This is a genomic window from Streptomyces sp. NBC_01296, assembly GCF_035984415.1.
Taxonomy (GTDB): Bacteria; Actinomycetota; Actinomycetes; order Streptomycetales; family Streptomycetaceae; genus Streptomyces.
Genome location: NZ_CP130720.1, coordinates 509,878 through 621,511, shown reverse-complemented (window position 1 = coordinate 621,511; position 111,634 = coordinate 509,878). Strand labels below are relative to the sequence as shown.

At 72.1% G+C, this 111,634-nt stretch carries 110 protein-coding genes, 5 pseudogenes and 1 riboswitch (2 of these 116 running past the window's edge); of the genes and pseudogenes, 67 read left to right on the top strand and 48 right to left on the bottom strand.

Annotated elements, in window-relative coordinates:
• Both OG299_RS03040 and OG299_RS03035 read right to left on the bottom strand, forming a co-directional pair.
• Positions 1 to 234: pseudogene (locus OG299_RS03040) on the bottom strand (carboxylesterase family protein); its annotated part reaches 234 nt to the left of the window's first position; the annotation flags it as partial.
• 13 nt (positions 235 to 247) lie between these two features.
• Positions 248 to 838, bottom strand: a complete 591-nt coding sequence (locus tag OG299_RS03035) for a peptidase dimerization domain-containing protein (RefSeq protein WP_327360352.1) — start codon at positions 836 to 838, stop codon at positions 248 to 250.
• Here OG299_RS03035 and OG299_RS03030 point away from each other — a divergent pair.
• Complete coding sequence (locus tag OG299_RS03030) at positions 828 to 971, top strand: hypothetical protein (RefSeq protein ID WP_327360351.1); 144 nt, start codon at positions 828 to 830, stop codon at positions 969 to 971. The two genes, OG299_RS03035 and OG299_RS03030, sit on opposite strands and share 11 nt — an antisense overlap.
• A gap of 97 nt (positions 972 to 1,068) precedes the next feature.
• Here OG299_RS03030 and OG299_RS42655 read toward each other — a convergent pair.
• Both OG299_RS42655 and OG299_RS03025 read right to left on the bottom strand, forming a co-directional pair.
• Positions 1,069 to 1,575, bottom strand: a pseudogene (locus tag OG299_RS42655) (M20/M25/M40 family metallo-hydrolase); the annotation flags it as partial.
• A gap of 86 nt (positions 1,576 to 1,661) precedes the next feature.
• On the bottom strand, positions 1,662 to 3,293 hold the full coding sequence (locus OG299_RS03025; protein WP_327360350.1) for a carboxylesterase/lipase family protein: 1,632 nt from the start codon (positions 3,291 to 3,293) through the stop codon (positions 1,662 to 1,664).
• 241 nt (positions 3,294 to 3,534) lie between these two features.
• Here OG299_RS03025 and OG299_RS03020 point away from each other — a divergent pair, with 241 nt between their 5' ends.
• From OG299_RS03020 to OG299_RS03000, 5 genes are read left to right on the top strand one after another with little or no spacing between them, the layout of a single operon-like run.
• Entirely contained in the window at positions 3,535 to 4,710 is a 1,176-nt protein-coding gene (locus OG299_RS03020; protein ID WP_327360349.1) for an ABC transporter substrate-binding protein, read from the top strand.
• A gap of 1 nt (position 4,711) precedes the next feature.
• Positions 4,712 to 5,590, top strand: coding sequence for a branched-chain amino acid ABC transporter permease (locus OG299_RS03015; protein ID WP_327360348.1), 879 nt, complete (start codon positions 4,712 to 4,714; stop codon positions 5,588 to 5,590).
• Complete coding sequence (locus tag OG299_RS03010; RefSeq protein ID WP_327360347.1) at positions 5,587 to 6,567, top strand: branched-chain amino acid ABC transporter permease; 981 nt, start codon at positions 5,587 to 5,589, stop codon at positions 6,565 to 6,567. Before OG299_RS03015 ends, OG299_RS03010 begins: the two co-directional genes overlap by 4 nt.
• On the top strand, positions 6,564 to 7,337 hold the full coding sequence (locus tag OG299_RS03005; protein ID WP_266637495.1) for an ABC transporter ATP-binding protein: 774 nt from the start codon (positions 6,564 to 6,566) through the stop codon (positions 7,335 to 7,337). Before OG299_RS03010 ends, OG299_RS03005 begins: the two co-directional genes overlap by 4 nt.
• On the top strand, positions 7,334 to 8,041 hold the full coding sequence (locus tag OG299_RS03000) for an ABC transporter ATP-binding protein (RefSeq protein ID WP_266637494.1): 708 nt from the start codon (positions 7,334 to 7,336) through the stop codon (positions 8,039 to 8,041). The genes OG299_RS03005 and OG299_RS03000 overlap by 4 nt, the downstream gene beginning before the upstream one ends.
• Before the next feature lie 133 nt (positions 8,042 to 8,174).
• Here the strand turns inward: OG299_RS03000 and OG299_RS02995 are convergent, their stop codons facing one another.
• Positions 8,175 to 8,693 (bottom strand): GNAT family N-acetyltransferase, encoded by a 519-nt coding sequence (locus OG299_RS02995; protein WP_327360346.1) that lies wholly within the window; start codon positions 8,691 to 8,693, stop codon positions 8,175 to 8,177.
• Here OG299_RS02995 and OG299_RS02990 point away from each other — a divergent pair.
• The 5 genes from OG299_RS02990 to OG299_RS02970 all read left to right on the top strand — a co-directional run bounded on the left by OG299_RS02990 (position 8,692) and on the right by OG299_RS02970 (position 11,817).
• Positions 8,692 to 9,285 (top strand): helix-turn-helix domain-containing protein, encoded by a 594-nt coding sequence (locus OG299_RS02990; protein WP_266637490.1) that lies wholly within the window; start codon positions 8,692 to 8,694, stop codon positions 9,283 to 9,285. The genes OG299_RS02995 and OG299_RS02990 overlap by 2 nt on opposite strands.
• A complete protein-coding gene (locus OG299_RS02985) occupies positions 9,282 to 9,596 on the top strand; it encodes a hypothetical protein (RefSeq protein ID WP_327360345.1) in 315 nt (104 codons plus the stop codon). The genes OG299_RS02990 and OG299_RS02985 overlap by 4 nt, the downstream gene beginning before the upstream one ends.
• A complete protein-coding gene (locus OG299_RS02980) occupies positions 9,593 to 10,057 on the top strand; it encodes a SpoIIE family protein phosphatase (protein WP_327360344.1) in 465 nt (154 codons plus the stop codon). Before OG299_RS02985 ends, OG299_RS02980 begins: the two co-directional genes overlap by 4 nt.
• Positions 10,058 to 10,206: 149 nt before the next feature.
• Complete coding sequence (locus OG299_RS02975) at positions 10,207 to 11,037, top strand: helix-turn-helix domain-containing protein (RefSeq protein ID WP_327360343.1); 831 nt, start codon at positions 10,207 to 10,209, stop codon at positions 11,035 to 11,037.
• 396 nt (positions 11,038 to 11,433) lie between these two features.
• Positions 11,434 to 11,817 carry a VOC family protein gene (locus tag OG299_RS02970; protein ID WP_327360342.1) on the top strand — a complete coding sequence of 128 codons (384 nt, stop codon included), beginning with the start codon at positions 11,434 to 11,436 and terminating at the stop codon, positions 11,815 to 11,817.
• A gap of 231 nt (positions 11,818 to 12,048) precedes the next feature.
• Here OG299_RS02970 and OG299_RS02965 read toward each other — a convergent pair whose 3' ends face one another.
• The gene (locus OG299_RS02965) at positions 12,049 to 13,254 is read right to left on the bottom strand and encodes an MFS transporter (RefSeq protein ID WP_327360341.1); all 1,206 of its coding nucleotides are present in this window, start codon (positions 13,252 to 13,254) and stop codon (positions 12,049 to 12,051) included.
• Between the two features lie 330 nt (positions 13,255 to 13,584).
• Here OG299_RS02965 and OG299_RS02960 point away from each other — a divergent pair, with 330 nt between their 5' ends.
• The gene (locus tag OG299_RS02960; protein ID WP_327360340.1) at positions 13,585 to 14,727 is read left to right on the top strand and encodes a serine hydrolase domain-containing protein; all 1,143 of its coding nucleotides are present in this window, start codon (positions 13,585 to 13,587) and stop codon (positions 14,725 to 14,727) included.
• Positions 14,724 to 15,497, top strand: a pseudogene (locus OG299_RS02955) (hypothetical protein); the annotation flags it as partial. The gene OG299_RS02960 and the pseudogene OG299_RS02955, both read left to right, overlap by 4 nt.
• A 76-nt stretch (positions 15,498 to 15,573) precedes the next feature.
• On the opposite strand, the gene OG299_RS02950 reads toward OG299_RS02955, so the two are convergent.
• The gene (locus tag OG299_RS02950; protein ID WP_327360339.1) at positions 15,574 to 16,416 is read right to left on the bottom strand and encodes a class I SAM-dependent methyltransferase; all 843 of its coding nucleotides are present in this window, start codon (positions 16,414 to 16,416) and stop codon (positions 15,574 to 15,576) included.
• Between the two features lie 233 nt (positions 16,417 to 16,649).
• Here OG299_RS02950 and OG299_RS02945 point away from each other — a divergent pair, with 233 nt between their 5' ends.
• The 16 genes and pseudogenes from OG299_RS02945 (at position 16,650) to OG299_RS02875 (ending at position 31,766) form a co-directional block, all read left to right on the top strand.
• Positions 16,650 to 17,318 (top strand): HEAT repeat domain-containing protein, encoded by a 669-nt coding sequence (locus OG299_RS02945; RefSeq protein WP_327360338.1) that lies wholly within the window; start codon positions 16,650 to 16,652, stop codon positions 17,316 to 17,318.
• Between the two features lie 3 nt (positions 17,319 to 17,321).
• A complete protein-coding gene (locus tag OG299_RS02940; RefSeq protein WP_327360337.1) occupies positions 17,322 to 18,326 on the top strand; it encodes a HEAT repeat domain-containing protein in 1,005 nt (334 codons plus the stop codon).
• 643 nt (positions 18,327 to 18,969) lie between these two features.
• Entirely contained in the window at positions 18,970 to 20,097 is a 1,128-nt protein-coding gene (locus tag OG299_RS02935) for a zinc-dependent alcohol dehydrogenase (protein WP_327360336.1), read from the top strand.
• Entirely contained in the window at positions 20,094 to 21,044 is a 951-nt protein-coding gene (locus OG299_RS02930; RefSeq protein ID WP_327360335.1) for an ROK family protein, read from the top strand. The genes OG299_RS02935 and OG299_RS02930 overlap by 4 nt, the downstream gene beginning before the upstream one ends.
• A gap of 31 nt (positions 21,045 to 21,075) precedes the next feature.
• A complete protein-coding gene (locus OG299_RS02925; protein WP_327360334.1) occupies positions 21,076 to 22,077 on the top strand; it encodes a phosphotransferase in 1,002 nt (333 codons plus the stop codon).
• Positions 22,078 to 22,303: 226 nt separating this feature from the next.
• A complete protein-coding gene (locus OG299_RS02920) occupies positions 22,304 to 22,831 on the top strand; it encodes a dioxygenase family protein (RefSeq protein WP_327360333.1) in 528 nt (175 codons plus the stop codon).
• A gap of 62 nt (positions 22,832 to 22,893) precedes the next feature.
• Positions 22,894 to 24,228 carry an aspartate aminotransferase family protein gene (locus tag OG299_RS02915; protein WP_327360332.1) on the top strand — a complete coding sequence of 445 codons (1,335 nt, stop codon included), beginning with the start codon at positions 22,894 to 22,896 and terminating at the stop codon, positions 24,226 to 24,228.
• On the top strand, positions 24,225 to 25,193 hold the full coding sequence (locus tag OG299_RS02910) for an inositol monophosphatase family protein (protein WP_327360331.1): 969 nt from the start codon (positions 24,225 to 24,227) through the stop codon (positions 25,191 to 25,193). The genes OG299_RS02915 and OG299_RS02910 overlap by 4 nt, the downstream gene beginning before the upstream one ends.
• Before the next feature lie 5 nt (positions 25,194 to 25,198).
• Positions 25,199 to 26,113 carry a diiron oxygenase gene (locus tag OG299_RS02905; protein ID WP_327360330.1) on the top strand — a complete coding sequence of 305 codons (915 nt, stop codon included), beginning with the start codon at positions 25,199 to 25,201 and terminating at the stop codon, positions 26,111 to 26,113.
• A complete protein-coding gene (locus tag OG299_RS02900) occupies positions 26,100 to 26,993 on the top strand; it encodes a class-II aminoacyl-tRNA synthetase family protein (RefSeq protein WP_327360329.1) in 894 nt (297 codons plus the stop codon). The genes OG299_RS02905 and OG299_RS02900 overlap by 14 nt, the downstream gene beginning before the upstream one ends.
• The gene (locus OG299_RS02895) at positions 26,990 to 28,000 is read left to right on the top strand and encodes an NAD(P)H-dependent flavin oxidoreductase (RefSeq protein ID WP_327360328.1); all 1,011 of its coding nucleotides are present in this window, start codon (positions 26,990 to 26,992) and stop codon (positions 27,998 to 28,000) included. The genes OG299_RS02900 and OG299_RS02895 overlap by 4 nt, the downstream gene beginning before the upstream one ends.
• A gap of 2 nt (positions 28,001 to 28,002) precedes the next feature.
• Positions 28,003 to 28,236, top strand: coding sequence for an acyl carrier protein (locus tag OG299_RS02890; RefSeq protein ID WP_266638062.1), 234 nt, complete (start codon positions 28,003 to 28,005; stop codon positions 28,234 to 28,236).
• 7 nt (positions 28,237 to 28,243) lie between these two features.
• Positions 28,244 to 28,795, top strand: a complete 552-nt coding sequence (locus tag OG299_RS02885) for an MOSC domain-containing protein (RefSeq protein ID WP_327360327.1) — start codon at positions 28,244 to 28,246, stop codon at positions 28,793 to 28,795.
• A 232-nt stretch (positions 28,796 to 29,027) separates the two neighbouring features.
• Positions 29,028 to 30,398 carry a hypothetical protein gene (locus OG299_RS02880; protein WP_327360326.1) on the top strand — a complete coding sequence of 457 codons (1,371 nt, stop codon included), beginning with the start codon at positions 29,028 to 29,030 and terminating at the stop codon, positions 30,396 to 30,398.
• A gap of 471 nt (positions 30,399 to 30,869) precedes the next feature.
• Positions 30,870 to 31,136 (top strand): annotated as a pseudogene (locus OG299_RS42650) (hypothetical protein); the annotation flags it as partial.
• Complete coding sequence (locus OG299_RS02875; RefSeq protein ID WP_442817577.1) at positions 31,122 to 31,766, top strand: RlpA-like double-psi beta-barrel domain-containing protein; 645 nt, start codon at positions 31,122 to 31,124, stop codon at positions 31,764 to 31,766. The pseudogene OG299_RS42650 and the gene OG299_RS02875, both read left to right, overlap by 15 nt.
• 87 nt (positions 31,767 to 31,853) lie before the next feature.
• Here OG299_RS02875 and OG299_RS02870 read toward each other — a convergent pair whose 3' ends face one another.
• The 6 genes from OG299_RS02870 to OG299_RS02845 form a co-directional block, all read right to left on the bottom strand.
• Complete coding sequence (locus OG299_RS02870; protein WP_327360324.1) at positions 31,854 to 33,710, bottom strand: thiopeptide-type bacteriocin biosynthesis protein; 1,857 nt, start codon at positions 33,708 to 33,710, stop codon at positions 31,854 to 31,856.
• Between the two features lie 10 nt (positions 33,711 to 33,720).
• Complete coding sequence (locus OG299_RS02865; RefSeq protein WP_327360323.1) at positions 33,721 to 35,706, bottom strand: TOMM precursor leader peptide-binding protein; 1,986 nt, start codon at positions 35,704 to 35,706, stop codon at positions 33,721 to 33,723.
• Positions 35,703 to 37,514, bottom strand: a complete 1,812-nt coding sequence (locus OG299_RS02860) for a hypothetical protein (protein ID WP_327360322.1) — start codon at positions 37,512 to 37,514, stop codon at positions 35,703 to 35,705. Before OG299_RS02860 ends, OG299_RS02865 begins: the two co-directional genes overlap by 4 nt.
• Positions 37,511 to 38,686: a hypothetical protein gene (locus OG299_RS02855; protein WP_327360321.1), complete on the bottom strand. Its 1,176-nt coding sequence runs from the start codon at positions 38,684 to 38,686 to the stop codon at positions 37,511 to 37,513. The genes OG299_RS02860 and OG299_RS02855 overlap by 4 nt, the downstream gene beginning before the upstream one ends.
• 128 nt (positions 38,687 to 38,814) lie before the next feature.
• Complete coding sequence (locus OG299_RS02850) at positions 38,815 to 41,610, bottom strand: lantibiotic dehydratase (RefSeq protein ID WP_327360320.1); 2,796 nt, start codon at positions 41,608 to 41,610, stop codon at positions 38,815 to 38,817.
• Between the two features lie 157 nt (positions 41,611 to 41,767).
• Complete coding sequence (locus OG299_RS02845; protein ID WP_327360319.1) at positions 41,768 to 41,959, bottom strand: thiazolylpeptide-type bacteriocin; 192 nt, start codon at positions 41,957 to 41,959, stop codon at positions 41,768 to 41,770.
• A 328-nt stretch (positions 41,960 to 42,287) separates the two neighbouring features.
• Between OG299_RS02845 and OG299_RS02840 the strand changes: the two genes are divergently transcribed.
• From OG299_RS02840 to OG299_RS02830, 3 genes are all read left to right on the top strand, one after another.
• The gene (locus OG299_RS02840) at positions 42,288 to 42,842 is read left to right on the top strand and encodes a YbaK/EbsC family protein (RefSeq protein WP_327360318.1); all 555 of its coding nucleotides are present in this window, start codon (positions 42,288 to 42,290) and stop codon (positions 42,840 to 42,842) included.
• Between the two features lie 165 nt (positions 42,843 to 43,007).
• A complete protein-coding gene (locus OG299_RS02835) occupies positions 43,008 to 43,955 on the top strand; it encodes an ion transporter (protein WP_327360317.1) in 948 nt (315 codons plus the stop codon).
• A gap of 286 nt (positions 43,956 to 44,241) precedes the next feature.
• A complete protein-coding gene (locus tag OG299_RS02830; RefSeq protein ID WP_327360316.1) occupies positions 44,242 to 44,964 on the top strand; it encodes an MIP/aquaporin family protein in 723 nt (240 codons plus the stop codon).
• On the opposite strand, the gene OG299_RS02825 is transcribed toward OG299_RS02830, so the two are convergent.
• Both OG299_RS02825 and OG299_RS02820 read right to left on the bottom strand, forming a co-directional pair.
• Positions 44,946 to 45,212 carry a hypothetical protein gene (locus OG299_RS02825; RefSeq protein WP_442817478.1) on the bottom strand — a complete coding sequence of 89 codons (267 nt, stop codon included), beginning with the start codon at positions 45,210 to 45,212 and terminating at the stop codon, positions 44,946 to 44,948. The two genes, OG299_RS02830 and OG299_RS02825, sit on opposite strands and share 19 nt — an antisense overlap.
• A gap of 187 nt (positions 45,213 to 45,399) precedes the next feature.
• Positions 45,400 to 45,753 (bottom strand): carboxymuconolactone decarboxylase, encoded by a 354-nt coding sequence (locus tag OG299_RS02820; protein WP_327360315.1) that lies wholly within the window; start codon positions 45,751 to 45,753, stop codon positions 45,400 to 45,402.
• A gap of 157 nt (positions 45,754 to 45,910) precedes the next feature.
• On the opposite strand from OG299_RS02820, the gene OG299_RS42645 reads away from it, so the two are divergent.
• The 10 genes from OG299_RS42645 (at position 45,911) to OG299_RS02770 (ending at position 54,514) form a co-directional block, all read left to right on the top strand.
• Complete coding sequence (locus OG299_RS42645; protein WP_442817477.1) at positions 45,911 to 46,489, top strand: three-helix bundle dimerization domain-containing protein; 579 nt, start codon at positions 45,911 to 45,913, stop codon at positions 46,487 to 46,489.
• The gene (locus tag OG299_RS02810) at positions 46,416 to 46,814 is read left to right on the top strand and encodes an SHOCT domain-containing protein (RefSeq protein WP_399849558.1); all 399 of its coding nucleotides are present in this window, start codon (positions 46,416 to 46,418) and stop codon (positions 46,812 to 46,814) included. The genes OG299_RS42645 and OG299_RS02810 overlap by 74 nt, the downstream gene beginning before the upstream one ends.
• Positions 46,815 to 46,916: 102 nt before the next feature.
• Complete coding sequence (locus tag OG299_RS02805; protein ID WP_327360312.1) at positions 46,917 to 47,561, top strand: dihydrofolate reductase family protein; 645 nt, start codon at positions 46,917 to 46,919, stop codon at positions 47,559 to 47,561.
• Between the two features lie 212 nt (positions 47,562 to 47,773).
• Positions 47,774 to 48,286: a hypothetical protein gene (locus OG299_RS02800; RefSeq protein ID WP_327360311.1), complete on the top strand. Its 513-nt coding sequence runs from the start codon at positions 47,774 to 47,776 to the stop codon at positions 48,284 to 48,286.
• Positions 48,287 to 48,687: 401 nt separating this feature from the next.
• Entirely contained in the window at positions 48,688 to 49,131 is a 444-nt protein-coding gene (locus OG299_RS02795; protein ID WP_266635480.1) for an aggregation-promoting factor C-terminal-like domain-containing protein, read from the top strand.
• Positions 49,132 to 49,285: 154 nt separating this feature from the next.
• The gene (locus OG299_RS02790; RefSeq protein WP_327360310.1) at positions 49,286 to 49,732 is read left to right on the top strand and encodes a GntR family transcriptional regulator; all 447 of its coding nucleotides are present in this window, start codon (positions 49,286 to 49,288) and stop codon (positions 49,730 to 49,732) included.
• On the top strand, positions 49,729 to 50,598 hold the full coding sequence (locus tag OG299_RS02785) for an ABC transporter ATP-binding protein (RefSeq protein WP_327360309.1): 870 nt from the start codon (positions 49,729 to 49,731) through the stop codon (positions 50,596 to 50,598). Before OG299_RS02790 ends, OG299_RS02785 begins: the two co-directional genes overlap by 4 nt.
• Positions 50,595 to 51,476 carry an ABC-2 membrane transporter-related protein gene (locus OG299_RS02780; RefSeq protein WP_327360308.1) on the top strand — a complete coding sequence of 294 codons (882 nt, stop codon included), beginning with the start codon at positions 50,595 to 50,597 and terminating at the stop codon, positions 51,474 to 51,476. Before OG299_RS02785 ends, OG299_RS02780 begins: the two co-directional genes overlap by 4 nt.
• Positions 51,477 to 51,657: 181 nt before the next feature.
• Positions 51,658 to 52,875 (top strand): serine hydrolase domain-containing protein, encoded by a 1,218-nt coding sequence (locus tag OG299_RS02775; RefSeq protein ID WP_327360307.1) that lies wholly within the window; start codon positions 51,658 to 51,660, stop codon positions 52,873 to 52,875.
• 325 nt (positions 52,876 to 53,200) lie between these two features.
• Entirely contained in the window at positions 53,201 to 54,514 is a 1,314-nt protein-coding gene (locus OG299_RS02770) for an NHL repeat-containing protein (protein WP_327360306.1), read from the top strand.
• 113 nt (positions 54,515 to 54,627) lie between these two features.
• Here OG299_RS02770 and OG299_RS02765 read toward each other — a convergent pair whose 3' ends face one another.
• Complete coding sequence (locus OG299_RS02765) at positions 54,628 to 55,632, bottom strand: FUSC family protein (RefSeq protein ID WP_327360305.1); 1,005 nt, start codon at positions 55,630 to 55,632, stop codon at positions 54,628 to 54,630.
• Positions 55,633 to 55,903: 271 nt separating this feature from the next.
• Here OG299_RS02765 and OG299_RS02760 point away from each other — a divergent pair, with 271 nt between their 5' ends.
• The gene (locus OG299_RS02760) at positions 55,904 to 56,278 is read left to right on the top strand and encodes a hypothetical protein (RefSeq protein WP_327360304.1); all 375 of its coding nucleotides are present in this window, start codon (positions 55,904 to 55,906) and stop codon (positions 56,276 to 56,278) included.
• A 211-nt stretch (positions 56,279 to 56,489) separates the two neighbouring features.
• A complete protein-coding gene (locus OG299_RS02755) occupies positions 56,490 to 57,230 on the top strand; it encodes a class I SAM-dependent methyltransferase (protein WP_327360303.1) in 741 nt (246 codons plus the stop codon).
• Between the two features lie 156 nt (positions 57,231 to 57,386).
• On the opposite strand, the gene OG299_RS02750 is transcribed toward OG299_RS02755, so the two are convergent.
• Together OG299_RS02750 and OG299_RS02745 are read right to left on the bottom strand one after the other, a co-directional pair.
• Positions 57,387 to 59,690: a CehA/McbA family metallohydrolase gene (locus tag OG299_RS02750; protein WP_327360302.1), complete on the bottom strand. Its 2,304-nt coding sequence runs from the start codon at positions 59,688 to 59,690 to the stop codon at positions 57,387 to 57,389.
• 210 nt (positions 59,691 to 59,900) lie between these two features.
• Positions 59,901 to 60,692 (bottom strand): SDR family NAD(P)-dependent oxidoreductase, encoded by a 792-nt coding sequence (locus tag OG299_RS02745; RefSeq protein ID WP_327360301.1) that lies wholly within the window; start codon positions 60,690 to 60,692, stop codon positions 59,901 to 59,903.
• A gap of 142 nt (positions 60,693 to 60,834) precedes the next feature.
• Here OG299_RS02745 and OG299_RS02740 point away from each other — a divergent pair, with 142 nt between their 5' ends.
• Positions 60,835 to 61,407 carry a TetR/AcrR family transcriptional regulator gene (locus tag OG299_RS02740; RefSeq protein WP_327360300.1) on the top strand — a complete coding sequence of 191 codons (573 nt, stop codon included), beginning with the start codon at positions 60,835 to 60,837 and terminating at the stop codon, positions 61,405 to 61,407.
• A gap of 162 nt (positions 61,408 to 61,569) precedes the next feature.
• Here OG299_RS02740 and OG299_RS02735 read toward each other — a convergent pair whose 3' ends face one another.
• Both OG299_RS02735 and OG299_RS02730 read right to left on the bottom strand, forming a co-directional pair.
• On the bottom strand, positions 61,570 to 62,715 hold the full coding sequence (locus OG299_RS02735; RefSeq protein ID WP_327364438.1) for an RNA polymerase sigma factor: 1,146 nt from the start codon (positions 62,713 to 62,715) through the stop codon (positions 61,570 to 61,572).
• Positions 62,716 to 62,723: 8 nt separating this feature from the next.
• Positions 62,724 to 63,131, bottom strand: coding sequence for a YciI family protein (locus OG299_RS02730; RefSeq protein WP_266638023.1), 408 nt, complete (start codon positions 63,129 to 63,131; stop codon positions 62,724 to 62,726).
• 412 nt (positions 63,132 to 63,543) lie between these two features.
• Here OG299_RS02730 and OG299_RS02725 point away from each other — a divergent pair, with 412 nt between their 5' ends.
• Complete coding sequence (locus OG299_RS02725) at positions 63,544 to 63,987, top strand: aggregation-promoting factor C-terminal-like domain-containing protein (RefSeq protein ID WP_266635480.1); 444 nt, start codon at positions 63,544 to 63,546, stop codon at positions 63,985 to 63,987.
• Between the two features lie 98 nt (positions 63,988 to 64,085).
• Here the strand turns inward: OG299_RS02725 and OG299_RS02720 are convergent, their stop codons facing one another.
• The 5 genes from OG299_RS02720 to OG299_RS02700 all read right to left on the bottom strand — a co-directional run bounded on the left by OG299_RS02720 (position 64,086) and on the right by OG299_RS02700 (position 69,343).
• A complete protein-coding gene (locus OG299_RS02720; protein ID WP_327360298.1) occupies positions 64,086 to 64,538 on the bottom strand; it encodes a hypothetical protein in 453 nt (150 codons plus the stop codon).
• Entirely contained in the window at positions 64,531 to 64,977 is a 447-nt protein-coding gene (locus OG299_RS02715) for an Ohr family peroxiredoxin (RefSeq protein WP_327360297.1), read from the bottom strand. The genes OG299_RS02720 and OG299_RS02715 overlap by 8 nt, the downstream gene beginning before the upstream one ends.
• A gap of 81 nt (positions 64,978 to 65,058) precedes the next feature.
• A riboswitch (guanidine-III (ykkC-III) riboswitch) is annotated at positions 65,059 to 65,121 on the bottom strand.
• 207 nt (positions 65,122 to 65,328) lie between these two features.
• A complete protein-coding gene (locus tag OG299_RS02710; protein WP_327360296.1) occupies positions 65,329 to 66,573 on the bottom strand; it encodes a GNAT family N-acetyltransferase in 1,245 nt (414 codons plus the stop codon).
• Positions 66,574 to 66,691: 118 nt separating this feature from the next.
• The gene (locus tag OG299_RS02705; RefSeq protein ID WP_327360295.1) at positions 66,692 to 67,624 is read right to left on the bottom strand and encodes a virginiamycin B lyase family protein; all 933 of its coding nucleotides are present in this window, start codon (positions 67,622 to 67,624) and stop codon (positions 66,692 to 66,694) included.
• Between the two features lie 60 nt (positions 67,625 to 67,684).
• Positions 67,685 to 69,343 carry an ABC-F family ATP-binding cassette domain-containing protein gene (locus OG299_RS02700; protein ID WP_327360294.1) on the bottom strand — a complete coding sequence of 553 codons (1,659 nt, stop codon included), beginning with the start codon at positions 69,341 to 69,343 and terminating at the stop codon, positions 67,685 to 67,687.
• 112 nt (positions 69,344 to 69,455) lie between these two features.
• On the opposite strand from OG299_RS02700, the gene OG299_RS02695 reads away from it, so the two are divergent.
• The 7 genes and pseudogenes from OG299_RS02695 to OG299_RS42640 all read left to right on the top strand — a co-directional run bounded on the left by OG299_RS02695 (position 69,456) and on the right by OG299_RS42640 (position 73,903).
• A complete protein-coding gene (locus tag OG299_RS02695; protein WP_327360293.1) occupies positions 69,456 to 70,193 on the top strand; it encodes a TetR/AcrR family transcriptional regulator in 738 nt (245 codons plus the stop codon).
• Between the two features lie 72 nt (positions 70,194 to 70,265).
• Positions 70,266 to 70,694, top strand: a complete 429-nt coding sequence (locus OG299_RS02690; RefSeq protein ID WP_327360292.1) for a DUF4240 domain-containing protein — start codon at positions 70,266 to 70,268, stop codon at positions 70,692 to 70,694.
• Positions 70,695 to 70,980: 286 nt separating this feature from the next.
• Positions 70,981 to 71,167: pseudogene (locus OG299_RS02685) on the top strand (transposase); the annotation flags it as partial.
• 496 nt (positions 71,168 to 71,663) lie between these two features.
• Positions 71,664 to 72,059, top strand: a complete 396-nt coding sequence (locus OG299_RS02675; protein WP_327360291.1) for a GNAT family N-acetyltransferase — start codon at positions 71,664 to 71,666, stop codon at positions 72,057 to 72,059.
• Between the two features lie 344 nt (positions 72,060 to 72,403).
• Positions 72,404 to 72,748 (top strand): CPCC family cysteine-rich protein, encoded by a 345-nt coding sequence (locus OG299_RS02670; protein ID WP_266638043.1) that lies wholly within the window; start codon positions 72,404 to 72,406, stop codon positions 72,746 to 72,748.
• The gene (locus tag OG299_RS02665; protein WP_327360290.1) at positions 72,715 to 73,392 is read left to right on the top strand and encodes a 2-phosphosulfolactate phosphatase; all 678 of its coding nucleotides are present in this window, start codon (positions 72,715 to 72,717) and stop codon (positions 73,390 to 73,392) included. Before OG299_RS02670 ends, OG299_RS02665 begins: the two co-directional genes overlap by 34 nt.
• On the top strand, positions 73,310 to 73,903 hold the full coding sequence (locus OG299_RS42640; RefSeq protein WP_442817476.1) for a transposase: 594 nt from the start codon (positions 73,310 to 73,312) through the stop codon (positions 73,901 to 73,903). Before OG299_RS02665 ends, OG299_RS42640 begins: the two co-directional genes overlap by 83 nt.
• Here OG299_RS42640 and OG299_RS02655 read toward each other — a convergent pair.
• The 3 genes from OG299_RS02655 to OG299_RS02645 form a co-directional block, all read right to left on the bottom strand.
• A complete protein-coding gene (locus OG299_RS02655) occupies positions 73,894 to 74,241 on the bottom strand; it encodes a hypothetical protein (protein ID WP_327360289.1) in 348 nt (115 codons plus the stop codon). The genes OG299_RS42640 and OG299_RS02655 overlap by 10 nt on opposite strands.
• A gap of 75 nt (positions 74,242 to 74,316) precedes the next feature.
• Positions 74,317 to 74,475 carry a hypothetical protein gene (locus OG299_RS02650; RefSeq protein WP_266638051.1) on the bottom strand — a complete coding sequence of 53 codons (159 nt, stop codon included), beginning with the start codon at positions 74,473 to 74,475 and terminating at the stop codon, positions 74,317 to 74,319.
• Between the two features lie 108 nt (positions 74,476 to 74,583).
• Positions 74,584 to 75,450: an AraC family transcriptional regulator gene (locus OG299_RS02645; protein WP_327360288.1), complete on the bottom strand. Its 867-nt coding sequence runs from the start codon at positions 75,448 to 75,450 to the stop codon at positions 74,584 to 74,586.
• A gap of 218 nt (positions 75,451 to 75,668) precedes the next feature.
• On the opposite strand from OG299_RS02645, the gene OG299_RS02640 reads away from it, so the two are divergent.
• Positions 75,669 to 76,235: a SixA phosphatase family protein gene (locus OG299_RS02640; RefSeq protein ID WP_327360287.1), complete on the top strand. Its 567-nt coding sequence runs from the start codon at positions 75,669 to 75,671 to the stop codon at positions 76,233 to 76,235.
• A 193-nt stretch (positions 76,236 to 76,428) separates the two neighbouring features.
• Here OG299_RS02640 and OG299_RS02635 read toward each other — a convergent pair whose 3' ends face one another.
• Positions 76,429 to 77,022: a TetR/AcrR family transcriptional regulator gene (locus tag OG299_RS02635; RefSeq protein ID WP_327360286.1), complete on the bottom strand. Its 594-nt coding sequence runs from the start codon at positions 77,020 to 77,022 to the stop codon at positions 76,429 to 76,431.
• A 91-nt stretch (positions 77,023 to 77,113) separates the two neighbouring features.
• Between OG299_RS02635 and OG299_RS02630 the strand changes: the two genes are divergently transcribed.
• From OG299_RS02630 to OG299_RS02620, 3 genes are all read left to right on the top strand, one after another.
• A complete protein-coding gene (locus OG299_RS02630) occupies positions 77,114 to 78,334 on the top strand; it encodes an alpha/beta hydrolase family protein (protein WP_327360285.1) in 1,221 nt (406 codons plus the stop codon).
• 70 nt (positions 78,335 to 78,404) lie between these two features.
• Positions 78,405 to 78,797 (top strand): nuclear transport factor 2 family protein, encoded by a 393-nt coding sequence (locus OG299_RS02625; RefSeq protein WP_327360284.1) that lies wholly within the window; start codon positions 78,405 to 78,407, stop codon positions 78,795 to 78,797.
• A 476-nt stretch (positions 78,798 to 79,273) separates the two neighbouring features.
• Positions 79,274 to 79,477: a hypothetical protein gene (locus tag OG299_RS02620; protein WP_327360283.1), complete on the top strand. Its 204-nt coding sequence runs from the start codon at positions 79,274 to 79,276 to the stop codon at positions 79,475 to 79,477.
• Positions 79,478 to 79,572: 95 nt separating this feature from the next.
• Here the strand turns inward: OG299_RS02620 and OG299_RS02615 are convergent, their stop codons facing one another.
• The 5 genes from OG299_RS02615 to OG299_RS02595 all read right to left on the bottom strand — a co-directional run bounded on the left by OG299_RS02615 (position 79,573) and on the right by OG299_RS02595 (position 85,975).
• Positions 79,573 to 80,133, bottom strand: coding sequence for an SUKH-4 family immunity protein (locus tag OG299_RS02615; RefSeq protein WP_327360282.1), 561 nt, complete (start codon positions 80,131 to 80,133; stop codon positions 79,573 to 79,575).
• A gap of 167 nt (positions 80,134 to 80,300) precedes the next feature.
• Positions 80,301 to 80,507: a hypothetical protein gene (locus OG299_RS02610; protein ID WP_327360281.1), complete on the bottom strand. Its 207-nt coding sequence runs from the start codon at positions 80,505 to 80,507 to the stop codon at positions 80,301 to 80,303.
• The gene (locus OG299_RS02605; RefSeq protein ID WP_327360280.1) at positions 80,507 to 81,979 is read right to left on the bottom strand and encodes an RNB domain-containing ribonuclease; all 1,473 of its coding nucleotides are present in this window, start codon (positions 81,977 to 81,979) and stop codon (positions 80,507 to 80,509) included. Before OG299_RS02605 ends, OG299_RS02610 begins: the two co-directional genes overlap by 1 nt.
• Before the next feature lie 176 nt (positions 81,980 to 82,155).
• Positions 82,156 to 85,464 (bottom strand): S8 family peptidase, encoded by a 3,309-nt coding sequence (locus OG299_RS02600; protein WP_327364437.1) that lies wholly within the window; start codon positions 85,462 to 85,464, stop codon positions 82,156 to 82,158.
• Positions 85,465 to 85,681: 217 nt separating this feature from the next.
• Entirely contained in the window at positions 85,682 to 85,975 is a 294-nt protein-coding gene (locus OG299_RS02595; protein WP_327360279.1) for a spore germination YkwD domain-containing protein, read from the bottom strand.
• A 322-nt stretch (positions 85,976 to 86,297) separates the two neighbouring features.
• On the opposite strand from OG299_RS02595, the gene OG299_RS02590 reads away from it, so the two are divergent.
• Together OG299_RS02590 and OG299_RS02585 are read left to right on the top strand one after the other, a co-directional pair.
• Positions 86,298 to 88,025 carry a sigma-70 family RNA polymerase sigma factor gene (locus OG299_RS02590; protein WP_327360278.1) on the top strand — a complete coding sequence of 576 codons (1,728 nt, stop codon included), beginning with the start codon at positions 86,298 to 86,300 and terminating at the stop codon, positions 88,023 to 88,025.
• Between the two features lie 205 nt (positions 88,026 to 88,230).
• Entirely contained in the window at positions 88,231 to 89,580 is a 1,350-nt protein-coding gene (locus tag OG299_RS02585; protein ID WP_327360277.1) for a lipase family protein, read from the top strand.
• Positions 89,581 to 89,643: 63 nt separating this feature from the next.
• Here OG299_RS02585 and OG299_RS02580 read toward each other — a convergent pair whose 3' ends face one another.
• Positions 89,644 to 89,778, bottom strand: coding sequence for a hypothetical protein (locus tag OG299_RS02580; protein ID WP_327360276.1), 135 nt, complete (start codon positions 89,776 to 89,778; stop codon positions 89,644 to 89,646).
• 91 nt (positions 89,779 to 89,869) lie between these two features.
• Between OG299_RS02580 and OG299_RS02575 the strand changes: the two genes are divergently transcribed.
• The gene (locus tag OG299_RS02575; RefSeq protein ID WP_327360275.1) at positions 89,870 to 90,133 is read left to right on the top strand and encodes a hypothetical protein; all 264 of its coding nucleotides are present in this window, start codon (positions 89,870 to 89,872) and stop codon (positions 90,131 to 90,133) included.
• Between the two features lie 63 nt (positions 90,134 to 90,196).
• Here the strand turns inward: OG299_RS02575 and OG299_RS02570 are convergent, their stop codons facing one another.
• The 4 genes from OG299_RS02570 to OG299_RS02555 form a co-directional block, all read right to left on the bottom strand.
• Positions 90,197 to 90,502 (bottom strand): protealysin inhibitor emfourin, encoded by a 306-nt coding sequence (locus OG299_RS02570; protein WP_266637554.1) that lies wholly within the window; start codon positions 90,500 to 90,502, stop codon positions 90,197 to 90,199.
• 16 nt (positions 90,503 to 90,518) lie between these two features.
• Positions 90,519 to 91,733: a M4 family metallopeptidase gene (locus OG299_RS02565; RefSeq protein WP_327360274.1), complete on the bottom strand. Its 1,215-nt coding sequence runs from the start codon at positions 91,731 to 91,733 to the stop codon at positions 90,519 to 90,521.
• 990 nt (positions 91,734 to 92,723) lie between these two features.
• Complete coding sequence (locus OG299_RS02560) at positions 92,724 to 93,224, bottom strand: VOC family protein (RefSeq protein ID WP_266637558.1); 501 nt, start codon at positions 93,222 to 93,224, stop codon at positions 92,724 to 92,726.
• Between the two features lie 319 nt (positions 93,225 to 93,543).
• Complete coding sequence (locus OG299_RS02555; RefSeq protein ID WP_266637560.1) at positions 93,544 to 94,533, bottom strand: glycerophosphodiester phosphodiesterase family protein; 990 nt, start codon at positions 94,531 to 94,533, stop codon at positions 93,544 to 93,546.
• A 241-nt stretch (positions 94,534 to 94,774) separates the two neighbouring features.
• Between OG299_RS02555 and lanKC the strand changes: the two genes are divergently transcribed.
• The 4 genes from lanKC to OG299_RS02535 all read left to right on the top strand — a co-directional run bounded on the left by lanKC (position 94,775) and on the right by OG299_RS02535 (position 101,188).
• Positions 94,775 to 97,408, top strand: coding sequence for a class III lanthionine synthetase LanKC (lanKC, locus tag OG299_RS02550; protein WP_327360273.1), 2,634 nt, complete (start codon positions 94,775 to 94,777; stop codon positions 97,406 to 97,408).
• Complete coding sequence (locus tag OG299_RS02545) at positions 97,405 to 97,548, top strand: SapB/AmfS family lanthipeptide (RefSeq protein WP_030162116.1); 144 nt, start codon at positions 97,405 to 97,407, stop codon at positions 97,546 to 97,548. The genes lanKC and OG299_RS02545 overlap by 4 nt, the downstream gene beginning before the upstream one ends.
• Positions 97,549 to 97,616: 68 nt before the next feature.
• Positions 97,617 to 99,413 carry an ATP-binding cassette domain-containing protein gene (locus OG299_RS02540; RefSeq protein WP_327360272.1) on the top strand — a complete coding sequence of 599 codons (1,797 nt, stop codon included), beginning with the start codon at positions 97,617 to 97,619 and terminating at the stop codon, positions 99,411 to 99,413.
• Entirely contained in the window at positions 99,410 to 101,188 is a 1,779-nt protein-coding gene (locus OG299_RS02535) for an ATP-binding cassette domain-containing protein (protein ID WP_327360271.1), read from the top strand. Before OG299_RS02540 ends, OG299_RS02535 begins: the two co-directional genes overlap by 4 nt.
• Positions 101,189 to 101,233: 45 nt before the next feature.
• Here OG299_RS02535 and OG299_RS02530 read toward each other — a convergent pair whose 3' ends face one another.
• Entirely contained in the window at positions 101,234 to 101,842 is a 609-nt protein-coding gene (locus OG299_RS02530; RefSeq protein ID WP_327360270.1) for a response regulator transcription factor, read from the bottom strand.
• Between the two features lie 394 nt (positions 101,843 to 102,236).
• Here OG299_RS02530 and OG299_RS02525 point away from each other — a divergent pair, with 394 nt between their 5' ends.
• Positions 102,237 to 103,298 (top strand): mechanosensitive ion channel family protein, encoded by a 1,062-nt coding sequence (locus tag OG299_RS02525; RefSeq protein WP_327360269.1) that lies wholly within the window; start codon positions 102,237 to 102,239, stop codon positions 103,296 to 103,298.
• On the opposite strand, the gene OG299_RS02520 is transcribed toward OG299_RS02525, so the two are convergent.
• The 7 genes from OG299_RS02520 to OG299_RS02490 all read right to left on the bottom strand — a co-directional run bounded on the left by OG299_RS02520 (position 103,289) and on the right by OG299_RS02490 (position 108,615).
• Positions 103,289 to 103,951, bottom strand: a complete 663-nt coding sequence (locus OG299_RS02520; protein WP_327360268.1) for a DUF4230 domain-containing protein — start codon at positions 103,949 to 103,951, stop codon at positions 103,289 to 103,291. The genes OG299_RS02525 and OG299_RS02520 overlap by 10 nt on opposite strands.
• A 52-nt stretch (positions 103,952 to 104,003) precedes the next feature.
• The gene (locus OG299_RS02515) at positions 104,004 to 105,374 is read right to left on the bottom strand and encodes an NAD(P)/FAD-dependent oxidoreductase (RefSeq protein WP_327360267.1); all 1,371 of its coding nucleotides are present in this window, start codon (positions 105,372 to 105,374) and stop codon (positions 104,004 to 104,006) included.
• Positions 105,375 to 105,451: 77 nt separating this feature from the next.
• Positions 105,452 to 105,574 carry a hypothetical protein gene (locus tag OG299_RS02510; RefSeq protein ID WP_327360266.1) on the bottom strand — a complete coding sequence of 41 codons (123 nt, stop codon included), beginning with the start codon at positions 105,572 to 105,574 and terminating at the stop codon, positions 105,452 to 105,454.
• 71 nt (positions 105,575 to 105,645) lie between these two features.
• Positions 105,646 to 106,062, bottom strand: a complete 417-nt coding sequence (locus tag OG299_RS02505) for an ATP-binding protein (RefSeq protein ID WP_323179153.1) — start codon at positions 106,060 to 106,062, stop codon at positions 105,646 to 105,648.
• Between the two features lie 227 nt (positions 106,063 to 106,289).
• Entirely contained in the window at positions 106,290 to 107,240 is a 951-nt protein-coding gene (locus tag OG299_RS02500) for an anti-sigma factor RsbA family regulatory protein (RefSeq protein WP_327360265.1), read from the bottom strand.
• Positions 107,237 to 107,674, bottom strand: a complete 438-nt coding sequence (locus OG299_RS02495) for an STAS domain-containing protein (RefSeq protein WP_327360264.1) — start codon at positions 107,672 to 107,674, stop codon at positions 107,237 to 107,239. The genes OG299_RS02500 and OG299_RS02495 overlap by 4 nt, the downstream gene beginning before the upstream one ends.
• A gap of 8 nt (positions 107,675 to 107,682) precedes the next feature.
• Positions 107,683 to 108,615 (bottom strand): SigB/SigF/SigG family RNA polymerase sigma factor, encoded by a 933-nt coding sequence (locus tag OG299_RS02490; protein ID WP_442817475.1) that lies wholly within the window; start codon positions 108,613 to 108,615, stop codon positions 107,683 to 107,685.
• 215 nt (positions 108,616 to 108,830) lie between these two features.
• Here OG299_RS02490 and OG299_RS02485 point away from each other — a divergent pair, with 215 nt between their 5' ends.
• The gene (locus tag OG299_RS02485; protein WP_327360263.1) at positions 108,831 to 109,178 is read left to right on the top strand and encodes an STAS domain-containing protein; all 348 of its coding nucleotides are present in this window, start codon (positions 108,831 to 108,833) and stop codon (positions 109,176 to 109,178) included.
• Here the strand turns inward: OG299_RS02485 and OG299_RS02480 are convergent.
• Positions 109,173 to 109,571 (bottom strand): ATP-binding protein, encoded by a 399-nt coding sequence (locus OG299_RS02480; RefSeq protein WP_442817474.1) that lies wholly within the window; start codon positions 109,569 to 109,571, stop codon positions 109,173 to 109,175. The genes OG299_RS02485 and OG299_RS02480 overlap by 6 nt on opposite strands.
• A 259-nt stretch (positions 109,572 to 109,830) precedes the next feature.
• On the opposite strand from OG299_RS02480, the gene OG299_RS02475 reads away from it, so the two are divergent.
• Positions 109,831 to 111,634, top strand: partial view of a hybrid sensor histidine kinase/response regulator gene (locus OG299_RS02475; RefSeq protein ID WP_327360262.1) — the 5' portion only. It continues 1,652 nt past the right edge of the window; 1,804 of the gene's 3,456 nt are visible here — the first part of the coding sequence; its start codon is at positions 109,831 to 109,833; its stop codon lies off the right edge, out of view.

The window sequence follows — 111,634 nt, the reverse complement described above, 5'->3', positions numbered from 1 at the left end:
GTTGGCGGGCGCCCACGGAACGTACCCGAACCCCTCGAATCCGACGCGGTAGTTGAACGTCACCATGACCACCCCGCCCCGGGCGAGTACCTCGCCGTCGTAGCCGGGATCGGCGCAGTGGCCCGACTTCCACCCGCCACCGTAGATCCACACCATGACCGGCAGCCGGTCGCCGGCAGCCGTGCCGGCGATCTTGCCGGCCGAGGTTTCGATGACGACGCCGGCGACGCCCATGGGTGGCACCCTTCTACGTGGAGAGTCTGAGGACCGCGTCGAGCAGGCATTGCCCGCCGAACATCAGGTCGCTGATCCGGGTGTGCTCGTCAGGCGCGTGGATGAGTCGCATGATGTCGGCGTCGCTCGCCGAGGGAAAGAATCCGATCACCTTCGTGTCGGGGAACGCGCGGGCGTCCGTGGCGGCCGGATTGATGTACGGCAGGACCCGCGCACCCGGCTCGTGGGCGGCCACGGTGGCGCCCAGCACCCGCAGGATCTCCGGTTCGTCGTGGACGCGGTGGCTCACCCTGCCGTGCAGCAGCGATACCTCCACCTGGTCGCCGACGGCCCGCTGCACCTCCTGCGCCCACCGGTCGGGCAGCTCGCCGGGCAGCAGTCGTCCGTCCAGCACCGCGCTCGCCTCGACGGGCACCACGTTCTGCCGCTGCCCCGCGGACAGCATGGTGGGGACGGCGGTGTTGTGCAGCCCGGCGACGACGAAATCCCGCAGGACGGGATCGATGGGCAGGCTGTTCGCCCGTGCCCAGTCCGGGTCCTCCAGCAGCCGCTCGATGGCCTCTGCGGCTGCGCCCGGGTGCAGGTCCGCCAGCGTGCGCAGCATCCGGCGCGCGGTCGGGTGCACCACCGTCCCGGGGGCGTACGCGCGCAGCCGCAGCAGTGCCTCGGCCAGGGTGAAGACCGACGCCTCCGAGCGCGGGACGGAGGCGTGCGCCCGCCCGGACCGCGAGCGGTGACCCGCATCCGGGCGCTGCCCTTCTCGGCCACCTGGACGGTGTAGACGGGGCCGCCGGGAGTGACGAACCGCTGGCCGCCGCCTTCGTTGAACGCGAACTCGGCCTCGACGAGACGGCGGTGGTTCTCCCACAGCCAGTACGCTCCCAGCCGGCTGCCGGCCTCCTCGTCGGCGGTGACCACCAGCAGCACGTCGCGGCGCAGCGGTATCCGGTGTCCGGCGAGGAGTTGCACGATCAGGAGGCTCGCGGCGATCTGGCCCTTCATGTCGAGCGCCCCGCGGCCCCAGACGCGGCCCTCGGCCACCTCGCCCGAGAAGGGCGGACGGCTCCAGGCCTCGGGCCGGGCGCCGACCACGTCGGCGTGGCCCAGCAGCATGAGCGGCGGTTCCCGCCCCGACCCGGGCAGCCGGGCGACGAGGTCGGCCCGTCCGGGTTCGGATTCCAGGACGGAGTGCGCGATGCCGGAGCGGGACAGCTCGCGGGAGACGTACCGGGCGAGGGCGATCTCCCGGCCCGGCGGGTTCGAGGTGTCGAGCCGGATCAGGGCCGAGAGGTGGCCGACGAGGTGTCGTTCCTGGTCGGCCCAGGAGAACGGCAGGGCCATGGGCTGGGGTGGGGCGGACACGTGCACCCTCCGGAGTGCTGGGGGACTGCTCCGGCCCGGCCCCGTGACAGGGCCGGGCCGGGCGGCTAGGACGCCGAGGGCTGGCGCAGGCGCCGCCAGTATCCGGCGAGGTCGTTCGTGGGGGCGGTGACCGAGTCCAGGCTCATCGTGGTGCGGGAGTCCCGTTCGTACCGCTGCCAGTTCGGCATGGCCTGGTGGTTGGGATCGCCGTTGCGGATGAACGAGATCCATGCGGCGTGCACGGTCGAGGCCAGACCCTCACTGATCCGCGGGTCGAGCCCCGTCAGGAAGGGAGCTTGTGACCACTTGTCGAAGTTGTCGAAGACGAAGGGCAGTTCCAGGCAGTGCGCCGCCGCCAGCCGGCCGCCGTGCGCGGGCGTGGGGAGGTCGAACTGGTACGCCCACACCGGACGTTTGCGGGCCGCCGCCCGCCGTCCGGCCAGTGCCAGGCCCGGCATGCGGAACAGGTCGTCGCTGATCAGGTCCATGAGTACGTCCACCGGACGGGCGCCCGGCCGGGCCTCCTCGTACGCGCTGTATGCCTCGGCAGCCCGGTTCCCGAAGGTGTCCCGTGTTCGGGCGAGCACCTGGTCCTTGGTCGCGGCGGCGTACGTCGGGTCGAGGGCGAAGGCGAAGTTGGCCTCCTCCCGGGTACAGCCGATCAGGATGTCGATGTCCGCCCCGGGACCGCTCAGCAGCAGCTCGGAGGGGTGGCGGTCCAGCGTCACCTCGTCGAGCACCGGCAGGAACGGCGTCGACCAGTACCCCCACCGTCCGGTGCGCTTGAACATCTCGATGGTGGCGCCCATCAGCTGCTGCCAGGGCAGGGTCCGCAGCTGGGCCACGTCCTTGGCTCCGAGGATGTCGAGGAAGGTGGCGCTGCGCTGCAGAGACTCCGTACGCGTGGGGATCTGCAGTCCGAGGGGCGGGCTCTGGAGGATGGCGCGCCGGAAGAGCGGGCGGCCCTGGGGCCGGGCGCCGGCCAGCGCCGCGACCGACAGGGCGCCGCCGGACTGGCCGGCGAGCGTGATGTTGTCCGGGTCCCCGCCGAACGCGGCGACGTTGTCCCGTACCCAGCGCAGTGCCGCGAGCTGGTCGGTGAGCCAGAAGTTCCCCCCGGCGCCGTCCTCGCCGAAGTAGAGGTATCCCAGCGGCCCGAGCCGGTAGTTGACGGTCACCACGACGAGGTCGCCGTCGCGTGCGAAGGTCTCGCCGGAGTAGATGGGCAGTGAGCCTGATCCGGAGATGAAGCCGCCGCCGTGGATCCAGACCATCACCGGCCGCTTGGCGCCGTCGGCCTGCGGGGTCCAGACGTTGAGCGTGAGGCAGTCCTCGTCGAAGGGGGGCGAGCCGTGGGTTCCGAGTACCTGGTCGCCCCCTTCCCGGTAGAGCTGCGGCGCACTGGGGCCGAACGCGACGGCGTCGCGCGTTCCCGACCAGCCGGGATGGGGCTGGGCCGGCCGCCAGCGCAGGGCGCCGACCGGCGGCGCCGCGTAGGGCACGCCTTTGAAGACGGTGAGACCGCCCTCGACGACTCCGCGCAGCCGGCCCGCGGGCGCGTCCACGACGGGCGAGGGCTCGTCCGCTCGAGGGGCGGCCTGCGCCGCGTGCCCGGCCGGAATCCCGGAGAACAGCGCGGCACCGGCCAACACAGTGCCGTTCTTGAGGACTTTGCGTCGCGATGGATCGTCGGTCATGGTGCATCACTCCCTGACTGATCACGGGCCCGCCCGCCGCATCGATATGGCGGAGGTTTGACGACCGCAAGTGTTACGGCATGTCTGTGAGTGGGGTCAAGGGTGAGTGCGTCTCGCCGCTCGATATCTCGCGAACTATTGACGGCCGTCTCAAGTGCGCGATAGACACGTGTCACCCTCCACGGCACCCCATCGGCAACACCCGGTCCACCAGGGCCGGCTCACCACGTACGGAGTCTCCATGGCAGGTCGGTTTCGTCCCGTTGGTCTGATCGCCGTCACGACGGGCCTCTTGCTGACCACCGCATGCGGTGGCGCCAGCCTCGGGACCGGCGACGGCGACAAGCAGGGCGGGCCCGTGAAGATCGGGCTCCTCGTCCCGCAGTCCGGGACCTACAAGGCGCTCGGCGACGACATGAAGCAGGGCTTCGATCTCTACGTCAAGCAGCACGGCGGCAGACTCGGCGGCCGCGAAGTGCAGACAGTGATCGCCGACGAGGGGGAAACGGCCGACTCGGGCAAGGCGGCGGCGGAGAAGCTCGTCAAGCAGGACCGGGTGCTGGCGGTGAGCGGCGTGGTCAGCTCGGCCACGATCAACGGGGTCAAGGACCTCTTCGAGACCAGCAAGATCCCGCTCGTCGGCTCGAACGCCTCGCCGACCACACTCACCGGGACCAAGTACATCTGGCGCACCTCGTACGTCAACGACGAGCCGGGCAAGGCGCTGGGCAAGTACGTCGCGGAGAAGGCCGGCGGTCCGGTCTTCATGATCGCCGCGGGCTACCAGGCGGGCAAGGACGAGGTCGAGGGGTTCAAGTCCACCTTCCTCCCCGCCGGCGGCAAGCTCGCGGGGGAGGAGGTCTATACCCCGTTCCCGGGGACGAAGAACTTCCAGCCGTACCTCGCGCAGATCGAGAACTCCGGCGCGAAGGCGGTCTTCTGCTTCTACGCGGGCGGCGCGGCCGTCGACTTCGTCAAGCAGTACCGGGACTTCGGGCTGGCCGGCAAGATCCCGCTCTACGCGCCGGGCTTCCTCACCGAGGGCGGCGTGCTGAAGGGACAGGGGGAGGCGGCCGACGGCATCCTCACCGCGCTCAACTACAGCGCGGACCTGGACAACGCGGCCAACAAGCAGTTCGCGCCCGCCTACCAGTCCGCCTACGGCGCGCCCGCGACCACCTACGCGATGGCGTCATGGGACGCGGCGCAGGTGCTCGACAAAGCGATCAAGGCGGCCGGTGGCACCGTGACCCCGGAATCGGTCAACGCCGCCATCGCCAAGGTGGGGGACATCGACAGCCCGCGCGGTACCTGGCAGTTCAACAGCGGCGGCACGCCCGTCCAGCCCTGGTACCTGCGCGAGGTCAAGCAGGGGGCCAACACCGCCACCTCCGAGCTCGGCCGACTGGGCGGCTGACATGACCGGATGGTTGAACGGCAACCTCGTCAGCGTCGTTGACGGGGTGGCCTTCGGTCTGCTGCTGTTCACGATCGCGGTCGGACTCTCCCTGGTCTTCGGCATGATGGACGTGCTGAACCTGGCCCACGGCACGCTCTACCTCGCCGGCGCGTACGTCGCCTACGCGCTGTCCGACGGGAGCCTGTGGGGTCTGGTCCTCGCCCTGGCGGCCGGCGCCCTGGTGGGCGGCATGGGCGGAGCTGCACTCACGTTCCTCACCCGGCCGCTGGCCCGGCGCGGGCACCTGGACCAGGCCGTGCTGACGCTCGGCATCACGTTCATCGTCGCCGACCTCCTCGCCGCGGCCTTCGGCGGTGAGGTGCTGCCCACGGACCCGCCGACGGCCCTGCGCGGGACGGTGTCCCTCGTCGGCCACGCCTATCCGGTCTACCGGCTGGTCTTCATCGGCGTCGCGGCAGCCCTCGCGCTCCTCGTCCACCTCGTCTTCGAACGCAGCTCGCTCGGGGCGCTGGTACGGGCCGCCGTCGCGGACCGGGACATGGTGCGCGCGCTGGGGGTCGACGTCCGCAAGGTGCTGTACGGGGTCTTCGCCTCCGGCGCGGCCCTGGCGGTGGTCGGCGGTGTTCTCGGGGCGCCGATTCTGGGCCCCGGGCCGGGCGTCGACGAGACCGTGCTCGTCCTCTCGCTCGTCGTCGTGGTCGTGGGCGGCCTCGGATCCGTGCGCGGAGCACTCGCCGGAGCGCTCCTCATAGGGCAGGTGCAGACCCTCGGGGTGGCGCTGCTCCCCGAGTACGCCCCCTTCCTCCTCTTCGGCACCATGCTCCTGGTGCTCGTGGTCCGCCCGAACGGCCTGGTCCCGTCGGCGGTGCGTGCATGAGCCCGAACAGAGCTGCCGGGAAGGGCGTGCGGCGGCCGGCCCTGACCGCCGCCGTGGTCGTCGCCCTCGCCCTCGCCCCCTTCGTCCTCGGCCCGTACGCCATCGGCACCCTGTCGCGGATCCTGGTGTTCGGGCTCCTCGCCATCAGCGTGAACCTGCTCACCGGCCTGACCGGACTGCCGACCCTCGGCCAGTCGGCCTACTTCGGGGTCGGCGCCTATACGGCCGCGATCGTGGCGACGCGACTCACCGACATCGCAATCCTCCAACTCCTCATCGCCGCGGGCGTCTCCGCGCTCGTGGCGGTGCCCACCGGGTGGCTGGCGGTGCGGGCCCGGGGCGTCGTCTTCCTGATGCTGACGCTGGCCATCGGCGAGATCGCGTACAGCGCCGCCGTCAACTGGAAGTCGCTGACGAACGGCACCGACGGAGTGTCGGGCATCCCGCCCGTCGTACCGCTGCCCGGCATGCCCGCCCTGGCGCTGGACGGGCTGGTCTACTTCTACGTACTGGCCGTGTTCCTGCTGCTCTTCGCGGCCGTCTCGCGCCTGGGCTCGACTCCGTTCGCCCTCGCCCTGCGCGGCATCCGCGACAACGAGCCGCGGATGAAGGCGATCGGATACCCGACGCAGCGCTACGCCCTGACCGCCTACTGCGGCGCCGGGGCGGTGGCCGGGGCCGCCGGAGCCCTGTGGGTCTCGGTCCAGCGGTTCGTCTCGCCCGGCGACGCCGGATTCGAGATCGCCGCCCTGGCGCTGCTGGCCGTCGTCATCGGCGGCTCCGGCTCGATGTGGGGGGCCTGCGCCGGCGCCGCACTGGTCTGGCTCACCCGCGATTACCTCGGAAACCTCGAAGTCGTCGCCGGGCGCGGGCCGTTGCTGCTCGGTGTGCTCTTCGTCGTCGCCGTCTACACGCTGCCCCGCGGGCTGGCGGGCGTACGGCTGCCGCTCAAGCTCACCCGGAAGGGGACGGCGTGACAGACCGCGACCACCACCATTCCCTGCTCGAACTACGGCAGCTGTCACGGCACTTCGGGTCCTTCCGGGCCCTGGACGAGGTCTCCCTCACGGTGACGGCCGGGGCGCGGCACGCGATCATCGGCCCGAACGGTGCGGGCAAGTCGACCCTGTTCGGGCTGATCTCCGGAACGCTGCCCGTCACCGGCGGATCCGTCCTCGTCGACGGGAACGACGTGACCCGGCTGCCCGTGCACCGCCGGGTCGGGCTCGGCATCGCAGCGACGTTTCAGCACTCCAGTCTCTTCATGCGCGAGTCCGTGCTGGAGAACGTCCTGCTCGCCGTGTTGCGCCGGGCCGGGGGAGGCCTGGGCGGCCGGCGGAAGGTCGGCGCCCGGCCGAAGGAACTCGCACGGGCGCATGCACTGCTCGAGCGGGTGGGCCTGCCCACCCGGCACGAGGTCGCGGCGGCCGAACTCTCGCACGGCGAGCGGCGGCAGCTGGAGGTCGCCGTCGCACTGGCCACCGACCCCCGGCTGCTGCTCCTGGACGAGCCTGCCGCCGGCATGTCTCCCGCGGAGACCGCGCGGCTCACCGAGCTGATCGCCGCGCTGCCCGGCGAGGTGACCGTACTGCTCATCGAACACGACCTCGACATGGTCTTCGAGCTCGCCGACACGGTCACCGTCATGCACCTCGGCAGACATCTGATGACCGGCACTCCGGACGAGGTACGGGCCTGCGCCGAAGTCCAGAACGCCTACCTCGGCACCGTGGAGGTCTCCTCGTGAAGCCGTTCTTCAGTGTGCGTGAGCTGCGCTCCGGTTACGCCGGGGGCCTCGTCCTCGGCGGTGTCGACCTGGATCTCGACGCGGGCGGGATCATCGCCGTGCTCGGGCGCAACGGGGTCGGGAAGACCACCCTGATCTCGACCGTCATGGGGCTCGTGCGGCCGTACGGAGGCAGCGTCACCCTCGATGGCCGGGAGATCGCCGGGGCCCGCGTCGACGTGATCGCCCGAGCCGGGGTCGGCGTCGTCCCGCAGGGGCGCCGGGTGTTCGCGCCGCTGACCGTGGCCGAGCACCTGACGATCGCCTCGAGGCGTCCGGCGACGGGCCCGTGGACGAGGGCCCGCGTCCTCGACCTGCTGCCGCGGCTGGGGGAGCGGCTCGGGCACCGTGGGGACGAGCTCTCCGGCGGGGAACAGCAGATGCTCGCGATCGCCAGGGCCCTGCTGGGCAATCCGCGCCTGCTGCTGCTCGACGAGCCGTCCGACGGCCTGGCTCCCGCGATCGTCGCCCAGGTCGGTGAGGTGATCCGCGAGGTGGGCGCTCAGGGCATGTCGGTCGTCCTCGTCGAGCAGAACCTGGGGCTCGCGTTCTCCGTCGCCGAGGAGGTCGCGGTGATGCAGAAGGGGTGCATCGTCCACCGAGCGGCCTGTGCGGAATTCGCATCCCGCCCCGACGACCGGCGGCGCCTGCTCGGCGTCGACTGAGCGGTCCCGTCCCGTACGCGTGCACAGAATGCGTACGGAGTACCGACGGGGAACGAACGGGCGGAGGGCGCCGTCCGTTCGTTCCCTGCGCGGACCCCCGGGGAGAAGGTCACCGTCGAGGCGCAACTGCCCATCAGGTCAGGGGCAGCTGCATGAGGGTCAGGTCGAGCCATCGGCCGAACTTGGTGCCGACCTCCGGCACCGTGCCGGCGTGGCGGAAGCCGAACCGTTCGTGCAGCCGGATGGATGCGGTGTTCTCGGCTTCGATGCCGGCGACCACGACGTGGTGGCCGGCATCGCGCGCCGAGGCGATGAGTTCGGCCAGCAGCGCGGAGCCGATGCCCAGCCCGTGCATGCCTTCGCGGACGTAGACCGAGTCCTCCACGGTGTGGCGGTACCCGTCCTTCTCCCGCCACGGACCGTAGACCGCGAACCCGGCCGTCTCGCCCTCCACCTCGGCAATGAACGCCGAGCCGCGCGCCAGGTGGCCGGCGAGCCACGCCGCCCCCTCGGCCGGGGACTGCAGGGTGTCCGTCCACAGGGCCGTCGAGTGTTCGATCGCATGGTTGCGGATCGCGCGGACGGCCTCCGCGTCACCGGGGAGTGCCCGGCGTACCGTCACCGCTTGACGTCTCTCGTATATTGGATTCATGTCCAACATAGTAGATCCTCTGGTGGCCCGGATCGCAGCCCGCGTCCGCTCCGAACGGGAACGCCGCCGCTGGACCCTGGCCCGGCTCGCGGACGCCTCGGGCGTCTCCCAGGCCATGATCAGCCGGATCGAGCGGGGCGAGAGCAGCCCCACCGCGGTGGTTCTGGGCAAGTTGTCCGCCGCCTTCCAGCTCAGCGTCGCCTCCCTGCTGGCCCTCGCCGAAGGAGCGCAGGACGACGGGACGGCAGGCACCGCAGGGGTGCACCGCGAGGCCGACGCGGCCGAGTGGCGCGACCCCGCCACCGGCTACCGGCGCCGCCAGATCACCGGCCCGCAGTTCCCCGCGGAGATTGCCGAGATCCACCTGCCCCCGGGAGCCCGCGTGCCCTATCCGGCCGCAGCCTTCGCCTTCGTGCGCCAGGTCGTCTGGGTCCTCGACGGCCACCTGACCTTCCACGACGGGGACGCCGTCCACGAACTCGGCAGGGGCGACACCATCGAACTCGGCGAGCCCACCGCGCGCGTCTTCGCCAACACCACCGACACCGGGTGCCGCTACGCCGTCATCCTCGCCCGCGGCGCACGGCCGTGACCCGGCCCCTTCCCCGAGGCGCCACGCTCCTGCTCGCCGCCATGGCCGGAACGGCGATCGCGAACAACTACGCCGTCCAGCCCGCACTCACCGCGGTCGCCGCCGACCTGGACGTCCCGCTTTCCGTGATCGGCCTCGTGCCGACCGCCGCGCTCACCGGCTGCGTGGCAGGCTTCGCGTTCCTGCTCCCCCTCACCGACCCCCCGTCCGCCGCGGAGGCGGGCACGGCACCGCCCAGGCCGACCGCCCCGAGTGCCGCCGGCATCGTCAGGACTGCGGTCTTCTTCGCACGCCTCACGTCTGCTCCTTGATCCTCTCGACCGCGCTCGCCGCGCACCCCACCCGCCAGGAACGCAACCTCGTCCACGCCAACTCGGTCGCCGAGGCACTGATGCGGGCCCTGCTCCGCCCGGCGCCGCACCAGGTCGGGCAGGTGCTGATCTCTCGCGGCGAGGTGCGCAGGCTGGATGGCCCGCCGGCGCTGCCGCTCGGCCTGGGCAGCCTGGCCGCGGCGGACGGACCGGTGGCGTGGAGCCACCGGCTCACCCGGGGCGACGTACTGCTCCTGGTCACGGACGGGCTGGTCGAGGCCCGCGACACCGGCGGCGACTTCCATCCGCTCGTGGACCGGCTGCGCCACCGCTTCGCGGGCCGCGTGGCCCCCGGCCCCGCCGACGTCGTCAACTTCCTCAACACCGACCTTCCCCGTCATACCCGCAACCTTCACGACGACATCGCGAGGCTCGCGATCGCTCCGCACCGCCACATCTGAGAAGCTGATGCTTGATCAGGGAGGGGTGCGGGGCCGAGGCGCACGGACCCGTCAGGGGGCTCGGTCGGCGCCGGGCGCCTCGTCGCCACGGGAGGGGGAGGGACATGCAGGTGGCCGGAAGCGCAGTCACGGCCGGTCGGGGAGTCGCAATGACCCGGTTGGGTGGCCGGTGGCGGGTGACCCGCCCGTGGCCCGCCCGGTTACGCCCGTTCGTGCACAGCTACGCCGGCTATTGGGAGGCGGCGGGCGCCGTGCCCTATCGGGTGCGGCTGGTTCCCACGGGTCGAGCGGTCGTGGTGATCAGCCTGGGGGAGCCGTTCAGCCAGGTCCATCGGCTGGGGGACTCGAGTCCGGACAGCCAGGTGACCGGCTCGCTCGTTGCGGGGCTGGAGGACGGGCCCCGGGTGTGTGACCACCCTGGCGGCCAGGAGGCGATCCGGCTCGAGTTGACTCCACTGGGTGCCTACCGGCTGTTCGCCATGCCGATGAGCGAGCTGACCAACAGGGTGGTCGGGCTGTGCGACGTCCTCGGCCCCCAGGCGGGCCTGCTGGCGGAGCAACTGGCAGCCACCAGCGACTGGGGAGCCCGGTTCGACCTGCTCGACGTCGCCTTGGCCGCCCGCCTGGAACACGGCCCGCATCCCGCGCCCGAGGTGAGCCATGCCTGGCGACTGCTGTCCCAGGCCGGCGGGGCGATCCAGGTCGGCCGGATCGCGGCCGAAGTGGGCTGGAGCCAGGGCCACCTGGTCCGCCGGTTCACCGAACAGATAGGCCTGACGCCCAAGATGTCCGCCCGCGTCCTGCGCTTCCACCGGGCCGTGAGGCTGCTCTCCCGCGAGGGTGCCCATCTCACCGAAGTGACCGCTGCCTGCGGCTTCTACGACCAGGCCCACCTCAACCGCGAGTTCCGTGCCCTGGCCGACACCACTCCCGGCCAGGTGGCTGCCGCCCGTGTGGCGGAGGGAGCCCTCGCCCTGTGAGAGGCGAGGTCAAATTTGTCCAAGCCAGGCCGACGGCACGCCGATAGTGTCCCCGTTCGTAGTTGACCAGGCACCCGAGCGCGAACCGGGCAACGGTGAACCTGGTCCAGAAGGGGGAGTATTCCGTGGAAGGCTTTTTGCGCATCCTCGTGTCCGGCGCGCTCACAGGCGGGTTGATCGGTTTGGCGGGAGCCCTCGGCCGACGCCGCCGCAGGCGTCGGGAGGGCGCTGGAGGGGACGGCGCCTGACGGCGCGGGCGGGTGGGCGTCGTACGTGCGCCCACGTGGGGGACACCGCCGGTGTACGGGGGTCACCGGTGCTGAACCCCCACCGTCACGGTGATGCCGTGCTCGGGCTACCGGTCGGCTCTCGGGTCGGCTGCGTACACTGACGGCCATGGCATGCCGCATCAGCGAGCTGGTCATCGACGCCGCCGACCCCGAGCGGCTCGCCGCGTTCTGGGGCAAGGTCCTCGGCTACGTCGAACTCGGCCGGGAAGACGACGGAAGCATCGAGATCGGGCCGCCCGACGCCGGCTTCGGCGGCCCGCAGCCCACCCTCGTCCTCAGCCCCGGCAGCGACCCGCGGCCCGGGAAGCTCCGACTGCACATCGACGTCAGCGCCACCGACCGTGACCAGGACGCCGAGCTGGAGCGGCTGCTCGCTCTCGGGGCCAGGCCCGCCGACGTGGGTCAGACCGGGACCGAGAGCTGGCACGTCCTGGCCGACCCGGAAGGCAACGAATTCTGCCTCCTGCGCACGCGGCTCCGGCCCGTCTGACCATGTGCGTCCCGGCGCCCAGCCGCCCAGCCGTGACGGGGCTCATTCCGGACGAGGTGGCGCATCGTCACGTCCTGCTCCTCCGGCTCCCAGGCGCGGAGCGTGTGCCGTCGCCGTCGACCGTGAGGCGCCGGGAACGGCCCTCGGTGGCGTGGAAGTCGAAGGCAGTGGGCTTGTGCGGCCAGGCGCTCGACGTTGCGCAGCAGGTGGACAGGAACTCCTCGACACCCCCTAGGGCAGGGCCGGACGCCCGGATGGTCGGCCCGGTCGCCGACCGGCGAGCAGGAACGCTGCCACGGCCGCGGCGGCGCCGATGTACAGGAAGGTCGGGTAGCCGAGGGAGTCCACGGCCTGCCCCCCGACGGCGCCCGCCAGCGACAGGCCGACGAACAGCGCGCTGTTGTTCCACGACAGAATGCCCGTCGCCCGGTCGGGAAACATGTCCACCAGGTGGCGCTGCTGGGCGGGGAAGAACGCATACCCCGCCAGCGCGAAGAGCCCGAGCGCACAGGCCAGGCCCCAGGTGACCGGATAGACGAGGGCCACGACGGCCTCCAGTACGGCCGTCAGGGCCAGGGCCGACCTGGTGACGCGTACGGCGCCGGCCCGGTCGGCGAACCGGCCGCCCACCTGTCCGCCGATGACGGCTCCGACGCCGTAGACGACGAGCAGCCACGTCACCGCGGTCGCCCTGCCGTCGGCGTGCAGCGCAACGGCCAGGAACGTGTACAGGCTGTAGACGGAGAAGGCCCACAGGGTTGTGACCGCGACGCCGGACATCGCGACGCCCCTGCCGGTCCGCCCGTCTGTCACCGGCTCCTTCGGTGTGCCGCTCACCGAACGTGGCCCGTTACGCCAGGCGAACGCGTTGGGCAGGGCCAGCAGGAACGTGCCTGCGGCGAGGATGACGAAGGTGGCCTCCCATCCCACGTGCTGGCTCAGCAGCGACCCCGCCGGGGCACCCACCCACAGGGCAGTCAGCAGACCCGATCCCACGACGGCCAGCACCTGGGCCCGTGCCTGGGGCCGTGCCCGGGTGCTGACCAGCGAGTACACGGTGGGTCCGGTGGCCGCGGCAGCGACGCCGGCCACCACGCGGGTGACCAGCAGCAGGCCGAAGTTCGGCGCCAGCGCGGTAGCGATGTTGGCCACCGAGAACAGCAGCAGGGCCCACACCAGGATCGTGGCGCGGTCCTTTCGGTCGGAGAGCCACCCGGCGAACGGCGAAGCCACCACGTAAGCGATGGAGAAGACCGTGATCAGCAGACCGGTACTGGCCGGCGACACATCGAGTGACGCGGCGATGGCGGGGAGCAGCGGCGCCACCACGAAGAGATCGGTCCCCACCAGAAACTGCGTCAGCCACGCCAGGACAACGAGGCCGACCCCGAGGCCGGCCGTTGTCTCGGTAGCCTGGTCCCCACTCGTCGACTCCATGAACCGAAGTTAAGTGCGCGGCCACCCAGCCACCACAGGAACGCCGTTCGGCCCCCCGTCCGGCGCCGCGGGACCACTCGGCCGTCCCAGTCGTACGACTTCCGAACCTCGGCCAGAGCCTCCCGTTGCGTGGCCACGCAGTCGGGACTGAAGCCCGCGCCCGATCGGTGTCGGTCGGTCCATGGTCACGGTATTGGGGTTGACCTTGACCTTGGGGCAGGGTGCACGCTCATCGCATGGCCGCCTCGAAACCGCAACGGGAGTCACCAGAGCCGCCGTTGCGCGCTCGGGCTGTGCCGCACACCTACCGTCGCGAGCTGAGGAATGACCATGGACGAGTCCCTCCACACCGTCAAGAACACCGCTGCCGGGCCGGATCGCCCGGAGCTGCAGAGCGCCATCCAGGAGATCGTCGATTCCGGCTTCGCCGGAGTGCAGTTGCGCGTCCATGATGAGCGGGGCGAGTGGGTCGGCAACGCCGGGGTGCGCAAGCTGGGCGAGGCCGACAAGCCGCCGACCGACGGGCACTTCCGGGTCGGCAGCGTCACCAAGACCTTCACCGCGACCCTGGTGCTGCAACTGGTGGCCGAGGGCAAGGTCGGGCTGGACACCCCGGCGGACGACTACCTGCCCGAGTTCGGGCTTGCCCGACAGATCACGGTGCGGATGCTGCTCCAGCACACCAGCGGGTTGTTCAACTTCACCGGCGAGGTCTACGACGACGGGACGGTCGTGCCCGGTGGAGTCCCCGGGATAGGCAAGGAGTGGATGGACAATCAGTTCCGCACCTACCAGCCGGAGGAGCTGGTGCGGATGGCGTTGTCCAAGCCGGCGCGGTTCGAGCCGGGGACGGACTGGAGCTACTCCAACACCAACTACGTGCTGGCCAGGCTGCTGATCGAGAAGGTCGCCGGCCGCTCCTACGCCGAGGAGATGCAGCGGCTCATCCTGGGTCCGCTCGGGCTGACCGGCACCGTGGTGCCGGGCGCCTCGCCGGAGATCCCCGAGCCGCACGCCCATGGCTACTACGCGTACGAGGACGCCGGCCAGTGGAAGGTGGCCGACACCACCGACTTCAACCCCTCCTGGATCTCCGCCGCCGGTGACATGATCTCGACCAGCCAGGACCTCCACACCTTCTTCTCAGCGCTGATGAGCGGCAAGCTCCTGCCTGCCCCGCTGCTGGCCGAGATGCGCACGCCGCACCCCAAGGTGGGCTACGGCCTGGGCGTGTTCGTGGAGGAGACGGCCGACGGTGGCACCATCCTCCAGCACAACGGCGGCTTCTGGGGCTGGGCGGCGCTGATGTACAGCACGCCCGACGGCGGCAGGACCCTGACCGGCTCGCTGACCATGGGGGACGCCGAGCTCGACTTGGCCGCCATGGCCGGGATGTTCGAGAACGTGAAGCAGAAGCTCGTCCAGGAAGTGTTCGGCGGCGGGCAGACCGAGCCGGCTCAGCCGACGGACTGAGGACCCCGCACCGCGACGGACGACGGTTCCCGACCGAAGATCGCCGAGCAGTAGGATCGCAACACGCCGTCCAACCCCGCTCGCTCCTCGCGCCCGTGCGCACCGTGTTGCGCACCGAGACCCCCGATGTCTACGCGGACCTGCTGGCACGCGGAGCCCGGGAGTACCACGAGTTCGACTGGTTCGGTGCGCATCCGCCGCACCGGGCCGGCGATGAGGACCTGGTGACCCTGCGCACCCGCCGCATCGTGCTGGAAGCGGCTTCGACCGCGGCCGTGCGGCGGGAACGCACCGTTGACGTGCGGCGGGGCTGCCCGGTGGACGCCCTCACCATCGAGGAGGGCTCCCCTGCCCGGGTCACCGGCGTGCGGGTGGGCGCGGAAACGCACCGAGCGGACCTCGTCGTCGACGCGGCAGGCCGCCGCCCGCCGCTTCCCCGCCACCGCCGCCTGGCTCGACCTGGCCCCCGAACCCCAGTCGGCCGTCCTGCCGATGGCCGGCCTGGACAACCGCTGGACCGCCCTCGCCGACGACGACGGACCTGTCGTCACCGGACTGGTCAACGCCGGAGACAGCCTCACCCACACCAACCCGACCTCGGGCCATGGTGTCTCCCTCGGCCTGCGCGTAGCTCGACACCGTCAGATCGGCGTGCTGCAGCACTGGGCGCCGGCGCCTTTGACGACCCCGTCGTCATGAGGGCCCGAGCGCAGGTACGCCATCTCGTGCGACGGGTCGACGAGGCGTACGCCACCGACGAAGTGGACCGACCTCGCCTTCGGAGCCGTGCCCGGGTCTACGGGAGGTGGTCGCAGTGGCGGCCCTCAGGGGGCCGTGGCCGTGGCCTCAGGCGGGTGCAGCGCCGCTTCGGTGTGCGGTGACCAGGAGGTACTCCCACTCCATCGCCCCGTCCCGGAGCGCGCCGCCCGCCAGTTCGTCGAGGGCCCGGTCCAGGGCAGCGGTCTTCTCCGGGTCGTCGGCGATGTTCCGGTAGACCGCGATCGTCGGTCCGTAGGTGGCCTTGAAGAACTGGCGGAAGCTCTGCGGCTTCTCGAAGAGGTCCACGCGGATGGTCTGCCGGCGCGCCTCGACCCCGGTGACGCGGTCGCCGAGGAGCGTACGGACGTGCTCCTCCCGCCCCCACAGCGGTGGCGGCTGCGCCCCGGGCGGCGGTGGCGGCGCGTACGGCCTCATGGTGGCGAACATCTGCCCGATGAACCCCTCCGGGGTCCAGTTGATCAGCCCGATCGTGCCGCCCGGCCGGCAGACCCGGACCAGCTCGTCGGCGCTGGCCTGGTGGTGCGGGGCGAACATGACCCCGACGCAGGACATGACCGTGTCGAACGCGCCGTCGGCGAAGGGCAGGGCCTCGGCGTCGGCCTCCTGCCAGCGCAGCTCGACGCCGCGCGCCGCGGCCTCCCGCCGCCCCACGTCCAGCAGTTCGGGCGTCAGGTCGGACGCAATCACCTCGCCGCCCGCCAGCGCGGCCGGAAGGGCGGCGTTCCCCGATCCTGCGGCGATGTCGAGCACCCGGTCGCCGCGTTTCACCCCGCAGGCCTCCACCAGTACGGGCCCGAGAGCCGCGACGACCCGTGTGGCGACGGCCGGGTAATCGCCGAGCGCCCACATCGTCCGGTGCTTCGCCTTGAGCGCACGGTCGGCCTCGCGCGCGTCCGCCGAATCGGTCATGCCGTCCGCCTCCATCATCTGACGCTGTGTCACAACCTTTCTAGCAGAGGAACCCGACCGGACCCGGCCGACGAGCGCCGGACCGGTGAGGAGCGCCCGGGATGGTGGTACGGACCACAGGGCCCCATCACCTCGCCGAGCGCTCCGGCGGTGGTCCGGTGGTCTCGTCGCGTGGCCGCCCTTGACCTTGACACGATGACAAGGTCTTCACTGCGGTCAAGGAGGTGGTTGCGATGACCACGGTGGAACAGGACACGCATACGGCGAGAGCCCTCCAGGGGCTGGAAGACAGCCGGTCGTCAGTGCGGCTGCGGGCAGCCCTGGCGATCGGCTCGAGCCCGGAAGCGCGGACCGTCGAAAAGCTCATCGAGCGGTGCGCGCTCGAGCCCGAGTTCTTCGTGCGCGAGATGCTGACGTGGGCGCTCACCCGTCACGCAGCATCCGTGACGGTTCCACGGCTCGTCGCCGAGCTCCGTTCCGGGCGGGCGCAGGCACGAAGTCAGGCATTGCACACGTTGTCCAAGATCGGGGAGCGGAAGGCGTGGCCGGCGATCACGCGGGCGCTCCTGTACGACCGCGACGAGGAGGTGGCGCGGAGCGCCTGGCGGGCAGCGGCCGCGCTCGTGCCCGAAGGCGAGGAGCCTGAGCTGGCCGGAGCGCTGGCGGCACAGCTGGGGCGGGGCGGGCGCGAGACGCAGTTGAGCCTCAGCCGGGCGATGATCACCCTCGGTGAGGCCGCTCTGCCGGTCCTGCATGCTGCCATGACGGATCTCGACCCGCGCGTGCGTCACCATGCGGTCGCCACGGAACGATTGCTGCGCGACCCGGATGCCGGATTCGAGTCCGCGATCGAGGAGGCGAAGCGCGTTGCGGCCCTGCAGGACCAGCCAGGAGGAGCATAGGCAGTGTTGATCGGTGATGTGGCCAGGCGGTCCGGGGTCAGCGCCCGCATGCTCAGGCACTACGACTCGCTCGGCCTGGTGCGGCCGACGGGACGTACCGTGTCCGGGTACCGGGAGTACTCCAGCGAGGACATCCGGCGGATCTTCCACGTCGAGAGCCTGCGGTCGTTGGGGCTGTCGTTGCGTGAAGTCGCGCGGGCCCTTGACGACCCCGGCTTCAGGCCCTCGGAACTCGTCGACGACCTCGTCCGCCAGACGCAGGAGCGCATCGCCGTCGAGACGGCGCTGCTCACGCGACTGCGCCGGATCGGTGCCGCAGGACCCGCCGACTGGGGGGACGTGCTTCAGATCGTCGCACTCCTGCATGCGCTGGGCTCGGAGAGCGCCGGGAAACGCCAGCGCGCGGCGTTGTCCTCGGTCGAAGAGGTGCCGGTGCCCGTGGAAGCGCTGGTCGAGGCAGTGCTGAGCGAGACGGATCCGAACGTTGCCGGGGCCCTTCGGTGGGCTGTGGCGCAATCAGGCGGTGCCGCATTGGAACTGTTGGCGCAGGGCCTGGCCTCACCGGTGGCCGGGGTGCGGGAACGGGCCGTCCAGTCCATCGCCGAGGTTCCGGACGAGCGGGCGATCGCCGTGTTGCAGGGCGCCCTCACGAGCCCCGACGCCGCGGTCCGCAGGCATGCGGCTCTGGCGCTCGGAGCACGTGGAGCGGCCGACGCGGTCCCGACTCTCATCGACATGATCGTCGAGGGGACGAACGACGTCGATGCAGCCGATGCACTGAGCGCGTTGGCGAGCCGTTCCGGTTCGGCCGATCAGATCGCCGCCGCGCTCGTCGACCGCCTCCCCCACGGTCCCGGTGGATCGGCCACGCGTCGACGGCTGGCACAAGCACTCGCGGACATCCCGGGAGTCACAGCCTCACGTGCCCTGAAGGATCTGTCACATGACGAAGATCCTGCCGTTGCGCTCACCGCGGCGTACGTCCTCACGCTGCGCACCGCACGATGACGGAGCTTCCGGATGGTGCTCGGATGTCGACGGCCCGCCCGGCTCCCGCAGCCGGCTCAGTAGGGGAGGTGGTAGAGGTGGAAGTCCATGTTGACGCCGTGGGGCAGGCAGGGATGCGGGGTGACGCCGGCCAGGTGACGGAGTCCCGCGAAGGAGCGGCTCAAGGAAACCACCCCGAGTCCTTCGACCCCCGGCGCACCGACGCGCCCCCCCACCCTGGCCTTCTCCGCCGGCATCCACTTCTGCCCCGCCGCCGCGTACTGCCGCCACCTCACCCACACCCTCGTCACCTGGCTCTCCCGAACCCTCCCCTCCCTGAGCCTGACCAGCCACACGGACCGACCACCCGCCGACCTCGAACTCCAGGGCGCGCGCGCACTTCCCGTCGCCTGGTAACCCGGAGGACCGCCCCCCGGCCCTTCGCCCGGACGAAACCGCCAACTTCCGTGACGAGGGGAGACGTCCGGAATCCTGGATCCGGACAGGCCGTGCACGAGGCCCTGACCAGCAGGCATTCCGGCCGGCCGGGAAGCCGCGGGGCCCGGGCCCCGCCGGCCGCGGCCGCGGAGTGGCTCAGAGGCGTCGTGTCCGGCCGCGTTCGGCTGCGCTAGCGTCGCCCTCCGAACACCGATGGGGAGGTCTCGTGCGCGCTCTCGTGTATCTGGGTCCAGGCTCCGCCGAACTGCAGGAACGGCCCGCCGCGCAACTCGTGAACGGTGATGACGTCGTGGTGGAGATCGTCGGTACGGGGGTCTGCGGAACGGACCGCAAGATCCTGCTCGGACGGTTCCCGGCCCGGCCGGGCGTGGTGCTCGGGCACGAGTCGGTAGGGGTGGTGCGGGAGACCGGGCCGCAGGTGACTTCGGTCGGGGTGGGGGACCGGGTGGTGGTCAACCCCACGCTGTACTGCGGCTGGTGCGCTCCGTGCCGCCGGGGAGCGACCAACTTCTGCCGTCACAAGGCCGGGACCGAGGTCGGCGTCGACCGGGACGGTACGTACGCGGAGGCCGTGACCATGCCGGAACGTTTCGTCGAACGGGTTCCCGCCGGGCTGCCCTTCCGCAGCGCGGTCCTGATCGAGCCGCTCGCCTGCGTCCTGAGCAACGTCGAGGCCGCGTCCGTCACCTTCGACGACACCGTGGTGGTGCTCGGCGCGGGCCCGATCGGGATGCTGACCGCACTGGTCGCCGCCCGCCGGGCGCGCCGGGTCACCGTCGCGGAACCGGACGGCTACCGGCTGGAGCGGGCCCGCGAACAGTTCACCCACGTGGTGGACGTGGCCGGTACGGATCCGGCCGAAGCCGTGGTCAAGGCCTCGGGCGGCGAGCGTCCCTCCGTCGTCTTCGACACCACGGGCACCGGCCTGGAGGCGGCGCTTCGGCTGATCGACGACGGCGGCCGGGTCGTGGTCATGGGCTTCGACGACACCTACACCGTGCCGCTGCGCCCGCTCAGGCTCACCAACCGGGGCATCCGGCTGATCGGCGCCGGGGACTACCGGGCCGACGTCTTCCCGGTCGCCGTGGACCTGGCCGCCGAGCTCGGCGGCCCACAGCGACCCGGCGCCGGCGCCGCAGCGGTACTCGAGCGGCTGGTGACGCACGAGTTCCCGCTCGAGCGATACGCAGAGGCCTTCAGCGCACTCGGCGGGCTCACCCGGGGCGACGGGGGCGGCGGCACCGGACGGCCACCGCGCTACGACGCGCTCAAGGTCGTCATCCGCTCGCACCCCGGCCCGGTCGGCGCCGACGGCTGGCCGGTGGACGCGTGAGCGCGCCGCGGCTCGGGTCGATCGAGTCCGGCGGGACCAAGTTCGTCTGCCTGGTCGGCTCCGCCCCCGACCGGATCGAGGCCGAGATCCGGTTCCCGACCGGCGAACCGGGTCCCACCCTGGCCCGGGCCATCGCCTTCTTCCAGGAGACGGCCGCCGCGACCGGACCGCTGGACGCGATCGGCATCGCCTCCTTCGGACCCCTCGAACTGCGTCCTGGCCATGCCCGGTTCGGCCACCTCGCCGCCACCCCCAAACCCGGCTGGTCCGGAGTGGACGTGGCAGGACCGGTCGCCGCCTCGCTCGGCGTGCCGGTGGGCATCGACACCGACGTCAACGGCGCGGCCCTCGGCGAGGGCCGCTGGGGCGCGGCGCGCGGCCTGGACACCTACGTCTACCTCACCGTCGGCACCGGCATCGGCGGCGGCGCGGTGATCGGCGGCAAGGTGGTCAGCGGCCTGGTCCACACCGAGATGGGCCACCTCGCGGTGCCCCGGATCGCGGGCGACGCCTTCCCCGGCTCCTGCCCCTTCCACGGCGACTGCTGGGAGGGGCTGGCGGGCGGCGAGGCGATGGGCGCCCGCTGGGGGACCCCGGCCGAGGAACTGGCCGGCGAAGCCCTGCGCGAGGCGCTGCGGCTGGAGGCGGCCTACCTGGCCGCGGGGCTGCGCAACATCGTCTACACGACCGCGCCCCAGCGGATCGTGATCGGCGGCGGCGTCGCGGAACTCGCCGGGCTGTTCCCGCTGCTCCGCGCCGAACTGGCCGCGGCCCTGGCCGGATACCCCGGGCTGCCCGAGCACGCGGCCGAGGACTTCGTGGTCCCGGCACGGCTCGGCCGCCTCGCCGGACCGGCGGGCGGATTGGTCCTGGCGGCCCGGGCGGCCGCCGCCGCGCGCCAACGGCCCTGGTCCGGCGCTGGGCCATCGGGGGGAACGGAGGCATGAGGACGACCCCGGACCGGGCAGGCTGGCCGGTGTGACGCGCCCCGATCCGGTGGGCCTCCTCGACCCGGCCACCCATGCCTGGCTGACCCGGTACGCCCTGCCCGGCGCCCGGCTGCACGAGGTGGACCCGCTGCCCGGCGGGTTCACCAACGACATGGCCCTGCTCACGGCCCAGCCCGCCGACGCACCGGGCGCGGAGCGCTACGTACTGCGCCGCTACCGGCCCAGCGGCAGCCGGGTCCCGCGCAACACCTGTGCGGTGGAGATCGCCGTCCTCGGCCGGGCCGCGGCCCGTACCGTCCCGGTGACCGCGGTGGTCGCGGCCGATCCGCACGGCCGGGCCACCGGCCGCCCCACCCTGCTCTACCGGTTCGTGGACGGGACCCCGCTCAGCCAGGTGCTCGCGGACGGCCCGGTGAGCGGCGAAGCGCGGGGCCTGGGCCGGGCCGTCGGCGGGGTGCTGGCACGGATCGGCCGGGTCAGGCTGCCCCGCCCGGGCGTCTTCGGCGACTCTTCGCTGGTCCCGGCCCCGGACGAGGCGGCCCCGCTGGGCGACCTGCCCGGTTTCGTCGACCGCTGTCTGGCCACCGCGGCCGCGGACGGTCCGCTGAGCGGGACGGACGCGGCCGTACTGCGTGCCCTGGCCCGCCGGGGGCCCCGGGCGCTCGCCGCCGTGGCCGGTGAACGCAGCCTGGTGCACTGCGACTTCAACCCGAAGAACGTCCTGGTCCAACGGCGCGCCGGGCAGTGGGCGGTGGCCGCCGTGCTCGACTGGGAGCTCGCCTTGAGCGGCTCCCCGCTCTTCGACGTCGGCAATATGCTGCGCTTCGCCCACGAGTACCCGCCGGCCTTCACCACGGGCTTCGTCGAGGGCTTCCGGGGCGGGAACGGCCGACTGCCCGGGGACTGGCTGCGGCTCAGCCGGACGCTGGACCTCTTCGCGCTCGCCGACATCCTCACCGCACCGCCGGACCCGGCCTACTTCACCCGCGCCCGCGCGGTGCTGCGCCGGTCCGCCGCCGAGCGGTACTGACCGCGGCCGGGCGGGCGCGCGCCACCGATCTCCCCCTGTCCCATCCGGCCCGTGCGCCGCTCTGTTCCCAGGAGACGACTGCTGTCCGTGCGGATCACGGAAACCCTGGCAATTGGCGTCCAATAAATGGCGGAGAGGTGACACAGGGCCTTCTTTTCAACATCGGGAATGCCGGTTAGTCTGCCTGAACGGAAGTGAAGATCCTTGACCAAGGGAGAATTCCGCCGTGGCGAACGGAAGTCCGGAAAACGTCCTGAAGACGCTCACGCCGACCGTTCGCTGCAACGGGACGCCGCCCACGCCCGCCCTGCGCGAAGGGCCGTACTACAAACCCGACACCCCCTGCAGGAGCAGCTTCCGGGGCGATGTGGCAGGAGGCGTTCCGATGCTGCTGCACGGCGCCGTGCGCACTGCGGAGGGCAAGCCGATCGGCGGCACCCTGCTCGACTTCTGGCAGGTCGGGGACGCCGGGGTCTACGACGACGACGGTTTTCGACTACGCGGCCACCAGTTCGCCGACGCCAAGGGGCTGTGGCGGCTGGAGACGGTGCTGCCCGCCGTGTACCCGGGGCGGACGCGGCACGTGCACGTGAAGGTGCAGCCGCCCGGCGGAGCGGTGTTGACCACCATGCTGTATTTCCCCGGGGAACGCCGAAACCACCTCGACAAGTATTTCCGGCCAGAATGCCTGATGGATGTGCGGGAGACGTCCGAGGGGTGGGACGCCGCGTTCACCTTCATTCTGGACGTGTGAAATCGGAGACATCGATATCCGCCGTCCGTCGTGTCCGCGGGACGGAAGTCGACAGGAGACACATGGCCGATCTCATGCGCGCCCAATGCGATCCGCAGAGCGATGCCCGGAGCGACGTCCGCAGCGATGCCCTGAACCACGCGCAGAACCACCTGTACTACCCGGTCAGCGCGTACGAGATGGACCACGGCGAAGGCGTCCACCTGTACGACACGGACGGCAACGAGTACCTGGACTGCGCGTCCGGCACCTTCAACCTGAGCCTCGGCTACGGACACCCCGAAGTGGTCAAGGCCATGCGCGACCAGGCCGAACGGCTGGTGCACACCACCTCGACCTTCCAGACCGCCCCCGTCAACGAGCTGGTCCGGCGGCTGGTCGAGGTCACCCCGCCGAACCTGACCAAGGTGCACCTCAAGGTGTCGGGCGGCTCCACCGCCAACGAGGGCGCGGTCAAGATGGCGCAACTCGCCACCGGCCGCCGCGACGTGGTCACCCTGTTCCGCAGCCACCACGGCCAGACCATGATGACGACCACCATGTCGGGCGAGTCCTTCCGCAAGGCCCCCTTCCCGCACCTGATGCCCGGCGTGCTCCAGGTCCCCGACCCCTACTGCCTGCGGTGTTTCTACCGCCAGGCGGGCCCCGACAGCTGCGGCATGCTCTGCGTCGAGCGCATCAACGACTTCCTCGACCACGCCAGTTCCGGCAGCGTCGCCTGCGTGGTCGTCGAACCGGTCTCCGGCAGCGGCGGCAACATCGTGCCCCCCGACGGCTACTTACCCGCGCTGCGCGCCCTGTGCGACGAACGCGGCATCGTCCTCGTCTTCGACGAGATCCAGACCGGCATCGGCCGGGTCGGCCGGATGTTCGCCGCCGAGCACTACGGGGTCCGGCCGGACATCCTGACCACGGCCAAGGGCCTCGGCGGCTCCGGCGCCCAGATCGCGGCCATCGTCGCCGACGAGCGGATGTCCGGGCTCAGCGCCGACCACCACTCCTTCACCTACGGCGGCAACGTCCTCGCCGCAGCCGCCGCGGCCACCACCCTCGAGGTGATCGGCCGCCCCGGCTTCCTGGAGAACGTACGCGAGGTCGGCGCCCACGTCATGGAACGGCTGCGCGCGCTGGCCGCCCTGCACCCCGCCATCGTGGACGTACGCGGCCTCGGCCTGATGATCGGGATCGAGATCGGCGACGACGCCGGCCGCCCGCACAGCGAACGAGCCCAGGCCCTGGCCCGACGCGGCATGGACCACGGCCTGATCCTGCGCACCTCCCGCTACGGCCGGGGGAACGTGATCAAGATCCGGCCACCGCTGATCCTCACCCGCACCGAGGCCGAACTGCTCTGCGACCGGCTCGAAGCCCTCTTCGCCGCCGAGGCAGCCGCATGACCGGCACCGCGCACGGCACCGCGCACGGCAGCCCGCCGGGGGCCGCTGCCGTACGGCACTACGTGACCGGCCTCGCCGGCGCCGTCCGCGAAGCCGTGCCGGCCGCCCGGCACCGGGCCGGCAGCCGCCTGGTCCGGGGCCACTCGCCGGGCGGGGACGCCCAGTTCGGCCTCGACGAGGTCGCGGAGGCGGCCGTCTGGAAATACGTCGTCGGTCACGACCTGCCCGTCGCCGTCTACTCCGAGGACCGAGGCCTGCAGTACCACGGCGCCGATCCGGCCCACCTGCTGGTCGTCGACCCCATCGACGGCACCCGGCCCGCCGTCGCAGGCCTGGAGTCGGCCACCGTCTCGGTCGCCGTCGCCCGTATGTCGCAGCGGCCGCGCATCGCCGACGTCGAGCACGCGCTGCTGATGGAACTGCGCACGGGCGCCTACCTGTACGGGGACCTGACGGCGCCCGGCATCATCGCGCACGGCTACGAGCACCCCGTCCCGGCGCTGACCCGCACCACCGACCCCGCCCGGATGTTCTGGTCGCTGGAGTTCAACGGCCATCCGGCCCGCCTGATGGCCGAGGCCTACGGCCACCTCATCGACCGCTCGGCCAACACCGGCGAGGTCTTCGTCTTCAACAGCGCCACCTGGTCCGTCTCCCGGCTGCTCACCGGCCAGCTCGACGCGTACGTGGACATCGGCAACCGGCTGCTGCGCGACGACCCGGCGCTGCTGCCCGAGTTCGAACGCGTTGGCAACGGCCGGGTCCTGCACCTGTTCCCGTACGACATCGCGGCGGCCGTCTTCCTCGCCGAGCGGGCCGGCGCGGTCATCACCGACGGCTACGGACAGCCGCTCGGCGACACCGTCCTGACCGACCTGAGCATCACCAACCAGCGGTCCTGCGTGGCCGCATCCACCCCCGAGCTCCACCAGGCCCTGCTGTCGGCCGTCCGATGGAAGGAGTGACGCCCATGCGCCCCCGGAACACCCCGCCCGCCGGAGCGGCCCGTACCGCCACCGCCGACGACACCGAGTTCAGGGCCCTGCTCGACCGGCTCTCCGACAAGGCCACCGCGGACTACTACAACCCGTTCACCACCTTCGACTGGCCGCCCACGATCCCCACCGACGGGCTCTGGATGTCCCCCGAACTGCTCTCCGTCCACGGCACCGAGCTGATGGACGAACTGGGCCCCGCCCAACTCCGGGCCCTGAGCCGGTGGGAGAGCGTCAACTTCTACAGCCTCAACGTGCACGGCATCCGCGAACTGCTCATCGAGGTCACCCGGCGCATCCACACGCCCGGCTTCGAGCTCCCCTCCGAGTTCTTCCACCACTTCATCGGCGAAGAGAACGACCACATGTGGTTCTTCGCCACCTTCTGCCTCAAGTACGCCGGCAAGATCTACCCCGACAAGTCGGTGAAGCTTCCGGAGGCCCCGCGCGACCCGGACATCGAGAACTTCCTGGTCTTCGCCCGGATCCTGGTCTTCGAGCAGATCGTCGACCACTACAACGTCCAGCTGGCCGCCGACCGCCGACTGCACCCGACCGTGCGCCACATCAACCGGCTGCACCACCAAGACGAGTCCCGGCACATCGCCTTCGGCCGCCGCCTGGTGCAACTGCTGTGGGAGCGGCTCCTCGACAGCGGACCGGACGAACGAACCCGGCACGAACTGCGCGACTACCTCAGCCGTTACGTCACCACCAGCATCGAGTCCTTCTACAACCCCGCCGTCTACCGCGACGCGGGCCTCCCCGACGGCTTCGCGCTGCGCAGACGGCTGCTCGCCCACCCGGCCCGGCAGGCCGCCCACGCGAAGGTGCTGCACAAGACCACCGACTTCCTCCACCGGATCGGGGTGTTCGATGCCCGTCACTGACCCCACGGCCACCGGGGGCTCCACGGCCACCGGGGACACCGGGACCACCTGGTCGGTCCGGGACGGGCTGGCCACCCTCGACGAACCCGCCGTCCTGCTGAGGGACGCACTCGACGCGGTGTTCACCCGCTGGGGAACCGAGGCCGGAGCCCGGCAGCAGAGCTACCCGCCGCTGCTGCGGGCCGAAGAGCTGCGCTCCCTCGACTACTTCCGCAACTTCCCGCACCTGGGCAGCCCGGTCACCCGGATCCGCCCCGACCGGCTGGCCGCCCTCGCCGCGGCCCCACCCGCAGCCACCGCCCTGCCCGCGGCCGAGCTGGCCGACGCGACCCACCTGCTGCCCTCCGCGGCCTGCTACGGCTGCTTCCTGCACCTCACCGGCACCAGCGCCGAGGCCCCCGTCCTGATCACCACCGCCGCCCAGTGCTTCCGCAACGAGGACCACCACGACGGGCTGCGCAGGCTCTGGGGGTTCACCATGCGCGAGATCGTGTGCGTCGGCTCCGCCGAAGCCGTACGGGCCCACCTCGACCGGCACCGGGAGCGGATCCTCGCCTTCGGCGCGGCCCTCGGCCTCGCCCTGGACCGGCAGCCCGCCACCGACCCGTTCTTCGAGAAGGACGGCGCCCGCACCGTCATGCAGCTGCTCGCCCCCGTCAAGGACGAGTACCTGCACACCGACGGCACCGCCGTCGCCTCCACCAACAACCACCGCAACTTCTTCGGCGAGCGCCGCGCCATTCGCCACGCGGGCCGCCCGGCCTTCACCGGCTGCGTCGCCTTCGGTCTGGAACGCTGGGTGCACGCCCTGGGCGACGTGTTCGAAGGGGACCTGGCCGCCGCGCACCGCGCGGTACGGCATGCAGGGGAGCGCTCGTGACCCGGCTGGCCGCCCGGCTCGGGCTCGAACTGCCGCTGCTCCAAGCCGGGATGGGAGCCGTCGCCGGCCCCGCGCTGTGCGCCGAGGTGTCCCGGGCCGGAGCGGGCGGCACCCTCGCGCTGTACAAGGAGCCGCCCGCGCGGGCCGCCCGGCTGGTCCGGGAGGTGGCGGCCGCCACCGGCCGCCCGTTCGGGATCAACGTGGTCCCCGAGGTCACCGGCCCGGCGGGCTGCCTGGACCAGCTCAGGGCCGTCCTGCCCGAACTGCCCCCCGGCGGCTTCGTCACCTCTTTCGGGCTGCCCGCCGCCGACGCGGCCCGGGCCGTACGGGCCGCCGGACACCCCTTGGTGGTCCAGGTCGGCACCCTCGCGGACGCCGGAACGGCCCTCGGGCAGGGCGCGGCCGTCCTGGTCCTCCAGGGCACCGAGGCCGGCGGTCACCTGCTCGGCCGGCTGCCCGCGGACCTCCTGCTGGCCGCCGTCAGGGCCCGCCACCCGTACGCGGTCCTGGCGGTCGCGGGCGGGATCGCGACCGGGAAGGACCTCGCGGACGCCGTGGCGCGCGGCGCGGACGGGGCCATGGCCGGAACCCTGTTCACACCGGCCGCAGAATCCACCGCACACCCGGAGTTCAAACGGCGGGTGGTCGAGGCCGTGGCCGACGACACCCTCATCACCTCCCTCTTCGACATCGGCTGGCCGCACCGCCCGCACCGCGTCCTGCGCAACCCCCTCACCACCGCCGTGGACCGCGCCCCGGCCACCTTCATCGCCACCACCCGGGTGGACGGCCGGGAGCACCCGGTACCGCGCTACAGTGCGGCGGCTCCGGGCGAGGCCACCACCGGCCGCATCGAGGAGATGGCCATGTACTGCGGCCGCTCCTGCACCCGCGTCACGGCCCCGCACCCCGCCGCAGTCACCGTCGCCCGGGTCCGCCGGGAGTACGAGAGCGCGCGCCGGCCCGCGGCGGACTCCCCACAGCTGCACCGGATCCCGGAGAGGTGACCATGGACGACGTGATCAAGCCGGTCGTGGACTGGCTGCGCGAACGCAACCCCACCGTCGGCGAGATCCCGCAGGACCTCGACCTGATCGAGAACCGGCTGATCGACTCGCTCGGCTTCATGGAGTTCATCCTGCTGCTGGAGGACCTGATAGGCCGGGAACTGCAGCTCGACCAGATCGACGTGAACCAGTTCCGCACCCTTCGGTCCCTCACGGACCACTTCCTGAAGGGGTGAACCGCCCATGGCGCAGGCCCCGCCGCAGCCCGGCCCCGGCCGGGTCGCCTCCCTGCACCTCGCCGCGCGCACCGGCGAGCCCACCTTCCGCGTCGCACGGGCCCGCGCGGTGACCGGCCGCGGGCTGGCGGGGGACCGCAACTACTGGGCGGGCGAGGGCCCCCGGCCCCGGCGCCGGGGCACCGGCCGGGCGTCCGGTGTCTGCGACGTCACCCTCATCGAGGCCGAGGCCCTCGAGGCCCTGGCCCGCGAACACGGCATCACGCTCACCCCCGCCGAATGCCGCCGCAACCTCGTCTGCCGCGACATCCGGCTCAACCCGCTGGTGGACCAGGAGTTCCGGATCGGCGCGGTGATCCTGCGCGGCCTCAAACTCAGCGAACCCTGTGCCCGCCTCGAGCAGCTCGTCCGCCCCGGTCTGATCCGCGGGCTGCTGCACCGTGGCGGGCTGCGGGCCGAGGTGGTCCGCGGCGGGACGATCCGAGTGGGCGACCCGATCCTCCCGCCGCCGCACGACGCGCGGCAGCTCGTGCCACCCGTTCCGTCCGACCTTCCCTGAGGGCCGCCACAGGTACCCGGTGGCGCGTTCGCCGACGGCAGGCGGCTGAGAACGGCTACTTGTCCGCACCGGCAGGCCCGGTCAATGGTGGGAGAGCCCGCAGACCGGTGCATACCGGCCGGGAACGGGCCGCAAGTGTCCAGCGTCCATGTCCGCGGGTCGGGACGGTTCGCCCGCGTGCCGCGCGGAACGCGGGCCGTCCGGCCCGCGGCCCTGCAGGCAGGAAGGCAGCATGGCGATCGAAGGCGCCGCCCCCGGGTGGCAGAGCGGCACGGCACCGGAGTTCGGCGCGGACGCTCCGTCGGCCAAGGCCGTGGAGTGCGCGGAACGGGCGGGCGAAGAGCTCGCCGCGGCGGGGACGGCCGTCTCCGTCCGCCTGTTGGGGTGGGGCTTCGCCCTCCGCCTCGACCAGCGGGCGGCCGACCACCTCGCGCCACCCGACGGCAGCGGGCCCGTCAGCGGTTTCCCCGGCCTGGTGGAGGAAGCGCTCGCCGGCTCCCTGCCCGCGGCCCTCGCCGAAGCCGTCGGCGCGGGGCTGGGCGGACGCGCCGAACAGATCCGGTCGGCCGCCCGGGGCGCCGGGTGCGAGCTGGTCTCGCCGTGGGCCGCGCCCACCCTCCTCGCGCCCGTGGCCCTCGACGCGCCGCCCCGCGAGAGCGGCCTGTGGTTCAGCGTGTTCGAGCCGGGCGCGGGCTGGGGGGCCGACGTGCAGTTCACGGCCCGCTACGCCTCCGAAACACCCGCCCTCGCCGTCTTCCGCGATGACCTGTACTGCGTCTACCAGGGCCGGGGCGACGACCCCGGCCTGTGGTGGACCGCGCACCGATCGGACGGCAGCCGGTCCGAGGATCAGCCGTTCCCCGGTCACCACACCCTGGGCAGCCCGGCCCTGGCCGTGTTCCAGAACCGGCTGTACTGCGCGCACCGCGGCGGCTCGGGCGACTGGGGCATGGCGCTGACCTCGTACGACGGTGGTACCTGGTCGCCGGACCGGCCGGTCCCCGACGCCGAGAGCGTCTACGGCCCGGCGCTGGCCGTCTTCCACGACGCGCTCCACCTCGCCTACGCCGACGCCGCCCAGCGGATCATGGTCACCACGAGCCGGGACGGCCGCAGCTGGACCACCCCCGAACCCGTTCCCGGCTGCGCCACCACGAGGTCCCCGGCGCTCGCCGTGTACGACGGCAGTCTGCACCTGCTGTACGGCAACCCCAAGGACGGGGCGATCCACTGGACCTGGCTGCGCGGCACCACCTGGACCTCCGAGGGCGCCCTGCCCGGGCACCGCACCCGGAGCAACATCGGCCTCGCCGTCTTCGACGGCAAGCTGATGTGCGTCCACCGCGACCCCGCCCGCCAGCAGCTGTGGTGGTCCGCCTTCGACGGCGCCGGGTGGAGCACGGACACCGAGATGCCGGGGCACAGCAGCAAGTACGGTCCGGCGTTGGCCGTGCACCGGGACCGGAACGGCACCCGCGACCAGCTCCTGTGCGTGCACCGGGGCCACGCCCAGCGCTTCGTCACCGCGACCGGGAAGGTGTTGACCGACGAGGATCCGGCGGGGCTGCACGAACTCGACGATCCGGCTTCCGCCGCCGACTGAGAGCGGGCTCCGCACGGCCAACGCGGCATGGCAACCGGGGCCCGGCGAAGGCCGCTCCGCGTCTCGGCAGTCGCGGCCGGGCAGGCTTAAGGGCAGATCAACTGAACCTTAAAGGTGCCTGTGGTCTCCTCGCCCCGCGCCGGTCCAGACGGTCGGTGTGAGCGCCGCACACACCTCACCCTCATCGGCATGGGGGTTGTGACCTGCTTCTTTGGCGTAACCCATGATCCACGAGCTCGGCGGTATGCCCCCCGTGCAGCGCTCCGAACCTCCTCGCCGCTTGATTTATCAGGCGCTGACAGGACTGAACTTTGCCCGCGATCTCGGCCGTATGCAGGACGTGGGGTGGGACAGCGTCCATCGGATCGAGGAGTGCCAATGTCCAGGAAACGGACTATGAGTCTCAAGAAGAAGGTCGTGTTCTCCGTCGTCGCGGGAGCCCTCGCGACCGGAGGGATCGTCGCCACGATGGCGGCCGGCAACGCCGCGGTCCCCAACGTCGTATGTCCGGGGTCGACGGTGACGTTGTCGGGTGAGGGGGGTGCGCCGGCGGCGAGCAGTGGGACGTTCCCGGTGGGGACGAAGCTGAAGGTGACCAATTTGGACAACGGTCAGGCGACGACGGTGACGGTGAACGGTCCGTCGGGGAGTTGTGTCCTGCTGAACAATGCGGCGTTCGAGAAGGTTCGGGAGCCGGGGAAGAACCTGATCCGGCGGGCACGTATCGAGCGGGTGGGCGGTGGCAATGAGGCGCCGGCGGGTGCGGCGGGTGCGGCCGGTGCGGCTGCTGTGCAGGTGCCGCCGGCGACGGGGGAGGTGGTGTGTCCGGGGTCGACGGTGACGTTGTCGGGTGAGGGGGGTGCGCCGGCGGCGAGCAGTGGGACGTTCCCGGTGGGGACGAAGTTGAAGGTGACGAATCTGGACAACGGTCAGGCGACGACGGTGACGGTGAACGGTCCGTCGGGGAGTTGTGTCCTGCTGAACAATGCGGCGTTCGAGAAGGTTCGGGAACCGGGGAAGAACTTGATCCGGCGGGCACGTATCGAGCGGGTGGGCGGTGGCAATGAGGCGCCGGCGGGTGCGGCCGGTGCGGCTGCTGTGCAGGTGCCGCCGGCGACGGGGGAGGTGGTGTGTCCGGGGTCGACGGTGACGTTGTCGGGTGAGGGGGGTGCGCCGGCGGCGAGCAGTGGGACGTTCCCGGTGGGGACGAAGCTGAAGGTGACGAACCTGGACAACGGTCAGGCGACGACGGTGACGGTGAACGGCCCGTCAGGCAGCTGTGCTCTGCTGAACAACGCGGCGTTCGAGAAGGTCCGGGAGCCGGGCAAGAACCTGATCCGGCGGGCACGCATCGAACGCGTGAGCTGAGCCGCCAGAGCCGAGTCAGCGCCACCGGAGCCACGGCGCGGGCACGGGGTTCACCCCGTCCCCGCCGCGGCTCCGGTTCCCTCCCGACTACGCCGCAGGCCGGGGCGCCGGCCCGGGGGCCAGGCGTCCGAGCGGCAGTAGGTACTGGATCGGCTCGTCGAGGTCGTCCAGGCCCAGCAGCTCGTGCGCCAGGTCGTCGTGCAGGCCACCGAGCGGAATCGTGGCCAGCCCGAACGCGCCGGCCGTGAGCTGGAGGGTCTGCGCCAGGTGCCCGGCCTCCAGCAGGCCCAGCCGCAGCGCCCGCAGCCCGTAGCGGCGGCGGAGCAGCCCCAGGTCCAGGTGGACCGCCAGTACGGCCGGTGCCTCGTCGATCCCCACGGAGTCCGGGTCGTCGGCCGGGCGCGAGAGGTACGAGGACAACGCCTTGAGCCCGCCGAGGTCCGGCGCGGGTCCGAGGGCGACCAGCGACCGCCGCTCCGGCATGCAGTGGTAGGTGCCGGGGGCCAGTCCCGTCACCGCGAGCGCCAGGAGCCGTACCCGGACGCTGTAGAGGGCGCCTGCGCTCGGGTACGGGCGGTGGTGCAGGGTGCGCTCCGTGCCGTCGGGCAGAGGCCGCCGGGACACATGGCTCGGGGCGTGGGCGTGCCACAGCACCCCGCCCAGCTCCTCCGCGGTGAGCGGCCCCCGCAGCGCCCCGCGCGCCGAACTGCGCCGGCGCAGCGCCTCGGCGAGGGGCAGATCCGGCAACGAGGCCGCGGGGAGCGCCCGTTCGGCCTCGGGCCGTCGGTGCTCGGACGGGATGCCGGGCTGCTCGATGCTCCGCACGGCGGTGTCCTGGGCACGACCGATCTGGAACTTGCTCTGCTCCAGGTACTGGTAGTCGGCCGCGCGCGGGCCGGCACCGAAGAAGCCGTCCTCGTCCCCCGTCTCCAGCAGGGCGCGGCCCGCGAGCCGGCAGACGGCCCGTTCCTCGTCGGGGGAGACCCCCAACCGGTTGAACAGCATGTGGAGTTGTGAGGCCCACACCCACAGCCGGCGGTGCGCCCGCACCGGCGCGTCCGGCCGGTCCGCGGGGAGTACGGCGGTACGCAACCGGGCGTCGGCCGCTCGCACCTGCCCGGTCCACTCCGCCAGCCAGGGAGCGGCGGAGCCCTCGTCCAGCCCGGCGCGCACCGCCCGAGCCCGCCGCCCCAGGTTCGTACGCTGGGCCGCGAACACCGTGTTGACCCGGGTGTGGACGGCGGCTCCGGGCAGCGGCCGCGCCTCGGCGGCCCAGCGCCAGGACGCGGCGTGCCGGCGCAGCCAGCCCGCCGAGGCCAGTTCGTCCAGGCCCAGGGCGTACGCCGTGGCGTGGGCGAGGTCCAGGGCGAGCCGCAGCCGGTCGGCCCGGTCGGGCACGGCGCGCAGGGCGGCGACGGCCGCGCGCGTCGAGTGCACGAACACCTCCTCGGCCACCGGGAGCGCGGCCGGCCCGCCGTAGCGCTCGGTCTCCGGCTCGTACGGCGCCGCGCGCACCTCCCCGTGCCGACCGGGCCAGGGGCCGGTGACGGGGGTGGTGCCCGCGGCCAACAGGGCCAGCTCCGCGGCGAGTTCGACCGCGTCCTCGGCCGCATCCGCGGCAGGCTCTGCGCCGCGGAACCTGATCCGCAGGTGGGGTCCGCCCTCGTGGTAGCGGATGAAGAACCAGGCGCCGCCGCTCGGCCCGTACCCGCCGTTCGGCCCGTACCCGCCGTTCGGCCCGTACCCGCCGCTCGGCCCGTACCGGCTGTCCATCAGCGGGGCGAGCGCCCCGGTGACGAAGGCATCGGTGTCCGCTCCGTCGGTGTGCAGGGTCAGGTGCAGGCTCTGCCAGTCTCCCGCCGGAGCCGGTGCGGGGGCCGCCGTCCTAGCGGCGTGCGCTTCCGCCCGCACGGGGGACGCGGACGCGTAAGGCTGTTCGGTCATCGGATCGTCCTCACGGGAACGGGTGCGGGTACAGGGGGAGTTCGTCGTGGCGCAGCGGACGGGCGGTGCGCCCCAGCCGGTGGGGCACCTCCAGAAGCCGGGGCAGCCCGAGCGTGCGGCGGTTGACGTGGCCGAAAGTCATCGGGAGGGTGCCGGGCACGATCACCTTGGCGCAGTGCAGCCCCAGCCGGTCCCGGATCCCGGGCTCGTCCTGCGTCACGACGACCACCTCCAGCCCCTGGGCGGCCAGTCGCGCGACCGTCTCCGTCAGCAGCCGGGTGAGGTCGGCCACGGGCCAGGGAGCGCCCGGCCACCGTTCCTGCCAGCGGACCTCCCGTACGTCGGCGAACAGGAACTCCAGCCGGGGCTGTGCCTCCGGCAGGGTGTTCAGGCCCACGTGGTCGTCGAGATCGACCACCAGCTCGGGCCGCCGGAGCATGGGGCGCAGCCGCTCCGGGTCGCGCGCCCCGCCCGGACCGGTCGGCCGGTGCACGGCGTCCTGGACGTTGGTGACGACCTCCGCCACCGCCGAGCGGATCGCGGCGCGCGGATCGTGGTGGGCTCCGGCGGCCAGGAAGGTGCGGGGAGCGTCCGGGTGACTCCCCTCGTAGCGGCAGAGCGCGACCACCGCCGGGATGCCGAGGTCGTTGGTGGCGTCCAGCAGACGCAGCCGGTAACCCATCAGCGCGGCGCGCGAGGCCAGGGCGGTCACCAGCGGGTCGTCGTCGGGCAAGGCAATGCCGGGCAGCGGCGTGCGCGCGTACCACGCCATCAGGAAGGCGTCCCGTTCCGCCACCTCGAACAGCCCGTAGAGCGCGGCCTCCTGGGGGCTGTTCCCGAGTCCGCAGCCGTTCGAGGACTCGTAGACCACCCGCGCCCGGGCAGGGTCCGGCGCAAGATCCCAGTACGCCACGTGCTCGGGCACCGCCCGGGCCCGGCCCTCGGTGAGCGACCAGCCGTACACCCAGTCCAGCTCCAGGTCCGCGTCGTACGGGACGGTCCGGGCGGCAGGGTGCCCCCGGTGGGCCGGGTCGGGCAGACCGAGCCGGGCGGGGTCCACGGCAGCGTCCGGGCCCAGCTCGGCGAAGGATGCGCGCAGGACGGTACGGCGGCCCAGCGGGCGCATGCCGGCCAGCCGTTCCACACCCTCGAACAGCGCCACCCGCTCGCTGGAGCGGAAATCGGCGGAGCGCCCGTAGCCCCCGTCGTCGAGCAGCCGGCCGTCCGTCACCCAGGCGGTGGTGAGGGCGAAGGCGGAGTCCTCCGTGCGGAACAGCCGGCGCACCGGGCCGAACCGCTCGTCGTGCAGCTCGGCCCGCAACCGGTCCGCTCCCGTACGGTCGTTGGCGCCGCGCAGCACTGCGGGGTCGGGCAGCGGCTGCGGCGTGTCCGGAAACCCGGCCGCGGTGGGGGAGTCGGCCGGCAGCGGGCGGCACACCGGGCAGCCGCCGACCGGGCGGACGTGATGGGTGGACCAGGTGGCCCGGTGCCCCTGGACGATGTGGACGGTGGGCGGCGCCCCCGCCTCCGCGGCGGGTCCGGGCTCCAGCAGGGCGGCAGCGAGCAGCAGGGCCGCGTCCGACATGGCCGGCGTACCGGTGCCGCCGAGCGCCAGCCGGGGGCTCTGCCAGGGCACCCTGCCGCCCGCGGTGGCCAGTCGCCGGTACTCGGTGCACGACAGGCACGCCCGCGCCCCGGGCTCCAGGACGGGGCCGATCACGGTCAGCGCTCCGTCCTCGCGTACCGGCACCAGCCGCACGGGACGCGCCGACGCGTGGCGGCTGAGCCGCTCCGCGAGCTCCAGCGTCCACGAGGTGAGGTGGACGATGGCGGCGCCGCCGGTGGTCTTCAGCGCCGCAGCCGGATCCAGGACGGGTACGGGTACGGGGCCGGCGGCGGTGGCCACCACCGTGGCCTCGGTAGCAGTGGCCTCGGCAGCAGTGGCCTCGGCATCCGCAGTCTCGGCAGCCGTCGCGTTCGTCCTGTACCCGCTCATCGGGCTCCTCCCCACCCGGCCAGAACGCTGAATCCGCAGGCGTGCAGGGCAGCCAGGACCGGCCCCGCGGATCCGGCCGCTCCGCTGCCGGCGAGGTCCGCCTCACCCGGCTGCCAGGGTTCGGGGTGCAGCCCGGTCAGCCGGGCCAGCGCCGCGCACAACTCAGGCTCCCGGCGTGCGATTCCGGCCAGCCAGCGGTCGGTCCATCCCTCGTCCGTCCAGGCCGCCGGCTCGACTCCCGCAACGGCGAGCGGAGCCTCGGCCCCGCTGAACGCGGTGTGCACGGCCCCGGCCGGACCGTGCTCGGCGGCCATGGCCCGGGTCACCGCGCCGAGCGCGGCGAGGGCCGCAGCGTCGGCGGGTGTGGCCTCCACGGCACGGGCGGCCACTCCTGCAGGCCCGGTCAGGCCCGCGGGGTCCCGTACGACGGCCAGGTAGGCCTGCTCCGCGGGGAACCGGTGAACCGTCATCTCCATCGGAAGCCCCAGATGCCGCGTCAGCACGGTCCACCAGTGGCGGGCCTGCGGATGGTCGCGCCATTCCTCCTCGCGCAGTGCGCGGTCGGGGCCGCAGGAAGCCGCGGCGGCGAGGGCGGCTCGGCGCAGGGCCCGTCCCAGGGCGTGTCCGGGTCCGGCGCCGACCGTCACCGGGCCCGGTATCCGTTCGTCCAGGTGCAGTTCCGCCGCACGGCACGCCGCGGAGAGCCGGGCCAGGTCCGTCCGGGGAGCCCCGGCCACCAGCGGCCCGGCCACCGAGCTGCAGGCCGCGAGCGCGGCGGGCAACTGGGGCAGACCGCCTGGCAGCGGTGCGTCGAGCACGCCCAGGTACGGATCACCCAGTGCCCCGACGCCACGCAGTGCATCGGCCAGGTCGGCGACAGGGGCGGGGGAGAGGGACGCGGGGTCGGCGGGCCCGGTGACCCAGGGACGGTAGGACGCGTGCGGGGGCCGGGCCAGGGCGACCAGTACGGCGGGCCGGTCCTGGAGCAGTTGTGGGTCCTCGTCCCGACCGGCCGGATCGGGCAGTCCGGCCGCGGCACACAGCAGCCGCTGCGCTGCGGCGCCGGCCAGCAGGGCCGTCAGCACCGCCGATGCCCCGGCTGTCGGCCCGGCGGGCGCAGAGCCGGTGTCCGGGGAGCCGACGTCCGTGGAGCCGGTGTCGGCGTGCAGGCGTACGGCGATCGACTCGGCGTCCGCGCGCGCCCGTTCCGGTTCGGCGGGGGCTGTGACGAAGCCGCCGTCGGCGGTACGGGCCACGGCCACGGCCACCGGCGGAGTGCCCGCGACCGCCACCACGCGGTCGGCCGGCAGGCCCGTGTCGCGGTACACCTCCGGCGGGGTCCCCGCGCGGCCCAGGACGCCGATCAACGCCGCGGCGAGCGGCCCGCCGGGATCGGCTGCCGCGACCACGGGCCGGGTGGCGGCCAGGGCCGCGGCCGCGAGCGCGGGCCGGTGCGTGGAGGCTCCCAGCCAGGCCGGCGGTTCGGCCGCTCCTGCCGGGTACTCGGCGAGCAGATCGTGCGCGTGCAGCTGCCCGGTCAGCGCGTGCAGCGCGGCCTCGACCCGGGGATCGGCCGGATCGAGGCGGGGCCGGCCGATTCCCGGGTCGACGCCGTAAGCCTCTTCGCCGGGGCCGTCCCCGGGCCCCCGGCCGAGCCGCTCGGACAGCAGCTCCCACAGGGCGGGCAGAGCCCTGCTTCCTTCGAGCGTCACGCTCCCGTCCCGGCCGCGCAGGTGCAGACCGCTGCGCAGCGGGGTGACCGCCACTCCGGGCCGCAGCCGCAGGCGCGCCGGTTCGGCGGCGGTCACGGCGTCCCCTCCACGGCGGCGATGACCTCGTCGAGGCGCGTCTGCCACCGATGCCCGGTGAGTTCCGGCACGCTCCGTACGACGAGGTGGGCGGCGAGGTAGCGCTCCACGGGCCGGACATCGCAGATGGTGAGGAGCCGGTACAGCCCGTTCGTACAGGCCCGGTGGACCAGGTAGTCGGGGCGGCTCCACATCGTGCCCTGCGGGTCCGAGCGGTGCAGCTGCCGGTGGAACTCGCTGTACCGGGTGCGCGCCTCCCGGTCCCAGCGCTCGACGGTGGCCGGGTCGCCCAGCGCCGCGGCCCGGTCCTGGTACTCCGTACGCACCCCGGTGAGGTCCGCGCCCGCCTTGAACCGCTGCTCCGCGATCCGCCAGGCCTGGGCGGACCAGTCCGCCCAGGCCCGCTCCCGGCCGGCCGCACCGCCGCCCGCGATCCGGCCGACCAGCGCGGAGATCCGCCCGCCCGCGGCGTCCCAGCGGCGGTCGAAGGCCGCCCGCAGCCGCCCGTCGCGGTCCTCTTGGACGAGGAAGTCCTCCAGGTGGGAGACGTACGAGTAGTGGCCGCCGACCAGTCCTTCGGGGTGCGCGGCCGCATGGGCCGCGAGGGCCGCCACGACGAGCTCGACCCGGGCGGCGGACGTGTCCGCGCGCTCGCCGAGGAACGCGGTGCCCGCCTCGAGGGCGGGCAGGCCCAGCGCCAGCAGGTCCTCGCGCAGCCGCACCCCGTCCGGGCCGATCAGCGCCTCCAGGGGGGACAGGTCCACCGGCTCCACCCGTACGGTGTTGTCGGGCACGAGCGGACCGTACGGGGGCGGGACCAGCTCCGCCCGCCCCGCCGCCGCGGCCTGCGCCAGCAGGCGCTCCCCGTCGGCGGCGGCCCGTGACGGGTGCGTGGCCACGTGGGCGCGCAGCCCGGCGGCGGTGCGCTCGGCCGTGGCGGCCACCGCATCGGGGAGGCCGCGCAGGCGCAGCAGCAGGTGCGGGCCGTGCAGCCAGTGGCGTTCGACGTGAGCGGTCAGCCCGTCCGCGGCGGCCCGGCGGGCGAGGGGCAGTACGGCTTCGCGCAAGAGCGGTGCCTTGACCGGCTCGTAGTGGCGGACGACCACGTCAAGGGCCGTGGCGGCACTCGAGGCGGGCCGGGCGGTGTCCGGGCCGGTGGCCGGGGCGTTCATGGGTGCCTCCTCGGCGGATGACGGGCGGGGCGGCGGTGGGGCCGCCGGGACAGGCGGCCGGAACGGCGCGGGGGACACGGGCGGTACGGGGGACACGGGCGGTATGGGCGGCACGGGCGGCACCGGGTTCAGCCCGACCGGGCGGTGCGTGCAGGCCGGTAGGTCTCGGCGATGAGCTCCACGGCACGCGCAGGGCGGCTGCGGCCGCCGAAGACGGGCAGCGCCTCCTCCAGCACCACGCCGCGCGGATGGCGGGCCAGCCAGCCGGACAGGCAGCGCAGGTGCAGGGCGCTGCCCAGGTCGAGGGCCTGCGGCTTCGGCGCGCGCAGACTCCGTACGAAGTCCTCGGCGGGCCGCCCGGCAGGCGGCTCCGGCACCGGGTGCAGGAACACCTGCTCGGGCAGCCCCAGCAGGGCCCGCCAACGGGCCGCCGCCGCGGCCGGGATCTCGCCGGGGTCGGCCGCGAGCTCGGCGCGGAGCGCGGCCAGTACCCCTTCGGGCAGGTGCCAGCGCCGCCGGGCGAGCACCACATGGGCGTGGCGCAGCCGGGGGGTTCGCTGCACCTCCCCGCCGGGCACGGCCAGGGTGTGGCGGGGGAGGAGCCGCCGGAAGTCCACGACGCCGGCCGGATGGTCGCAGAGGAACGGCGCGAGGCGCTGCGGCAGCATGACCGGGGCCAGGAAGCCGAGGTAGAGGACGTCGAGGGGTTCGCCGGTGGCCCGTAGCCGAAGCCGGAGCTGGTCGCAGGCCCGGTCGTGGACCAACTCCACATCGGCCTCGGCGAGCGCGCTCCGGTACCGGTCGGGGCCGATCTCCTCGCCGACCAGCAGCGGATGGAGATTGGCGTTGAAGCCGCCCACCGGCCGGATCTGGGCGGCCCGGGCGCCGTCGCCGAGACCGCGGCGGATCTCGCGGGCCACCTCGGCGGCGGCGCCGTGGGGCAGGTCGTCCAGGAAGCGGCTGGTGAAACGGCCCCAGCCGCCGTAGACGTGGTTGACGCAGAGCAGGCCGCCGGGCTCGGTGCCCTCCTGGCGGTCGGCCGGTGACGGAGCGGGTTCCGCCTGCCGCCTGACGGCGGCCGGGACCGCGGCTTGGACGAACCAGGAGTAACTGAGCGGACGGGCGGCGGTCCAGCCGGGCAGCCGGGCGGCGAGCCCGCGGACCTGCTCGGAGGGCAGGACGACCTCCTCGGCCCAGCCGCCGGGCGCGGACGCCGCGGCGGCCCGTGTCCGCCGGACGAACTCCTCGCGCAGGCCGGCCAGTTCGGCCAGCTCGCCGGAAAGGCCCGGATCGCCGGACGGCCGGACGGCGAGGCGTGCGGCCTCCTCCCATGCGGCGGCGGTGTCGGCGCCGAACTCCCAGGGGGCCGGGCAGGTTCCACCGCGCCCGTAGCGGGAGACGAAGCGCTCCAGTGCGGCCCGCCGCATCAGGTGCCCGAGGTCGAACAGTTCGGCCAGGGCCGTCAGTTCGCCGAGCGCAGCCCGGTCGGGACCGGTCAGCCGGCCGACGGGGGCCAGGTCGCCGGTCCGCGCCCCGGCCCGGCCGGACCCCGCGGTGGCGGTACGGATGCCCGAAGCCGCAGGGCCGGATGCGGATTGCGCCGTCGGGTGTCCGGCGGCGACTGCGCCGTTGGCGATCACGTCCTCGGAGAGCACGTTCAGCGGGGCGGCATCGGCCGGCACGGGCCGGCCGGCGTCGGCCAGAAGGCGGCGCCAGCGGTCCGCCAGATCGGCGAGCAGGGCGGGCCGCCCCTCGGCCCGGGCGTTCGCGAACCCGGCGGTGTCGGCGGCGATCCGGTCGATCCGGTCGGTCAGGGCCGCGTCCTCGGGCCACTGGCGCAACCAGTCGGCCAGCGCACGCAACGGGTGCGGGTGCTGGGGGTCGACGGGCTCCACCGGCACCAGCAGCCCGCCGTCGGTGAGTTGGCCGAGGAAGCGCCGGACGGCGGGGTCCGTACGGGGGCGCCCGAGGGCCGGAGTGAGTCGGGCCGCCAGCTCGTCGAGGGTCGCCGGCGCGGCCGCGAGTGCGTCGAGCGCGGTCAGGGCCGGGCGGGCTGCGAGCTCGATCGTCTCTTCGTGGGTGATGAGGTAACGGCCGCCCGCGAACAGCGTGCGCGCCCGGGTGTACAGGGCCCGGCCGTCGATGGTGGGTCGCGCACTGCTGGTCATGCGATGGGCGAGCACGCGCCGGCGGCGCGGTTCGTCCAACAGCGCGGCGACGAGCGCCTCGACGAGGGTCCGGTGCTCCCGCACCACGGACCGCAGCGGCGGCAGCGGCTCCGGGCCGCCCGGTTCACCGCCGGACCACCCCACGGCGGTGAACCAGGACAGCGGACTGGTCTTCGTACTGGCACGCAGGGCATGCCGCAGCACCGAGGGCTCCTCCTTGCGGGCCCTGCGCCCGCCTTCGTCCCGGGCGGCCCGGGACACCGCGCGCAGCAGGTCGGCGCTGGTGAGCGCAACGGCCCGGGTGAAGCCGGGGGAGCGGCACAGTTCCGCGAGGGCGGAGCGCTCTGCGGTCAGGGCGTCGGGGACGGCCGCGGCCAGATCCGTCAGGAGTGTGTCGCGGAGCTCGCGCAGGTCCAGCCAGGTGCCGAGCCGGGGCACCCGCGCCGGCAGCTCGTCGAGGCGGGCCAGCACGGCGGGGCGGGGGGTGCGGCCGTTGTGCAGCGCCCGGCGCAGCGGGAGCACCACGTGGCGGTGGAACTCCTCGTCGTGCCCTGGCCGGGAGGCGAAGAGGTCGTCGCACAGGGCCGGACGCAGGGCGTCCTCCTGCGCCGCGAGGGCGGAGAGCCGGTCGAGCAGGGTCCGTACCCGGGCGGCTTCCTCCGGCTGTGCAGGGTGCGCCGTCACCGTGGTGCGGACCAGCGCGTACGGCGCGGTCCCGGCGGGCGGCTCCGCGGGAGGGCGAGCGGTCCCCGACACGGGCGCGACGTGTTGCGGTGCGACGGGCTGGGCGGGGTGCGGCAAGGCGGGCTCCCGTGGTGCGGTCTGGGCCTGTGAGCTGTCCTCCGGCTCGAGCCGCAGCCCGTGCGGCCGGCCCGGGTGGGCCGGCCGCACGGGAGCGGCCGGTTCACAGCCGTCAGACGACGGGCGTCTCCACCTGCGGCTGGGCGCAGGAGGACGAGCCCTGGCAGGAGCACGAGCCCCATGAGGCGCCGTTCTCGGGCAGTGCGGCGGTGTCGCTCAGCGCGGTGACGGTCAGTTCGCTGAGGTCGAGGTCGAGGTCCAGATCGAGGTGGTCGTACCCGGTGGTGGCAGAGGTTTCGGACATGCGGATTTCCTCTCGTTGGTGAGGGGTTGCGGAACCGCGAAGACGGCGTCGGCTGGCCGGCGCCCGCGGCCGACGGGCGGAGTGCCCCGGGGGAACAGACGGTTCGTGGTCGGGAGCATCCGTATGAGCGTCGTGGTGCAGCACGAGTCTGTGCGCGTCACGGACCGACGGCAACTGCACGTGTCATGTCGGCCTGTTGCCCCGTCCTGGTCCGTGACGTCACTGCAGGCCACCGGCCTCCAGCCGGTGGCCGAGCCGACGGTGCCCGCCCGGCCGCTCCGGCCCGTCACGGCCGACCCGGCGGTCGGCCGGGCGCACAATGACACGCATGCGCGCACCCATCGGATCCTTCGACAACGCCCGCCCGGCGGCGGACTGCCTGGCCGAACTCACCGGACCGGTGGCCGAGGCGGTCCGCGCCTGGCACGGCACCGTCCCGGCCGAGGACATCGTGTACGTCGACACCGACCCGGCCATCGCGGACACCGCCGCCTTCGTCGAGCACTACGGGCAGGAACTCCTCGCGCAGTCGGCGAACTGCGTGATCGTCTCCGCCAAGCGCGGTGGCGAGTCCACGCTGGCCGCGTGTCTGGTCCCCTCCGGAGCCCGTGCCGACGTCAACGGCGTGGTGCGCCGTCGCCTCTGCGCCCGCAAGGTGTCCTTCGCTTCGATGGACACCGCGGTGCAGCTCAGCGGCATGGAGTACGGCGGCATCACCCCCATCGGCCTGCCGTCGGACTGGCCGTTGCTGGTGGACTCCGCCTTGGTGGGGCTGCCGTACGTACTGGTCGGCAGCGGCCGCCGCCGCGGCAAGCTGATCGTTCCCGGGAAGCTGTTCGCTGAACTCCCGGGCGCTGACGTCATCGAAGCCCTCGCCGCCTGACCGGTTGCTCCGGCTCCCCGATCGGGCGATGTGTCGGGCCGGGGCGTCTCGAATCCGGCCGTACGGCGTTACACGACGCGGAGCTTGATCAAAGTCTCGGCGTCCGCCGGGGCGGGCAGCGATACGACGTGCGGCCGGGGCGCCGGCGGCCGGCAAGGGAGCAAGATGCGAGACCTCATCGAGGCGTACGGCGGTCGCCGAAGGCTTGCCGCGGGCTGCCGTCGCGTATGCGAGAAGCCCGCGTTCTCGCTCGGCGTCATCTCGGTGATCCTCCTCAACGCCGTGCTGCTGGGCGTCGAGACGTACAGCGGACTGTCCGTCGAGTACGGGGTCGCTCTCCATTCGGCCGAACGGTTCTGCGTCGCGGCGTTCAGCCTCGAGATGCTGATCCGCCTGGGCGCGCACATCGACAGGCCGAAAGCTTTCTTCCGTGACCCGTGGAACGTGTTCGACCTGTTGGTGGTCTCTTCGGCCTTCGTCCCGTTCCTGCGGGAGAACACCACCCTGTTGCGCCTCTTGCGTCTGGCGCGAGTGCTGCGTACCGCGCAGTTCATGCCGCAGCTGCGGGTCCTGCTCGTCGCCGTCGGCCGTAGCCTGCCCGGAACGGTCAGCTTCCTGTTCGTGGGCGCCCTGATCCTCTACGTCTACGCGATGATCGGCTGGATCTGCTTCGCCGGACATGACCCGCAGCACTACGGTTCCCTCGGCCGGGCCGGGCTGACGCTGTTCCTGCTGATGACGCTGGAAGGCCTGGGCGACGCCGTTCATGCCGGGCTGGCGGTCTCCCCGTTCAGCATCCTCTACTACGCCTCGTACGTGCTCCTCGCCTCCTTCGTCCTGGTCAACGTGCTGATCGGTGTCGTCCTCAACGCCCTGGAAGAGGCGCGCGAGATGGAAGAGGCGGCGAACCGGGCCGAGCAGGTGCCGGCATGGCAGTCCGCGGGGCACGCGGGGCCTGAGGTCCCGGAGGGCGCGGACGAACTGCTGCTGCGGATCGCGGCGGTCCGCAGCGCCCTCGACGACATGGAGGCCCGGCTCGACCCCTCGGGCGGATCGGCGCCCGTCACGACCGCGTCCCCCTCCCCGGCCAGGGAATCGGTCGGCGCGCGGTAGGCGGGCGCCGAAGGGCGGGCGCCACCGGTCACGGTGCCGGGGCCGCCGCGGTCAACGCTCGTCGGCCGGCGTCATCCATACCGCTGGATTCGTCCGCGCCCCGGCCCTGCACGTCGGCGTGTACTGGCACCGTGCGGCCCTGGAGTGCCGCACGCTTCCTGCACGCGCAACCGAGCGCCGAAGCCGCCTGACAACTTACGGAGGACCCATGAGCGGAGGCGAGATGTCCAGGTCCGGTCCCCAGGCCGCTTCACCCGGAACACAGACGGGTTTCGGCCGGGCGCCCGTGCAATCCGAGCCTGAACGCCGCGGTCACCCCCTGTACGAGTTCGCCCTGACCGCGATGCTGATGTTCGCCGTGGTCACGGTCATCCGCTGGGTTCTCGATCCGGCCTCCCCACTCGCCCTTGCGAACGTCCACCTGGCCCTCCTCCTGGTGGGTGCGCTGGCCGGGGCGCTCGTCTTCGGGCTGTTCCGCTCCCCGTGGGGGCGGCGTTCGGGTGCGCACATGAATCCCGCGATCACGCTCGCGCTGTGGCTGCTGAGGGCCTTCCCCGGCCGGGGCGTGGCAGCGTACGTCGTCGCGCAGCTGTGCGGGTCGGTGGCCGGGACGGCCCTGGCCCGCCTGGCCTGGGGGCCGGCGGTCGGGCGGGTCGGCTACGGTGCGGCGGCCGCGGCGCCGTCGTGGAACGGCTGGGCCGTCTTCGCGGCCGAGGGCGGCTGCCTGGTCGTCGTCACCCTGATGATCGGCTTCTTCCTCGTGCACCCGGCCCACGCACGATGGTTCCCCTGGGCCCTGGCGGTTCTCATCTGCGCGATCATTGCCGTTCTGGGCCCCCTCAGCGGCGGCGCCGCCAACCCGGCCCGCCAGTTCGGACCCGCGCTGATGTCAGGAACCACCGCCGGCCTGTGGATCTACGTCGTGGCACCCGCCCTCGGCGCCGCCCTGGGCGCTGCCGCCCACCACCTGATCCTGCGGGGCGGTGCACGTCATCGCGCCGAGGCGTAACCGAGGAAGAGTGCCTCGACGAGGGCCATGGTGCGGATCTCGCTCGGATCGACGCCCGCGGGTACGAGGTACAGGAACACGCAGGCCAGGCCGTACACCGCCATGGTCGGCGCCGAGCGCAGGCTGGCGACGGAGGCCGTCGTCATCATCGGGAGGGTCACCCACGTGAGCGTGGGGCTGCCGGTTTTGGTCGCCGTGGCCTTCGCCGCCTGGCCCTGCGGGAGATCGTCCGGAACGGGAACATCCATGGCGCTCAAGTGGGCGTCCGGGTCGACAGGGCCGATCCCCCAGACTCGTCCGTGCTCCCGTAGCGGGCGACCCGGGTACGGCCATCCGGGGGAACACGACGGAGCGCAGTGACGCACCGGTGCGTCACTGCGCTCCTGCCTTGCCGTGCCCTGCCTGCCGCCCGGTGTGCCCTCCGGTGGACCGGAACTACTTGCTGCGACTCTCGGCCTCGGCGTTGGCTATGGCTTCCGCTTCGGTTTCGGCCAGTGCAATGGCGACGCCGAATGCCTGAGCGATGTGGCTCGCGGCCGACATGACGCGTGCGGTGCCCACGACGGGGGCGATCGCGACGAGTACGTCCTGCAGCTGTTCGACGGTGAAGTCGGCCTTGACCGCGGGGTTGATGTGGGCCAGGTAGGAGATGGCCGGTGCGTCCATGGCCACGAGGGCGGCGATGCGGGTGGTGATGAGTGTCTTCTCGTCCATGTTGCAGTGCTCCATGGAGTCGACGGTCATCGCGGCGAGCGTGTCGAGAACGGGGGCGTCAGACCTGGTGGCCATATCGGAACCGCCTTTCGCTGCTGAACTGAGCCGGACGCGCCGCACGCTGACCGCAGGATGTGGAGCGTGCCGGCGGGTTGCCGTATCAGGGTAGGCGTCCCCCGAGGCCTGCGCCCGTCGGGCTGCGCGGGCGAACGGCGGCTGTCAGGGCGCTCCGATGGCGAGCCTGCCCCGGGCCGCAGCCCCTCGTACGCGCCCGTGCACGGGCGCGTACGAGGGGAGCACCGTGACCGTGATGTCCGGCGCGTCCGGGATGCCGTCGGCGTACCAGGGTGTTGGCTGCGGTGTGCAGCTGCGCCTCGGCGTGATGGCCGGATGCCGACCGGAGCCGGGGGATGCACCATGGTCGGTACGGAAGGGCGCATCTCCCTTGGATCGGACGAAGAGGAGGGTGTCGAGCGGGTCGCCGAGAGGCTCAGGATCACCTCTTGCGGCCGGCGCCCCCACTGATCAGGTGGATGCCGCGGTGCGTGCGGCGATGGATCACTTCAAGGACAGCAATGTCCGCGACTTCGTGCCCGTGCTCGTCGAGCGCCGTGCCTGCGCCGCCCTCGGAGCGGCGGACCGGCCGGATGGGACGGGTGCCCGCCCACGTGGAGGGGCGCATGACCACTCAGGTGTACCTCGCGTACGACTTCCCGCTGCTGAGCGTCTTCTGGACCATGCTGGTGTTGGCCCTCTGGATCTTGTGGTTCTTCCTGCTCTTCAGGATCATCTTCGACATCTTCCGCGATGACGAATTGGGCGGCTGGGCCAAGGCCGGCTGGCTGGCCTTCGTCATCCTGCTGCCGTTCCTCGGCGTCTTCGTCTACCTCATCGCCCGGGGCAAGAGCATGGGCTACAGGGAACTGGCCCAGGCGCGCGCCCAACAAAAGGAGTTCGACACCTACGTCCGTGAGACCGCCGGTGCACCCCGGCCCAGCAGCACTGAGGAACTGGCCAAGCTGTCCGACATGCGGGCGCGCGGCGACATCACGGACGAGGAATTCCGCCGGGCCAAGGCGCTGGTCTTGACCGACGACGCCCCAGAAGACCAGGCTCGCGGGCATCTCGCCGGGTAGGGATCCGTCGGCAGCGGCTCGATTTCCGACCAGTTGCGGACGCAGCGATGAGTTTGCCCGGCGCGGGGAGTCTCACCACTGCCGACTACACAGGAGGAACACGTGGCGCAGCTGCTGAGGGTCCAGAACTTCAACGTCTCGAGTGACGGAATCGGTGCCGGTGAGGACCAGAGCCTTGAACGTCCGTTCGGCCATGTCGCTCCCGAGAAGCTGTTCGCTTGGGCCGGCGCCACGGCGAGCTGGCCCATGCGCACGGACCCCGGGGGGAGCCGGGGCCTCGACGACTACTTCACGCGGGACTACGCGCGCAACATCGGTGCCGAGATCATGGGCCGCAACAAGTTCGGTCCCCAGCGCGGGCCTTGGCGCGACGACGAGTGGCGCGGCTGGTGGGGCGATGAGCCCCCGTTCCACACCCCGGTGTTCGTCATGACCCACCACAAGCGTGCTTCGTTCACGCTTTCCGACACCACGTTCCACTTCGTCGACGATGACCCGGCCGCCGTCCTCGAACGGGCCCGTGAGGCCGCGCAGGGCAAGGACGTCCGCCTCGGCGGCGGGGCCACCACCATCCGGGAGTTCCTCGACGCCGACCTCGTCGACACCATGCATGTGGCCGTCTCGCCGGTGAAGCTCGGGTCCGGAGTGCGGCTCTGGAAGTCCCCCGATGAGCTGCTCGACCGGTTCCACCTGGACGTCGTGCCCAGCCCGAGCGGCGTGACGCACCACTTGTTCTGGCGAAAGTGACCGGCCCTCGGGTCGACCCGGCGCCCTGACCCCCGCTGCTCCCCCTCCGACCGGTCGGACCGGGAGGACCCGGGCGGGGGCCCGGCAAGAACCGGATGAGAAGGCCGAGGCGCCGGCAGGGGTTAGCCTGTCGCCTGCTGCCGGGCAGTTGGCTCGGGCGGCGGGTTACACGGGTGTGGGGGACAGATGTGAGCGGGTTCGGGCGTGGGGCCGTGTGGGCGGCAGCTGTCGGGGTCGCCGTGGTCGTGGGCACCCTTGTCGTCGGCGGGGTCGTCCTGGCTGCGGGCGACGAGGTCACCGGGGACGGCTGGGTGCGGGAGCCCGGGGCCGCGAAGGGCCCGGCTCGCGCCGGGGGAGACCCCTCGCGCGGCGCGGTCGCGGCGGAACTCGCGGCCGCGGCCACCGCCGCAGGGCTCACCCCGGGTGGGGCCACCCTCGCCGAGCAGGGGGAGCTCGCCGACTGCATCGCGGACTGGAGCGGCGACGGCCCTGCCGATGAAACCCGGCTCGCCGCTCTCGAGGCTGCCTTGGTCGAACGCGGCTGGCGGGTTACGGCCCGGCACGGCGAGCCCGTGCCGGCGGTGGCGCTGACCAGCGGCTCCTGGCGCCTTGAGTTCACCAACGGCGGCCTCGTCGAGACCCTCTGCCTGGTGGCCAAGCGCTCCGGCCGGACCTGCGACGAAGCCTTCCGCCGCGCCGAGGCGACCCGGGGGCCGAGAGGCTAGTCCGTCCAGTACGACCCCATGCTGCAGCGGCGGGCACGGAAGGCAGCCCTCGAACCGCCGGTTTCCTTCGATCTCGAGGTGGTGCCGGTATCCGGCCGGTCTCTCAGAGGGGTACGGGCGGTCACGTTCGGTGAGGTTCGGGTGTTCTGGGGGTGAGCCGTCCCATAGGGCGCACGTCACACACGAAGCGGGGTAGTAGCCCCCGTAGGGGTTGATTCCGGTCCCTTGTGTGCCGGTTTGGGGGTGGGGGTGGTGGGCTGCGAGGGTGGCTAGTAGGTGGGGTCGTTGCCAGGGGGTGGGGGTGTGGGTAGAACTGGATGTGTCGCCGGGCGGCCCGGGTGGTTCACCCGCCGCTGTCGATCCCCTCTCTTGTGTGTGAGTGGCTCTCGCATGTCTTCGGCATGTGGCGATCGTCCTTGTTCCCGTCGGAAGGTTCGTCCGTGTCCCACGCTGTCATCCGCCGCATCGCCGCTTCGAAGAAGACCCTCGCGGGTGCCGTCGTCGCCCTTGGTGTCGCCGGTTCCATGCTTGCCACGGTTCCCGCCCAGGCGGCCCCGACGAGCGCGAAGGCGATCGCCCAGCAGATGATCAAGGACCCGGCGCAGTTCGCGGCGTTCAACAACATCGTTTCGCGTGAGAGCGGCTGGAACCACACGGCCACGAACGCCTCCTCGGGTGCCTATGGCCTGGTCCAGGCGCTGCCGGCCTCGAAGATGGCTTCGGCGGGTGCGGACTGGAAGACCAACCCGGCCACCCAGATCAAGTGGGGCCTGGACTACATGAACTCCCGCTACGGCAGCCCCGTCGGCGCCTGGGACTTCTGGCAGACCCACCACTGGTACTAAGCCACCAGCAGGTAGAGCAGACGCACGCAAACGCCCGGCCGGGACCTCCCGGCCGGGCGTCCTTGCGTATCCCTCACGTCGGTCATCGGTTGACAGGGACACCTCCCACAGGCACCCTTTCACTAGTTGATTAGTGAAAGGGTGGTGGAACGGTGTGATCGAATACCGCATCGACCGTCGCAGCGGCGTTGCCACCTACCTCCAGCTCGTCCATCAGACCAAACACGCCCTGCGCCTGGGCCTGTTGGAGCCCGGCGACCGGCTCCCGACGGCCCGGGAGGTGGTCGAGGCCCTCGCGATCAACCCGAACACCGTGCTCAAGGCCTACCGGGAACTGGAACGCGAAGGGCTCGTCGCGGGCCGCCGCGGACTGGGCACCTTCGTGCGCCGGAGCCTGGGCGAGGGGCGGGCCACCGACGCCCGGTTGCGCTCCGAGCTCACCACGTGGATGGCTCAGGCGCGGGCGGAGGGGCTGGAGAAGGACGACATCACCGCGCTGTTCACCGCCGTGCTCGAGACCCTCGACGCCGAACAGTACGGCCCCGGCGCCCCGGACAGCCCGCGCCGCACGATTCAGACCGACCAGGGGGACGAAGGATGACTGTGACGATCGAAGCACACGGCGTCGGACGGAAGTTCCGGCGCGGCTGGGCACTGCGCGACTGCTCCTTACGGCTGCCCGCCGGCCGGGTCTGCGCCCTCGTGGGCCCCAACGGTGCAGGCAAGTCAACCCTGTTGGAGCTGGCCGCCGGAGTGCTGAAGCCCACCGAAGGGTCACTGCGGGCCCCCGCTCGCGAGCACATCGCCTACGTGGCCCAGGACAAGCCGCTCTACCCGCAGCTCACGGTCGCCGAGACGCTGCGCATGGGAGCCGAACTCAACCCCGCCCGCTGGGACGCGCAGGCTGCCGCCGCGGCCGTCGAGGGCGGAAACCTGAGTCCGGGAAGGCGCATCAGGTCACTCTCCGGCGGCCAGCGCACCCGCGTCGCCCTCGCCCTGGCCCTCGGCAAACGCCCCGACCTGATGCTCCTCGACGAGCCCATGGCCGACCTCGACCCCCTCGCCCGCCGCGAACTCATGGGCCTCCTCATGGCGACGGCGGCGGAGCGGGGCACCACGGTCCTGATGTCGTCGCACATCCTCACCGAGCTGGAGGACGCCTGCGACCACCTCCTCCTGCTGGACGCGGGCAGGGTCCGGCTCGCCGGAAGCATCGAGGACCTCCTCGCCGCCCACACCCTCGTCACCGGCCGGGTATGCGATCTGGCTCCCCACACCGTGGTCTCCGCCCGGACCACCGGCCGTCAGCTCACCGCGCTCCTGCGCCACGAAGGACCCGTCGACAACACTGCCTGGCAGTGCGTCGAACCCACCCTGGAGGAGCTGTTGCTCGGCCACCTGCGCGCGCCGGACGCCCCGGCCCTGCTCACCGGGATGGGGTCGTCCGCGGAGGTGGCGGCCGCATGAGCGCCCTCAGCACCCTCGCCCTGCGCGGACCGCTCTGGGTCGACGCCCGCCTTCACCGGCTGACCCTGTGGACGGGCGTCGCCCTGCTCGCCCTCGCAGCAGCCGCTCTCCCGGCCGCCCGCTGGTACGTCGACGGTCTTGGCGCTGACCTCACGGCCAGCGGTTGCAAGGTCGAGAAGATCGTCCCCGGTTGCGGAATCCCAGTCCGCCACTACCTCAGCGTGAGTCTCTACTTCAACCGCCTGTTCTTCTTGACCTCCTGGCTGCTGACCGTCCTCCCGGTCCTCCTCGGAGCGTTTGTCGCCGGCCCGGTGGTCGGGCGCGAGCTGGAGTCGGGCACGTACCGGCTCCAGTGGACCCAGTCGGTCACGCCCGGCCGCTGGCTCGCGGGAAAGGTGCTGCTCCCGGCGGCCGGCGCGCTGCTCGTCCTGCCTGCGTCCGTCCTCGTACAAGGGTGGGCCCTGAGCACCACGCTCCACTCGTGGTATCCCGTCGAGTGGTACCAGAACACCGTCTACCCGACGGTCGGGCCCGTGGCCGTCGCCTACGCCCTCTTCGCCATCGCCGTGGGCGCACTGGCCGGCCTGCTCCTGCGCCGTACCGTCGCGGGCATGGCCGCGGCCGTGGGAGCGACAGCGGGCACGATCATCGTCCTCGCTCTGCTGCGGCCCCATCTGTGGCCCACCGCCGACAGCGCCGCGTCTTCGGCCCATCCCTGGGACCTTTCGACGGCCACGGCCTCCGGGGTGACGGACGTGCGGTACCACCCGGAAGCCCACTTCTGGCCGCTCCAGCTGGTCGAGGGCGGCATCGTACTGATCCTCGCGGCGGCCGCCACCGGCGCCGCATTCGCGGTACTGCGTCGCAGGCACGCTTGACCCCGTCGGTCAAGGAATCGATCAGTCCGCCGGGCTCCGGCTCCGGCCTCCCGCGGGCCGAGGTCCAAGCCGCTCCGCAGCGGGTCTCGACGGCCCCCTCACAGGGGCGGCCTTCATCCGGCCCGGCGGTCAAGCGCCGCCCGCCGGGCCGGGTGCCCGCTGCGCAGCCATACTGGGGAACGTGAGGCGTTCTCGAACGGCGTGCGTCTGCGTTGCCGGTCTGGTCGCCGCGGTCCTGCCACTCGGCGTGGGGACCGCCCCGGCCGCGGCCGTCGCCGAACCCGCGCGGAAGTGTGTCAGCTCTCCGGAGCCCCAGGCGGCCTCGGGCCAGGCGGCCCGCGTCCTCGACATCGCCCGCGCCGCACAGCGGGAGTTCGGGCTCAACTCGGTCGTCTTCCGCGTGACCTCGGGGGAGCGGAACATCGTCACCGGAGCGCTCGGCACATCGATGACCGGAGTCCCCGCCGACCCCTCCATGCACTTCCGTACCGGCTCGGTCGGCATCGTCTACATGGCCACCGCACTGCTCCAGCTCGTCGACGAGGGCCAGGTGGGCCTCGACGACCCCATCTCACGGTGGCTGCCGGACGTCCCCCACGCCGACGAGATAACCCTGCGCATGCTGGGCAGTTCCACCTCGGGCATCCACGACTACGTCACCGACCCGGTGTTCCTCAAGGAGATCGAGGCCAAGCCCTTCCGCCAGTGGACCCCGGCGGACACCCTGGCCATCACCAGCAGCCACCCGCTCTGGTACGAGCCGGGCACCAGCTTCAGCTACTCCCACGAGAACTTCCAGCTGCTCGGCGCCGCCCTCGCGAAGATCACCGGCAAGCCGCTCGACCAGGTGCTCCAGGACCTCGTGATCAGCCCGCTCGGACTGCACGAGACGACGAACTCCGCGACCCCCGAGATCCCGGCCCCGGCCCTGCACGCCTTCACCTCGGAACGCGGTACCTACGAGGAGTCGAGTTACTGGAACCCCTCGTGGACCACCGCCCCGGGCGCGGTCCTCACCGGGGACATCTGCGACCTGGCCACTTCCGCCCGCGGCATCGGCACGGGATCCCTGCTGTCGAAGGCGTCCTTCCGCACCCAGCTGAACCCAGGCACGGTCGGCCTGGGCACCCCGACCAAGCAGTGCCCCGCCCCGTACTGCCGGAAGAACACCGAGGCCCTCCACTTCGGATTCGGTGTCCTGGTCCTGCGCGACTGGATCGCGACGAACCCGTCCTTCTCCGGCTACGCGGCCGTCTCCGCCTACCTGCCGGCGCAGCAGCTCTCGATCGCGGTCTCCGTGACCAAGGGCCCCTCTTCCCCCGCGGGCAACTCCGCCTCCACGGTGGCCGAACGCATCGCGAAGGACCTCGCTCCCGACCACCCGCTCACCCTCGGCTGAGGCCGTCGGCCGTCGGCTGCGGTCGCGGCTGCGCGAGCGGGTTCCCGAACGACCCCGGGAGTACACCGGCCGGTGATCCGCCAGGCATGCGAAGCGAGGGCCAGCGCCGCACACTCGGTCACCGGTGCCCGCGTACGGTCCCGTACGGCTCGCGGCCCCCGGACCCGGCTCCCGGCGAGGGCGGGCACCTGTGCCAACTGGCCCAAGCCCTGGACCGTGCAGGCGATCTCCCGGCCCTGACTGCCACCGCTTCGGGCTGACGCATCGTCACCTTCTTCTTGTGCCGCGTAGTCCCGGCACCTCGTGCCCGCCCAAGGAGAGGCCCATGTCCCGACTCTCACGCCTGGCCGCCACCGCCACGGTCGCCGCCCTCACCCTGCTCGTATCAGGCCCGGCATCGGCCGGCGAGCCGACCATCTCCGATCCGCGCGTGGTCGCGTACTTCGACTTCACCACGGGAGAGGCGCCGGAGAACATCGCACTGGAACCCGACGGCTCGGCGAACCTGACCCTCGCCTCCGCCAGGCAGGTCGTCCGCGTCGGCAAGCAGGGGGAGGTCCTTCCCGTCGCGACCCTGCCCGCCGTGACGAACCCGCACACGCCCATCCTCGGCGCGGCCGTGGTCATGGGAATCGTGCGCGCCCACGACGGCACCCTGTACGTCAACTACGCCACCGGAACGAGCGAGACCGGCATCTGGCGCATCGGGCCCCACGGCGCCGCGCCCGCCCAGATCGCGCAGCTTCCGGTCGACGGGCTCCCCAACGGCCTCGCCCTCGACGAGGAGCGGGGCGTGTTCTATGTGGCCGACACGGCACGCGGAATCGTCTGGCGCGTCCCGCAGGCGGGCGGCACACCCACGGCCTGGGCCACGGGGACCGCGCTCGAGCCCCTCCCCGAGGCCGACGGCTTCCAGGCCGGCGCCAACGGCATCAAGGTCCACAACGGCGATGTGTGGGTGTCCAACACCGACCGCAAGACGCTGCTGCGGATCCCCGTACGGCATGACGGGTCCGCCGGCACGATCGAGACCAGGGCGACCGGACTCGACTGGATCGACGACTTCGCCTTCACCGGGCACGACGACACGGTCCTCGCCACGCTGACCATGGCCAACCAAGTCGCACTCGTGCACCCCGACGGCACCCACGAGATCGTCCTCACCGAGCGGGACGGGCTGTCCAATCCGACGGCCGTGGCGGTGCGCGACAAGCGGGACGAGCACGACAAGCGAGACGAGCACAACAAGCGCGATGACCGAGGCGAGCGCGGCGAGGGCGATCACCGCGACGAGAGCGATGGCCGCGGCGAGCGTGACGACCGCGGCGAGCGTGAAGACCGTCATGACCGCGATGACCGAGATCGCCGCGACGACGGCGACAAGCATGACGAAGGCGATCGCCGCGACGACGGCGACAAGCATGACGAAGGCGATCGCCGCGACGACGGCGACAAGCATGACGAAGGCGATCACCGCGACGACGGCGACAAGCATGACGAAGGCGATCACCGCGACGACGGCGACAAGCGCGACGCGTACGCCAAGACCGTCTACGTGACGAGCGCGTCCTACTTCGCCACCCAGAAGGACCCGAACCTCCTCCTGGGCCGCCTCCACGAGGGCAACGACCAGCCCTGACGCGTACGGTGATGCCGGCTTGCGGCGGCCTTCCCCGGGCTCATCGAGGCCGGCCGCCAGGACCACGATCTGCAGCAGGTGTCCGCCTCTGACGACGTCCACCCCGACGGCGCCTACCCCGCATGGTCGCCGAGTGCCTCGTGGGTGAGGTGGAGCCCGGCGCGCAGGACCGCGTCGTGGCGGGTGGGGTGGGCGGCCCGGTGTGCTGCGTCCAGGGCGCGAGCCCGGCGCAGCGTGGCGGAACAGTCCGCTCCGCGCAGCGCCTCGTCGAGGGCGCGGGACGTGGCCCGGACGAGGGGGGCCAGATCGCGTACGGCCGCGTCCGGTTCGGCGGCGTCGCGGGCCCGGTCCGTCAGTTCGCCGGTGAAGAACTGGAGGGTGAGCGCGGTACGACCGGCCAGGTGCAGCCGGGGCCGGAGGCCGGCCAGGCGCGCGGAGTCGGTCCGCTTCAGCGGCACGAGCCGCAGGCGCGCGAGGGTCCCGTCGAGTGAGGCGGCCAGCGCGTGCGGGCGCTGCCAGAACACGTCGGCGCCGGGCTGGGCGGGGGCGGGCTGCTCGAGGGCGGCCCGAGCGGCGATGCCGTCGAGGAGCGCGTACAGGTCGGTCCGGTACGCGTCCAGTTCGTCCCGCGCCGCGCGGTAGGGGTCGGGCGGCCACAGGAGGGGACCGAGGAGAGCCACGACCGCGATGCCGATCGCGCTCTCCTCCAGCCTGGCCAACGGGTATCCCGGGGCCGCGGTGGCGTAGATCATCAGCGCCGAGACCAGGACCTGCTGGTTGGGGGCGCCGCTGCCGCCCAACAGGTACATGCCTGCGCAGCCGCAGAGCAGCATGAGCAGGAACGAGGCGGAGGAGACGGGCAGCCAGTGCAGGACGGCCACGCCGACGAGCACGCCCGCCATGACTCCCGCCATCCGCTCCAGGGCCAGCCGGGGCGCGGCGAAGACGTCCTCGCGCAGGATCAGGACGGCCGGCAGGGCGGCGGGCACCGGTGCGAAGCTGGTGCCGAGCCAGACGCACAAGCCCCAGGGAACGGCGGCGCACACGACCAGACGGGCGGCCGGCCCCAGCCGCGCGGCGAACCGGTGTCCTGTCCGAGAAGCCGAAACCGCAGGCATGCCGAACATCGTAGGGGGACGGCGGGGCGCAGGGCCCCAGGGCCAAGGGGTGTCGGTCCCCGAAGATCGACCGGGGAAGAAGGCGGCTTCGGCGGGCCCCGATGCGCGCGGGTGGCGAGCGGGCCGTCCGGGGGCGAGGCCCTGCCCCGGCGGCGGGACGCGGACCGGCCCCGCACTGGGCCAGGCGCCTGAAATGCGTCTCTCCGCGGGTCGCAAAGCCTCGGGGGCGGCAGCGCGCACCAGGATGAATGCGATCAACGCCCTTGCCCGGATGGCGCCTGCCCGCCCGGGCGGGGCGATGGTGCTGGCCGGCCTGCTGTGGGCCACCGGCCGCTGCTCACTCACCGAGGTCATATCCGCCACGTCCCGGCTCCACGTCCCGATCTGGGCCGGACTCGGCGGGCTGGTCGTGAGTGGGCTCATGCTCCACCCGGACCTCCACTCCCTGCTGACTCAGGCGAAGATCGCACTGGTCGGCCTGCTCACCCTCAACGGCCTTCAGGCGGGCCTCCTCGGCCGCCGCCTCGCCGAAGCCACTGGGCCGGTCGGTCGCGGGTTGACGGCCTGGAGTGGTGCCACAGCGCTCCTGTCCCAGGTCTGCTGGTGGGGCGCCGTCGCGATCGGGTTCCTCAACACCAACCGCTGACCGGGGCGGACTCCCTGCATCCCCCGCGCCCCTGACGGCCGGTCATCCGGATCGACGATCACACTGGGCTTCCGAGGATGAACACGAGGCAGGCGCTGCATATTCGTGGCTTCCGCCAGTACGACGCCCCGGCTCACGCCAGGGAGACTTCCCGCCAGGTGCTGCGGCCCGTCCCGACGGCCGCCGCCAACAACAGAGGGGGAACAGCACGATGAGCGGTCAGCTGTACGACGAGATCGGCGAGGCGTTCGAGGGCTTCAAGACCCTCCCTCTCGCGCGCTGCGCAGAGGTCCCCGGCTTCCTCGCCCTCGTCGGCGACGTGAACGGCAAGTCGATCCTCGACCTGGCCTCCGGAACCGGCTTCTACAGCCGGGAGTTCAAGCGCCGCGGCGCATCCCACGTCCTGGGCGTCGACATCTCCTCCGCGATGGTCGACGCGGCCCGGGCCCTGGAGGATCGTGACCCACTGAGCGTGCACTACGAGGTCGGCGACGTCGCCGAGCTGCGCACCTTCGAGCAGCCCTTCGACCTCGCGGTTGCGGTCCAGCTGTTCAACTACGCCGAGGACGTCGCCACCATCGAGCGGATGTGCCGCAACATCCACCGCAGCATCGCGGACGGGGCCGAGTTCTTCGCCTTCGTGCAGAACCCGGATTTCCGTTTCGACGGGCCGTCGCTGGCCAAGTACGGCTTCCTGTGTGAATCGCTCGGCGAGGAAACCGAGATCGGGCCGCGCGTGAGGGTCACCGCGCTCCTCGACCCGCCGATCTCGTTCGTCGCGAACCCGCCCAGCCGCGAGGTCTACGAGAAGAGCCTGCGGGCCGCCGGATTCAACGAGGTCACCTGGGTTCCCCTGGAGATCGCCGCCGCCGGCGTGCGCGAGTACGGCGAGCACTTCTGGGACGACTACGCCGCCAACCCCCCGCTGACGATGCTGCGCTGCCGCGCCTGACCCCGAGTGGCCCGGCCCCGTTCGGCCGGGGACGGGCCGCCGTCCGGCACCAGGCCGGTCACCTCGAGCGCGGGCGAGTCCTCGGCCGCCACGAGGACACCGGACGGTCCCGCCGCTGCGGCTGCCGCTGCCGCCGCGCCGGTGCCGACGCTCCGGCTAGCCGGCGCTGACGGCCGTCACGTGCGTCGTGCCGTCACGGAGGGAGGCGATGCGCACCTGCCCCGCGGGGAAGGGGTCCCTCCCGTTCGGGCCCGGTATCTGTGCGAACGGCGTCCAGGAGCCGTCCGGCCTCCTCGCGTTGTGCCAGATCCGGCCGTCGAGCCCGACCGCCACGACCTGGGCGGAGCCGTCCGGCGTCCCCGCGATGCCGATGGCACTGGCCCCCATGGTGGGGCCGGCGACACCCTGCGGGGGCCGGAAGCCGGTCCAGGAGCCGTCGGCCCGCCGCAGCTGGTGGTACACGATTCCGTCGAGGCCGATCGCGAGGACCTGGGAAGAACCGTCGGGCAGACCGGTGATCGCCAGGGCGGGACCCGAGAACGTCGGGGCCCCGTTGTAGCCGGCCAGGCGGCCCCAGGCCGTCCACGTACCGTCCCGCCCGCGAACACAGTGGTACATGGCACCGTCGGTGCCGTAACTGAGCAGCTGGGCGGACCCGTCGGGCATGGCGGTGATCGACACCTTCGTCGCACCCCAGCGGCTCTTCGCGCTGAACCCGGGCACGGCCCGGAACCCGGGCAGGGTGCCGTCGGCGCGCCGCTGCTGGTGGAAGGTGGTGCCGTCCAAGGCCGTCACCACGATCTGGCAGGTCCCGTCGGGGAACGCGGCGAGGTCCGCCTCCCGGACGGTGAACCCGGTCGCGCCGTCCGGTCCCGCGACGCGCTGCCAGGGCTGGAGCGTGGCCGAACCCCGTACGGTGGTCAGCCACAGGCCGTTGTCGAGCGCGATGCCCAGCACCACGACGGAGCCGTCCGCCATGCCGGCCACGGCGCTCTGGACCCCCGCGAAGGACGCGGCGCCCGCGCCCTCGCCGGCCCCCGGCAGCGGACGCATGCTGCTCCACGACCCGTCGGGGCGGCGCTCGGTGTGGAAGAGCGCGCGCCGCTCGACGTCGTACGGGGGCAGTTGCGCGGAGTAGAACCACACCGGGTTGGTGATGGCCACCAGTTGGTCCAGCGTGGTGGAGGCGGGCTTGGGCCGGCGCACCTCGGCGCGGGCGAACAGGGAGGCCTTGCCCCAGCCGCGCCAGCGCAACCGTCCCCTGCCGCTGCCGTCGATACAGGTGGCGGCCATGATGCCCCACTCGGTGTACAGCGTGGCGATGCTGTCCGGGGCGCCCGTCACGTCCAAGGTCACGTCGACGGTGTCGAAGAACGACAGGGGCAGTTCCTCGCCGGGTCCCGCGACCGCCCCGCCGGTGCGGGCGGTGAAGTCCACGGTCACGGCCGCGGATTCGACGGCGTACGACCGGCCCAGGCGCAGCGCGTCCAGTACGGCGGGCGTGGACAGGCTGGTCGCGTGCACCACGTTGTGCGGCCGGCCGACGGCGTCCGCGGGGCTGTGGGCGTCGCTGTTGCCCACGGCGGCGACGCGCTTGCCGAGGCACAGCATGACGTGCCAGGCGGCGATGTTGGCCGCGTCGTCCAGCGTCCACGGCCCGTTCCACACCTCCAGCGCGTCCACGCGGTCGAGGCCGAACTCCCAGAAGGAGCCCGCTGCCGGAGTGAGCGGATGGGCGGCGATGGTGAGTCCGCCCAGGCTGTGGACGCGCCGGGCATGGCTCTCGAACGCCCCCTGGTCCGCAGGGCCGTAGCGCCAGTCCACCCATTCGCCCTGGGGCAGGCCGACGGCCAGCCAGTGACCGTGCCGGGTGGTGACCTCCTCGGCGTTGACGACCAGCAGGTCCGTCGGGACGTTGCCGCGCCATGTCAGGCCGGTGGAGCTGGTGTTGTGGTCGGACGTGGCGATGAAGTGCAGCCCCTCCTGGCGGGCGGCCGCGACTATTTCGTCCACCGTGCGCTTCCCGTCGGAGTGCACGCTGTGCAGGTGCAGGTCGCCCCGGTACCAGCCGGGTCCGCGCCCCGGCAGCGAGGCGGGCAGGATGTCGTAGGGGGTCCGGGGCAGCGGGTCTCCGTGGTGCAGGGTGACACTGACCTGCCAGGCCATGCCGCCGTCGGCGCCGACCATCGGTCCCAGGATGACGGACCAGCTGCCGGGCTCGACCGGCGCGGGTATGTAGCCGGGGGTGGCGTCCGCCGCGGACAGGGTGAAGCCGGCCCGTTCGCCGCCCGACCAGCCGCGGAAGCCGGAGGGGCCGAAGATGCCGAGGTCCAGGATGCCGGCGGCGGCGTCGTGGGAGGTGTCGACGGAGATCCGCTGTACCCCCGCGGGGACGTCGAAGGCGACGTACGCCCACTGGTCGTTGCCCTTCGGGGCGCGGCCCTGGTAGGTGGTGGTCACGGTGTCGCTCCCCTGACCCCTCTTCGCGGCGTGCGCGATCGGTGCGGGAAGCAGCGCGGAGGCCCCGCCCGCGGCCAGCAGGGCCCCTAATCGGAGCAGGGACCTGCGCTCGACGCCCGGGCCGGGGTCGGCCACGCCATGCGGAATCGGGAGGTGTTCACTCGGCACAGCGGTGCTCTCCGTTCACGTGAGGTGGCAGGGAAGGCGCGTCTACCGGTGTGAGCGCTGGGCCTCGACGATCTGTCGCACGGAGCCATCGAGGTCCAAACGGGCCTGGACCCGCTCGGCGAAACCGGGGAACTGCCCGGCGACGGCGCTCAGCAGCCGCAGCTCGAGCGGTGCCACGTTGACCTCGCACCGGTCGCGGTGGACGGCCCGTACGACGCCGTCGGCGACCTGGCCGGGCGTGACGGTCCTGAGGCCCTTCGGCGGGGTGGCGCCGGTGGCCGCGAACATCCCGGCGTCGCGGACGAATCCGGGCTGCACCAGGGACACGCCCACCCCTGTCCCCCTGAGTTCCTGGCGCAGGGCGAACGCGAATCCGCGCAGCCCGAACTTCGTCGCGTTGTAGAGGGAGGTCGCCTTGGTCGCCGCCTTGCCGGAGAGGGAACCGACCAACACGATGTGGCCGCGCCCGCGTGCCACCATGTGCTCCGAGAGCAGCCGGGACAGCAGGACGGGCGCGCGCAGGTTGACGTCGAGTGCGCGGTCGAGCTGCTCCTCGGTGTAGTCCTTGAGGTCGCCGCTGGCGGGCAGGGCGGCATTCGCGACGAGGACGTCCGCCTCGGCGCAGGTCTCGGCGAGGCGGACGACGTCGGACCGGACGGCCAGATCTGCGACGGCGGTGCGGGCGCCCCAGGCGTCTGCGACGGCCTCGAGGGCTTCCTTCCTGCGCCCGCTGACCGTCAGGCGGGCCCCCTGCGACGTCAGGCGCGCGGCCAGGGCGGAGCCGATGCCTCCGGTGGCCCCGGTGAGCAGAACGTTCGATCCCGATATCTCCACGATCACTCCCGTGCGGCGGCGGCCCTACTGTTCGTTCGAACGAACAGTAGGGACTGCCGAGCAGGCTGTCCACACCTCTTGCGCCTCCAACTCCCCAGCCCTGCCCGGGCACTGGTTTCGGCCGATGGGGCAGAATGACGACATGCCCCATGCTTCCGACACCCGCCAGAGCATCATCGACGCCGTACTGCGGATCATCGGGCAGGACGGCATAGCCGCCGTCACCAACCGGCGGATCGCGAAGGAGGCTGCCGTCTCCCTCGGCTCCGTCACGTACCACTTCGCCACCCAGCACGAGCTGCTGCGCGAAAGCCTGCTGCACTTCGTGGCCGAGGAGACCCGGCACTTCACGACGCTCGCCGACGAGTGCACCGACGAGCGCTTCGACATCGGGCAGGCGGCCGAGGTGGTGGCCCAGGTCGCGGGCGGCAATGCCTTCGACAGCCGTCACATCGCGCCGTTCGAGCTGTACGTGCAGGCCGGCCGCGACGAACGGCTGCGTGCCGCCGCGGCCGAGTGCTTCGCCGCCTACGACCTGCTGGCCGCCCGGATCCTGACCCAACTCGGCGTGCCGGACCCCGAGCGCCTGGCCGGCGTGGCCGTCGCCCTGGTCTTCGGGCAGCAACTGCGCCGCCTCGCCACCGGCGCCCCCGCCGAGGACCTCGTGGACACCCTGCTGATCCTCACGCAGTTCACCCCGACGCAGACCCCGTAGACGTCTGCGGAGGATGCGCCGCGGGCCCTGGGCCGTTCTCGTACGATCGCACCTTCGCGGCAGGGTAGCCGAGGCCGGTGAGCGCGTCGCGGGTGTGCTCCGGGGCGAAGCCACCGCGCGTGCACAGTGGTTCGAGGGCCCTCGACCTGCCCACTCGACCCGTCACGGACGCGGGTGGGCGTTGAGGCGCGCGGCTTGGCGCGTGAGGTGGTCGCGCTCGGCGAGGTTGGGTGCCTTCCGGGCCGCTTCGGCGTACAGCCGTGCCGCCGTCGCGAGGTCGCCGTCGCGCTCGTGGAGGTACGCCGCCACCGCGGCGTGGCGGGGCAGCGAGTCGTCCAGCGCCGCGAGCGCCGCCAGGCCGGCGCGCGGTCCGTCCGCCTCGCCGACGGCGACCGCGCGGTTGAGGCGGACGACCGGGCTGTCGGTCAGTCGCGCGAGCTCGTCGTACCACTCGAGGATCTGCACCCAGTCGGTCTCCTCGGCGGTGGGTGCGTCGGCGTGGAGTGCCGCGATGGCGGCCTGGGCCTGGAACTCGCCCAGCCGGTCGCGGGCGAGGGCCGCCTGCAGGATCCGGACGCCCTCGGCGATCACCTGCGTGTCCCACCGGCCGCGGTTCTGCTCGGCGAGGGGTACCAGGCTGCCGTCCGGCGCGGTTCGGGTGGCGCGCCGGGCGTGGTGGAGCAGCATGAGGGCGAGCAGCCCCGCCACCTCGGGGTGGTCGATCGCGGCCGCGAGCTGCCGGGTGAGCCGGATGGCCTCGGCGGCGAGGTCGACGTCGCCGGAGTAGCCCTCGTTGAAGACCAGGTAGAGGACGCGCAGCACGGTGGCGACGTTGCCGGGCTGGTCGAATCGCACGTCGGAGACGGTGCGCTTGGCGCGGCTGATGCGTTGCGCCATGGTCGCCTCGGGCACCAGGTAGGCCTGGGCGATCTGGCGGGTGGTCAGCCCGCCGACGGCGCGCAGCGTGAGCGCGACCGCGGAGGACGGCGTCAACGAGGGGTGGGCGCACAGGAAGTAGAGCTGGAGCGTGTCGTCCGCCGCGGCCGCGGGCCCGGCCGCCGGCTCCTCGTCGACGAGGTCCTCACGCCGTCGGCGGGCGGCATCCGAGCGGGTGGCGTCGAGGAACTTGCGCCAGGCCACGGTGACCAGCCAGCCCTTCGCATCCCGCGGAGGGTCGGCCGGCCAGACGCGGACCGCCTCGACGAGCGCGTCCTGTACGGCGTCCTCGGCCGCCGCGAAGTCGGCTCCGCGGCGGACGAGGACGGCGAGCACGCTCGGCGTGAGGCTCCGGAGCAGGGCCTCATCCATCTGGGACGTCACTCCGTGATGGTGGGCGGTGCGGCCAGGAACGGGCGCAGTTCGAGCCATTCGTGGATCGGCTTCCCGCCCGCCCCGGGGGCGGCGGACAGCTCCCCGGCCAGCTCGACGGCGCGCTCGTAGCTGTCGACGTCGATCACCATCCAGCCGGCGATCAGGTCCTTGGTCTCGGCGAACGGGCCGTCGGTGACGGGCGGGCGCCCCTCCCCGTCGTACCGGACGAAGGTTCCCTCGGGGGCGAGCGCCTGACCGTCGACGAACTCGCCGGTCCCCTCGAGCCGGGCCGCGAAGTCGTTCATGTACTGGCAGTGGGCCGAGATCTCCTCGGGCGTCCACCGGTCCATGGGCACGTCGTTGACCGGAGCCGGGGCGCCGCGGTAGTGCTTGAGCAGCAGGTACTTGGCCATGGCGTTTCTCCTCAGTGCTGGTGCGACCTATTTTGGTCGCCTTCACTCCAGGGACGGAGCCGGCCACGGGTTCTCGACATGGCCGTCCGATTTTTTTCCCCCTCTTCTGGCCCACTCACAAAGGGGTACGGGCGGTCACGTTCGGTGAGGTTCGGGTGTTCTGGGGGTGAGCCGTCCCATAGGGCGCACGTCACACACGAACCGGGGTAGTAGGTCTTGTAGGGGTTGATTCCGGTCCCTTGTGCGCCGGTCTGGGGGTGGGGGTGGTGGGCTGCGAGGGTGGCTAGGTGGGGTCGTTGTCAGGGGGTGGGGGTGTGGGTAGAACTGGATGTGTCGCCGGGCGGCCCGGGTGGTTCACCCGCCGCTGTCGATCCCCTCTCCTGTGTGTGAGTGGCTCTCGCATGTCTTCGGCATGTGGCGATCGTCCTTGTTCCCGTCGGAAGGTTCGTCCGTGTCCCACGCTGTCATCCGCCGCATCGCCGCTTCGAAGAAGACCCTCGCGGGTGCCGTCGTCGCCCTTGGTGTCGCCGGTTCGATGCTTGCCACGGTTCCCGCTCAGGCGGCTCCGACGAGCGCGAAGGCGATCGCCCAGCAGATGATCAAGGACCCGGCGCAGTTCGCGGCGTTCAACAACATCGTTTCGCGTGAGAGCGGCTGGAACCACACGGCCACGAACGCCTCCTCGGGTGCCTATGGCCTGGTGCAGGCGCTGCCGGCCTCGAAGATGGCTTCGGCGGGTGCGGACTGGAAGACCAACCCGGCGACCCAGATCAAGTGGGGCCTGGACTACATGAACTCCCGCTACGGCAGCCCCGTCGGCGCCTGGGACTTCTGGCAGACCCACCACTGGTACTAAGCCGCCAGCAGGTAGAGCAGACGCACGCAAACGCCCGGCCGGGACCTCCCGGCCGGGCGTCCTTGCGTTGTCTGCCCGTTCGCATGGTCGTTGACCGGTCACGTCCGCCAGTACGTACCCGCGCGGGAATCAACATGTACGAGATGCCGGCCGACGCGCACCACGTGGTAGCCGGTACCGGCCCAGGAGCCGGCGTCGCCGTCGTCGGCGGGCAGCGGGGTCCAGACCTCCAGGAACGTACTGCCGTCCGTGTTGGTGCCCCACTCGATGAGGTGGGCACCCTCCCACCGGAAGGTGCCCGTGTCCTCGCCGGGCTCGCCCTCCAGGTGGTGGAAGTGCACGCGGGAGCCGTCGAAGGAGGTGACGCCGGCGAAGCCCCGGCTGTCGGCGAAGTACGGGCCCGCCTGCAGCCACACCACCTCGCGGTCTTCCACCAGGGGGCCGCCGTTCCGGCTGATGCCGCGACGCAGCCACGCACCCCTCTCGGGCACCGCGATGCCCGGCCCGCCCGCCGCCGGAGGGGTTCCGAGGGCGGCTGCCGGCTCAGGCATCGGCGGCGGTGTCGTCCACGGCCAGCAGCGAGAGCCCGATGTTCCCGCGGACCGCCTGCGAGTAGGGGCAGACCTCGTCCGCCCGGTGGAGCAGGGGCAGCAGGTCGGCCGCCTTCCACCCCGGCAGGGAGACCGTGAGGCCGACCGCGAGACCGTAGCCCGCGGGCGTGTCCGTGGTTCCGAGCTGGACCTCGCACGCGACGCGCGCGGCCGAGGCATCCGCCCCGAACTCGGCTGCGACCTCGGCCAGCGCAGACGTGAAACAGGCGGCGAAGCCGGCCGCGAACAACTGCTCGGGGTTGGTGGTCCCGGGCACCCTCTTGCGGGGCGGGGCCAGACGGACGTCGAGGCGCCCGTCCTCGGTGACCACCGATCCGGTACGGCCCCCGCTGGCGTGCGCGGTCGTCCGGTAGAGGGTGCGGGTCAGCGGCACGGTCATGTGGTCAGCCCATCTGTGCGACGAGGGATCGCCGCCCGGGGCCGGACGGCGCTTCGGCGCCTGCCGGGTGGGACGGCGCCTGGCGCGTCGTCGTGCATAACCGGGTACGGCGCATCTCGTCCGGGGCCTCGGGACCGGGCCGCCGGACAATCTAGCAACGGGAGCGGGCCCGCCGGGACGTGCACCTGTGGTGACCCTCCTCACCCGACCCGTCGCCGCCGACGAACGTCCCCGGCCGACGCGCGCCCGACGCAACCAGCCTGCCCGAACAGGCCCTCGGCGTGGCGCAGGCTCGGCCGCCGGGGCTGCGGCCACCCGCCGACCCGCGCGGCAGGGTGGGCGGGCGCGGGGTCAGAACCAGTGCAGGCAGTGCGGGGAGCGCTCGGCGCGGAAGAGGGAGTCGGCGAGGGCGGCCGCGCCCGGGCGGTGGGCCCGGACGTGCCCGGCGCGCACGAGCGTGCTCGGGGCGGTGCCGCCGAGGTAGACCGAGCCCAGGTCGCGCACGTCCAGGGACAGGTCCGGCTCCCGGTCCGTCGGGGCGCAGTCGGCCTTGCCGTCCCGGACGGTCAGCAGGTAGCGGCCGTGCTCGCCGAGGAACGGGTCCTCGACGTCGAGGACGAGCTCGCCGTCCATGAACCAGGCGCGCGCGGTCAGGGCGCGCGGGATGTCCAGCAGCCGCACCCAGAGCCAGTCGGTGTCGCGGCCCACCTGCCCGGCGCGGAAGTCCGCGAGCTGCCAGCGCAGCGGGTGGTCGGGCGAGCAGTGGTTGAACACGACCTGGGAGACCAGGTCGTGTCCGAGTACGAACCGGGTCAGGGCCGTGGAGACGGCGTCGTCGGTGGCAATGGTCTCGTCGACCGTCAAGGTGTCGGGCTCGCCGATCGAGTAGCTGGCGTACCCGTCCGGGACGCCGTCGGCGTCACGGTGGACGGCGACGTAGCGCGGCGCCGGCGAGATCGGGGGCTGCCCCGCGCGCAAGGCCCACCAGCGGTGCGGCCGGGACAGCGCGCCGGGCTGTTCGCGGCGGTACCGGTCGTAGACCTCTTCCAGGATCTCGCCGCACTCGGCACGCCGCAGCACCTCGACCGAGCCGGTGCCCGAGCCGGTGCCCGAGCCTGTCGCCGGGGCATCGGCCGTTCCGCGCGCCCGGGGGAGGGCGAGGGCAGCCTGCCGGCGCGGCACCGTCAGCCGCTGGGTGTAGGTCGCCGGTCCGTAGCCGAACCTGCCGTAGATCCGGGCCTCGGAGGCCAGCAGCACGGAGAGGAACTCCCCGCGGGCCCGCAGCTCGGCGAGCTGATGCCGCATCATCGCGCTGAGCACGCCCTGGCGCCGGTGCGAGGGCAGGACGCCGACGGCGGTCACCCCGGCGGCCGGGACGAGGGTCTGACCGGGCAGGGTGAGCTCGAAGGAGTGCGCGCCGGCGGTGCCGACAGGTCGCCCGTCCGCCGTCAGGGCGAGCAGACAGCGGTCCATTTCGAGGGCCGACCACCAGAGCCCGCCGCCCTCGATCGGGGTTTCCGGGAAGCGCCCGAACGCGGCATGGACTGTATCGACGAAGACGTCAAGGTCCTTGTCGGTCGTGGAACGAATCTCCATTGCAGCCGCTGCCTCCTCGAATCACCGGCACCACGACTCGTGGTGTCCGGCCACAGTGCCGCGTTGACCCGTGGTCAGGGCAAGCGAATTTATGGCCGGCCCATCGGATGGGACACCCCTACTGGTCGCCCGGCTGCCCGCCCTCCGGGACCAGCCGCAGGATGTCCCCACGCTCCAGGGCTGTGTAGAGGGCTCCGTCCGGGCCGAAGGCCAGCCCGTGGGGCTCGCAGTCCCGTGCGGGCAGCGGGTACCGCGTCAGCTCCCCGGCCACGGTCAGCCGGCCGATGTGCGAAGAGGCCCACTCCGTGAACCACAGGGCGCCGTCCGGGCCCGCGGTGATCGCGTGGGGACGGCACTGCGGATCAGGCAGCGGGAAACCGGTGATCTCCCCTGACGTCGTGATCCGGCCGATCCGGCCCGTGCCGATCTCCGTGAACCACAGCGCGCCGTCGGGCCCCGCGGTGATCCCCACCGGTCCGGCCGTCGCGGTGGGCAGGGTGTGGAGGGTCACTTCGCCCGCCGTCGTGATCCGGCCGAGGGCGTGAGCCTGGTTGAGCGTGAACCACAGGGCGCCGTCACCACCCGACGTGATCATGGAGGGGAAGGCGCCGGTGAGCCCGGGCAGCCCGAACTCCCGGACGGAGCCGTCCCCTTCCATCCGGCCGATCCGGTCCGAGTTCAGGCCCGTGAACCACAGCGCCCCGTCCGGGCCGGTGGTGATGCCGTACGGGCCGCTGCCCGGCGTGGGGACGGGGTACGAGCACGGTGTGCCGTCGGTGGTGATCCGCCCGATCCTGTCGTCGCCCATGCGGGTGAACCAGAGCGCGCCATCGGGGCCGGCGGTGATCTGGGCGGGCCCGCAGTCCGGCGAGTCCAGGGGGAACTCGGTCACGGGCGTCCGGCCGTCGGGGTCGAGGCGGGCGATGCGCCCGGCGTGGACGAGGGTGCACCACAGCGCTCCGTCCGGGCCTGTGGCCAGGGCGTAGGGGCCTGACGCGGTATCGGCCACGGGGAAGGAGCGGCCGGTGGTGAGGGACACGTCGCGGGGCATGGAGTCCTTTCGGCAGAACGGGACGGGGAGAGGAAGCGCGGGGTCCGGGCGCGGGGGGTGTCAGCCGGCGGGTGCCGGCGTGTGGCGCGTCGCCGGCTGGAGGTCCAGCAGCCTCCCCTGCCAGCGCGAGCGCAGCATGCGGTCGTGGCTGACGACGACCACCGCGCCGGGGAAGCCGGCCAGCGCGGCCTCCAGTTCCTCCACCAGCGCGGGGGAGAGGTGGTTTGAGGGCTCGTCCAGCAGCAGGACGTCGTACGGCTCGCTCACCAGCCGGGCCAGCGCCAGGCGCTGCCGCTGCCCGGCGGAGAGGATGCCCACCGGGAGGTCCAGTCGGTCTCGGGTGAACAGCCCCAGGGAGAGCAGCTGTTCGGCATGGTCGTCGGGGCCGCCGGCCCGACCGTGCCCGAAGGCCGCCAGGACGCTCCGGCCCGCCGGGCCGCGGTCGGGCAACTGGCGCAGCCAGCCGGTCCGTCCGCGTCGTACGAGGCGTCCGCGGGCCGGTGGCGCGGCATGCGTGGTCTCCCCGGCCAGCAGGCCCAACAGGGTGCTCTTCCCCGCCCCGTTGGGGCCTGAGACCAGCAGCCGGTCACCGGCGGAGAGGGCCAGGTCGACAGGGGCCAGCCGGCCCTGGACCTCCAGGGCCGAGGCCGACACCAGCAGCCCCCGCGTCCGGCCCGAACGCGGGGCAGCGGTGAAGCGGAGCGGTTCGGGCGGCGCGGCCAGGGGGTGGGCGAGCAGCCGCTCCAGCCGTTCCCCGGCCTGGCGGACCCGCCCGGCCACGGACTGCTGGACCCTGCCGGCAGCCCGGTCGTAGGCCATCTTGTTGCCGTCCTTGCGGGCCCGGCCCGGCGCCACCCGGCGGGCGCTGCCGGCCGCGCGCGCCCGTAGTGCCTCGACCTCGGCCTGCCAGGCGGCATGGGCTTCGGTGCGGCGCTGCCGGTCGGCGGCGCGCTCGGCGAGGTATCCGGCGTACCCGTTGCCGTAGCGGACGACGCGGTGGGTGTCGCCGTCCACCTCCAGCAGGACGGTGGCGACACGGTCGAGGAAGACCCGGTCGTGGGAGACGGTGACCGTGGTGCCCGCCCGGCTGCGCAGATGCTCCTCCAGCCAGGACAGGGCGACGTCGTCGAGGTGGTTGGTCGGCTCGTCCAGCAGCAGGACCTCGGGCGCGGCAGCCAGCAGGGCGGCGAGCCGCAGCCTGACCCGTTCGCCGCCCGAGAGGCCGCCGACCGAGCGGTCGCGGGGAACGTGGACCAGTCCGAGGCCGTGCAGGGCGCGCTCGACGCGGGCATCGGCCTCGTAGCCGCCGCGCAGTTCGTAGCCGGTCAGCAGGTCTGCGTAGGCGGTGAGCAGTGCCGGGTCGGTTTCGGCGGCGCCGTCGGTCATGCGCTGCTCCATCCGGCGCAACTCGGCCTCGATGGACCGCAGTGGGGCGAGGGAGCGGTCGATGACCTGCTGCACGGTCAGCTGCCCGGGCAGCTCCTCTTCCTGGGCGAGGTACCCGATGCCTCCGTCTGCACGGACGGTGATCCGGCCCCGGTCCGGGCGCTCGACACCAGCGAACAGGCGGAGCAGGGTCGACTTGCCGGAGCCGTTCTCGCCGACGATGCCGATCCGGCCGCCGGGCGGGAGGGAGCAGCTGACGGAGTCGAGGACGGGGCGGCCCTCGTAGGCCTTGGTGACGTCAAGCGCGGTGAGCTGTGCGGTGGTTGCGGTCATACGTGTACTCCTGGGCGTGGGCGACGAGGGGGAGGGCGGCTCGGGCGGTGGACGGGATGCGGATGAACATCGTGACTCCTTAATGCGACGACTGTTGCTTTAAGATGGTGCCATGATGACGAAGCCGGCCGCAAGCGATCTCTCGGACCACCCCGCCGATGGGGGACGGGCCGCCTCGCCTGCTCCGGCGGCACCGGGCGCGTCGGCAGGAACTGCCGTAACTGCCGGGACCCGGCGCCGGACCGGAGGACGCAGTGCCCGGGTACGCGCCAAGGTGCTGGCGGCCGTCGGGGAGGTCCTGGTCGCCGCCGGGTACGACGCGCTCACCGTGGACGCTGTCGCCGAACGGGCGGGAGTGCACCGCACCACCGTGTACCGGCGCTGGCGCGACGTCGGCGGACTCCTGGCCGACGTCCTCGACGCGGCGGCCGACGACACCTGGGAGCCCGCCGACACCGGGTCCCTCGAGGACGACCTCACCGCTCTCAACCAGGAGGTCTACGACGCCCTCCACCCGGGACACCCCGGCCCGGGCGGCAGCCTCACCACGGCGCTGATCGCCGCGTCCTTCCGCTCCGCCGAAGCCGCGGGAGCGCTGACCCGCTTCTGGGAGGGCCGCTACGCCCGCTGCGCACCGGTCGTCGCCCGGGCGGTGGACCGCGGCGAGGTCCCGCCCGGCCCGGACGCGCGGGCCCTGCTGGTGGCGGCCACGGCTCCGCTCTACCAGGAGCTGCTCCTGCTGCGGGCTGCCCCCGATCCCGCCCTGCCGCGCCGGGCGGCCGGCGCCGCCCGGGCCGCGGCGGCGGCGGGGGTCTTCACCCGGGCCCCGGACGCGCCGCCCGCGGCTTGACGTCCTTCTCGCAGCAGCAAACAGGTGACCCAGCAGTCAGGGCTGTCAGACCCCTTCGGCATGCTCGCCGGCATGAACGAAGACGCCTTCTGGCAGCTCATCGAGGACTGCATGCCCACGGAACCTGACCCGGACGCCGAACTCCTTGCAGCCACAGTGACCGAGCGCCTCACCCAGTCCCCGTTGTCGCTGGTCATCGGCTTTGCCGAACAACTGTCATGGGCGCTCTACCGGCTGGACCGCAAGGAGTACGGACACAACTTGGGCGGAGACGCCTTTCTCTACACCCGTGCCGCGGTCGTCGCCGCCGGCCGCACCGAATTCGACAGCGTCCTCAAAGATCCTGCGGCCTTCACTCCTTACGCCACGGACCTCATCTGGGCCGAGAGCCTGCTCTACACACCGGACCGGGCATACAAACGCATCACCGGGGAGGAGCGGGACCGCGACACGCGCTACTCCTACGAGTCCTGCTCCAACACCGAGGGCTGGGCTGATTGAACGGCATGGGCTGCGGATGGTGACGAACTCCCTTTGAGTAGATATCTGGCCTGACCCGCAGGTATGGCCAACGCATCGAGCGGCTGCGTGCGAGCCTGGCCGCAGTCGGCCTCGCTTTGGCCGGCCGGACCGGCGCCCGTCTGGCTGCCCTCCTCGGCGTGTTGGTGAGCCGGAGTACGGTCCTGCGCCTGGCCGACGCACTGCCGGAGCCGGAAGTGGCCGCGCCGCGGGTGGGCGGCGTCGATGAGTACGCCACCGCAAGGGCCGCTGCTACGGCACTGTCCTGGTGGGCGTGGGAACCCGCCGTCCGATCGACCTCCTCCCGGACCGGGAAGCATCGAGCCTGGCCGCGTGGCTCGCACAGCGGCCCCGCGTCGAGGTGGTCTGCCGGGACCGCGCGCCGTTCTTCGCCGAGGGCGCCGCAGCAGGAGCGCCGCAGGCAGTCCAGGTCGCGGACCGGTGGCATCTGGGGCACAGCCTGAGCGAGGCCGCCGAGCGGAGCGTCGCCCCACCACCGCCACTGTCTGCGAGTCCTGACGCCTGCAGCACCGCAATCCATACTCGAGGTCGTTCCGGCCGCAGATTCGTCGAGCTCACCTTGGCCACGAGGACACCGGTTCGCCGACCGGACCCGGTCCCGGCACGCGGCGGTCCACGCCCTTGTTATGGCCGGACATGCTCACCAGCCGACACGGCGAGCGCCTGCCGGACTGGCTCGACGCCGTCCGGGCAGGACGACCTGCCCAGCCTCCACACCCTCGCCTCCGGCATCGGCCGAGACTGCGACGCCGTCATCGCCGGCCTCACCCTGCCCTGGAACTCCGGAGTCGTCGAAGGCCACGTCCACCGGATCAAGATGCTCAAGCGCCAGATGTTCGGCCGCGCGGGATTCCAACTCCTTCGCAAGCGGGTTCTTCTGGCTCCCTAATCGGGTCGATGAAAGGCTCGGCCGGAACTTACGATCGAGGCGTGACGATCAAGTACGAGTGGCGGGGCGACTTCGACAACGCTTCCCTCAACGAGCTGCATGCCGACGGTTTCGGTCACCCGGCTACTCAGACCGACTGGCGAGCGCGACTTGAACGCCACAGCCTCGGCTGGGTCTGTGCTTGGGAAGGCGGCTCCCTGATCGGCTTCGTCAACGTGGTCTGGGACGGCCGGGCCCATGCCTTCATCCTGGACACGGTGGTCGCCCAGCGTTGCCAGGGCAAGGGAGTTGGCGCCAGGCTCGTTGCGTTCGCAGCCGACGAAGCCCGTGCCGCGAAGTGCGCTTGGCTTCACGTCGACTTCGAGGACCACCTGCGTCCGTTCTATTTCAATGCCTGTGGCTTCAGAGAGACGCCAGCCGGGCTGATCGCCCTTTAGCGCAAGCACCCACAGCCCACGACCTGGTACACACGACCAGGCGCAGCACCGGGGGAAGCTGAGCCAGCGCCCGAGTTTGAAGTCACCGGGGTTCTTGCCAGGGCAGCATCCGAGTGCTCCTGGCGAAGGGCCTGGTCATGCCGCAGATGCCGCAGATGTCGAAGGTCGAGCCGTACGCAGCGATCCGGTGTGACGACCGTGGCGGGATGAAGGTCCCTGACCAGGCTCATGACCGCGGCGCCCCGGACGTTGCTGCCCCGCCGGCAGTACCCTCGCGTTCCTCGGCAGCCTCTGACGCGACAGGACGAGAGCCTCGTACCGGGTAATGCAACACTCAACGTGTGATGGCTCCCAGAGAGCTCCGCGAGGTATGCCCGCCTGGCAGCGGTCCGTACGCCTGTCCCTGCTGCAGGCTCTTGACCTTGGAAGCCCGTGGAGCTTTCGAGATCTGTGACGAGTGCAGCCGGGAAGACGACGGCCAGGACGACGTGAACGCCGACGAGGTCTGGGTGACCCCATGTGGCGATCGAGCAGGTGAGTCGATGCGCACTGCTTTCGCCATGCAAGCAGCCGGAGATGTTGCATTCCGAGACCGTCGACGTGATGCGCATCACCGTCCGGGTGCTTCGGGTCGGGCGTGCGCGATCATGACCGGATGGACGCTCGTTTCCTTGGCATCCCTGAGCTGATAGAAGTCCCGTCCGTGGCGGTCGTGGTCGACGTCATGCGTGCTTTCACGGTGGCCGCCTGGGCCTTTGCCCAGGGGGCGGAGAAGATCGTTCTTGCTGGGTCGCTGGACGAAGCCCTGACGCTCAAGGATCGCCACCCGGATTGGGTGGCACTCAAAGACGGTCCGCCCGCGCCCGGGTTCGACGCCGTCAACTCGCCGGGCCTGCTGCGGTCCATTGACCTTGGCGGACGGACCGTCGTGCAGAAAACCACGGCAGGGACGGTCGGCGCCCTTGCGGTCAAGGAGGCGTCGCTGGTGCTGTGCGCCGGCTTCGTGGTGGCGGAGGCAACGGCTCGGCTGCTCCGGACACGCAAGTGTGCCAGTGTCACGTTCGTCGTCACGGGCGAAGACGGGCACGCCGATGAAGATCTGGCGTGCGCTCAATACATCGCCCGGAGAGCCACCGAGGCCGGGGCGGATGCAGCTGAGTACCTCCGCCGCGCCGGCGGGTCGCGCGCCGCCACCGAGCTGGCGGAGGGCGTGCGTCAAGGAGTCCACCCTGACGACGTCGCACTCTGTCTTGAGCTCGACCGGTTCCCCTTTGCCATGGTGGCGACATTGGAAGACTCGCTCATGGTCCTCCGTCCGTACGCCGTCCCTTAGCCGACCGGCGAGGCCGCGGACGTGGACGCGTCGACAACTGGTCGGCGGAATACGGTGGCGGTCCAGGGCCGGCACGCCATGGCGGGATGTCCCCGAGCGGTACGGCCCGTGGGACCGGATCTATGAACTGCCCCGCAGGTGGCAGCGCGACGGCACCTGGAAGCGGACCCCGGAGGCACCGCAGGTCCAGTCCGACGCGGAGCGTTTGATCAGCTGGCACGTGAGCGGTCAGTCATCTTCGCAGCCGGCCCGGTGGGACCCTATGGTTCCTACCTTGTGCCGATCCGCGACAGCGTCGATGCCGTTGGACGGCACCTCCTCGAGGACATGTGCTCTGGGTCGTAGGTGTGGGCTGAAAGATCCGTGGGCCGTCGGGTACAGGTTCGGATCGTCACCAACGGGCTGCACTGGCCAGCAGATCGAGGTCGCGCCGGCAGCGCTTGCCGAGCTCGGTGCGCTGAGGTGTGCCCGAGTGGGGTCCCGGTGCCCTCACGATCCATCTCAGTGGTAGAGAACGACGAGGGAGGCGAGCAGAAGCGTGGCCGAAGCTGCGATCCCCCGGATCCGGTAGCGGCTCGACGTGGCCAGCGCGAGGGAACACGACCATGCTCCGCCCGTGATGGCCGCAATCCACCAGCCGGCAGTCGCTTGTCCGGCGAGGACAGGGAACGGTGCCAGCAGGATCGTCGGCGGGATGACTGCGAGCCGGACCTCGTGGCCCGAAGGGACCGTGCCGCCGCGGCCCTTGGCCTCACCCTTCCGAACCAGGCGGAGGTCCTGGCCCGCTTGCGCGAGGTAGCTGTTCGGGTGGGAGAGCACTTCGTTCTCATCTTCACGCCAGAGGGTCACCCCTACGAGCCGCTCATCAGGAGCTGAGCGGTGTCTCGGCAGCAGACAGCAGGTACCTTCCCAGCGCGACAGGGCTCACCCCAGGGCGAGACCACGCTGAGGTGGCTGGGCATCGAGGGTTCGCTGATCGCGTACGAGGGCCCATACGACGTCGAGGCAGGGCTGCAGGTTCCGGCGCATCTGTGCCTGGTCGGCGATGACGCAGGCGTCCTTGGCGTCGGTCTTGCGGCCCAACGGGCAAAGCCACCCGGACGGCATGAGGAACCAACCCGCCGACACGCCAAGGAGCGCTTCAGTCGGCCTCTTCGGCCGACTGAAGCGCTCACCGGTCAGGCGCGGTGTTCAGTTCTGTTCCCGCTCCACCGGAAGCCACAGCTCAGCTTCGACTTCGGTCCTGTCCGAGGACGCGCGGGTGTGCAGGATCTCGGGGCCGGGGCGGCTGCGGTACGGGTTGGACGGAAACCACTGCGTGAACACGTCCCGCCACAGCTCCTGGATGGCCTGTGGCGCAGGCCCGGAGGTGGTGAAGACCGCCCAGACGCCGGCCGGGACGGGGAGTGCCGTGGTGCCGTCGGGGGCAGCCGCCGACGTGATCACCCCTTGGTAGTAGTCGAGCTCGGTGCCTTCGGCGCGGCTCGGGTCCAGGTCGTCGCAGACCGCGACGATGCCCTGCGGCTCCTGGTCCGACAGCTTTTCCAGGCGCCCCAGGATCTGTGGGTCGATCCCGCGGACGAAGTCGATGATCGCCTGGTTCGGCCCCGCGTGTACCAACGGCACCCGGGCCTTGAGGCCGACGACGCTGAAGTCCGGCCTGTCCACTACGCGATAACGCATGCTGCTGCTCCCTTCGACGGTGAGGCGGAAGGCCAGCCGGGGCTGGGACACGAGTGCCGCGCCGATACGCCGGGCCTCGCCGGGGCCGACCCCGTGCATGGCCCGGAACGCCCGGGCGAACGCCTCGCCCGAGCCGTAGCCGTAGCGCACCGCAATGTCCAAGAGAGACTCACGCCCTGCGAGCACCTCGGCACCCGCGACCGTGAGCCGACGCCGGCGTATGTACTCCGACAGCGGCATGCCCGCGAGCGCGGAGAACATCCGGCGCAGGTGGTACTCCGATGTGGCCGAGATGCGCGTCAGCTCGGCCGCATCGATCTGCCGGTCGAGGCGGCGCTCGATGTACTCCAGGGTCTGGTTGAGACGCTCCAGCACTCCCGGTCTCCTTCCTCTTTCGTGATCACCACACTAGGCATCACGCCCCTGCCGGACCCGACATCCTGTGCCCGATCAAGTCGGGTACGGATGGCGGCCCGGCTCCGGCAATTCAGGCGCTCCCGCGTCGCACGCGGGGGTGCGCGTACGGGAATGCGTTGCGAGTACGACGACGGCGAACGGACCTTTCCACAGCCCGGGGCTCTACGCTCGGGGGTATGAGCCATCGCGATCAAGCCCCCGGGGTTCAGGACGTACGGAACGCGGCCGCGGAAGGCGCGGCGCGCCGACTCGTGGTCCTGCGACACGCCAAGAGCGCCTGGCCGGACGGGGTTCCCGACCACGACCGTCCGCTCGGGCCCCGCGGGCTGCGCGACGCGCCCGCGGCCGGCCGACTGCTCGCCCGCTCCTTCGGCGTGCCGGATCTCGTGCTGTGCTCCCCGGCGCGCCGCACGCGGGAGACCTGGGACCTGGCCGCGGCGGAGCTGGACCGTACGCCGCCCGTCCGGCACGATCCGCGCCTGTACGCGGCGGACGCGCGGGACCTGCTCGACGTCGTCCGCGAAGTCTCGCCCGAGGTGGGCACCTTGCTGCTGGTCGGGCACAACCCGGGCCTGGAGGATCTGGTGCTGCTGGTTGCCGGGGCGGCCGTGGGGGACGCCTTGGAGCGCGTCCGCACCAAGTTCCCCACCTCGGCCGTGGCCGTACTGAGCCGGCAAGGCGCCTGGTCGGACCTCGGGCCGGGCGGCGCGCTGCTCACGGACCTGGCCGTCCCTCGGGGGTAGTGGGAGGGTCAGAGTTCCTGGAGGCCAGGTCGGGGCCCCTCGAACCGGGCGCGGTCGCCGGCGTCCATGCACCGTGCCCGCCGCAGCCCGCATCTCCTCCGGCGCCGACGGCTGAGCGCCGCAGGACTACCGGGCCGCCGGGATCAACCCGAAAGCCGGCACGCCCCACGAGCTCTCGGGATGTCCTGCGTCCTCAGGTCGGCTGCGGCGTGGCCGTGCTGCCGAGGAGGCGGTCCACGAGGAGCTCCGGGTACCCGGAGGCCGGCGGGTCGATGCCGAAGATCGCCCGCAGGTAGAGCGGCGCGACGAGCTGGTCGAGGATCTGGTCGAGCGGCGGGGGAACCTCGCCGCGGGCCATGGCGCGTTCGCGGATGCGCTCGATGGCGCCGAGGCGGCGCTCGAACTGCTGCGCGCGCTCGCCCTGAGCCGCGGCGCTGCCCGGCATGGACAGGGCGACGGCGCGGATCAGCAGCCGCCCTTCGGCGGTGCGGATGCTCGCGACGCCCGCTTCGACCCACGCCGTCAGGTCGCCGCGCAGGGTTCCGGTGTCGGCCAGCGGCCAGTCCCGCTCAAGGCGGGTGACGACCACGTCGGCCAGGAGTGCCTCCCGGCTGCCCCAGCGCCGGTAGACGCTGGTGTGGTTCACCCCGGCGCGCTGCGCGACCGCGGGGATGGTGAGGTCCGCGCCCTCGGGGTCGGACAGCAGGTCGATGACGGCCTGGTGGACGGCCGAGCGGACCTGCTCGGGGCTCTTGCGGAGACGCGGGGCCGGTTGTTTCGAAGTCACCCGCACATCGTAAGCACAACTATTTGCTTATTGGTGCCCGCGCGGTCTACAGTCGTGGCGTACGCACAGATCTGTGCTTGAGGAGGGTGTGATGAGGCCGCTGCTGTTCCCGGACAACCCCCAGTTCTGGTACGAGACCCTGCGCTCGATGAGCCACATCGCCTACGGGGGCGCCGACTTCGGCGAGGCCGTCTCCACCAGCGCCCGTATCAAGGAAGGCGACTACGACAGCTGGCACGAGGAGTGGACGGCGACCGCCGACCGGGTGGCCGCCGAGGCCCGGCGGGCCCTGGACGCGGGCTACACCGTCAGCGCCCGGGACGGATTCCTGCGCGCCTCGAACTACTACCGGTCGGCGGAGTTCTTCCAGCACGGCAACCCGTGCGACCCCCGCCACGCATACACCTACGACCGCAGCGTGGCCTGCTTCCAGGCCGCCGCCGCGCTCTACACCCCCCGCATCGAACCGGTCCGCATCCCCTACGAGGGCACCACCCTGCCCGGCTACCTCTACCGGGCCGACGACACCGCCGCGCCCCGCCCGACCCTGATCATGCACAGCGGATTCGACGGCACCGCCGAGGAACTCCACTTCAGCGGCGCGCTGGCCGCCGTGGAGCGCGGGTACACCGTCCTGACCTTCGACGGCCCGGGGCAGCCCGGCCCCCGCCACCACCAAGGCCTGGTCTTCCGCCCGGACTGGGAGAACGTCATCACCCCGGTCGTCGACTTCGCCGAAACGCTCCCCGAGGTCGACAACAGCCGCATCGCGCTCCTCGGCAGCAGCATGGGCGGCGTACTCGCCCCCAGAGCAGCAGCCTTCGAGCACCGCCTCGCCGCCCTGATCGCCGTCGACGGCGTCTACGACCTCGGCCAGGTATCCACCCGCCACATCCCCGGCGACCGCGACGAGGCCGAAAGGCTCCTGCGCGCGGACTCCGCCCCCGAACTCGACGCACGCTTCGAGCAGATCACCGCCCAGGACGCCACCGCGCGATGGGCGATCAACCACGGCATGTACGTGATGGGCGTCGAGACCCCCCGGGCCTTCAGCGCCTCCTACCTCGACTACACCCTCGCCGGCGGCATCGCCGAGCTGATCCAGTGCCCCACCCTCGTGTGCGACGCCGACGAGGACGAGTTCTTCAAGGGCCAGCCCGAACAGCTCTACGAGCACCTGACCTGCCCCAAGACCCTGATGCTGTTCACCGCCGAGGAGGGCGCCGGCGCCCACTGCCACCCCGGCGCCATGCGCCTGGCCCTCGCCCGCATCTACGACTGGCTCGACACCACCCTCGCAACCGTAGCCTGAGGCCCCGGCCCGCCTCCGGCGCGCCCCGTCCGGACCCACCTACCCCAACCCACACCTGAAGGAAGCCGTCATGAACCGCACCGGTATCGAAGCCGCCCTGGGCGACCTGCTCTTCAACCGCGACATCACCCTGGAGGAGGCCGCCGAGCGCCACTTCACGCCCGGGTACCGCCAGCGCACGGACGGCGACTGGGCCGACCGCGCCGAGTTCCTCGACCACATCAGCCACCTGCGCGGCATCGTCGCCGGCGGCACGGTCGAGGTCCATGACGAGCTGTACGACGGCAACAAGTACGCCGACCGGCACACCTGCCACATCACCAAGAACGACGGCACCACCGTCACCATGGAGGTCTACGTCTTCGCCGATCTCGCCCCCGACGGCCGCTTCCACCGCATCGAGGAAACCACCCTGATGCTGAGCGGCTCCGACGCCGACCGCAACATCGGCAGCGCCCGCTGACCCCCCGCCATGCCGACTGCCGGCCCCGCCCGCAGTCGGCCCCCGGGCCGTCTGGGCCCGCTCCACCGTTCGCGCACCCGCCCCGAGAACGGCACGCACGCGCACGTACGGCCCGCGCACCGACCGCGTGCACGCGGCGACGGAGGCCAGGTCGGGACCGGTGCGCCGGGAGCCGACTTGCTGGGAATCCGAACGGCCAACGGCCGTGACATCAACTGTCGCTGTGGCCCGACCGGTACTCGGGCAAACCGACCATGCGCGCCGACGCCGGATGCATACGGCACGAGACGCGCCTGGAGCCGGCCCCGGCCGTGGCGGCTGGCATCGGCGAAATCTCCTCCGAGGCCGGGGAGTTCCGGCGGCACCACAGGTCGGGGCCGTAGGGGCCGGCGGCCTTCATCAAGATCGACAAGTGCCGTCTGGACGACTCGGGCAAGAACCTCGTCGCCCGGCTCACCGTCACCAACAGCGGCTCGTTGAGCTACACCTACAACATCACGATGAAGTTCGAAGGCGCGCCCGGGTCGAGCGCCCTCGCCGCCACGGCCAGGGTCACCAACCTGACGGTCAAGGCCGGCGGATCCCAGCAGGCCGAGGCCACAACGCCGTACATGGGCAAGGGCGACGGAAGCGAATGCAAGGAGTGCGTCGTCTCCAGCGCGACCAAGAGCGTCTCCTGACACACCGTTTCCTCCGGCCGGGCCGAGCGGCGTGCCGGGTCAGATCGGCGTGGCGGGGCACCACGGCCGGTCTGACCATGGCGTCCGCCAACCCGTCACAGCATGGGGTAGGAGTCGAGGAACGACTCCCAGAACCGCGCCCCGCTCTCGAACGGAAGGGGATCCCACCGGGACATGCCCTCGCGGACGATCTCCTCCACGTCGGCCCAGTCGTTGGGATCCGGGCGCTCGTCCGGGCCCGGCCTCTCCACGGCGAACTTGTAGACGAGGTAGCTGAGCGAGGAGAGATCCCGGTGGATCAGCTCGTACTCGATCTCGGAGTCCGGGTCGCAGACCCAGATCGTCCCGTCGTCGAGACGGACGAAGACGTCTGCCTGGAAGAGCCTCCCCAGCGGCTGCATCGTCCCGTGCGGAGTGTCGAGCGGCTCGGGGTCCAGGCCCGTGGCGAAGGCCCTGTCCGGGTTCGCCGGATCCCGGTCCGCCAGGTCCTCCAGAATGCGGAAGAGCCCGCCCGAGTGCGGGACTCCGACCTCCGTCGCGAAGCGCGCACCCTCCCCGTCCGGCCAGATCCGGGCTGCCGTCCCGGGCCGGAATCTCAGCAGATCACCGGGCACGGCCTCCGTCGTGATCGCGCGCCAGTCAACCCGCACCAGCATCGGCCACCATCCTTGGTCCGCAAACGAATCGACAACGCCGGAATCCTAATCGATACCCCAGCCGCAGCGGCTCTCCGTTTCTGCTGGTCAGCGCACCATGAGGGGCCCGGCGGCGACCGTGTTCTGCGCCATGGCTCCGTCCGCGTTCCGGGGGCCGGTGTACGCCTTCATCGGGCGCCCGCATCATCAAGGCCCCCGGTTTCGGCCAGGATGCGCGCCGCCCACGTGCGGGAGTCGGCGCCCAGGGCGGTGTCCGCTGCCAGGCCGGCCAGCAGGTCGGCGGCCCGCTCGTCACCGCGTTCGGCCAGGAAGCGGGCGGCGTCCGTGCGGACATGGCCGCCCAGGGTCGGCGAAGCGGGCGAGCCCGATCGCATCAGTCCTGGAGCAAGCTGAAGAGGATCTTCTTGTCCCGGTCAGGGAACGCGGGGTCGGCCCGCTCGAGCCTGACCCGGACACTTGAGCCCAGCGCGAGGTCGACGTCCGCCGAGGTGACTCTGCCCACCACGGCGGGTTCCGCCATCTGGACCTGTCCCTCCCGCCGGTTCGACGGTTCCTCTTCCTCGTCGGTGTCGATCACCGTGGCGTCGAAGATGCCGCCCACCCGGTCCATGAGCACTGCCGCCTCCACCAGGTCCACGGACTGCCGGTCCGCCGCGCTCCCCTTCGCCTTCGTCATCCTGCTCGGCAGGTCGTCCAGGGCCTCGAGCACCCAGTTCGGCGGGGCCTGGCCATCGCCGGCAGCCACGCACAGCTCACCGGCGTACCGGTCGACCAGACGCCGCAGCGGGGCGGTGCAGTGCGTGTACGGGGCCGCGATCGCCGCGTGGCTCGTCTGCTCGGGGATGTGGTCGTGGTCGGGGAAGGACTTGTAGACCGATTTCAGCAGCAGGGCGCCCGCCGCCTCGTGGAGGAAGGCCGCGTGCTTCTGGTTGTTCGGATCGAGCGAGCGGATCAGCTCGGCGTACGAGAGGTGCTTCGACCACTCGATGCCCAGGCCCTGGGCGACGCGGTGCAGTCGGGTGACCTCGTGGGTCGGGGCCGTGTCCTGGGTCCGCAGGATGCCCGGACCGCTGTCCAGCATCATCCGGGCCGCGGCCATCCCGGTCATGAGGGAGATCTGCTCGTTCCAGCCGTCCACGGGCAACGACGCCCGGTAGCCCAGCCGGAACGATCCGTCCTCGAACGTGACCTCCTGCTGCGGGAGGGTGAGCGAGATGCCACCCCGCGCGGCTTCAACGGCCTCGCACAGGGTGCCGATGTCGCGCAGCAGGGCCACGGGCTCCTCCGCGGTGCCGGAGTCGATGGCGTGCTGGACGCCCGCATAGTCGAGTTTGGCCCGACTGCGGACCAGGGCGCGGCTCACGTGCGACGTGGTCACCCCGCCGTCGGCGTCGAGGTCGTGCTGCCACAGCAGGGCGGGGACGGTCTGGTCCGGCAGCAGGCTGGCCGCGCCCTCGGAGAGCACGGGCGGGTGCAGGGGCACCTTGCCGTCGGGGAAGTACAGCGTCACGATCCGCTTGCGGGCCTCGGCATCCAGCGCGCCGCCGGGCGCGACGAAGGCGGCGACGTCGGCGATGGCGTAGTACACGCGGAAACCGCCGCCGGGGCGCCGCTCCAGGTACATGGCCTGGTCGAGGTCCTTCGACGTCGGCAGGTCGATCGTGAAGAGCGGCAGGCAGGTGGCGTCCTTGTCGGGCAGCCGGGGCGCGTGGGCGGCGGCGTCGGCCGCTTCGAGCACGGGTGCGGGGAAGGCCGCGGGGGCGTGCAGATCGGTCCGCAGCTTCTGCAAGGCGGTGCGCAGCGCGGCCTTGGCCGCTTCGGACATGTGCATCGGGCGGCGTGGCATACCCCGAGCATAGGGTGGCGGGCCCGCACCGGCACGGCGGGGCGATCCGTCCGGAGGACCTGCCGCGAGAGGGCTCCCCCGACGATCAGGTACACGTCCGCGGCGGAACGTGCTGGAAGCGCTCTTGAACGCTTCCAGCACGTCGTCGTCACACGAGGTTCGTCGCCGGGGCGACGTCAGCTGCCGTAATACGCGTTGTGGATCGTCAGCGACGACTTGTTGCCCTGCTTGTCCGTGACATCGGCGAAGAACGAGATGGCCTTGTCCCTCGCCGGGTTCTTCACGGAGATCCTGCCGTTCGCGACCTTCACGGGCTGCCAGGTCTTCCCGTCGTCATAGCTCACGGACACGGCGAGCGACTTGAGGTTCTTCCCGGCCGCCGAGCCCTGCACGGTCACCGGGATGTGGACCGACTTGCCCGCCGGGGCGCGCGAGGCGAGGTCGACGGGGGCCGCGAAGCGGACCGTGGACACCGGCAGCGCCGTGGTGGCCGCGACCTGCTTCGAACGGAACGTGAAGCTGGTGTCGATGCGGGTGGAGGCTGCGGCGAGCTTCGCCGGGCGTTCCACGGAGGTCGCCAGCCGGTACTCGGCGTCGGAGGCGTCGACCTTGAAGGGCTGCGTGCCGCTCAGCGGGTCGTCGTTCTCGCCGACCTTGACGCCGTTGCGGTACAGCGTCGACGTGGCCGAGCTGTACGTCGTCAGGCCCGCGTGGCCGTTTCCGTCGGCGAACAGCGGCAGGGCGCCGATGAGCTGCTGCTCGCCCGTGGCCGGGTCGGGTGCGGTGCGGAAGACGCCCGTCTTCTCGCCCAGGAGCGGGCCGAAGACGCCGGTGTTGAACGTCTCCCGGTACGTCCTGCGGGCTTCGTAGCGCTTCGGTTCGGTCATCTCGTAGACGCCGTCGAAGGCCGGGTAACCCCACTTGTCGGGCTCGCCGAACTGCTCCGACCTCGTCAGCCACTCGACGCCGTCGGCGGTGGAGACGTAGAAGGTGCGCGTGGCGGGCGTGGTCTGCGGCGCCGTGAACCCGTTGCCCTCCGGCGCACCCGGCAGATGGGCGAACGGAGAGGTGAGAGTGGTCTTGCCGGGAGCGGAGGCACCGACGGCAACCTTGAGCGTCGCCAGTTCGTTCGCCTTCACGTGCTTGGTGTAGCCGGTCGCGACCTTCTGCGTCTTGCCGCCGAAGGCCACCGAGTACTGAGCGGTCGCGTCCTTGAGCAGGTGCGCGTCCCAGGTCTGGAGGAGCGAGCCGTCGCTGACGCCCGGACCCATGTGCGCGGTACGGAAGTTGGTGAAACCCCTGAGGACCCAGCCGTTGCCGACGCGGCCGATGTCGGTCGCGAGCTCGTAGTACGTCCCCCCGTAGTCCACCTTGTCGAGGCCGGGCACGGTGATGTCCACCGGCTTGGTGGTGCGCGCGTCGGCGGTGACCGTGGTGTCGCCGGAGACGTCCAGCTTCGGCTGGGCGATCCAGTCGGTGCCCTTGGTGAGGTCCGACGGGTCCTGGTAGACCGCCGCGTTGAACGTATACGAGCCCTTGGGCACACGGATCTTGTGCGTGCCCGGCTCATTGTCGATACGGGCCTGGAAGCCCTTGCCGGAGCCGCCGACGCCGAGCAGGGAGTTGGAGAAGTTCCGGGCGTCGGCGCCGTCGCGGTCGATGGTCCTCAGCGTCAGGTCGTAGGACTCCGCCTCGCGGACGGCCACCGCGGCCGTACGGACGGACTGGCCCGCGCCGGTGGCGGTGACGTAGCCGGAGTAGGTCCCGTCGGCGTCGCCGATCCGGGTGTCGGCGGTCAGGTCGACTTCGGCCGTGCCGCCGGCGGGCACGGTCACCTTGGTGGTGCCGAGCGCGAAGAACCCGGCCGGGGCCGGCTTGCCCGCCGGGTCCAGCGCGGACACCGAGAGGTCAAGGGTGACGTCGCTCGTACCGAGGTTGCGGTAACCGACCTTCCTGGTGAGGGCCTGGTCGTCGGGATGCGGCCACTGTGCGACGCCGAAGCTCAGCGAGACCGGATCGGCGATCACACTCTGGGCCAGCGCCTTGTCGACCTGGATGCGGCCCGAGCCCTGCTGGAAGGGGGTGTAGTCGCCGCCCTTGGCGGAGGCGGTCAGCGCGCCCTTGAGCTCGGCGGACTTCCAGTCCGGATGCTGCTGTTTCAGGATCGCCGCCGCGCCCGCCACGTGGGGCGTGGCCATGGAGGTGCCGTCGATCTGCAGGTAGCCGGGGGCCGGGTGCGGTGTGCCGGGGCGGGTGTCGAGCGTGCTGCCGGGGGCCGCGGCCGCGGTGATGGCGACGCCGGGCGCGGTCACGTCCGGTTTGACGGCTCCGTCGCCGGTGCGCGGACCGATGCTCGAGAAGGGCGCCAGCTTGTCGTCCTTGTCGACGGCGCCGACGGTCAGCGCGGCGTCCGCGCTGCCGGGCGATCCCACCGTCGAGACGCCGCCTTCGCCATCGTTGCCCGCGGCGATGGCGAACAGGATGCCCTTCTCGGCGGACAGCCTGTTGACCGCCGCTTCCATCGGGTCGACGCCGGGGGAGTCCGGGCCTCCGAGACTGAGGTTGACGACGTCCGCACCTTCGGCGGCGGCCCACTCCATGCCCGCGATGATGCTGGAGTCGTCCCCGCTGCCTTCGTCGTTCAGCACCTTCCCGCTGATGATCTTGGCACCGGAGGCGACACCCTTGTACCTGCCGCCCGATGTGGCGCCGGTACCGGCGGCGATCGAGGCGACGTGCGTGCCGTGTCCGACACGGTCCGCGGTGTCGGGGGAGGTGGAGAAGTTCTTCTCGCCGACGACCTGGGTCTTCAGGTCGTCGTGGGCCTTGTCGATCCCGGTGTCGAGGACTGCGATCTTGACGCCCTTGCCGTCGTACCCGGCCGCCCACGCCTTGTCGGCGCCGATCTGCTCGACACTGCGGTCCAGGCTCGCCCTGCGTATCCCGTCCAGCCACACCTTGCCGATGCCGGCGGCGGTGGCGCGCGCGCCGTCCTTGCCGTGGTCGGTCAGCGCCTCCCACACCCTGGCCACGTCGTCCTGCGACGTACGGAGGGCGTCGGCGTTGATGGTCGGGAACGTGCGCCGGACCTGGGTGTCGCCGGCCGAACTCACCTCGGCCCGTGCGGCATTGGCGCCCCCTTCGTACTGCACGATCAGCTTGAGCCCGTCGCGGTGGCTCTTGCGCAGCAGCGGGTCGGTGAGTTCGTCGACGTCGAAGAGCCGCTGGTCCAGCTTGCCCGTGGCGATCAGGCGCTGCGCGTCGCTGGGCACCACCAGTGTGTGGTCCTTGGTGCGCTGCACCTGTACGGGTATGCGCTCACGGCCCTTGGCGGACTCGAAGCTCACCACCTGGCCCTTGTCGCCGACCAGCACGTGGTCGCCGGTGATGAGCTGGATCCGGTGGTTGCCGTCCCAGCGCGTGGTGTTCGGTGTGGTCGTCGTGGTGGTCGCGGACGTGGCGATGGACGCCGCGGGGCCGGTCATGCCTGCCACGAGGGCCACCGAAGTGGCCGCTGTGACGGTTAAGGCGCGTGCTCTCAGCACATGTGCGCGCAAGTCTCCCCCAGGAGCTTGGGATGAGGTCGATCGGTCATTCCGGCCAGGGGCGCAATGGCGCCCGACGGGCTGGTCCGCGCAGTATGTGAGGTGTGGGAGGAGTGATCAACGACGTGACGGCGGCGGGGGGTTGAGTTGTGTGACTTCAAGCCATCCGCACGTCGGCGAGTTCGATGGGGCGACGACGATGCTGTGACGACTGTGTGACGGCTGGGCGATGCTTGTGCGACACCGGCGCACGGCAGGTCCTCCGGATCGCGAAGCAGGGCAGGCCCGCGCGCTTTTCGAAGGCCGGCGCCCCCGCGCTCGGCGCGTGCCCCTCCGATTGGCCGTATCCGTATCCGCGGTGGATGCCCACTCCCACCTCGGTGTACGTCAGGCTGGTCTGCGCCTTGTAGTGCCCGGGGCTGTGGCGCCACATGGACTGGAACTTCTCCACCGACGGGATTGCGCGTGGCGCCGCTCCATGCCGGGGACCGCCTCGGCCGCCCCCGTGGGCAAGGTCCCCGACCTGCTCGTGGTCATGCTCGTCCACGTGTGGCCCTTCGCGGTCGTCCGGAACTGCCGGGTGGTCCGGCATACAGGGAGACCCGACCGGGCGACGGCGATAACACTTTCTGCGGCGACCAACAGGACTTGACGGTCCATCAGAACAGTCGGTGTGCCCGGTCGCGGACTGAGCGACTCGAAGTGCCGTGCGGGATATCAGTTTTCCGGTGTCGGATGGATCACCTTTACAGCCTTCGCAGGCCGGTCTGAAAATGGCGCATCTTCTCCAACAGCTTTTCGAACAAGGGTTACTCATGCCCCATGGACGCTCCCGACCGGTCGGCGCTCCTGATCACGAACTGACGGCACTGATACGCAATGGTACAGACCAAGAACCCGTCAGGATTCTTTACGAACGACACTGGCGGAATGTGCTCCACTACGCCCGGAGTTGCTGCCGCAGTCCGCATACCGCGGAGGACCTCGCCTCTGAGGCCTTCGTCCGGACGCTCGAGGCCATCCGGGACGGGCACGGCCCCAGTACGGCATGGCGCCCGTACCTGCTGACCGTCGTGCGGCGGACGGCGGCGCAGTGGGCGGTGTCCGAGCGGCGCATCGAGCTCTCCGAGGACTTCGAGCGCTGGTGCGACGAGCACGTGGGCGCCGCCGGCAGCCCGAGTGTCGAAGACCGCCTGCTCCGTTACGAGGATCGCCAGATGGTCCTGCACGGGTTCCGCTCACTGCCCGAACGCTGGCAGGCGGTGCTCTGGTACAGCGAGGTCGACCAGCAGCCGGCGAGCGCGGTCGCCCGCCTGCTCGGCCTGAGCCGCAGCGGCGTCTCCTCGCTCGCAGCCAGGGCCCGGGAAGGGCTGAGGGAGGCGTACCTCGCCGCGCATCTGCGCCGCACCAGCGGAAACGAGCAATGCCGCCGATACGGCTCCCTCCTCGCCGCAGCCGCGCGCAAGCCGGGGGCGCGGGTGAAGAGTGTCCTCGCGGCGCACCTCGACGTGTGTCCGGCCTGCCGTCGGGCCATGAGGGAGCTCACGGACCTGAGTGAACGCATCGGCGCCGTCCTGCCGGGTGGGGTGCTGCTGTGGGGCGGCGAACGGAACGCCTCCGGTGGCGCCGCCGCGTTCGCCGCCGGAGGAGGGAGCGGATCGACTCCCGGCCCGGCTCTGGCGCAGCCGGCACCCACCGGTCCGCTGCGATCCCCGGCGCGCGCCTGGGGTACGGGAGCGGTGGCGGTCGCCGCCACCGGCGTCGCCGTCGCCGTCCTGGTTTCCGGCCATCCACCGCAGGGCCCCGGGTCCGGCGCTCCCAGGGCGGCCGCCTCGCCCGCCCTGGCGCCGGCCGCCGTCCCGGCGGTCACCGGCACCCAGGGCCCGTCGTCCACGCCCACGCCGACTCCCTCTGCCACAGCCTCCGCCACGCCGTCAGCCACACCCTCACCCGCGCCCGCCGCTACGGAGTCGCCCGCCCCTGCCGTGCCCAACTGGGCACCCGCCCCGGACGACCGGACGCGTATGCGGATCGCGGCCACCGGCCGCTGCATCGAGATCCCCGGCGCGGCAACGGCACCCGACGTCCAGGCGCGTGAGGCGAGCTGCGACGGCAGCGCCGCCCAGCAGTGGGACGTGCTCATGCCCTACGACGGCGACCGCAGCCGGCTCCAACTGCGCAACACGGCAACGGGGCTCTGCCTGGGGGGCTCCGGTACGACGAAGGACGCGGCGCCGGTCACGCAGCGCGCCTGCGATCCCCGCGACGGCCGCCAGGTGTGGCGCCTGTACTCCCAGGACGGGACGGCGGGGCGGTTCTTCGACCAGAACGTGACCATGACCCTGGGGCTGTCCGACTGGTACAAGGGGGAAAGCGGCCTGCCCCACAGCCCCGAGATCGGCACGAACCACAACTACTACAACTCGCCGTCCTTCTCGATCCGTTTCGACGGGTCCCTGTTCGACGGCCGGATGCAGGACGTCAGTTCCCGGAAATCCTGAAACAGCCGCCCTCCCGCAGGGGGACCCCGCTCCACCCGGCCACCGGGCCCGCGCCGCCGTCCGGGTGGGGCGGGCGTCGGAGGGGTGCGTGTCACGTGCTCGGAGCCTCGAGGAAAACCCTGGCGACGCTTCTATGTGTAACGGCGTTACCTCCAGTAAGTTACCGCCAGGTAAAGCCAACACGTGCTCGACGTACGGGGGAGTAATGAACCGGAGAACCTCTGCTCTGCTGTCCACCGCCATCGTGACGGGCGTCGTCGCCGCCGCGGCGCCCACGGCGACTGCCGCACCCAACGCGGTTGCACAGGGGACGACCACGGTGACGGCGCCCGACCCGTTCTACCGCTACGTCGGCAGCAAGCCGCTTGCCGCGTACCGGCCGGGCGACGTTCTGAAGAAGCGCACACTGAACTACCACGTCTTCGGCATACCGACGCCGTTGAAGGCGATCCAACTGCTCTACCGCACGACCGACGCCCAGGGCAGGCCCTCGGCCAACGTGACCACCGTGGTCCGCAGCCAGTACGGTGACGGCAGCAAGGCGGTGTCGTACCAGTCGTTCTACGACTCCCTCAGCCCGGAGGACGGCCCCTCCCGGGCCATCGCCGGTAACGTCTCTCTCGGCGGCGCCATCGCCAACGCCGAATCCCTCATCCTGGCGCCGCTGCTGCTCAAGGGCTACGACGTGGTCATCCCGGACACCGAGGGCCAGAACGCCGACTTCGCGGCCGGCCCGGAGTACGGAACGAACACTCTGGACTCGATCCGCGCCGCCATCCGCACCGAGGAGACGCGCCTGCATGCCGGCACGAAGTTCGGCCTGTTCGGCTACTCCGGCGGGTCCATCGCCACCAACTGGACGTCGGTCCTGGCCCCCGCGTACGCGCCCGAGGTGAACAAGCAGCTGGTCGGCTTCGCCGAGGGCGGGCTGCTCGTCGCGCCGGCGCACAACCTCAAGTACGTCGACGGCGCGCTGGCATGGAACGGGGTGATCCCGATGGCCCTCATAGGCGTCTCACGCTCGTACGACATCGACCTCACCCCCTATCTGAGCGAGAAGGGCCTCGAGGTCGTCAAGGAGCTGGAACACGGCTCGATCGTCGATGCGCTGGCCCACCACCCGGGGATGACGTGGAAGGACATGGCGAAGCCGGAGTACAAGGACCCGAACTCCATTCCGCCCTTCGTCGCAGCGGTGAACAAGATCAATCTGGGCCAGGCCGCCACCCCGACCGTCCCGGGGTTCATCGGGCAGGGGAACGCGGGCTGGCTCGAGGGAACGTTCAACAGACCGCCGGGCATCGGCACGGGTGACGGAGTCATGGTCGCCGGCGACGTGCGGACGCTGGCCCGGCAGTACTGCGCCACCGGCAACAGCTCGATCAAGTACGAGCAGTACGACCTGCTCAGCCACGTCGGCGCCATGCCGTACTGGGCGGTGCGTGCGATGGCCTGGCTGGACGACCGCTTCGCGGGCAAGGCCGCCCCCACCAGTTGCGGCAGGATCCCTGCGGGCAACTCGCTGGAGCCGGAGAAGCCGACCGTCACACGGTGACCGCCCCGGGCCCGCCGCCGCGGGTGACGGGCCCGGAGCGGGGCACGGGCTCGGACGGCGGGTTCAGGGGCGCGTGGCGGTGATCAGCCATGTCGCCGAGGGAAAGAGCATGCCGTCCGGTGTCCCGTGCGGGCGGAGGGTCGTGTGCAGGTCGGCAAGGGCACGCTTGCGGCCGGTGTCATCGAGGTCGGCCGACATCCGGCCGAGCCGAGCAGGAGCGGGGATCCGTGGGTCGACGGCAGCGCACCGTGTACGCCATCACTCCCGAGGGCCGTGATGCGCTCGCCTCATGGCTCCACGAGCCCGGCGCCGGCCCCGTCCTGGAGTCGGAACAGCTGCTGAAGGTCTTCTTCGCCGAGTCCGGGACGACATCCGATACACGGGCAACCTTGGCCGCGGCCCGGGCCAGCGGCTGGTCGCCGACTGGGCCGAGTGGGCTGCCGCGGCCGCCGAGCAGTGGCCCGACGAGCCCCGCGACGCGGTCGCCGACCGGGAGGAGCTGGCGGAGACGGTCCGGCGCGCCGCGTGGAGCGAGGCCGACGCGCCCGGCTGACCTGCGGCGCGTCTCCCCTCCTCCGGCACTGTGACCAGCCGGAGGAATCCGCAATATCAGCGGCTAGGGCTGGTCCTGCTGCGCGAGGTGCTTCTTGAGCCAGGTGAGCAAGGCCGCGAACGCGGGGGACATGGCGGCGTCCGACTGTTCGAGGACCGTCGCGTGGTCGTCGTCCTCCACCGTGATCGTGCAGGTCATCGCGTCCCTGGCACGGTCGGCCCGGCCCTCCACGGGCATCGCGACGGCCGCCGCCACCAGCTGGGTCAGCTCCGCCGCGGCGTTCTCGGGCAGGGCCGCCGTGTCCAGCACCGCGGGCCGGCGGCGGATCGCCGCCGCCAGCCCGCCGTACGACTCCAAAGTCACCTTCATTGCGCGCGACCGGAGGTCACTTGGCGCCCTTCAGTGCGGCCATTTCCTTGGCCAGCCCGGTCACCTTGGCGTTCAGTTCCCCGATCTGCCTGGACAGGGCCGCCATGCCGTCCTGCCGGCCCACGCCGCCGTTCCCGTTGACCGGCAGGCTCCGTGCCCGGGCGAGCCCCGCCGGGACCCCGCTGATGTGGATCTCCACTCCCTGCCACGCCGCCAGGACGGCCGACTGCTCGGGGCTTCCGGTGCCGAACAGTTCCCCGGCCTTCTGGAAGGTGGTGTCCGCGAACTCCTGGAAAGTGGCGTCCCTGCTGGAGGCTTTGAGTGATTCGTACCAGATGTTCCCGGCGGCCTCCCATGCGAATCCGCCGATGCCCACGGCAGCCAGGAAGAACGCCTTGTTCGGAATACCGGAGTTGTAGTGAACCCCGCCGTTGTCCCCTCTGGGGGTGTCCGGCAGGGGCATGAATTTGCTCATGCGGTCGGGCTGGGGGTCTTTTCCGAACTGCGGATTGTTGTATGCCTGCCCCGGAGCCTTCATCGATCGCAGGGCGTCGCCGGCGATTCCCGGGGTCCACACATCGGCGCCGATCAGCCAGTCCGCGTCCTCGGCCGTCTGCTTCTTCGACCATTGCTTGACCAGTGAACCGAAGACGTCCGACATCGACTCGTTCAGGGCCCCGGACTGATTGTGGTACTCGAATTCCGAGGTGTTCTCGGTGACTCCGTGCGTCAACTCGTGGGCGATCACGTCCAGCGATCCCGTGAGGTTGCTGAACTCCTTGCCGTCCCCGTCGCCGAAGACCATCTGACGTCCGTCCCAGAACGCGTTGTTGAATTGCATGTCGAAGTGGACGTATCCGTCCAGCCGCATGCCCCGGTCATCGATCGAATTGCGCCGGAACACCTCCTGGTAGAAATCGCGCGTCAGGCCGAGTCCGTCGAACGCCTGGTTGAGGGCCGGGTCCGTGCACTGCGGTCCGTCTTCCGGCCTGACCAGGACGGCGTTGGGGAGGGAAACCCCCTGCTCGCAGTCGAAGATGGTGCGCCGACCGTTACCGGCGGTGGCGGCCGCGCCGGCGAAGGACGCTCGGACCGCCCGTTCGCCCCGCAGGCGCGCAGTGGTCAGCAGGGTGTCCAAGGCGGCCTGGCGCACCTCACGGTCTTCGCTCTCCAGCAGCTTGTCGAGAATGTACGGGGGAATGATGCAGTTGACCGGGCGGGTCCTGCACATGGGACACCTCCTGGGCGAGAGGACCAACGGTTGACAATTCATCAGTTGATGCTTGGATGTTCTCAGACCACTGCTCTAGTTCCCGGCCATGGAAAGGGCCGAGGAAACAGCAGGGGCACGCTGACGTGACAGCAGCAGGAGAAGCGTCTGGCGCCAAGCAGCCCTGATTTCGGCGGCGGGGCCACGCTGATATCACCAGTCTCCTGCGGTCCGCAGCCACGGGCAAATGCAACGAAAGTGCGCGGAGATCCACCCCGGACGGCCGCTGGACGCCAAGAAATGGGCGGGCGTGGAAATCTGTCGCGGCTGCGGCTCGGAAAACCGAACGGGCTGAGCTGCCGGATCACCCCGACGGCTGGTCGTCCTTGCCTCCGGGCCGGCCACGAGGTCGAGGATGCGGGGGAGATGGCGCCGACGTTCGCATGGTGGGCGGGATCGCAGCTCGCCGCGCCCATGCACGACGACGGCGAGCGGAGCACCTCGTACGCGAACGCGCGTGATCCCCTGGCCGGGACTCCCCGCGCCCGACCGGCACCTGCCCCCGTCCGGCTGCGGGCTGCGCAGGGCGGCGGTGCCCGTTCCCGGGCTCAGGTACAGGTTTACCGTCGGAGGTGTTCCCACCAGCGGGACCTCATGACGGGAGTGGTCGCGCTGGACGTCTCGGTGGACCAGGCGCACGAGGCGGTCCTCGATGCCCTCGCCGCCCGGATCGAGGCCGCCAGAGGGCGGCGCTGAGCGCCCAGACGCCGCGCTACTACGAGCGGCGCGGGCTGTCGGCCGAGCCGGAAGGCAGCAGTGGCGGCCACCGCCCTCTAGGGCGAGGACGCGGTGACCGTGCTGCGAGTGATCAAGGCCGCGCGTGCAGGGCTCGCTGCCCGCGGTCGCGAAGGCGCTCGGGGTCCCATACGGCAGTCCGGACGGCGCTGGCGCCGGCCGGCGGGAGCGCCGCTCCTGGACCCGCGACCGGAGCCGGCCGGATTTCCGTGTTCCTCAGGTGGCGGAGCCTGCCGCCGAACCCGTCGCGAGATCCGCGCCCCAGCGAGCCATCGCGGCCGGCAGGTCGAGCGGGCCCGGGCGCAGGTCGGAGTCCGCGGCGGGCCAGTCCTCGCGGGGGACGCGCCACATCACCTCGAACTCGTTGCCGTCCGGGTCCTTGGCGTAGAACGACTTGGAGACCAGGTGGTCGCTCGCGCCGACGAGCGCACCGCGTTCGGTGAGCTTGTGTCCGAGTTCCGCCAGCTCGCCGAGGGTGCCGACCTCCCACGCCAGGTGGTAGAGGCCGACCCGGCCCTGCTCCGGACCGGGCGCGTCGGCGCCGATCGCGAACAGCCCGAGGTCGTGGTCGTTGAGGCTGTCGGGGGCGCTGAGGAAGGCGGCGCGACCGGCGGTCAGGTGGTCGACCTGGAATCCGAAGACGTCGGTGTAGAACGCCACGGAGCGCTCGACGTCGCGGATCCAGAGCACGGCGTGGTTCAGGCGGCGGACGGACATGTGGCAGCGCTCCCGGTGGCTCGAATGGTCTGGCTCGATGCGGCGGGTCCAGCATAACGTTCAAATTCGAACTATCGACCGGGCCGCCGCGATGAGTACGCGGACCTTCAGCCCCGGCGTCCGGGCCGGGGGACGCCGGGGCGGTCGATCGGAGGAGCGAAGGCCCCGAACGCGTCACCCCCCTGGACCGGAATCACGAGTAGCGGGACCGTCTCACCGTGGCGGCCGACCAGGCCCGCGCGATGTCGTGCACTCGAGCGGGGAGTGCACGACATCGTCCCCGGTGCGATCTGCCGGTGCGACTGGCGATGCCTGTGCTCTACCTGAACAGACGGTCACCGGGGGTGGCCATGCGATGGGTGCCGCCGTGGCGGTTCACCCAGTCACGGACGAGGTTGACGGCGTTGGCGCACTGCCAGCTGTCGTCGTACTCGCGCACTCCGGTGAAGGCCCCGTAGCCCGCGATGATGCCGTCCACGCGCCCGTCGCCCAGCAGCTTGTCGACGTACCACGGATCGTTGTACGTGGTCGTCCAGGACAGTGTGGCCGCGAGCCGTCCGGCGTCACGGTCCCCTGCGCCCTTCTTCAGTTCCGCGCACGTGTTGTACGTGGCCTCCGTGCAGTTGCCGAACCCCTTGGTGATGTCGCTGTCGCCGTAGTCCATCACCCGGCGACCGGCCGGGAACCCGGAACCGGACCGGTTGAACGCAGCTTGGGCCTGGTCGCGGGTTCCGGTCGTCGTGATTCCCTCCAGGCTGCCGAGCCTGCCCTCCAGGCTCTTCCAGCCCCTGCCGCCGACGTCCGGGGTGCTGCCGCCGTGGTACTCGTAGAACCCGTAGAGCACCTGGATCCCGGCGGCCGTCAGCCGCTGCGCCTTGTCGCGCAGTCCGGCGACGCTGCACCCGCGGTTCTCCTGCTCTCCGCAGTAGTTCGGGTCCTTGATGTCCAGCCAGACCAGCGCCAGCCGGCGCCCTGCGTTGGCCTGGGAAAGAATGCGGTCGATCATGCTGTCGAAGCTGGGGCCCAGCCGGTTGTCGCCGGCCGAGGAGCAGTCGTGATAAGCCCGCCATTCGTTCGGGTTCCACCAGGCACAGACGTCTATCTCGATGCCGTTGGCGCCGTGCTTGAGCGCGGCGTCCACGCCGTCCAGGGTGTCGACGCGGTGCGCGATGGCGTAGATCGGGTGACGCTGATCGGCTGCTGCTGCCGGGGTCGTACCGAGCGCGGTGGTGCCGATGATTCCGCACAGGGCCGCGATCAGCGCCAAGAGCATGCGTCGGCCGGCGGCACGCCTGAGGTAAGTGGTCAAGAAAACACTCCGTCATGTCGGTGTTCGAAGCGGACTATTGATCTCACACGCCACATGCTGACATTCGATAAATGCATGATGAATGAAATTTGGTTAAGGGTGGCCCTTGAGTGGCGAGAACCCGCATGACTCGCGACTCGTGACTCGTGAGTACTGCACATCCCATCGGTGACAGGCGTGACTGTCGCCGCATCCGCCGGGCGTGACACGGTCGGGTCTGCCGCCGAACGAGGGAGCAGGTGTGAACAAGGGGTACGCCGCCTTCTGCGACGCCGACCGCTGGTTCTACGACGCGCCGTACCGACGCGCCGGTGAGAGTTACCCCGCCGCGCTCGCCCCCGTCCCGTCGGGGTGGCGCTCGCACCGAAGCGGCGACTGGCTCGCGCTGCGCCCCGCCGACGCCGAACTGCCCGCGCAGGGCTGGAAGATCCACGTCTCGGCCACGCTCGACAACGCCGAATCGCTGTTGACGACCGTGTACGAGTACTGCACCGCCCGACGCATCGCCTTCAAGTTCATACCGAGCCGGTACCTGCTGCACCTGCGCAACGCCAAGTACGCCGACCGCGCGGCGAGCGGCAAGTTCATCACCGTGTACCCGGCCGACGAGCAGCAGTGCCGCCGCATCGCGGAGGACCTCGACGCCGCACTGGCCGGGGCGGCCGGCCCGTACATCCTCAGCGATCTGCGCTGGGGCGACGGCCCGGTCCACCTGCGCTACGGCAGTTTCACCCTGCGGCACTGCTACGACGAGCACGGCGAACTGGTCCCGGCGATCGAGGCCCCCGACGGGCGGCTCGTACCGGACCTGCGCGGACCGGTGTTCCAGCCGCCCGAGTGGCTCGAACTGCCCGACTTCCTGGAGCCGCACCTCGCGGCGCGCTCCGCGACCACCCTGACCGGCATCCCCTTCACGGTGGAGCGGGCGCTGCACTTCTCCAACGGCGGCGGCGTGTACGTCGGCAAGGACAGCCGCACCGGCGAGAGCGTGGTCCTGAAGGAGGCCCGCCCGTACGCCGGGCTCGCCGCCGACGGCGCCGACGCCGTGACCCGGCTGCACCGCGAACAGGCCGCACTGGAACGGCTGTCGGACCTGGACTGCGTGCCCGCGGTGCGTGGCACCTTCACGGTCGGCGACCACCACTTCCTGGTGCTGCAACACCTCGCCGGCAAACCGCTCAACACCTACTTCGCCCGCCGCCACCCGCTGATCGAGGCGGACCCCGACCCGGCGGAGCTCGCGGCGTACACCGAGTGGGCCCTGACGATCCACCGCCGCGTCACCGAGGCCGTCGAAGCCGTGCACGCCCGCGGCGTGGTCTTCAACGACCTCCACCTCTTCAACATCATGGTGTCGGAGGACGAGAGCGGCGAACCGTCCGTCGCCCTGCTGGACTTCGAAGCCGCCGCGCACGTCGACGAGGGACTGCGGCAGACCGTGGCCAACCCCGCCTTCGTCGCCCCGGCAGAAAGGCGCGGGTTCTCCGTCGACCGCTACGCCCTCGCCTGTCTGCGGCTCGCCCTCTTCCTTCCCCTGACCAGCCTGCTCGTCCTGGACCGGGCCAAGGCCGCCCATCTCGCCGCCGTCGCCGCCGCACAGTTCCCCGTACCGCGGCAGTTCCTCGACGAGGCCGTCGAAGAGATCCTGTCCGGCGCCCCGCAGGGTGCACCGGGCGGCCGCCTGCCCGCACCGCCCGGCCCGTACCTGCCCGTCGAGCCGGGGGACTGGCCGGCCGCCCGCGCGTCGATGACCGCGGCGATACGTGCGAGCGCCACCCCGGAGCGCGCGGACCGCTTCGTGCCGGGTGACATCGCCCAGTTCGCGACCGCCGGCGCAGGCTCAGGCCTCGGCTACGGGATCGCCGGAGTGCTCCACGCCCTCGCCGAGACCGGAGCCGAACCCTGGCCCGAAGCCGAGGAATGGCTGCTGGAGCGGACCGGCGAACCGGACTCCGGCACCCCGCTCGGCTTCTACGACGGCCTCGCCGGCACGGCCTGGACGCTGCACCGGCTCGGACATGCGGGCCCCGCCCTCGCCCTCGCCGAACGGCTGCTCCGGCAGCCCTGGCAGAGCGCGGGCCCCGACCTGCACGGCGGACTCGCCGGCATCGGCCTGGCCCTGGACGCGCTCGGCACCGCGAGCGGCGAGAGCGGGCTGCACACCGCCGCCCTGCGCTGCGCCGAACTGCTCGCCCGCCCCGAGCAGCGGCCCGCCCGCGCCGGACTGATGTACGGGAACACCGGCCCCGCCCTGCTCTTCCTGCGGCTGTACGAACGCACCGGCGACAAGGAACTGCTGCTCCAGTCGGCCCGGTTGCTCCACCGCGACCTCGACCGCTGCGTCACCAGCGCGTACGGCACCCTCCAGGTGAACGAGGGCTGGCGCACGATGCCGTACCTCGGCGAGGGCAGCGTCGGCATCGGCATGGTCCTCGACGACTGGCTGGAGCACGCTCCCGACGAGCGGTTCGAGAAGGCCCGGCGCGAGATCGTACGGGCGGCGCAGGCCACCTTCTACGCCCAGCCCGGGCTGCTGCGCGGCGCCGCCGGGATGATCCTCCACCTGGCCCGGACCACCACGCCGGGCCCGGGCACGGGCCCCGCGGACATCGCCCGCCAGATCGACGCGCTGGCCCGGCACGCCGTGCCGTACCAGGGACATCTGGCCTTCCCCGGCGAGCAGATGATGCGCCTGTCCATGGACCTCGCCACGGGCACCGCCGGCGCTCTCCTCGCCCTCGGCAGCGCCGCGCCCGGCGGGCGCGCGCACCTGCCGTTCCTCCCGCCGCTGCGACGTACCGCGGCGGCCCCAGAGCCGGTCCCGCCCGGGACCGTGACCCATCGCACCACTCGACAGAAGAGGAATCTGACATGACGCTTCTCGACCTGCAGTCGATGGAGACCCCCAAGGAAGAGGTCACCGAGGGCGCGCTGCACGGCGGCGGCGGTGGCGGCAGCCGGGCCAGCCTGCTGCTCTGCGGCGACAGCAGCCTGAGCATCACGACCTGCAACTGACATAGGTCACCTCGGGCCCGGGCGGTTCGCCGCCCGGGCCCGCACCACATCACTGGAGGCATCCGCCGATGAGCCCCCCCGACGCGGCGGCCGGCACGGAGGCCGCAGCGGCGCAGGCGGCGGCCGTGGCACGCACCGCCGACCGGGCTCTCGTGGCAGCGGCCCGGCACAGCGCCGGGCGCACCGCCGCCGTCCTCGGATGCACGCTGAGCGCCGCCGCGGCGGCGCTCGCCGAACCGGCCGTCCTCGGCCACACCCTCGACCTGCTGCTCCGCCGCGCCCCGTCGGGCCCCGCCTGGACGCTGCTGTGCGCCGCGGTCATCGCGGCCGAAGTGGCGCTGGACGCGGCCGCCGCCCGGCTGACCGGCGAGGTCGACGGCCGCTCCACCGCCCGCCTGCGCAGGCTCGCGCTCGCCCGGCTGCTGCGGACGGCCCCGCACCACGCCGCCCGCCACGCACCCGGCGAAACCGCCGCGCGGCTGACCGCACACGCCACCGAGGCCGGCAAGGTCCCGGCCGCCGTCGCGCACGCCGTCGCCGCGCTGCTGCCGCCGCTCGGCGCGGTCACCGCCCTCTTCCTCATCGACCTGTGGACGGCACTCGCCTTCCTCGTCGGCGTTCCGTTCCTGGTGCTCCTGCTGCGTGCCTTCGCCCGCGACACGCACACCAGCGTCGCCCGCTACCAGCAGGTCCAGCTCGAGACCGCCGGCCGCCTGACCGAGGCACTGGCCGGGGCGCGTACGATCGCCGCCGCCGGCACCGCGGAGCGCGAACGCGCACGGATCCTCGCCCGGCTGCCCGAGCTGGGCACCGAGGGCAGGCGGATGTGGCACGTCTACGGAGGTACCACGGCCCGGTCCGCGGCCCTCATGCCGATGCTCCTGTACGCGGTCCTGGCCGTCGGCGGCATCCGCCTGTCGGCCGGAGCCATCGGGGTCGGCGAACTCCTCGCCGCCGTACGGTACGCAGGCCTCGCGGCCGGCATCGGCGCCGTGACCGGCGGACTCGCGGCCGTGGTCCGCGGCCGGTCCGCGGCCCGGCGGACCGCCGCCCTCCTGGCCCTGCCCGTACTCGGCCACGGCCGGGAGCAGCTGCCGGAAGGCGGCCCCGGCACGCTGCAACTGCAGGGCGTCCGGGTCGTGCGCGGAGGTGCGACGGTCCTGCACGACATCAGCCTGGTGATCCCCGGAGGCACCACGGTGGCCGTGGTGGGCCGCTCGGGCGCGGGTAAAACGCTGTTCGCCGCCGTGGCCGGCCGGCTCACCGACCCCGACGCGGGCCGCGTCCTGCTGGACGGGGTGCCGCTGCGGGAGGTGAGCGCCGAAGCACTGCGCCGCGAGGTCGGCTACGCCTTCGACCGGCCCGTCCTCCTCGGGGACACGGTCGGCGGGGCGATCGCCTTCGGCGCGGGACCGGACCCCGGCCCGGAAGCGGTGCGCGCCGCGGCCCGTGCCGCGGGCGCCGACCTGTTCGTACGGCGCCTGCCCCACGCGTACGGCACGCGCCTCGCCGACGCCCCGATGTCCGGCGGTGAGGTCCAACGCCTCGGCCTGGCAAGGGCGTTCGCTCATGTGGGTCGGCTCCTCGTCATGGACGACGCCACCTCCAGCCTCGACACCGTCACGGCCCGGGAGGTCGAGCAGGCCCTCGCCCACGAGATCCGGCCCGGCACCCGGATCGTGGTCGCGCACCGCCTCTCGACCGCCGTCCGCGCCGACCTCGTCGTGTGGCTGGAGGACGGGCGGGTGCGGGCGACCGGACCGCACGGCGTGCTGTGGCAGCACGAGCCCGCCTACCGGGCGGTGTTCGCCGCCGAAACGGAAAGGGACTCGGAAAACGACACGGAGCGGGAGGCGGCGCGGTGACCGGGGGAGGGGCCCGGGGCCGGGTGGCACCCGAGGGCCGGCGGTTCCTGCGCGGCCACAAAGGGGCTGTCGGGCGGCTGGCCGCCTGGTCGCTCCTGGAGTCCGCGCACACCTTCCTGGGCGGCTACGGCGTGGCCCGCGCCCTCGACGACGGCTTCCTCGCCGGCCGCACCGCCACCGGTCTCGGCTGGCTGGCCGCGGCCGGAGCCGGAGCGCTGATCGGCGCCTTCGCGCTGCGCGGTGTGTTCGCCGGGCTCGCGGACCTCGTGGAGCCGCTGCGGGACGGCTTGGTCCGGCGGGCGGTGCGGCAGGCGCTGGACCGGGCGGTCGCCGACCCGGCGGGCGCTGCCGACACGGGCGCCGTGTCCCGGCTGACCCAGCAGACGGAAATGGCCCGGGACTCCTTCGCAGGGCTGGTCCTGACGGCACGTTCGTTCGTGTTCACCGCCGCGGGCGCCCTCGTCGGCATGGCCGCCCTGGCGCCCGTGCTGCTGCTGGTCGTGCTGCCGCCCCTGCTGCTGGGCATGGCCGCCTTCCTGGCCACGCTGCGCCCCCTGGCCTCCGTACAACGCAGGTCCCTGGACACCGACGAGGCGCTGGCGGACCGGGTGGGGACGCTGGCCGAGGGCCTGCGCGACATCGTCGCCTGCGGGGGACAGACCGCTGCGGAAGCCCGGGTGGAGCCCCTGATCGCCGCCCAGGAACGGCTGGCGCGCACCCTCGCCGGCTGGGCGGCCCTGCGCACCCTGGCCCTGGGCACGGCGGGCCGGCTGCCGGTGATCGCACTCCTCGCGGCAACGCCCTGGCTGCTGGGCCGCGGGATCACCGCCGGTACGCTGGCCGGCGGCCTCACGTACCTGGTCCAGGCCCTGCTGCCCGCCCTCAACTCCCTGATGACCGCTCTGGGTTCCGCCGGAACCCGGCTGCTCGTGGTCCTCGAACGCTTCGGCGGTCCGGTGCCGCCGGACCCGGCCGGCCACGGCCCCGTAAAGCCGCAGCCGCAGCCGTTGCCCCGGCCGGCGGGCCCGCCGACCGACGCCGCGGCCCAGCTCCGGGGCGTCACTTTCGCCTACGGCCCCGGCGCGGCTCCCGTACTCGACGACCTCGACCTGGTGGTGCGCCCGGGGGAGCACCTCGCGGTGGTCGGACCGAGCGGCATCGGCAAGTCCACGCTCACCGCCCTGCTCGCCGGAATGCTGTCACCCGACGCGGGATCGGTCCTCGTCGCCGGCGCGGCCGCCCGCCGGGGACCGGGGGCGACCGGGCCGGACCCGCGGCGGACCCTGCTGCCTCAGCAGGCCTACGTGTTCACCGGCACCGTACGGGAGAACCTGACCCACCTCGCCGCGCCCCCGGGCAGTTCCGGGCCCGGCGACGCCCGGGTGCAGGACGCCGTCCGCGCCCTCGGGCTGGACGCGCTGGTGGCACGGCTCGGCGGCCTGGACGCCGAGGTGTCCCCGCGGCTGCTGTCCCGGGGCGAGGGCCAGCAGCTCGCGCTCGCCGCCGCCTACCTCTCGCCCGCGCCGCTGCTGCTGCTCGACGAGGCCACCTGCCACCTGGACCCGGCTGCCGAGGAGCGTGCCGAACGGGCCCTCGCGGACCGTCCCGGCACCCTCGTCGTCGTGGCCCACCGCGTCTCGTCCGCGGCCCGCGCCGACCGGGTCCTCGTCCTCGACGGGACCCGCGCCGTCTGCGGCACGCATGACGAACTCCCCGCCAGGTCACCCCTGTACCGCGATCTGGTGGGGAGATGGAACCAGGCCGGGGACGAGTGACACGGCCGTCGTGCCCGTCCGCGGCGCCCGCGGCGCGCCCGCGGATCAGACCCAGCCGGCCCGCCGGGATATCCGGATCGCGTCGATGAGGTTGCGCGCCCCGGTCTTACGGGTCGCCGCGGCCATGTAGTTGCGTACCGTCCCGCTCGCCAGGTGCAGCGTGCAGGCGATCTCGGCGATCGAATCGCCCTCCGCGGCCCGGGTCAGCACGCTCAGCTCCCGCGGGCTCAGCGGCACCGGGTCGGCCTCCATGAACGCGGAAGCCAGCGAGGCGTCGATGAACCGTTCCCCCGCGGCGACCTTCCGGACCGCCCGTACGAGCCGCCCCGGCGAGCCGTCCTTGTCGACGTAGCCGCGCGCCTCGGCGCGGAACGCGCGGTGCAGCTGCCCGGGCGCGCCGGTCGACGCGAGCACCAGGACGGGGGACGGGGGCGCGAGGACCTGGTGGTCGGCGCGCCCGTCATCGGCGAGGACGGCCGTCGTCCCCGGACAGTCGAGGTCGACGACCGTCACATCTGGTTGTAACGACTCGGCCTGGCGGGCCGCGGCCCGCCAGCCCGCCGACGTGACCTCGAAGGGCCCTTCGGATCTCAGGAGGGCGGCCAGTGCCGACCTGACCAGGCTGACGCTGTGCAGGACCAGGACCTTCGTCATCTGTGCTCTCCTCGGTCGACGTACCAACGGCACCACGGGTGCCCCCATACGGGGCTGATGGAACGTCACTGCGGGGGGCGTGCAGGGGCGTACAGGCAAGTTGGCCGAGATACCCACGGATTCCGCCTCCCTTCGGCGGGTAACCCCCTTGAGGATCACCGGAGGCTTTGGAGAGGCAGGGCGACAGGGGGCGCCGGGCCATGTGGTTCGCGCCGATCTACCTCCCCCCCCCGGAGCCCTCCCGTCGCTGCCGCACCCCCGGCAGGGGCGGGAACGGCGGCTTTCGCATACGCCGGTGCGGCCGGCCCCTGCCGCGCCGGAGGTCCCGTGTGTCGCTCCTCCTCCTCTGGGCATGCGCGGGGGAGTCCATGCCGCCTACATCCGCCGAGGAGACATGAACCACGCTCTTCGCTTGCTCACCGTCCTGGGAGGCTCGATCCTCCTCACCATCGCGGCCGGATGGGCCGCCGACCTGCTGCTGCGCCGAGCCGACGCACGCCACCCGGAAACGCCCCTGTGGAATGCGCTGCGCCGCTGCCGCCCGGCCCTGCAGATCGTGCTGCTCGCCGCACTGCTCAGGGGAGCCCACCGGCAGACCGCGTGGCGCCCGCTGCAGGAGAACGAGGCCGCCGTCGACCGGGCCCTCTCGCTCGCGCTGATCGGCGCCGGTGCCTGGCTGATCGTGGGCGTGGCCTCGGCCGCCGTCGAGTCCGGCTACGCCCGCTACGCGGCCGGCACCCGCGACCCCGCCAGGCTCCGCCGGGTCCGCACCCAGGTCACCCTGATCACACGGGTCGTGACCGCCGTCGTCGCCGTCATCGCGGCCGCGGCGATGCTCCTCACCTTCCCGAGCTTCCGCGCACTCGGCACGTCCGTGCTCGCCTCCGCCGGCATCATCGGAATCGTGGCCGGCATCGCGGCCCAGTCCACCCTCGGAAACCTCTTCGCCGGGTTCCAGATCGCCTTCGGCGACCTGGTGCGCATCGGCGACACGGTCGTGGTCGCAGGCGAGTGGGGCGTGGTGGAGGACATCACCCTCACCTTCCTCGCCGTACGGACCTGGGACGAGCGCCGCATCACCATGCCCGTCTCGTACTTCACCACCCGCCCCTTCGAGAACTGGTCCCGCGGCGGCGTCCAGATGACCGGCACGGTCTTCCTCCACTGTGACCACAGCGCTCCCATGGACCTCGTACGCGACAAAGTGCACGAGATCCTGCACCACTGCCCGGAGTGGGACGGCCGCGGCTGGGACGTCGCCGTCACGGAGACGACTCCCTCCACCATGGTCGTCCGCGCGATCGTCACGGCCAAGGACGCCGACGACCTGTGGACGGTGCGCTGTGCCGTACGGGAACAGCTGGTCGCCTGGCTCTCGGAGAAGCACCCGGGCGCCCTGCCCCGCCTGCTCCTCGGGCCGTCGCCGGAGCCCGGGACGGGCCCCTCTCACCCGTAGGCGACCGTCACCTCACGGAAGCCGAGGGACCGGAGGAGCCCGTCCAGCATCGCCGTGGTGTTCTTCTCGGCGCGCTCCCCGAGACCGCTGTCGCGGGCCGCTTCGTCGATGTGCTGCGCGGCGAGCTTCTGCACGGCCTGCTCACCGGCCGGGTTGTCGGAGAACAAATCCCCGATCCGGTCCAGCAGGCCCCGCTGCTTCGACACCGCGTACGAGCGGTTCGGGTCGAGGGCGGCCGTGCCGAGCACCGCGTGCGGCAGCCGGATCGACGCCTTGGTGCGGTCGCCGTTCACGGAGACGTTCCGCTCGCCCAGCCCGCTCAGGTCGACGTAACCGCTGACCGTGCCGGCCCCCACGTACAGGGTGCGCGTTCCGCGGATGGCGTCCGGCAGGAACGCCGCGTCCTTCTCCAGGTCCACGACCACCTGGAAGTTGCCGACGGCGGCCTCGTAACGGTCCATGTCCTGGATCGACTTGAGCAGAGCCGGGCCGGAGCGGTCCCGGGTCTCCTCGCCGAAGAGGCTGCCGAGTCCCGGAACCAGGCCGAAGCGCGCCACGAGCACGATCAGCACCACGACCACCACGAGAACGGCCGCGATCCGCCCCCACCACGGGCGCCGCGAGCCGCCCGGACGATCCGAAGAGGTTTCCATACTCCGCGAATACCCCGTGGGTGCCCCGCCAGCCCGCGAATCCGGCACCCCGCTACGGCAGGCGCCCCGCACGGAGGGGAGCCGAGTGTGCGCGAACCTGTTCGGGCGTCAGGTACGCGTCGGTGTGCTCGAACTCCCGCAGCGCCGGTGGCCTCCACGCCTGGAAGCCCGTCCGCACGAAGTCGTCGCCGGCAACCGCGTTGAGGAGCCAGTTCGTCAGCACCCTCGTCCTGGCCACATGAGTGCGCAGCGCCGCCCAGTGGTACCCCCGCGCCACCGCCTGCGCGGGCAGTCCGCGCAGCGCGATGCCGAGCGGCCTGGAGACTCCGTCGTGTCCGCCCAGGTCCACCACGAGCCCCAGGTCCTCGTGCCGATAGGGCCGCAGCGGCCGGTGGCGCAGGGTCGCGATGAGGTTGGCGGCGGCCGTGCGCCCCTGCCGCTGGGCGTGCTGGGCCGTGGGCGGGCAGACGGCCCCGTCCCGGCCCGCGGCGAGGTCGGGGACCGCGGCCGCGTCGCCGAGCGCGAGGACTCCGGGATGGCCGGGCACCGTCAGGTCGGGGGAGACCACGAGCCGTCCGCGGTCGGTGTCGGCCTCCAGGGTGGCGATGAGCGGACTGGCGGCCACCCCGGCGGTCCAGATCAGGGTGCGGCTGCGCAGGACACGCCCGTCGGTGAGCGTCACCTCGTCCGGCCCGGCCTTGGCGACGGACACGCCGAGCGACACCTCGATGCCGCGGCGCCTGAGCACGTCCAGCGCCGATGCGCCGAGGGCCTCGCCGAGCTCGGGCATCAGCGTCGGCGCGATGTCCACGAGGTGCCAGCGGATCTGCCGCGGGTCCAGGCGCGGGTAGCGCCGGACCGCGTGGTGGGTGAGCCGCTGCAGGCAGGCCGCCGTCTCGGTGCCGGCGTAGCCGCCGCCCACGACGACGAAGCAGAGCCGGGACGCCCGCTCCGCCTCGTCCTCGCACGCATCGGCGAGGTCGAGCTGCGCGATGACGTGATCGCGCAGGTGGGCGGCTTCGGCGAGGGTCTTCATACCGCGGGCGTGCTCGGCGAGCCCGGGGATGTCGAAGGAGCGGGTGACGCTGCCCGGGGCCAGGACCAGGTGGTCGTAGGGCAGCGGGGTGAGCTCGCCCGAGATCTTCCGTACGACGCACACCTTCGCCCGGGTGTCCACGCCGACAGCGCCGCCGGGAACGATGCGGGTACGGTGCCGGCGGCTGCGGCGCAGGGACACGGCGATCGACTGCGGGGTCAGCACCCCGGCGGCCACCTGCGGCAGCAGCGGCAGGTACAGCTGGAAGGAGGACGGGGTGATGAGGGTGATCTCCGCCTCGGCGGGGGAGAGGCGCCGCTCCAGGCGGCGTACGCACTCCACACCGGCGAAGCCGCCGCCCACCACCAGGATCTTCGGACTTGCCACGGATGTCATGGTGTTGTTCCCTTCCCGGGCCTGTTGGGTCCACTGACTCCTGCGCGTCTGCCCCGGAGGCGTGAGTGCTACCGGTGGCGGGCCAGGGTGCGGACGAGGACCAGGAGGGCGAAGGCGATGACGATCATGTGGACCCAGGCGGGGCCGGGCGCCGGGGCCAGGGCCAGGGAAGTGAGCGCAGTCGGTGTCATACTGCGCGGGTGCCCCGGTCTCCCGGAATGACGCTCCCGTACGGGAGCACAGGGCCTGGCGGCCGGCTGGGTCACCGGCCGGTGGGCCTGCCCGAGGTCAGCCGCGATGCCTCGATCTCGGCCCAGACGGCCTTGCCGTTCTCGTGGGTGTGAGTGCCCCAGCGATCGGAGAGACGCTCCACTATGTGGAGACCGTGGCCGCCCGGGAGTCCGCGCTGCGGGGACGGGTGGCGGTGGGGCAGCGTCGTCGTGCCGTCGAAGACCTCGATCCGAAGAACCTCGCCGGCGGACAGCGCGAGTTCGATGCAACCACCCGCGTGCAGTGATGCGTTGGTCAGCAGTTCGGACACGAGGAGCAGGGTGTCCTCGGCGGTCGCGTTCCCGTCCCAGCCCCAGCCCCAGTCCTGCAAGGCCTGCCGCGTGAAGTCGCGCCCCTTGGCGACGTGGCCGCGGACGCCGGAGAGGGCGAGCCGGCGGCGCTGCACCACGGGGGAAGGCCCTGCGTGCAGTGGATCGCCGGTTCCCGGTCCGATGGTTTCCACTGTGGTACCTCACCCCCACCGTTGACACTGATCTCTCTGCTCGTCGGGACCGTTGTGGTTCCGATCGGCCCCCCGCCCGGTTCCTTACGGTCATGGTGTCGCGGACCTCGCGCGTGCCCCCGTGGAGGGGGACACTCGAGCATGGCCGTGACAGTTTAGGGGAATCACCGGTCTCAGGAGCATGTCATGTGCATCCTCAGAGTGAGGCCGCTGTCCGAGGCGCGGGTCTCGACCAGGTCGCACAGCTGATGGATCAACCACAGGCCGCGGCCTCCGTTGACCGATGCCAGGGCGGGGCGGCGGCGCCCCGCCAGCGGGTCGGCCAGGTGGCCGGCGTCGCGGATCTCGGCCACGACTCCGCCGGCGCCGGTGCTCCACAGCCGCAGCGATCCGTTCCCGCCGCCGTGGGCGAGGGAGTTGGCTGCGGCCTCGCTGACCGCGAGGATCAGATCGCCGCGCCGGGCCGCGCTCAGGGCCGTGCCGCGGGCCCAGGCCTCGGTGTACGCGCGCACCTCGCCCAGCCCCCCGGACGTGTAGGCGAACCGGGGCACACCCCCGTCGCTTTCGGGCAGAGGGCTGTCGCAGTCGGCGCAGACCACCGAGGCGTCGGCGTACTCCGGGCTGAGCAGGTTCTTGTCCTCCACGATCACGGTGGGATGGGTACGCCGGGCATCGGACACCACCGCGGCCGTCAGGCCCAGGACGTCGTAAGGGCACAGGACGGTGGCCTGCCGCCCTGCGAAGGCGGTGTTGATGAGAGCCTCGTGGCGCGTGGCCTCCTGCACCTCTGCCTGCGAGCGGCCGGGCCAGATCGGCTCGCCCACGATGCGGGCGGGGCGGCCCTCTTGCCGGTCGGTGAATTCCTGCAGGGCGGCCAGGATGCGGCCGGGATTGCGGCCCAGCTGCGTCATGTCCGTCCAGGTGACCCCGGCCGCGTCGACGCCGAGGCTGTCGCGCAGGGCGTCCAGTCGAGGCCCGGGCACGGCCACGAGTACCGGCTCGTCGGCCGCGAGGGCGGCCCGTACGAACCCGCCCACGCCTGCCAGGTAGTCCGCCTGACCCTGGTAGAAGAGGGCGGGGTGGACGAAGTCGCCGGGGGCGGTGGACGCAGGAACGCTCGTCATGCTGCGACCTCCAGCGCCGCACATTCGTCCGGGAACATCTCCACTACCTTGCGGAGCGAGTACGGCGGGTGGTGGAGCAGCAGACGACGGCCCTGTCCCATGACGGTGGCGTTCGCCTTTACCAGGGCGGCGACGGCGGCGGGGTCGAGGAAGGCCACGGCGGAGAGGTCGAGATGGAGGACCGGGCCGGGGATCCGGGTGACGACGTCGAGCGCCGCGGCCAGGATCGGCCGGGTGCCGAGGTCGCAGCTGCCGTGCAGCACGGCGCCGGGACGGTCATGCAGCGGCTGGGCGGTGAGCGGCCGTGGCGCACCGGTGCCGTCGTTCCCGGCGTCCCCGCACCGTACGAAGGCGTCCGCCCACATCACGTCTTCGTAGAGCGTGTGCGTGCCGGTGGGCGGAACGGAGCCTTCGTGTCGGTGGGCCGGTGGCATGGCGCTGCCTACACCGAGAGCATTCCGGCGCGCAGCCGGGTCAGGGTCCGGGACAGCAGGCGCGAGACCTGCATCTGCGAGATGCCCAGTTCGGCGCCGATCTCGGCCTGGGTCTTGTCCTCGCCGAAGCGCAACTGCAGGATGAGCCGGTCGCGTTCGTCCAGTTGCTCCAGAAGCGGGGCGAGGGTGTGGAACTCCTCGAAGAGCTCCATGGCCGGGTCGACGTCGCCGAGCCGGTCCGTCAGAGGGCGCGTCGTCCGGTTCGCCGTCGAGGGCTCGTCACCGTCGGCGCAGGCGGTGTCGAGGGAGCCGCTGGTGTAGCCATTGGCGGCGACCAGCCCGTCGATGACCTGCTCCTCGCTCAGTTCGAGGTGCTGGGCGACCTCTTTGACCGTGGGGGCCCGGCCGAGGACGTCGGTCAGGGTCTCCTGGGCCTTGGCGAGCTCCGTGCGCAGTTCCTGCAGGCGGCGCGGGACGTGCACGGCCCAGGTGGTGTCGCGGAAGTAGCGCTTGATCTCGCCGGTGATGTACGGGAGGGCGAGCGTGGAGAACTCGACCTCGCGCTCGGGGTCGTAGCGGTCGATGGCTTTGATGAGACCGATGGTGCCCACCTGGATGATGTCCTCGATGTCCAGACCGCCGCCTCGTGTGCGGGTGCGGAAGCGCCGCGCGGCGAACTGCACGAGGGAGAGGTTCATCTCGATCAGGGTGTTGCGGGTGTACTGGTACTCGCGGGTGCCTTCTTCGAGGTCGCGGAGCCTTGCGAAGAAGAGCCTCGAGAGCTCGCGTGCGTCGGCGGGTGCCATCTCCCGGGCGTTCTTCACGTCGGGCAATGCCACGTCCTGCGGTGAGGCTCCCATGGTCCGATCGCCGGGTGCAGAGTGTGTGATCTGCGCGTCTGCTGCACGAACGGGGCTTACGGCGGTGGCCGAACGAGACATGGTGGCCGTTCCCTCCCGATTGACTGACGGCTGCCCGGGCGCTCATGCCCCGGCATCTCGGTCTTACACGGCCCGCGCGGAATTCTCTTGCCGGACGTTCACCCGGGTGGTGGCCGTGTCGGCTACCGGTGCTCGGTCCCGGCGCTTCCGTACGGCCGAGGGGAAGGCATACTCCCTTGCGGAGGCCGTACAGGTGACGATCCGGGGAGGCGGACATGACCGGAGCAGGGGACGCGCACCACGAAGGCGTGGTCGGGGACGGCTACTCGGCCGGGGCCGGGTGGGTGGTCGCCGCGCAGGGGGAGCTCGACCAGGACACCCTGGCCCCTCTGGAGGAGGCCCTCACCGCCGCAGCGGACCGGCACCGGCTGGTGGTGCTGGACGCAGGCTCCGTCACCTTCGGCGACTCGTCGTTCCTGAACCTGCTGCTGCGGGTGCACCGCCTGACGGCCCTGCGGATCGCCGCCCCCGGGGAGCAGCTCCGCCGGCTCTTCGCCCTGACGGGCGCCGATACGGTCCTGTCCCTGTACCCCAGCGTCGAAGACGCGGTCGGCGGGTCATGACCGGCGCGGCCCGCCCCCGTCGGCCGGCGGCCCGGTTCGGGGGTCGGCCCCGCCGTGGGGGCGGAAACAGGCCGTGATCGCCTTGCCGCCGTGGCACGCGTGGATGTCCCACGAGTCCGCCAGGGTGGTGACGATCCCCAGTCCCCGGCCGGAGGTGGCATCGGCGTCGGCAGGCCGCGGGCCGGGCAGCCGCGGATCGGAGTCGGCGACGCTGACGTGCAGGCACCGGCCGTCCCACGTCAGCACGAGGTGGGCGGTGCCGGCAGCGTGCAGGTGGGCGTTGGCGACGAGTTCGGAGACGCTGAGGAGCACGGAGTGCACCGTGTCCTCGGCCGATTCGTCCCAGGACAGCGACGCCAGGTGCCCGGCGGTCCACAGACGCGCCGCCCGCACTCCCCTCGATACCGGAAACGAGCGTGCCCAGCCCACGACCTTGACCGACAACGCCCTCACCCCTTTCGTCGGCTGTGTCCTTCGCTGTGTTCTTCGTCACCGATTCGTCTACCCACCGCCCGCTCCTGCACCCGCGGCTTCCGCGTCAGTGTGCGGAAGCGCTGCTTCAGAGTGATCGGTCGTGCCATAGGGTCCTTCGGGTCGGCGTCAACCTTCGCCGACCGGTCGTGTGGCGAGGGGTTGACGGATGGCTGAGCGGATGAGCCCGCAATCACTGAGCAGTTCGCCGGAGCCCGCGGGCGCGGCAGGGATCGGCGAACCGGAGCTGCGTCGGCTGCTGGCCGGCCTGACGGCCGTACGGGACGGGGATTTCCGTACCCGGCTGCCCGATACGTCGGACGGACTGCTCGGTGAGATCGCCACCGTCTTCAACGGGATGGCCGACCAGCTGTCGCTGGTCACGTCGGAAGTGACGCGCGTGGCCCGCGAGGTGGGAACCGAGGGCACTCTGGGCGGCCAGGCCGACGTACCCGGAGTCGGTGGCGCCTGGCTGGACCTCACGGACTCGGTCAACTTCATGGCCGGAAACCTCACCGACCAGGTGCGCTCCATCGCCCAGGTCGCGACCGCCGTGGCCAAGGGCGACCTCTCGCAGAAGATCACCGTCACCGCGCGCGGGGAGATCCTGGAGCTGAAGGAGACCATCAACACCATGGTCGACCAGCTCTCCGCCTTCGCGGGGGAGGTCACGCGGGTGGCCCGGGAGGTGGGCACCGAGGGCCGGCTCGGCGGCCAGGCCGACGTCAAGGGGGTCTCCGGTACGTGGAAAGACCTCACGGAATCGGTCAACGTCATGGCCGACAACCTGACCGCGCAGGTCCGTTCGATCGCCCAGGTCACCACGGCGGTGGCTCAGGGTGACCTGACACAGAAGATCCGGGTGGACGCGCGCGGGGAGATCCTGGAGCTGAAGGAGACCATCAACACGATGGTCGACCAGCTCTCCGCCTTCGCCGCCGAGGTCACGCGCGTGGCCCGCGAGGTGGGCAGCGAGGGCCGGCTCGGCGGCCAGGCCGAGGTGGAGGGCGTCTCCGGAACCTGGAAGCGACTGACCCAGAACGTCAACGAACTGGCCGGGAACCTCACCCGCCAGGTCCGGGCCATCGCCGAGGTCGCCAGCGCGGTCGCCGAGGGCGACCTGACCCGCTCGATCACCGTCGAGGCCTCCGGCGAAGTCGCCGAACTCAAGGACAACATCAACTCGATGGTCGGTTCGCTGCGCGAGACCACCCGGGCCAACCAGGAACAGGACTGGCTCAAGTCCAACCTGGCCCGGATCTCGGGCCTGATGCAGGGCCACCGTGACCTGTCCGTCGTCGCCGCACTCGTCATGGACGAGCTGACACCGCTGGTCGCCGCCCAGTACGGCGCGTTCTACCTCGCCGAGGACCGCCCCGGCGGCACCGTGCTCACCCTGGTCGGCTCCTACGGCCGCCCCGCAGGCACCGGCGAAGGCACCGACTTCGCCCTCGGTGAGTCCCTGGTCGGACAGGCCGCGCGCAGTCACCGCATCATCGCCACGGACCAGGTCCCCGGCGACTACGTCATCTCCTCGGGGCTGGGCCGCACCACCCCGGGCAGCCTGATCATCCTGCCGATCGTGGTGGACGACCAGGTCCTCGGCGTGATCGAGCTCGCCTCGTTCACCCCGTTCACCCCCGTACACCGGGACTTCCTCGGCCAGTTGTTGGAAACCATCGGTGTCAACGTCAACACGATCGTCGCCAACGCCCGCACGGACGAGCTCCTCGGGGAGTCCCAGCGGCTGACCGGCGAACTGCAGGCACGTTCGGCAGAGCTCCAGGTGCAGCAGGAGGAACTCCAGCGCTCCAACGCGGAGCTGGAGGAGAAGGCGGCCCTCCTCGCCAGCCAGAACCGCGACATCGAGGCCAAGAACCTGGAGATCGAACAGGCACGGCAGGAACTGGAGGACAGGGCCCAGCAGTTGTCGCTGGCCTCGAAGTACAAGTCCGAGTTCCTCGCCAACATGAGCCACGAACTGC

Coding starts and splice junctions, on each gene's coding strand:
- OG299_RS03035 (WP_327360352.1), bottom strand. CDS start 838: ATGCTGCGCACGCTGGCGGACCTGCACCCGGGCGCAGCCGCAGAGGCC.
- OG299_RS03025 (WP_327360350.1), bottom strand. CDS start 3,293: ATGACCGACGATCCATCGCGACGCAAAGTCCTCAAGAACGGCACTGTG.
- OG299_RS03020 (WP_327360349.1), top strand. CDS start 3,535: ATGGCAGGTCGGTTTCGTCCCGTTGGTCTGATCGCCGTCACGACGGGC.
- OG299_RS03015 (WP_327360348.1), top strand. CDS start 4,712: ATGACCGGATGGTTGAACGGCAACCTCGTCAGCGTCGTTGACGGGGTG.
- OG299_RS03010 (WP_327360347.1), top strand. CDS start 5,587: ATGAGCCCGAACAGAGCTGCCGGGAAGGGCGTGCGGCGGCCGGCCCTG.
- OG299_RS02990 (WP_266637490.1), top strand. CDS start 8,692: ATGTCCAACATAGTAGATCCTCTGGTGGCCCGGATCGCAGCCCGCGTC.
- OG299_RS02995 (WP_327360346.1), bottom strand. CDS start 8,693: ATGAATCCAATATACGAGAGACGTCAAGCGGTGACGGTACGCCGGGCA.
- OG299_RS02975 (WP_327360343.1), top strand. CDS start 10,207: ATGACCCGGTTGGGTGGCCGGTGGCGGGTGACCCGCCCGTGGCCCGCC.
- OG299_RS02970 (WP_327360342.1), top strand. CDS start 11,434: ATGGCATGCCGCATCAGCGAGCTGGTCATCGACGCCGCCGACCCCGAG.
- OG299_RS02965 (WP_327360341.1), bottom strand. CDS start 13,254: ATGGAGTCGACGAGTGGGGACCAGGCTACCGAGACAACGGCCGGCCTC.
- OG299_RS02960 (WP_327360340.1), top strand. CDS start 13,585: ATGGACGAGTCCCTCCACACCGTCAAGAACACCGCTGCCGGGCCGGAT.
- OG299_RS02950 (WP_327360339.1), bottom strand. CDS start 16,416: ATGACCGATTCGGCGGACGCGCGCGAGGCCGACCGTGCGCTCAAGGCG.
- OG299_RS02945 (WP_327360338.1), top strand. CDS start 16,650: ATGACCACGGTGGAACAGGACACGCATACGGCGAGAGCCCTCCAGGGG.
- OG299_RS02915 (WP_327360332.1), top strand. CDS start 22,894: ATGGCCGATCTCATGCGCGCCCAATGCGATCCGCAGAGCGATGCCCGG.
- OG299_RS02910 (WP_327360331.1), top strand. CDS start 24,225: ATGACCGGCACCGCGCACGGCACCGCGCACGGCAGCCCGCCGGGGGCC.
- OG299_RS02905 (WP_327360330.1), top strand. CDS start 25,199: ATGCGCCCCCGGAACACCCCGCCCGCCGGAGCGGCCCGTACCGCCACC.
- OG299_RS02900 (WP_327360329.1), top strand. CDS start 26,100: ATGCCCGTCACTGACCCCACGGCCACCGGGGGCTCCACGGCCACCGGG.
- OG299_RS02890 (WP_266638062.1), top strand. CDS start 28,003: ATGGACGACGTGATCAAGCCGGTCGTGGACTGGCTGCGCGAACGCAAC.
- OG299_RS02885 (WP_327360327.1), top strand. CDS start 28,244: ATGGCGCAGGCCCCGCCGCAGCCCGGCCCCGGCCGGGTCGCCTCCCTG.
- OG299_RS02880 (WP_327360326.1), top strand. CDS start 29,028: ATGGCGATCGAAGGCGCCGCCCCCGGGTGGCAGAGCGGCACGGCACCG.
- OG299_RS02870 (WP_327360324.1), bottom strand. CDS start 33,710: ATGACCGAACAGCCTTACGCGTCCGCGTCCCCCGTGCGGGCGGAAGCG.
- OG299_RS02865 (WP_327360323.1), bottom strand. CDS start 35,706: ATGAGCGGGTACAGGACGAACGCGACGGCTGCCGAGACTGCGGATGCC.
- OG299_RS02855 (WP_327360321.1), bottom strand. CDS start 38,686: ATGAACGCCCCGGCCACCGGCCCGGACACCGCCCGGCCCGCCTCGAGT.
- OG299_RS02845 (WP_327360319.1), bottom strand. CDS start 41,959: ATGTCCGAAACCTCTGCCACCACCGGGTACGACCACCTCGATCTGGAC.
- OG299_RS02840 (WP_327360318.1), top strand. CDS start 42,288: ATGCGCGCACCCATCGGATCCTTCGACAACGCCCGCCCGGCGGCGGAC.
- OG299_RS02835 (WP_327360317.1), top strand. CDS start 43,008: ATGCGAGACCTCATCGAGGCGTACGGCGGTCGCCGAAGGCTTGCCGCG.
- OG299_RS02825 (WP_442817478.1), bottom strand. CDS start 45,212: ATGGATGTTCCCGTTCCGGACGATCTCCCGCAGGGCCAGGCGGCGAAG.
- OG299_RS02820 (WP_327360315.1), bottom strand. CDS start 45,753: ATGGCCACCAGGTCTGACGCCCCCGTTCTCGACACGCTCGCCGCGATG.
- OG299_RS42645 (WP_442817477.1), top strand. CDS start 45,911: ATGGCGAGCCTGCCCCGGGCCGCAGCCCCTCGTACGCGCCCGTGCACG.
- OG299_RS02810 (WP_399849558.1), top strand. CDS start 46,416: ATGCTGGTGTTGGCCCTCTGGATCTTGTGGTTCTTCCTGCTCTTCAGG.
- OG299_RS02795 (WP_266635480.1), top strand. CDS start 48,688: ATGTGGCGATCGTCCTTGTTCCCGTCGGAAGGTTCGTCCGTGTCCCAC.
- OG299_RS02785 (WP_327360309.1), top strand. CDS start 49,729: ATGACTGTGACGATCGAAGCACACGGCGTCGGACGGAAGTTCCGGCGC.
- OG299_RS02780 (WP_327360308.1), top strand. CDS start 50,595: ATGAGCGCCCTCAGCACCCTCGCCCTGCGCGGACCGCTCTGGGTCGAC.
- OG299_RS02770 (WP_327360306.1), top strand. CDS start 53,201: ATGTCCCGACTCTCACGCCTGGCCGCCACCGCCACGGTCGCCGCCCTC.
- OG299_RS02765 (WP_327360305.1), bottom strand. CDS start 55,632: ATGCCTGCGGTTTCGGCTTCTCGGACAGGACACCGGTTCGCCGCGCGG.
- OG299_RS02760 (WP_327360304.1), top strand. CDS start 55,904: ATGGCGCCTGCCCGCCCGGGCGGGGCGATGGTGCTGGCCGGCCTGCTG.
- OG299_RS02755 (WP_327360303.1), top strand. CDS start 56,490: ATGAGCGGTCAGCTGTACGACGAGATCGGCGAGGCGTTCGAGGGCTTC.
- OG299_RS02740 (WP_327360300.1), top strand. CDS start 60,835: ATGCCCCATGCTTCCGACACCCGCCAGAGCATCATCGACGCCGTACTG.
- OG299_RS02735 (WP_327364438.1), bottom strand. CDS start 62,715: ATGGATGAGGCCCTGCTCCGGAGCCTCACGCCGAGCGTGCTCGCCGTC.
- OG299_RS02730 (WP_266638023.1), bottom strand. CDS start 63,131: ATGGCCAAGTACCTGCTGCTCAAGCACTACCGCGGCGCCCCGGCTCCG.
- OG299_RS02725 (WP_266635480.1), top strand. CDS start 63,544: ATGTGGCGATCGTCCTTGTTCCCGTCGGAAGGTTCGTCCGTGTCCCAC.
- OG299_RS02720 (WP_327360298.1), bottom strand. CDS start 64,538: ATGCCTGAGCCGGCAGCCGCCCTCGGAACCCCTCCGGCGGCGGGCGGG.
- OG299_RS02715 (WP_327360297.1), bottom strand. CDS start 64,977: ATGACCGTGCCGCTGACCCGCACCCTCTACCGGACGACCGCGCACGCC.
- OG299_RS02710 (WP_327360296.1), bottom strand. CDS start 66,573: ATGGAGATTCGTTCCACGACCGACAAGGACCTTGACGTCTTCGTCGAT.
- OG299_RS02705 (WP_327360295.1), bottom strand. CDS start 67,624: ATGCCCCGCGACGTGTCCCTCACCACCGGCCGCTCCTTCCCCGTGGCC.
- OG299_RS02700 (WP_327360294.1), bottom strand. CDS start 69,343: ATGACCGCAACCACCGCACAGCTCACCGCGCTTGACGTCACCAAGGCC.
- OG299_RS02695 (WP_327360293.1), top strand. CDS start 69,456: ATGATGACGAAGCCGGCCGCAAGCGATCTCTCGGACCACCCCGCCGAT.
- OG299_RS02690 (WP_327360292.1), top strand. CDS start 70,266: ATGAACGAAGACGCCTTCTGGCAGCTCATCGAGGACTGCATGCCCACG.
- OG299_RS02670 (WP_266638043.1), top strand. CDS start 72,404: ATGGCTCCCAGAGAGCTCCGCGAGGTATGCCCGCCTGGCAGCGGTCCG.
- OG299_RS02665 (WP_327360290.1), top strand. CDS start 72,715: ATGGACGCTCGTTTCCTTGGCATCCCTGAGCTGATAGAAGTCCCGTCC.
- OG299_RS02640 (WP_327360287.1), top strand. CDS start 75,669: ATGAGCCATCGCGATCAAGCCCCCGGGGTTCAGGACGTACGGAACGCG.
- OG299_RS02630 (WP_327360285.1), top strand. CDS start 77,114: ATGAGGCCGCTGCTGTTCCCGGACAACCCCCAGTTCTGGTACGAGACC.
- OG299_RS02625 (WP_327360284.1), top strand. CDS start 78,405: ATGAACCGCACCGGTATCGAAGCCGCCCTGGGCGACCTGCTCTTCAAC.
- OG299_RS02615 (WP_327360282.1), bottom strand. CDS start 80,133: ATGCTGGTGCGGGTTGACTGGCGCGCGATCACGACGGAGGCCGTGCCC.
- OG299_RS02610 (WP_327360281.1), bottom strand. CDS start 80,507: ATGCGATCGGGCTCGCCCGCTTCGCCGACCCTGGGCGGCCATGTCCGC.
- OG299_RS02605 (WP_327360280.1), bottom strand. CDS start 81,979: ATGCCACGCCGCCCGATGCACATGTCCGAAGCGGCCAAGGCCGCGCTG.
- OG299_RS02600 (WP_327364437.1), bottom strand. CDS start 85,464: ATGACCGGCCCCGCGGCGTCCATCGCCACGTCCGCGACCACCACGACG.
- OG299_RS02590 (WP_327360278.1), top strand. CDS start 86,298: ATGGCGCATCTTCTCCAACAGCTTTTCGAACAAGGGTTACTCATGCCC.
- OG299_RS02585 (WP_327360277.1), top strand. CDS start 88,231: ATGAACCGGAGAACCTCTGCTCTGCTGTCCACCGCCATCGTGACGGGC.
- OG299_RS02580 (WP_327360276.1), bottom strand. CDS start 89,778: ATGTCGGCCGACCTCGATGACACCGGCCGCAAGCGTGCCCTTGCCGAC.
- OG299_RS02575 (WP_327360275.1), top strand. CDS start 89,870: ATGGCTCCACGAGCCCGGCGCCGGCCCCGTCCTGGAGTCGGAACAGCT.
- OG299_RS02570 (WP_266637554.1), bottom strand. CDS start 90,502: ATGAAGGTGACTTTGGAGTCGTACGGCGGGCTGGCGGCGGCGATCCGC.
- OG299_RS02565 (WP_327360274.1), bottom strand. CDS start 91,733: ATGTGCAGGACCCGCCCGGTCAACTGCATCATTCCCCCGTACATTCTC.
- OG299_RS02560 (WP_266637558.1), bottom strand. CDS start 93,224: ATGTCCGTCCGCCGCCTGAACCACGCCGTGCTCTGGATCCGCGACGTC.
- OG299_RS02545 (WP_030162116.1), top strand. CDS start 97,405: ATGACGCTTCTCGACCTGCAGTCGATGGAGACCCCCAAGGAAGAGGTC.
- OG299_RS02540 (WP_327360272.1), top strand. CDS start 97,617: ATGAGCCCCCCCGACGCGGCGGCCGGCACGGAGGCCGCAGCGGCGCAG.
- OG299_RS02530 (WP_327360270.1), bottom strand. CDS start 101,842: ATGACGAAGGTCCTGGTCCTGCACAGCGTCAGCCTGGTCAGGTCGGCA.
- OG299_RS02525 (WP_327360269.1), top strand. CDS start 102,237: ATGAACCACGCTCTTCGCTTGCTCACCGTCCTGGGAGGCTCGATCCTC.
- OG299_RS02520 (WP_327360268.1), bottom strand. CDS start 103,951: ATGGAAACCTCTTCGGATCGTCCGGGCGGCTCGCGGCGCCCGTGGTGG.
- OG299_RS02510 (WP_327360266.1), bottom strand. CDS start 105,574: ATGACACCGACTGCGCTCACTTCCCTGGCCCTGGCCCCGGCGCCCGGC.
- OG299_RS02500 (WP_327360265.1), bottom strand. CDS start 107,240: ATGACGAGCGTTCCTGCGTCCACCGCCCCCGGCGACTTCGTCCACCCC.
- OG299_RS02495 (WP_327360264.1), bottom strand. CDS start 107,674: ATGCCACCGGCCCACCGACACGAAGGCTCCGTTCCGCCCACCGGCACG.
- OG299_RS02490 (WP_442817475.1), bottom strand. CDS start 108,615: ATGTCTCGTTCGGCCACCGCCGTAAGCCCCGTTCGTGCAGCAGACGCG.
- OG299_RS02485 (WP_327360263.1), top strand. CDS start 108,831: ATGACCGGAGCAGGGGACGCGCACCACGAAGGCGTGGTCGGGGACGGC.